Source organism: Mastigocladopsis repens PCC 10914 (assembly GCF_000315565.1).
Taxonomy (GTDB): Bacteria; Cyanobacteriota; Cyanobacteriia; order Cyanobacteriales; family Nostocaceae; genus Mastigocladopsis; species Mastigocladopsis repens.
In genome coordinates this window covers 4,731,535-4,846,877 of the sequence record NZ_JH992901.1, presented here as the reverse complement: position 1 = coordinate 4,846,877, position 115,343 = coordinate 4,731,535, and the positions used below count along the sequence as shown (strand labels likewise).

At 45.1% G+C, this 115,343-nt stretch carries 98 protein-coding genes, 1 tRNA gene and 9 pseudogenes (2 of these 108 only partly in view); 49 read left to right on the top strand and 59 right to left on the bottom strand.

The genetic code is table 11. The annotated features are described in order from the left end of the window. Window positions 1-894, bottom strand: the 5' portion of a protein-coding gene (locus MAS10914_RS0123585) for an aldo/keto reductase (protein WP_017318409.1). The gene continues 294 nt to the left of window position 1, outside the view; 894 of the gene's 1,188 nt are visible here — the first part of the coding sequence; the start codon lies at window positions 892-894; its stop codon lies off the left edge, out of view. 175 nt (window positions 895-1,069) lie between these two features. Between MAS10914_RS0123585 and MAS10914_RS0123580 the strand changes: the two genes are divergently transcribed. Further along, window positions 1,070-2,029, top strand: coding sequence for an AraC family transcriptional regulator (locus MAS10914_RS0123580; protein ID WP_017318408.1), 960 nt, complete (start codon window positions 1,070-1,072; stop codon window positions 2,027-2,029). Between the two features lie 245 nt (window positions 2,030-2,274). Here MAS10914_RS0123580 and MAS10914_RS31745 read toward each other — a convergent pair. The 4 genes and pseudogenes from MAS10914_RS31745 to MAS10914_RS34595 all read right to left on the bottom strand — a co-directional run. Further along, window positions 2,275-2,946 (bottom strand): annotated as a pseudogene (locus MAS10914_RS31745) (RNA-guided endonuclease InsQ/TnpB family protein); the annotation flags it as partial. A 42-nt stretch (window positions 2,947-2,988) separates the two neighbouring features. Then, window positions 2,989-6,168 (bottom strand): efflux RND transporter permease subunit, encoded by a 3,180-nt coding sequence (locus MAS10914_RS0123570; RefSeq protein WP_017318406.1) that lies wholly within the window; start codon window positions 6,166-6,168, stop codon window positions 2,989-2,991. Between the two features lie 152 nt (window positions 6,169-6,320). Continuing rightward, window positions 6,321-7,670, bottom strand: a complete 1,350-nt coding sequence (locus MAS10914_RS0123565) for an efflux RND transporter periplasmic adaptor subunit (RefSeq protein WP_017318405.1) — start codon at window positions 7,668-7,670, stop codon at window positions 6,321-6,323. 407 nt (window positions 7,671-8,077) lie between these two features. Continuing rightward, window positions 8,078-8,215 (bottom strand): annotated as a pseudogene (locus MAS10914_RS34595) (ISKra4 family transposase); the annotation flags it as partial. Between the two features lie 150 nt (window positions 8,216-8,365). Here MAS10914_RS34595 and MAS10914_RS34590 point away from each other — a divergent pair. From MAS10914_RS34590 to MAS10914_RS31740, 4 genes are all read left to right on the top strand, one after another. Beyond that, window positions 8,366-8,611: a hypothetical protein gene (locus tag MAS10914_RS34590; protein WP_156818228.1), complete on the top strand. Its 246-nt coding sequence runs from the start codon at window positions 8,366-8,368 to the stop codon at window positions 8,609-8,611. 15 nt (window positions 8,612-8,626) lie between these two features. Further along, on the top strand, window positions 8,627-9,541 hold the full coding sequence (locus tag MAS10914_RS0123560; RefSeq protein WP_026082770.1) for a helix-turn-helix domain-containing protein: 915 nt from the start codon (window positions 8,627-8,629) through the stop codon (window positions 9,539-9,541). A 116-nt stretch (window positions 9,542-9,657) separates the two neighbouring features. Next, window positions 9,658-9,780 carry a hypothetical protein gene (locus tag MAS10914_RS36310; protein WP_269635075.1) on the top strand — a complete coding sequence of 41 codons (123 nt, stop codon included), beginning with the start codon at window positions 9,658-9,660 and terminating at the stop codon, window positions 9,778-9,780. 23 nt (window positions 9,781-9,803) lie between these two features. Beyond that, window positions 9,804-10,331: an SDR family NAD(P)-dependent oxidoreductase gene (locus MAS10914_RS31740; RefSeq protein ID WP_198015001.1), complete on the top strand. Its 528-nt coding sequence runs from the start codon at window positions 9,804-9,806 to the stop codon at window positions 10,329-10,331. A 340-nt stretch (window positions 10,332-10,671) separates the two neighbouring features. Here MAS10914_RS31740 and MAS10914_RS35860 read toward each other — a convergent pair whose 3' ends face one another. The 4 genes from MAS10914_RS35860 to MAS10914_RS0123540 all read right to left on the bottom strand — a co-directional run bounded on the left by MAS10914_RS35860 (window position 10,672) and on the right by MAS10914_RS0123540 (window position 14,850). Continuing rightward, window positions 10,672-11,007 carry an HNH endonuclease gene (locus tag MAS10914_RS35860; RefSeq protein WP_232224224.1) on the bottom strand — a complete coding sequence of 112 codons (336 nt, stop codon included), beginning with the start codon at window positions 11,005-11,007 and terminating at the stop codon, window positions 10,672-10,674. Between the two features lie 64 nt (window positions 11,008-11,071). After that, complete coding sequence (locus tag MAS10914_RS35855; RefSeq protein WP_232224276.1) at window positions 11,072-11,830, bottom strand: group II intron maturase-specific domain-containing protein; 759 nt, start codon at window positions 11,828-11,830, stop codon at window positions 11,072-11,074. A 166-nt stretch (window positions 11,831-11,996) separates the two neighbouring features. Then, complete coding sequence (locus MAS10914_RS0123545; protein WP_026082323.1) at window positions 11,997-13,781, bottom strand: reverse transcriptase domain-containing protein; 1,785 nt, start codon at window positions 13,779-13,781, stop codon at window positions 11,997-11,999. A 490-nt stretch (window positions 13,782-14,271) separates the two neighbouring features. Continuing rightward, entirely contained in the window at window positions 14,272-14,850 is a 579-nt protein-coding gene (locus MAS10914_RS0123540) for a reverse transcriptase N-terminal domain-containing protein (protein ID WP_026082769.1), read from the bottom strand. A 31-nt stretch (window positions 14,851-14,881) separates the two neighbouring features. Here MAS10914_RS0123540 and MAS10914_RS34580 point away from each other — a divergent pair, with 31 nt between their 5' ends. Further along, window positions 14,882-15,241, top strand: a complete 360-nt coding sequence (locus tag MAS10914_RS34580) for a hypothetical protein (RefSeq protein WP_156818226.1) — start codon at window positions 14,882-14,884, stop codon at window positions 15,239-15,241. 439 nt (window positions 15,242-15,680) lie between these two features. On the opposite strand, the gene MAS10914_RS0123535 is transcribed toward MAS10914_RS34580, so the two are convergent. From MAS10914_RS0123535 to MAS10914_RS33140, 7 genes and pseudogenes are all read right to left on the bottom strand, one after another. Next, window positions 15,681-16,430, bottom strand: coding sequence for an SDR family oxidoreductase (locus MAS10914_RS0123535; protein WP_017318401.1), 750 nt, complete (start codon window positions 16,428-16,430; stop codon window positions 15,681-15,683). A 348-nt stretch (window positions 16,431-16,778) separates the two neighbouring features. After that, window positions 16,779-17,678 carry an SDR family oxidoreductase gene (locus MAS10914_RS0123530; protein ID WP_017318400.1) on the bottom strand — a complete coding sequence of 300 codons (900 nt, stop codon included), beginning with the start codon at window positions 17,676-17,678 and terminating at the stop codon, window positions 16,779-16,781. Between the two features lie 19 nt (window positions 17,679-17,697). Next, on the bottom strand, window positions 17,698-18,435 hold the full coding sequence (locus MAS10914_RS0123525) for an SDR family oxidoreductase (protein ID WP_026082768.1): 738 nt from the start codon (window positions 18,433-18,435) through the stop codon (window positions 17,698-17,700). A 289-nt stretch (window positions 18,436-18,724) separates the two neighbouring features. Continuing rightward, a complete protein-coding gene (locus tag MAS10914_RS0123520; RefSeq protein ID WP_017318398.1) occupies window positions 18,725-19,474 on the bottom strand; it encodes a glucose 1-dehydrogenase in 750 nt (249 codons plus the stop codon). A gap of 110 nt (window positions 19,475-19,584) precedes the next feature. Next, complete coding sequence (locus MAS10914_RS30910) at window positions 19,585-19,923, bottom strand: antibiotic biosynthesis monooxygenase family protein (RefSeq protein WP_017318397.1); 339 nt, start codon at window positions 19,921-19,923, stop codon at window positions 19,585-19,587. 387 nt (window positions 19,924-20,310) lie between these two features. Beyond that, entirely contained in the window at window positions 20,311-21,180 is an 870-nt protein-coding gene (locus tag MAS10914_RS0123510; RefSeq protein WP_017318396.1) for a helix-turn-helix domain-containing protein, read from the bottom strand. Window positions 21,181-21,299: 119 nt separating this feature from the next. Then, a pseudogene (locus MAS10914_RS33140) lies at window positions 21,300-21,539 on the bottom strand (transposase domain-containing protein); the annotation flags it as partial. Window positions 21,540-22,093: 554 nt separating this feature from the next. On the opposite strand from MAS10914_RS33140, the gene MAS10914_RS0123500 reads away from it, so the two are divergent. From MAS10914_RS0123500 to MAS10914_RS0123475, 6 genes and pseudogenes are all read left to right on the top strand, one after another. Beyond that, window positions 22,094-23,365, top strand: a complete 1,272-nt coding sequence (locus MAS10914_RS0123500; RefSeq protein ID WP_017318394.1) for a tetracycline resistance MFS efflux pump — start codon at window positions 22,094-22,096, stop codon at window positions 23,363-23,365. Window positions 23,366-23,394: 29 nt separating this feature from the next. Beyond that, complete coding sequence (locus MAS10914_RS0123495) at window positions 23,395-24,390, top strand: aldo/keto reductase (protein ID WP_017318393.1); 996 nt, start codon at window positions 23,395-23,397, stop codon at window positions 24,388-24,390. 272 nt (window positions 24,391-24,662) lie between these two features. Further along, window positions 24,663-25,511, top strand: coding sequence for an SDR family oxidoreductase (locus tag MAS10914_RS0123490; RefSeq protein WP_017318392.1), 849 nt, complete (start codon window positions 24,663-24,665; stop codon window positions 25,509-25,511). A 231-nt stretch (window positions 25,512-25,742) separates the two neighbouring features. After that, a complete protein-coding gene (locus MAS10914_RS0123485) occupies window positions 25,743-26,630 on the top strand; it encodes an NAD(P)H-binding protein (protein WP_017318391.1) in 888 nt (295 codons plus the stop codon). 333 nt (window positions 26,631-26,963) lie between these two features. Continuing rightward, on the top strand, window positions 26,964-27,152 hold the full coding sequence (locus MAS10914_RS0123480; RefSeq protein WP_198015000.1) for a zinc-binding dehydrogenase: 189 nt from the start codon (window positions 26,964-26,966) through the stop codon (window positions 27,150-27,152). An 87-nt stretch (window positions 27,153-27,239) separates the two neighbouring features. Further along, window positions 27,240-27,770: pseudogene (locus tag MAS10914_RS0123475) on the top strand (IS630 family transposase); the annotation flags it as partial. Window positions 27,771-27,801: 31 nt separating this feature from the next. Here MAS10914_RS0123475 and MAS10914_RS0123470 read toward each other — a convergent pair. Further along, complete coding sequence (locus MAS10914_RS0123470; RefSeq protein WP_017318388.1) at window positions 27,802-29,277, bottom strand: MFS transporter; 1,476 nt, start codon at window positions 29,275-29,277, stop codon at window positions 27,802-27,804. Window positions 29,278-30,033: 756 nt separating this feature from the next. Here MAS10914_RS0123470 and MAS10914_RS0123465 point away from each other — a divergent pair. The 8 genes and pseudogenes from MAS10914_RS0123465 (at window position 30,034) to MAS10914_RS0123430 (ending at window position 38,675) form a co-directional block, all read left to right on the top strand. Continuing rightward, window positions 30,034-30,264: a hypothetical protein gene (locus tag MAS10914_RS0123465; RefSeq protein ID WP_017318387.1), complete on the top strand. Its 231-nt coding sequence runs from the start codon at window positions 30,034-30,036 to the stop codon at window positions 30,262-30,264. A 751-nt stretch (window positions 30,265-31,015) separates the two neighbouring features. Beyond that, window positions 31,016-33,460 (top strand): UDP-galactopyranose mutase, encoded by a 2,445-nt coding sequence (glf, locus tag MAS10914_RS0123460; protein WP_017318386.1) that lies wholly within the window; start codon window positions 31,016-31,018, stop codon window positions 33,458-33,460. A gap of 275 nt (window positions 33,461-33,735) precedes the next feature. Then, on the top strand, window positions 33,736-36,144 hold the full coding sequence (locus MAS10914_RS35850) for a family 1 glycosylhydrolase (RefSeq protein ID WP_017318385.1): 2,409 nt from the start codon (window positions 33,736-33,738) through the stop codon (window positions 36,142-36,144). Window positions 36,145-36,400: 256 nt separating this feature from the next. Continuing rightward, window positions 36,401-36,910 (top strand): annotated as a pseudogene (locus MAS10914_RS30905) (NAD-dependent epimerase/dehydratase family protein); the annotation flags it as partial. A gap of 53 nt (window positions 36,911-36,963) precedes the next feature. Continuing rightward, a complete protein-coding gene (locus tag MAS10914_RS0123445; RefSeq protein ID WP_017314682.1) occupies window positions 36,964-37,260 on the top strand; it encodes a transposase in 297 nt (98 codons plus the stop codon). After that, window positions 37,257-37,802, top strand: a complete 546-nt coding sequence (locus tag MAS10914_RS0123440; protein ID WP_026082314.1) for a transposase — start codon at window positions 37,257-37,259, stop codon at window positions 37,800-37,802. Before MAS10914_RS0123445 ends, MAS10914_RS0123440 begins: the two co-directional genes overlap by 4 nt. A 22-nt stretch (window positions 37,803-37,824) precedes the next feature. Further along, a pseudogene (locus tag MAS10914_RS30900) lies at window positions 37,825-38,328 on the top strand (GDP-mannose 4,6-dehydratase); the annotation flags it as partial. 101 nt (window positions 38,329-38,429) lie between these two features. Then, the gene (locus MAS10914_RS0123430; RefSeq protein ID WP_026082766.1) at window positions 38,430-38,675 is read left to right on the top strand and encodes a hypothetical protein; all 246 of its coding nucleotides are present in this window, start codon (window positions 38,430-38,432) and stop codon (window positions 38,673-38,675) included. A gap of 351 nt (window positions 38,676-39,026) precedes the next feature. Here the strand turns inward: MAS10914_RS0123430 and MAS10914_RS0123425 are convergent, their stop codons facing one another. The 5 genes from MAS10914_RS0123425 to MAS10914_RS0123405 all read right to left on the bottom strand — a co-directional run bounded on the left by MAS10914_RS0123425 (window position 39,027) and on the right by MAS10914_RS0123405 (window position 43,134). Further along, window positions 39,027-39,296, bottom strand: a complete 270-nt coding sequence (locus MAS10914_RS0123425) for a hypothetical protein (protein WP_017318384.1) — start codon at window positions 39,294-39,296, stop codon at window positions 39,027-39,029. 95 nt (window positions 39,297-39,391) lie between these two features. Then, the gene (locus MAS10914_RS0123420; RefSeq protein WP_033364704.1) at window positions 39,392-39,916 is read right to left on the bottom strand and encodes an IS630 family transposase; all 525 of its coding nucleotides are present in this window, start codon (window positions 39,914-39,916) and stop codon (window positions 39,392-39,394) included. 47 nt (window positions 39,917-39,963) lie between these two features. After that, a complete protein-coding gene (locus MAS10914_RS0123415) occupies window positions 39,964-40,464 on the bottom strand; it encodes a helix-turn-helix domain-containing protein (protein ID WP_017314015.1) in 501 nt (166 codons plus the stop codon). 348 nt (window positions 40,465-40,812) lie between these two features. Next, window positions 40,813-41,886: a galactokinase gene (gene galK, locus MAS10914_RS0123410; protein ID WP_017318383.1), complete on the bottom strand. Its 1,074-nt coding sequence runs from the start codon at window positions 41,884-41,886 to the stop codon at window positions 40,813-40,815. 147 nt (window positions 41,887-42,033) lie between these two features. Continuing rightward, a complete protein-coding gene (locus MAS10914_RS0123405; protein WP_017318382.1) occupies window positions 42,034-43,134 on the bottom strand; it encodes a M24 family metallopeptidase in 1,101 nt (366 codons plus the stop codon). 234 nt (window positions 43,135-43,368) lie between these two features. Here MAS10914_RS0123405 and MAS10914_RS33135 point away from each other — a divergent pair. After that, window positions 43,369-43,530, top strand: a pseudogene (locus MAS10914_RS33135) (catalase); the annotation flags it as partial. A gap of 223 nt (window positions 43,531-43,753) precedes the next feature. Here MAS10914_RS33135 and galT read toward each other — a convergent pair. From galT to MAS10914_RS35845, 3 genes are all read right to left on the bottom strand, one after another. Further along, window positions 43,754-44,854 carry a galactose-1-phosphate uridylyltransferase gene (gene galT / locus MAS10914_RS0123400; protein WP_017318381.1) on the bottom strand — a complete coding sequence of 367 codons (1,101 nt, stop codon included), beginning with the start codon at window positions 44,852-44,854 and terminating at the stop codon, window positions 43,754-43,756. Continuing rightward, on the bottom strand, window positions 44,833-46,695 hold the full coding sequence (locus MAS10914_RS0123395) for a glycoside hydrolase family 2 protein (protein WP_017318380.1): 1,863 nt from the start codon (window positions 46,693-46,695) through the stop codon (window positions 44,833-44,835). Before MAS10914_RS0123395 ends, galT begins: the two co-directional genes overlap by 22 nt. Before the next feature lie 521 nt (window positions 46,696-47,216). Beyond that, window positions 47,217-47,423, bottom strand: coding sequence for a hypothetical protein (locus tag MAS10914_RS35845; protein ID WP_017318379.1), 207 nt, complete (start codon window positions 47,421-47,423; stop codon window positions 47,217-47,219). A gap of 469 nt (window positions 47,424-47,892) precedes the next feature. Between MAS10914_RS35845 and MAS10914_RS0123385 the strand changes: the two genes are divergently transcribed. From MAS10914_RS0123385 to argJ, 9 genes are all read left to right on the top strand, one after another. Further along, window positions 47,893-48,075: a hypothetical protein gene (locus MAS10914_RS0123385; RefSeq protein ID WP_017318378.1), complete on the top strand. Its 183-nt coding sequence runs from the start codon at window positions 47,893-47,895 to the stop codon at window positions 48,073-48,075. 16 nt (window positions 48,076-48,091) lie between these two features. Next, window positions 48,092-48,988, top strand: a complete 897-nt coding sequence (locus MAS10914_RS0123380; RefSeq protein ID WP_017318377.1) for an isoaspartyl peptidase/L-asparaginase family protein — start codon at window positions 48,092-48,094, stop codon at window positions 48,986-48,988. Window positions 48,989-49,206: 218 nt separating this feature from the next. Next, window positions 49,207-50,481, top strand: coding sequence for an ATP-grasp domain-containing protein (locus tag MAS10914_RS0123375; protein ID WP_017318376.1), 1,275 nt, complete (start codon window positions 49,207-49,209; stop codon window positions 50,479-50,481). Window positions 50,482-50,514: 33 nt separating this feature from the next. Beyond that, window positions 50,515-51,537 carry a hemerythrin domain-containing protein gene (locus MAS10914_RS0123370; protein WP_017318375.1) on the top strand — a complete coding sequence of 341 codons (1,023 nt, stop codon included), beginning with the start codon at window positions 50,515-50,517 and terminating at the stop codon, window positions 51,535-51,537. Window positions 51,538-51,686: 149 nt separating this feature from the next. Further along, window positions 51,687-52,070 (top strand): hypothetical protein, encoded by a 384-nt coding sequence (locus MAS10914_RS0123365; RefSeq protein ID WP_232224223.1) that lies wholly within the window; start codon window positions 51,687-51,689, stop codon window positions 52,068-52,070. Between the two features lie 249 nt (window positions 52,071-52,319). Then, window positions 52,320-52,808, top strand: a complete 489-nt coding sequence (locus tag MAS10914_RS0123360; protein ID WP_017318373.1) for a HugZ family pyridoxamine 5'-phosphate oxidase — start codon at window positions 52,320-52,322, stop codon at window positions 52,806-52,808. A 32-nt stretch (window positions 52,809-52,840) separates the two neighbouring features. Next, complete coding sequence (locus tag MAS10914_RS0123355; RefSeq protein ID WP_017318372.1) at window positions 52,841-53,353, top strand: hypothetical protein; 513 nt, start codon at window positions 52,841-52,843, stop codon at window positions 53,351-53,353. A gap of 62 nt (window positions 53,354-53,415) precedes the next feature. Beyond that, window positions 53,416-54,891 carry an Asp-tRNA(Asn)/Glu-tRNA(Gln) amidotransferase subunit GatB gene (gene gatB, locus MAS10914_RS0123350; protein WP_017318371.1) on the top strand — a complete coding sequence of 492 codons (1,476 nt, stop codon included), beginning with the start codon at window positions 53,416-53,418 and terminating at the stop codon, window positions 54,889-54,891. Between the two features lie 827 nt (window positions 54,892-55,718). Then, window positions 55,719-57,029: a bifunctional ornithine acetyltransferase/N-acetylglutamate synthase gene (gene argJ, locus MAS10914_RS0123340; RefSeq protein ID WP_017318369.1), complete on the top strand. Its 1,311-nt coding sequence runs from the start codon at window positions 55,719-55,721 to the stop codon at window positions 57,027-57,029. Window positions 57,030-57,063: 34 nt separating this feature from the next. On the opposite strand, the gene MAS10914_RS0123335 is transcribed toward argJ, so the two are convergent. Further along, window positions 57,064-57,684, bottom strand: a complete 621-nt coding sequence (locus MAS10914_RS0123335; protein ID WP_017318368.1) for a superoxide dismutase family protein — start codon at window positions 57,682-57,684, stop codon at window positions 57,064-57,066. A 94-nt stretch (window positions 57,685-57,778) separates the two neighbouring features. Here MAS10914_RS0123335 and MAS10914_RS0123330 point away from each other — a divergent pair, with 94 nt between their 5' ends. Both MAS10914_RS0123330 and MAS10914_RS0123325 read left to right on the top strand, forming a co-directional pair. Further along, complete coding sequence (locus MAS10914_RS0123330) at window positions 57,779-58,330, top strand: P-loop NTPase family protein (protein ID WP_033366463.1); 552 nt, start codon at window positions 57,779-57,781, stop codon at window positions 58,328-58,330. A 423-nt stretch (window positions 58,331-58,753) separates the two neighbouring features. Continuing rightward, a complete protein-coding gene (locus tag MAS10914_RS0123325; RefSeq protein ID WP_017318366.1) occupies window positions 58,754-58,966 on the top strand; it encodes a hypothetical protein in 213 nt (70 codons plus the stop codon). A 31-nt stretch (window positions 58,967-58,997) separates the two neighbouring features. On the opposite strand, the gene MAS10914_RS0123320 is transcribed toward MAS10914_RS0123325, so the two are convergent. After that, window positions 58,998-59,993 carry an SGNH/GDSL hydrolase family protein gene (locus tag MAS10914_RS0123320; protein ID WP_017318365.1) on the bottom strand — a complete coding sequence of 332 codons (996 nt, stop codon included), beginning with the start codon at window positions 59,991-59,993 and terminating at the stop codon, window positions 58,998-59,000. A gap of 427 nt (window positions 59,994-60,420) precedes the next feature. After that, window positions 60,421-60,636 (bottom strand): annotated as a pseudogene (locus MAS10914_RS0123315) (SAM-dependent methyltransferase); the annotation flags it as partial. A gap of 95 nt (window positions 60,637-60,731) precedes the next feature. On the opposite strand from MAS10914_RS0123315, the gene hemH reads away from it, so the two are divergent. Together hemH and MAS10914_RS0123300 are read left to right on the top strand one after the other, a co-directional pair. Next, entirely contained in the window at window positions 60,732-61,895 is a 1,164-nt protein-coding gene (hemH, locus tag MAS10914_RS0123310; RefSeq protein ID WP_017318363.1) for a ferrochelatase, read from the top strand. Between the two features lie 453 nt (window positions 61,896-62,348). After that, entirely contained in the window at window positions 62,349-63,428 is a 1,080-nt protein-coding gene (locus MAS10914_RS0123300) for a spore photoproduct lyase family protein (protein ID WP_017318361.1), read from the top strand. Window positions 63,429-63,741: 313 nt separating this feature from the next. Here the strand turns inward: MAS10914_RS0123300 and MAS10914_RS0123290 are convergent, their stop codons facing one another. Then, a complete protein-coding gene (locus tag MAS10914_RS0123290) occupies window positions 63,742-64,596 on the bottom strand; it encodes an aminotransferase class IV (protein ID WP_017318359.1) in 855 nt (284 codons plus the stop codon). Between the two features lie 165 nt (window positions 64,597-64,761). Between MAS10914_RS0123290 and MAS10914_RS36695 the strand changes: the two are divergent. Further along, a pseudogene (locus MAS10914_RS36695) lies at window positions 64,762-64,979 on the top strand (hypothetical protein); the annotation flags it as partial. A gap of 295 nt (window positions 64,980-65,274) precedes the next feature. Here the strand turns inward: MAS10914_RS36695 and MAS10914_RS0123285 are convergent. Next, complete coding sequence (locus MAS10914_RS0123285; RefSeq protein WP_017318358.1) at window positions 65,275-65,655, bottom strand: hypothetical protein; 381 nt, start codon at window positions 65,653-65,655, stop codon at window positions 65,275-65,277. Between the two features lie 31 nt (window positions 65,656-65,686). Here MAS10914_RS0123285 and MAS10914_RS30895 point away from each other — a divergent pair, with 31 nt between their 5' ends. Then, window positions 65,687-65,881 (top strand): hypothetical protein, encoded by a 195-nt coding sequence (locus tag MAS10914_RS30895; RefSeq protein ID WP_017318357.1) that lies wholly within the window; start codon window positions 65,687-65,689, stop codon window positions 65,879-65,881. Window positions 65,882-66,140: 259 nt separating this feature from the next. On the opposite strand, the gene MAS10914_RS34565 is transcribed toward MAS10914_RS30895, so the two are convergent. The 17 genes from MAS10914_RS34565 to MAS10914_RS0123195 form a co-directional block, all read right to left on the bottom strand. Continuing rightward, window positions 66,141-66,281, bottom strand: coding sequence for a hypothetical protein (locus MAS10914_RS34565; RefSeq protein WP_017318356.1), 141 nt, complete (start codon window positions 66,279-66,281; stop codon window positions 66,141-66,143). Between the two features lie 53 nt (window positions 66,282-66,334). Further along, on the bottom strand, window positions 66,335-67,360 hold the full coding sequence (locus MAS10914_RS0123270; protein WP_017318355.1) for a hypothetical protein: 1,026 nt from the start codon (window positions 67,358-67,360) through the stop codon (window positions 66,335-66,337). A 298-nt stretch (window positions 67,361-67,658) separates the two neighbouring features. Then, complete coding sequence (locus tag MAS10914_RS0123265; RefSeq protein WP_017318354.1) at window positions 67,659-68,621, bottom strand: aldo/keto reductase; 963 nt, start codon at window positions 68,619-68,621, stop codon at window positions 67,659-67,661. Between the two features lie 331 nt (window positions 68,622-68,952). Next, the gene (purB, locus tag MAS10914_RS0123260) at window positions 68,953-70,248 is read right to left on the bottom strand and encodes an adenylosuccinate lyase (protein ID WP_017318353.1); all 1,296 of its coding nucleotides are present in this window, start codon (window positions 70,246-70,248) and stop codon (window positions 68,953-68,955) included. A gap of 716 nt (window positions 70,249-70,964) precedes the next feature. Next, a complete protein-coding gene (locus tag MAS10914_RS0123255; RefSeq protein WP_017318352.1) occupies window positions 70,965-71,987 on the bottom strand; it encodes a YihY/virulence factor BrkB family protein in 1,023 nt (340 codons plus the stop codon). A gap of 294 nt (window positions 71,988-72,281) precedes the next feature. Continuing rightward, complete coding sequence (locus MAS10914_RS0123250) at window positions 72,282-73,601, bottom strand: glycosyltransferase (RefSeq protein WP_017318351.1); 1,320 nt, start codon at window positions 73,599-73,601, stop codon at window positions 72,282-72,284. A 42-nt stretch (window positions 73,602-73,643) separates the two neighbouring features. Beyond that, on the bottom strand, window positions 73,644-74,750 hold the full coding sequence (locus tag MAS10914_RS0123245; RefSeq protein ID WP_017318350.1) for a glycosyltransferase family 9 protein: 1,107 nt from the start codon (window positions 74,748-74,750) through the stop codon (window positions 73,644-73,646). A 4-nt stretch (window positions 74,751-74,754) separates the two neighbouring features. After that, window positions 74,755-75,837 carry a glycosyltransferase family 9 protein gene (locus tag MAS10914_RS30890; RefSeq protein ID WP_017318349.1) on the bottom strand — a complete coding sequence of 361 codons (1,083 nt, stop codon included), beginning with the start codon at window positions 75,835-75,837 and terminating at the stop codon, window positions 74,755-74,757. A gap of 38 nt (window positions 75,838-75,875) precedes the next feature. Further along, the gene (locus tag MAS10914_RS0123235; protein WP_017318348.1) at window positions 75,876-76,679 is read right to left on the bottom strand and encodes a glycosyltransferase family 2 protein; all 804 of its coding nucleotides are present in this window, start codon (window positions 76,677-76,679) and stop codon (window positions 75,876-75,878) included. After that, window positions 76,676-77,770 carry a lipopolysaccharide heptosyltransferase II gene (gene waaF, locus MAS10914_RS0123230; RefSeq protein WP_017318347.1) on the bottom strand — a complete coding sequence of 365 codons (1,095 nt, stop codon included), beginning with the start codon at window positions 77,768-77,770 and terminating at the stop codon, window positions 76,676-76,678. The genes MAS10914_RS0123235 and waaF overlap by 4 nt, the downstream gene beginning before the upstream one ends. Window positions 77,771-77,886: 116 nt before the next feature. Then, the gene (gene rfaE2 / locus MAS10914_RS0123225; protein ID WP_017318346.1) at window positions 77,887-79,497 is read right to left on the bottom strand and encodes a D-glycero-beta-D-manno-heptose 1-phosphate adenylyltransferase; all 1,611 of its coding nucleotides are present in this window, start codon (window positions 79,495-79,497) and stop codon (window positions 77,887-77,889) included. Further along, window positions 79,494-80,105 (bottom strand): D-glycero-alpha-D-manno-heptose-1,7-bisphosphate 7-phosphatase, encoded by a 612-nt coding sequence (locus tag MAS10914_RS0123220; RefSeq protein ID WP_232224222.1) that lies wholly within the window; start codon window positions 80,103-80,105, stop codon window positions 79,494-79,496. The genes rfaE2 and MAS10914_RS0123220 overlap by 4 nt, the downstream gene beginning before the upstream one ends. Window positions 80,106-80,392: 287 nt before the next feature. Further along, window positions 80,393-81,118 carry an SDR family oxidoreductase gene (locus MAS10914_RS0123215; protein ID WP_017318344.1) on the bottom strand — a complete coding sequence of 242 codons (726 nt, stop codon included), beginning with the start codon at window positions 81,116-81,118 and terminating at the stop codon, window positions 80,393-80,395. Window positions 81,119-81,197: 79 nt separating this feature from the next. After that, the gene (locus MAS10914_RS0123210) at window positions 81,198-83,174 is read right to left on the bottom strand and encodes a glycosyltransferase (protein WP_017318343.1); all 1,977 of its coding nucleotides are present in this window, start codon (window positions 83,172-83,174) and stop codon (window positions 81,198-81,200) included. A gap of 276 nt (window positions 83,175-83,450) precedes the next feature. Beyond that, complete coding sequence (locus MAS10914_RS0123205) at window positions 83,451-84,425, bottom strand: glycosyltransferase (protein WP_232224221.1); 975 nt, start codon at window positions 84,423-84,425, stop codon at window positions 83,451-83,453. Between the two features lie 42 nt (window positions 84,426-84,467). Next, entirely contained in the window at window positions 84,468-84,929 is a 462-nt protein-coding gene (locus MAS10914_RS30885) for a glycosyltransferase family 9 protein (RefSeq protein WP_017318341.1), read from the bottom strand. After that, entirely contained in the window at window positions 84,919-85,995 is a 1,077-nt protein-coding gene (locus MAS10914_RS0123195) for a glycosyltransferase family 9 protein (RefSeq protein ID WP_017318340.1), read from the bottom strand. Before MAS10914_RS0123195 ends, MAS10914_RS30885 begins: the two co-directional genes overlap by 11 nt. Before the next feature lie 577 nt (window positions 85,996-86,572). On the opposite strand from MAS10914_RS0123195, the gene MAS10914_RS0123190 reads away from it, so the two are divergent. Beyond that, complete coding sequence (locus MAS10914_RS0123190) at window positions 86,573-86,782, top strand: hypothetical protein (RefSeq protein ID WP_017318339.1); 210 nt, start codon at window positions 86,573-86,575, stop codon at window positions 86,780-86,782. Window positions 86,783-87,082: 300 nt separating this feature from the next. Here the strand turns inward: MAS10914_RS0123190 and MAS10914_RS0123185 are convergent, their stop codons facing one another. From MAS10914_RS0123185 to MAS10914_RS0123170, 4 genes are all read right to left on the bottom strand, one after another. Continuing rightward, a complete protein-coding gene (locus MAS10914_RS0123185) occupies window positions 87,083-87,484 on the bottom strand; it encodes a fasciclin domain-containing protein (protein WP_017318338.1) in 402 nt (133 codons plus the stop codon). Window positions 87,485-87,668: 184 nt separating this feature from the next. After that, a complete protein-coding gene (locus MAS10914_RS0123180; protein WP_017318337.1) occupies window positions 87,669-87,848 on the bottom strand; it encodes a chlorophyll a/b-binding protein in 180 nt (59 codons plus the stop codon). 182 nt (window positions 87,849-88,030) lie between these two features. Next, complete coding sequence (locus MAS10914_RS0123175; RefSeq protein WP_017318336.1) at window positions 88,031-88,330, bottom strand: RNA recognition motif domain-containing protein; 300 nt, start codon at window positions 88,328-88,330, stop codon at window positions 88,031-88,033. A 213-nt stretch (window positions 88,331-88,543) separates the two neighbouring features. After that, window positions 88,544-89,782, bottom strand: a complete 1,239-nt coding sequence (locus MAS10914_RS0123170) for a PucR family transcriptional regulator (protein WP_017318335.1) — start codon at window positions 89,780-89,782, stop codon at window positions 88,544-88,546. Window positions 89,783-90,028: 246 nt separating this feature from the next. Between MAS10914_RS0123170 and MAS10914_RS0123165 the strand changes: the two genes are divergently transcribed. Both MAS10914_RS0123165 and MAS10914_RS0123160 read left to right on the top strand, forming a co-directional pair. Further along, entirely contained in the window at window positions 90,029-90,811 is a 783-nt protein-coding gene (locus MAS10914_RS0123165; RefSeq protein ID WP_017318334.1) for an SDR family oxidoreductase, read from the top strand. A 158-nt stretch (window positions 90,812-90,969) separates the two neighbouring features. Beyond that, the gene (locus MAS10914_RS0123160; protein ID WP_017318333.1) at window positions 90,970-92,595 is read left to right on the top strand and encodes a TAXI family TRAP transporter solute-binding subunit; all 1,626 of its coding nucleotides are present in this window, start codon (window positions 90,970-90,972) and stop codon (window positions 92,593-92,595) included. A gap of 4 nt (window positions 92,596-92,599) precedes the next feature. On the opposite strand, the gene MAS10914_RS0123155 is transcribed toward MAS10914_RS0123160, so the two are convergent. Next, the gene (locus MAS10914_RS0123155) at window positions 92,600-94,129 is read right to left on the bottom strand and encodes a YifB family Mg chelatase-like AAA ATPase (RefSeq protein WP_017318332.1); all 1,530 of its coding nucleotides are present in this window, start codon (window positions 94,127-94,129) and stop codon (window positions 92,600-92,602) included. Between the two features lie 73 nt (window positions 94,130-94,202). Between MAS10914_RS0123155 and MAS10914_RS0123150 the strand changes: the two genes are divergently transcribed. The 6 genes from MAS10914_RS0123150 to MAS10914_RS0123125 all read left to right on the top strand — a co-directional run bounded on the left by MAS10914_RS0123150 (window position 94,203) and on the right by MAS10914_RS0123125 (window position 99,297). After that, window positions 94,203-94,550, top strand: coding sequence for a histidine triad nucleotide-binding protein (locus tag MAS10914_RS0123150; protein ID WP_017318331.1), 348 nt, complete (start codon window positions 94,203-94,205; stop codon window positions 94,548-94,550). Window positions 94,551-94,776: 226 nt separating this feature from the next. Beyond that, the gene (psbA, locus tag MAS10914_RS0123145) at window positions 94,777-95,859 is read left to right on the top strand and encodes a photosystem II q(b) protein (protein ID WP_017314503.1); all 1,083 of its coding nucleotides are present in this window, start codon (window positions 94,777-94,779) and stop codon (window positions 95,857-95,859) included. Window positions 95,860-96,103: 244 nt separating this feature from the next. After that, a complete protein-coding gene (locus MAS10914_RS0123140) occupies window positions 96,104-97,345 on the top strand; it encodes a DNA cytosine methyltransferase (protein ID WP_017318330.1) in 1,242 nt (413 codons plus the stop codon). Further along, a complete protein-coding gene (locus MAS10914_RS0123135; RefSeq protein WP_017318329.1) occupies window positions 97,318-98,295 on the top strand; it encodes a Bpu10I family restriction endonuclease in 978 nt (325 codons plus the stop codon). Before MAS10914_RS0123140 ends, MAS10914_RS0123135 begins: the two co-directional genes overlap by 28 nt. A 186-nt stretch (window positions 98,296-98,481) precedes the next feature. Next, window positions 98,482-99,039, top strand: a complete 558-nt coding sequence (gene recR / locus MAS10914_RS0123130) for a recombination mediator RecR (RefSeq protein ID WP_026082761.1) — start codon at window positions 98,482-98,484, stop codon at window positions 99,037-99,039. Window positions 99,040-99,223: 184 nt separating this feature from the next. Next, window positions 99,224-99,297, top strand: a tRNA-Met gene (locus MAS10914_RS0123125). Window positions 99,298-99,353: 56 nt separating this feature from the next. Here MAS10914_RS0123125 and MAS10914_RS0123120 read toward each other — a convergent pair. Continuing rightward, entirely contained in the window at window positions 99,354-101,522 is a 2,169-nt protein-coding gene (locus MAS10914_RS0123120) for an amylo-alpha-1,6-glucosidase (protein WP_017318327.1), read from the bottom strand. Between the two features lie 376 nt (window positions 101,523-101,898). On the opposite strand from MAS10914_RS0123120, the gene MAS10914_RS0123115 reads away from it, so the two are divergent. Further along, a complete protein-coding gene (locus tag MAS10914_RS0123115; RefSeq protein ID WP_017318326.1) occupies window positions 101,899-102,510 on the top strand; it encodes a peroxiredoxin in 612 nt (203 codons plus the stop codon). A 217-nt stretch (window positions 102,511-102,727) separates the two neighbouring features. Next, complete coding sequence (locus tag MAS10914_RS0123110; protein WP_017318325.1) at window positions 102,728-103,264, top strand: peroxiredoxin family protein; 537 nt, start codon at window positions 102,728-102,730, stop codon at window positions 103,262-103,264. 153 nt (window positions 103,265-103,417) lie between these two features. Here MAS10914_RS0123110 and MAS10914_RS0123105 read toward each other — a convergent pair whose 3' ends face one another. The 6 genes from MAS10914_RS0123105 to MAS10914_RS0123080 form a co-directional block, all read right to left on the bottom strand. Continuing rightward, window positions 103,418-104,203 carry a protein kinase family protein gene (locus tag MAS10914_RS0123105; protein WP_232224220.1) on the bottom strand — a complete coding sequence of 262 codons (786 nt, stop codon included), beginning with the start codon at window positions 104,201-104,203 and terminating at the stop codon, window positions 103,418-103,420. A 678-nt stretch (window positions 104,204-104,881) separates the two neighbouring features. After that, on the bottom strand, window positions 104,882-105,877 hold the full coding sequence (locus MAS10914_RS0123100) for a DnaJ C-terminal domain-containing protein (protein WP_017318323.1): 996 nt from the start codon (window positions 105,875-105,877) through the stop codon (window positions 104,882-104,884). A 100-nt stretch (window positions 105,878-105,977) separates the two neighbouring features. After that, window positions 105,978-106,511: an AAA family ATPase gene (locus MAS10914_RS31730; protein ID WP_198014999.1), complete on the bottom strand. Its 534-nt coding sequence runs from the start codon at window positions 106,509-106,511 to the stop codon at window positions 105,978-105,980. Between the two features lie 69 nt (window positions 106,512-106,580). Beyond that, window positions 106,581-107,870: a glucose-1-phosphate adenylyltransferase gene (locus MAS10914_RS0123090; protein ID WP_017318322.1), complete on the bottom strand. Its 1,290-nt coding sequence runs from the start codon at window positions 107,868-107,870 to the stop codon at window positions 106,581-106,583. A gap of 246 nt (window positions 107,871-108,116) precedes the next feature. Beyond that, window positions 108,117-108,350 (bottom strand): hypothetical protein, encoded by a 234-nt coding sequence (locus tag MAS10914_RS0123085; protein WP_156818225.1) that lies wholly within the window; start codon window positions 108,348-108,350, stop codon window positions 108,117-108,119. Between the two features lie 92 nt (window positions 108,351-108,442). Continuing rightward, complete coding sequence (locus tag MAS10914_RS0123080) at window positions 108,443-111,988, bottom strand: nSTAND1 domain-containing NTPase (protein WP_017318320.1); 3,546 nt, start codon at window positions 111,986-111,988, stop codon at window positions 108,443-108,445. 433 nt (window positions 111,989-112,421) lie between these two features. On the opposite strand from MAS10914_RS0123080, the gene MAS10914_RS0123070 reads away from it, so the two are divergent. Both MAS10914_RS0123070 and MAS10914_RS0123065 read left to right on the top strand, forming a co-directional pair. After that, window positions 112,422-112,790, top strand: a complete 369-nt coding sequence (locus tag MAS10914_RS0123070) for a CU044_2847 family protein (RefSeq protein WP_017318319.1) — start codon at window positions 112,422-112,424, stop codon at window positions 112,788-112,790. 383 nt (window positions 112,791-113,173) lie between these two features. Next, window positions 113,174-115,343 carry the 5' portion of a pentapeptide repeat-containing protein gene (locus MAS10914_RS0123065; protein WP_017318318.1) on the top strand. It continues 983 nt past the right edge of the window, so only the first 2,170 of its 3,153 coding nucleotides appear in the window; the start codon lies at window positions 113,174-113,176; its stop codon lies beyond the right edge, outside the window.

Below are 115,343 nucleotides of genomic sequence, written 5' to 3'. Positions count from 1 at the left end.
TGGTTGCCCCTTCACCAATTCAAAAAGACGGGCTTTCTCAAAAGGCATATTGGCTAAGACTGCTGTTCCTCGCGCCGCCGCCGCTCTTAGAATTCTGTCTTCGACTTCACGCTGACGAATTGAGTAGCGAAGTTGAACAAAGTCCAGATCGCCGTTCTCGATCCACTTCTCAAGCGCAGCAAAATATAACGGATTGTGATGGGTAACGCCCACGTAGCGAATTTTACCTTCTTTTTTCCATGCCTTTAGCAGGGGCAAAATCGCATCTACATTTACCAAGCTATGAACCTGCATAACATCAATGCGATCGCGCGACAATCGCTTCAGTGATTGTTCCAACTGACGCTGCGCCTGACTAGGATCACCTAGATACTCGCCAGTTGCCCAGGTTTTGTTAGTAACAAACACATCGTTGGTCAAGCCGAGTGTTCTGGCAAATTCGCCCACGTTCACTTCCGACATCCCGTAGAGGAGTGAGGTATCAACCAGCCGCCCGCCTGCATCCCAAAAGCGGCGCATCACTTGCCCAAGACGATCTGCTGAAAGCAGCAGCGCTGAGTGCAAAGCACACGCTCCGCGAACGCTATCGCGGGGCTGATTAGACAAAGCATCAAAGGTCATAAATGTTCCCAGACCGATCGCAGGCAGTTTCTCCTTTGTGCGCGGGATTTTTTTGGTGATGATCTGCGATGGTTGATTTTGAGCAGGTGGCGATGGTTGATTTTGGGTTTGATTCTGTGCCTGTGCCATCTTGGAAAGAGTAGGTGTCAAGGCAGCAGCAGCGGCACCAAATCCTAACAACCCAAGTGCAGACCGACGGGAAACAATTCGCCTAGTTGCTGGACGAGAATTATTATTGTGCATTGTATTACCTTCCGGCTTGCCGTTAGTCATTACCCCATTACCTTTTACTTTTGTAGCCAGATATGCTCATACTATGAGCCATACATAGGGTTTTCAATGCCTAAACCTCGTCTTTAATTGCCTAATCCTCCAAACAAGATTTTATGAATTGATGAAGTTGCGCTATGCTGATTGAGACAATCCTCAAATGAGTTGAAGAACTAGCATGGCGATTGAGATCGTTAACCACCGCGCACTCGACAATGAGTGTGAAAAATTGGCGGCATTAATCACTCGCCACACGGATGATCAGGGGAATGGTTCTCATGCAACCGCGATCGACAAGCTGGAATTTAGACGAGAATCTTTTGTCTCCACACCACTTAGACAAGAATCTTTTGTCTCCACACCATTACACCAAGTCTGCGAACCTCTCTTGGTCATTATCGTTCAAGGCGAAAAAACAGTATTGTTAGGGGAAGAAACCTATCCTTATGGTGTGGCTCAATATCTGGTGATCTCAGTCGATCTGCCACTGAGCGCGTTTGTTGTCGAGGCGACTCCAGAAAAGCCCTATTTAGCCTTCAAACTGAAATTAGACTTACGCCAACTGTGTGATATTCTCGCAGAGACTAAGGCGATAGCTAGTAACAAAGAAAACTCTGTCAAAGGCTTATTCGTCAGCAATGCTGATGCACCGTTGCTCGATTGCGCGCTCAGACTAACCCGGCTCTTGGATACGCCACAGGATATCCCGATCCTGTCACCGATGATTATCCGCGAAATCTATTACCGCCTTCTCATGGGTGAACAAGGCGAAGCAGTTCGACAGATTGCCACATCGGGCAGTACGATGCAGCGCATCGCTGAAGCCATCAAACTCATTAACGCTAATTTTACAAAACTGATGCGGGTTGAGGATCTCGCTCGGCACGCCAGTATGTCTGCTTCCTCTTTCCATTACCACTTCAAAGCAGTGACCTCAATGAGTCCGTTGCAATATCAAAAGCAGTTAAGACTATTAGAAGCGCGTCGCCTGATGCTTACTGAAGATTCCGATGCGTCCAGTGCTGCTTATCGGGTGGGGTATGAAAGTGCCTCACAGTTCAGCCGTGAATATTCCCGTCTGTTTGGTGCGCCTCCAATCGGGGATATTAAACGTTCGCGCATAGTTCGAGCAATGTGACGAATTACGTTAACGACTGTGCGTAGCGTCATTAGTAATTACGAATTGGAGCGTAAAGCCTTCTCTTTCAGAGACGCTGCGCGAACGGCATAGCTTCGCTTACCGCGCAGCGTCTCGTAGAGAAGCAACTTGACAATCCTCAAATTATCACTCCCGGTTCGCTCATTACTCAGTCAAATTGCCTTTTATGTGACACACTCCCACACTTCCGCAAGCGGTAAGTGTGGGCTTCTCAACCAATCCGGCTATTGCGCGCGGAGGCGTTGAGCTTTAAGAACCGAGTGCCCTACGGCTCTATTTTTTATATTTATCGCTGCATTATGGTCACGGTCGAGACTGCAACCACACTGACAAGAATGCCAGCGTTCATGCAACTTTTTAGGAACTTTTGCGCCACAACTAGAGCAATCAACAGAAGTGCCGGATGCATTCACAGCAATTACTAGTAAACCAGCATTTTCGGCTTTGTTTGATAGTATTGACAGGAAACTTGACCATCCGGCATCATGCACAGACTTTGCTAGTCTGGATTTTGCAAGTCCTCTTACGTTCAAATCTTCATGAACTACAACGTCATATTTTGACAGCAGTTGTTTGGCTGTCTTGAAGTGAAAATCTTTGCGTTTGTCAGCAACTTTCTTGTGTTGCTTACCCAATTGCTTAACAGCTTCGCGTCTACGATTGCTTCCTTTATTACGACGTGAAACCCGTTTTTGAATGATACGTAACCGTTTTTGAGACTTACGGTAGTGTTGAGGAATTGCAACAGGTTCACCCTCAGAAGTTGTCAAAAACTCTTTTAAACCCATATCAATCCCTATGATTGAATCAGGTTTAATGTCAGGCTTAATAATAGGAACCATCGGGTCTTCTAGCGAAAGAGTAACATAATAGCTATCAGCTTTTTTAGTAAATGATTATTATTCTTTTAGTTGGTGATTTTATTCCTTGGAAGTCCCTTAGGTATTAACGTCAACCAGTTTGTCCGTATTTTTTTGGACTGACGATCGCGGTTCTTTACGTCCAGACAGATCATGCAGCAAGCCCATAAGTGCGGGGACAACAGTGGGAGTCAATATCGTAGAAAATGCCAGACCGCCAGTCAGAACAATGCCTAATCCTTGATATAACTCTGAACCTTGACCTGGTAAAACTGCTAGCGGTAACATCCCCAGCACACTAGTTCCGGCAGACATGAAAATAGCACGCAGGCGATCGCTTGTCGCATTATATAACGATGCATCATAATCTTCACCTGCTTCTTGAAGTTGCAAAGCGCGATCAACCAGCAGAATGGCGTTGTTGACGACTACACCTGTAAGAATCACAAATCCTAACGCTGTAATCATATCCAGTGCTACATTCATTCCCGGAATTCGGTTAGCAATCACCAGACTCAATAGTGCGCCACTCATACCCATTGGCACTGTTGCCATAATCACCACTGGGTAGAGGAATGAGCGATACAACGCGACAAGTAACAAGTAAGTAATCAAAATCGAAACTGTAAATGCAGTAGCTAATTGAGCAACGGTTGTTGCTAACTGATCTGCTGAACCCGACAGTTCCAACCGAGAGCCTGTTGGGAGATTGGCACGCAGAGGAGCCAAAATTTCCTCTTCGGTACGTTTCACTAGTGTACTCAGGGGGGCAGTGGGTGCAAGGGAGACAGTTAGGCTAATTGAGCGCTCCAAATCGACGTGGTTAATAGTATCGGCTCCCGTTGTTTCACTGACTTCGGCAATATCACCTAGTTGTACTTGTCGTCCCCGCGCATACAGTGGCAATTGGCGCAATTGTTCTGGAGTTTCGACAGCGGTATTTTGCAGTTCCACTGAGACATCTAGTTCTTCTTTACCATCAATGTAATCGGAGGCAAGCCGACCGCCTAATGCTGCTTCCACCATTGAACCAACTTCAGCTTCCGAGATTCCCACTTCGGCGATGCGTTCCCGGTTGGGAATTACTTGTAATTCGCCAGCTCCCATCACAAAGTTAGATCGCACATTCTGCACTCCAGGAATACCCCGCAATTTACCCGTGATTTGCTGCTCCAAATCGCTGATTTGATTCAAGTCTGCGCCCACAATATCTACTTCAAATTCCTTACCTGGATCGCGGAAGATGGAATTTCGCGTTGGTACTATAAAGCGGTATCCGGCAAAGTTGCCGCTTTGAGCACGCAAGCGATCTACCATGTCAGCTAGTCCGGTAGTGGTGGCAAATTCTGACTTGAGGATTGTTGCAATGCCACGCAGTGCCCCTGGACGATCAACGTACATGATGCGCTCAACTTCTGGTTGCGATCGCAAATATTTCTGTATAGCTTCAGATTGTCGAATCGCTTCTGGGATACTAGTTCCTGGTAATGGTTCCGCCCGCAACACAACTAAGTTGCGATTTCCTTCAGGTAAATAATCCGCAGGTGGAAGTAGAAAAATACTGGTAACAAGTAAAGCAACAGGAATCGACAGCACCATTAACCTGCGACCAACACGCCGGCGTCCGAGTGACCAGCTGACAGTAGATACCAAAAAGTTTTCGAGTTTTCCTTGGAAATGACGGAATACTGCCGAGGTTTTTGCTACTAAGCGCTCAAACCAATTGCCACCTCGGTATTCACCGCCCTGCATCATTTGCATCGCTTCTGATTGCTTGAGGAACAGTCCAGATAGCATTGGTACCAGGGTCAATGCGGCAAACAGCGAGAACAGGGAAGAAGCAGAAAGAGCGATCGCCATATCAGCGTAGAGTTGTCCTGCTTCACCCGTCACCATAATCAGCGGCACAAACACAACTACGTTAGATAAAGTAGAACCGAGCATCGCGCCCCAGACTTCTTGTGTGCCATCAATTGCTGCCCGGATCGGATTTTTGCCCTGCTGCATGTGGGTAAACACATTCTCAATCACGACAATTGAGTTATCCACGACCATACCCACAGAAAACGCTAATCCTGCCAAACTGATAATGTTCAATGTCCGTCCTAGTGCAGACATGACAATGAACACAGCAATTGTGCCAATAGGAATGGTGATGGCGACTACAGCAACCGTTCGCATCGAACCCAGGAATAGCAATAAAATGATGATTGCCAGTAATGCTCCACTGAACAAGTTCTCCTGCACGAACGCTATAGATTGATTGATGTACTGGCTTTCGTCGTAGTTGTAAACAAAAAGAATTCCCTGGTTTTCCCTATCGAACTCAGTTTGGAGTGCGGCAATTTCGGCTCGGATGCCTTTGGCAACCTCTGGCACATTCGCCCCAATTTGACGAATCACACCGATTGCTACCCCAGGTTTGCCGTTGAACATCAATGCACTATCTTGCGGTTTGCGTCCCATTTGCACCTGTGCCACATCTCGCAAGTAAACTGTGCCCGATTGGTCACGCCGCAGTACAAAGCCTTCAATTTGCGATAGATCTTGCGATCGGCTGACTGTGCGGACTCGATATTCTCGGCGTCCTAAAATTAACGGCCCACCCCGGATGTCGCGGTTGTTTTCTTCAAGTACCCGCACCACATCACCAATAGTAAGGTTGCGATCGGACAATGCTTGGGGATTGACCTTTACCTCCACTTCCCGCTCTTGTCCACCCACTAAGAGAAATTGTCCAGCTCCCTCGATTCGCCGTAAGCGCGGAATCACTACCTCATCCGCTAAATCTCGATAGCGGTCTGCATTTGGCTGAAATCCTTCCTTAGTGTCAAACGGAATCCACATCATTGGGGAACTATTACCACCCACCAGTTCCACATTCGACTCTTGTGCTTCTGGGGGCAAGCTTTCTACCTGCTGCAAGCGGTTCAATACATCTACCATCCGCTCTCTGACGTTAGCATTCTGAGCAAATTCCAGTGTAATACTGCTGCGTCCCGTCCGAGAGGTACTGCTGATTTCCTGGACGCCCAGCACTTCTTCCATTTGTTCTTCAATTGGGCGTGTAATCAGGTCTTCTACCTCCGTAGGCCCTGCTCCAGGATAAGTAGTGGTGATGGTAATTTCCGGGCGATCGCCCCCTGGTTGCAATTCCAAGGGCAACCTCAGTAACGAGAACACCCCAAACATGGCTACCAAGCAAAATAAGACAAAGGTGCCATGTCGCCAACGAACAGCAGTTTCAATAAAGTTCATAATTAAAATTGTGAGTTAGGACTCAAAAGTGTCTTTGGTAAAATGTTAGGAAAGGGTTAAAGGAGAAAGGAAGATTTTTGCCTTTGACCCTTCCCCTTGACCCATCTTCTGCAAAGAAGTCTATTACCTCGTTCCCAGTCTGCGACTAGCACTCAAATACCACTAACTGTCTTCACAGGCGCACCATCTTGCAACCCATCACCGCCACGCAGCACAATGGGTTGACCGCCGCGTAAGGTGGGATGGTAAATTGCAACATTTTTACCCATATCAGCAACCATTTCTACTTGAATTTGCCTAGCTTTGCCATCAGCAACCGTAAAGACAAGCCACTGATTTTGGCGTCTTGTTACTGCATCGCGTGATATAACAAAGCTAGACCGATTCGAGGGCATGTTGAGATTACCTGCGATCGCCATTCCCGGTAACAAACCTGGTGGCGGATTGTTGATTTGGACGCGGACGCGCTGGCGACGAGAAGCAGCATCGGCTGAGGGAACGACAGCGGTGATGGTGGCTCTTTGTTTCCATTGCGTTAGGGCACGAGTCGTGAGATCAATTGTCATGCCGGGAGTAACTTGACTGCTCAATTCTTCGGGTAACTCCAAAAAAATATCGAAGCGATCGCCTGCTACTAAAGTCACAATTTGACCAGAACTTTGCACCAAATCACCATTACTAACATGGCGAGTCTGCACCACACCTGCTTCGGATGCCACAACGCGAGTACGTTGCTGTGCCAGTTCTGCTTGAGCTAGGGTAGCTTGAGCTGCTTCTACGTTTGCCCGTTGAGCGGCGATTTCTTCTCGAATTGGCCCAGCTTTGGCTTCAGCCAGCTCAGCTTCGGCTTCTAACCGTTCTCCCTGGATGTTATCCAATTGTGTTTGAGCTTCCACGAGTAATCTTTGAGACAGAGCACCTTGTTTAACAAGATCGCTGGTGCGCTTCAGGTTATCCCGTGCTTCCAGCTCTCGGGCCTTGGCAGATGTGACTGTTGCTTGACGTTGAGCAATAATTTCTGGACGAGTACCTACTTCCAAGCGTGCCAAATTGCTACGCTGCTGAGCTAGTTGTGCCCGTGCTTGGGAGATCGCTAATTGCTGATCGGAGTCGTCTAGGATAGCGATCGTCATTCCTGCCTTGACGCGATCACCCGATTGCACCAAGATTTTCTCAACAATCCCATTAGTTTGAGCGCGAAGTATTGACTGCTGACTGGCTTCCACCTGTCCTAAAAGCTGCACACTTTTTGTAGCACTTCCAGTTGCCAGGGCGATCGTTTCAATCGCTTTTGGAGTTGGTGCTTTCTGCTGTTGGGCAACAGAGGGACGTGGTGCGCCACCAGGAGCGAGTATTCGCCAAAGGATAATGCCACCAGTTGCTAGAAATAGGATCAGCAAACTCCAGAACCAGGCTTTACGAGAACGAGTAGGCGCTTCAGAGGGCGCAGAACTGTCTGACTGGGTTTCAACGGTTGAAGCTTGGTCTCCAGAAATACTCATAATGGTTGATGGTAGCTACTGAAAGTTGAGGGTTAATTGTTAACGGTTGACAGTGGACAATGAACTGTCAACTCTCAACCATCAACGGTCAATTTTTTAACTAAATTTAAATAATGTAACTTTTTTACAGTTTATTGGAAAATTATGACAAAAAAATGTCAGATGTAATGACAGTAGACCGAAAAGTTCGGTGAGCGCTCTGTGTTCGATACCTGTAAGCCGGATTATTGTTTAAAAAACGTAACGAAGTGATAATTTCATAGCCGGGGGATGAGTTAATAGTGCAATTTCTGGGCTGTGATTAGTCATTACCCGATCCTTTGAGTGTTTTGGGTTGATGTATGCATCTTATGAGTAAGAGCAAGAGTTTTAAATACACAAACCTCGCTATTTATTGCCTAATCCTCTGACTGTGCTTCTGGGAATTCAAAATTTTGACGGTGTACCAGTCGCTGTTGAACGCTTTTCGGTACTTCTATCCCAGTCGAATATTTTACGTCCTCTGCTGCACGTTGGTACGATACCGAAGCGCTCGCTCTTAAACAATATGTGTTTATACTTAAGTTACTTTTGCTATTTGTTATACATTTAAATGTGCTACAAAATGAAGTGCAGAATGTGGGATAGGAAAACTTTGCCAATGCCCATGCCCTGTTTGGGAGGATTAGGCAATCATCTGCCAGGTTTGTGTATTCATGCGAACGCTGATCAAGCCTACGATGAAACAATGCCGTAAGAGAAGGCTGGCATCGAAGCGATCGCCTTTCTGGACATGCGCGACTTCACCAACTTGTGGACAAGGGTCTCGCCGAGGAACTAGTGCTGGTCGCCGTATCGCCGATCTAGAGCGGCTTCCGCTTGAGCGAAGAGAATTGAGATTTCCGTCAGTCAATGGGCTTGAAATCTGTTTAAGTCCCGATATGACTGAATTATGGTTGTAATTCACATTAATCCGAATGAGTGACGCGATTAAAACCTACAATTCGATGTCTGAACTTTATGCTTCCTTTGGCGGCAAGCTAGAGCAAGACGTTGATTTTACGATTCATCGGAATGAGGAGCTTTCTCCAAACTTTCCAATCAAGTCTCCACTGTTTCGGACAAGCTACTACTCAGTTCTAATCCTGCGCAAAGGGCGAGGTCGCTACCTCATTGACGACCAATCCTATGTGACTCGAGAAAACACCATTTATTTTACGAATCCGGGTCATGTGAAGGGATTCGAGGTTGATGAAACATTACAGGGATATATCATCACCTTCTCAGAATCCTTCCTGAAGCAATATGTTCATGAGAATATTTTTGATGAATTTCCATTTCTGATCGCTGAAGTTGCGCCACCGAGCTATCCCGATCACGAAATTTTCCAAATCTTTGATGACTTAGGCGGTCTGTTGTTGCATGAATATCAGTCGGATTCTGCTTATAAGTATAAAGTGATTGGATGTTTAACGGTGGTGTTGCTACTCAAAATTAAAGAGCGGTTTTGGAAGGCGTACGATCCACTGACTGAAGCTTTAACCAGCTCTGATATCACACTGACGTTCAAACGCAATCTTGAAGCGCACTTTCGCGATCTACTCGCTGGCAAGTGCGATCGCCTTCTCCAAGTGCAGGATTATGCTCAAGCACAGTATTTACATCCCAACTATTTCAGCACCGTAATCAAATACAAAACAGGTAAATCAGTCAATAGTTGGATTGCAGAGAAGACAATCGCGGAGGCAAAGGCAATGTTGGCGCGATCGTCGGAATCAGTACAGGAAATTGCTACTCGCTTGGGATTTAAGGACGCAGGACACTTCTCCCGTTTCTTCAAAAAACACACTGAACTGTCGCCTTTGAGCTTTCGGCGAAGCTTATCAAGCTAAGCGGTTTCAATCACGACCATTGACTTTTCCCAAACTTAGAAATGAACAAGCCTGTCGAGAAAATATCCATGCCCTTTGTCGGTTGAGTTTGGCTTAATTGAAGGTAAGGAAACGCAGTGAAAGCGATCGCTAGCAGGTATCTGCTGAACATTGTGTCTTCTGGATTGATCGCCACCGATTTTCGTGGTGGTGCAGTGCGTGATAATCCTGAGCGGTTTAATTCAAACTCATTTCAATAACAGGAAAAATTTAGAGGATTACCATGAAAATTACAGAAAACACAATTCTGATCACTGGCGGCGGATCGGGGATTGGTCGCGGACTCGCTGAGTCCTTTCACAAAAAAGGTAGTCAGGTCATCATCTCTAGTCGGCGACAACAGGCGTTAGATGAGGTGACATCTGCTAATCTCGGCATGAAATCCCTGCTCCTGGATATCAATGACCGAGACAGCATTCGTTCGTTTAGTCAGCAAGTTGCTCAAGACTACCCAGGGCTGAATGTTTTGATCAATAATGCTGGGATCTCGAAACTAGAAGACCTCAAATCGCCGCCAGATTATCTAGAGGATGCCGAGGCAATCGTGACCACCAACCTCCTCGGCCCCATTCGCCTAACAGCAGCACTCCTGCCGCTGCTGCAAAATCAGCCACACTCAGCCATTCTAACGGTTTCGTCCGGGCTGGCTTTTGTCCCGAACGCAGCGACCCCAACCTACAGCGCGACTAAGGCAGCGATTCATACTCGGTATCGCTACGTTACCAGCTCAAAGGCACCACAACCGAGGTGATCGAGATTATTCCGCCTTATGTCCAGACTCAACTCATCGGCGAACACCAAATGACCGAATCCTCGCGCCATGCCCCCTCGACGAGTTCATTACCGAGGTGATGGACATCCTCGCCAACCACCCAACTGTAGAAGAGGTCGTGGTAGAGCGCTGCAAGCTTCTACGCTTCGCTGCCGAAAATGGGAATGCTGACATGCTGTTTCAGACTCGTAACCCGTAGGTGGATGCCTAAGCCAGGAAGTCACCCTCCTGACTCGGCTACAAAACCGTGCATGAGATGTTAACCTCACACGGCTCCTCGATGATTTGGTGCTTGTCAAGCACACCCATGAATTCAGAGTTAAAAGGGATTACGGTTGAGATAATCCTCATCTATCTCTTGAACTGTGACGACAGCTTTATCTGCTGCCGTTTTAGTATCGTGACAATGTCCGTGAAGTAATTGAAGGTTGTCATACTTATCCTTACCGCCTTTTGAGCGAGGGACTTTATGGTCGATTTCCATCAAATCTTCATCGTGGAAGAATAACCCACAATGAGCACACTTGCCTTTCTGCATCTTCAAGAGTGTTGCCACCCTTGTTGGCGCTTCAGGATGTTTGCCCATCCTGGAACTCCAGTACACCCAATCACCGTCAAACGGGCTACGGCTTCCTTGCAGTTGTATGTGTCTCACGATACGAGTTTCACGGTGCTTTAGTAAGCGAATCTTCTGATTATGGGGTTTAAATACCCAATTATTAGACCCTACGGTTTGCCAATATTTTTGACAACTCCACCCTTGAAGATTTATTGGGGTGACGATGTTCTGCCCATGCTTTTAGCTGGCTGAATAATGTTGTATCAGCCTGATTAAATATGCGTTTGCTAACGACACCTGAGTAGTAGTTCGTCCATCCACGGATGACGGGATTCAGATGAGCTATTAAATCAGATTGTGGAACTGACTTATGCCCATCAATCAATTTACCTATCTTCTGCGTGTGTGTCTTTAGCTTTGTTTTGCTTGGGGTAATAAGAGTTTTGTAACCAAGTAATTTTCCGTTTGAGCTTTTACCACTGTGATATTTTCCTACAGGAAATTGTCGAACAGTGAAACCCAAAAAGTCAAAACCAACGTTACCTTCATACATATTAAGTGTATGGGATATTCGGGTTTTGCTTGGTTTCAATTCCAGCCCCAATTCGTTTAACCACTCCGCCATAATCTGCTGACATCTTTGGACGACGGAAAGGTTTTTATGCAGAATGATAAAATCATCTGCAAATCGAATTAAGCTTATTGCGCTACGGTTATCCCTTTTACATTCGGGTAAAGTTAGAGCAATTTGTTTAATTCTATTTTCCATGCCGTGGAGGGCTATATTCGCTAATAATGGCGAAATCGTCCCACCTTGTGGCACTCCCATTGATGTTTTGTTGTCAGATTTCTCTCTAAAAGCATATTCAGAGAAATCAATCACTCCCGCTTTCAACCATGCTCGAATTTGTCGGCGGATGGTGGGAAATGTATTTAATTTTGACAGCAGAACATTGTGATTAATTTTGTCAAAAGTGGGTAGCTAGCTAGCGAGGTTTCCAAAGATTTGGCTCCTTTTCTAACTAGCCCCCGCCGAACCGTGCTTACGAGATTTCCAGGTACACGGCTCTCCAGTATTCTATGCATCACGAGACTCGTTTATATCTTGGTTTACCGGCGTGTATTGCATCATGGCATTGCGGGCAGACCATGAGAGTTTTCCTTCTACGTGCGGACATAACTTGCATCCATTGCGGTTTTTCCTTCCTGCCCTTGGTTTTAAGGTCTTTAAGGGCGCGAATATGGTGAACTTCAATGTTACCTTTTGCTCCACAAATCTCGCATTCATCCGCAAGAAGCCGTTTGATTAGTTCATTTCTGAACGCGGGCTTTCTCTTTGTCGGCAGGTCTTGTATGGTTGCTTTTAGGTTGCGTTTTAATTGTATGCCGCCGAAGCGAGCCACCAAAGGTTTCTTACCTTCTACTGGGACGGTTATTTCAACGCACTTTCTTAGACCTTGTGGAAGTTTTACCGTCTTATAGTACTTGGCGCAGAGTTTAGCCACGCTAGTTTTGTGTTTACAGGCAAGGGTTTTCATCAGTGAACTCGACATAACCCATTGAAGTTTTCTCAGCCATGCAATGTTTTGAGCAAGGCTATAGAATTGTACGTATCCTCTAAATTCTGACTGGTAAATGTTGACAATAGTAAAATCGTCATCATTTATTAATTCAGGGCGATGAATGGGTTTACCATTCCTCATGTATAGAGCGCACTTTTCTTCTATAAAGCTTGCTGGAGTTCTTAGTGCAATAATTCCATTGATTGAGCGTTTACCATTGGTATGCTTAGTGTCGGAATATTGAACTAAAATTTCGTAACCTAAAAACTTTGCTGCTTCATTTCTGGCATTAGTAATTAAGGTCTTTTCTGGTGACAGTTCCAACTGAAGATTTTCAGCCAAAAATGTCTTTAATTTTTCCTTGATTTCCTTTGCCTCTTGAAACGAGCCAATAAAACCAAGCAGAAAATCATCTGCATAGCGGACGTAGTTTAACCTCCTGTATCCAGGGTCACGGACATCTTTAGAAGGCATTTTCTGGTATTGTATTTCCAGTTGACGCGCTTTTTCAAATTGTCCATTTTTCCTGTAGTACCAGGCGAGTTTTACGAGTTTTGAATACTCCGGATTTTCTGTCCGACATTTACCACGCGTATATTCTGGAATGAGTGTCTCTTCGATAAATTTATCGAATTTGTCAAGATATATATTTGCGAGTATGGGTGATATTATCGAGCCTTGCGGCGTTCCGCTAACGGTAGAGTAATATTTCCATTGCTCACAGTAACCTGCTTTTAGCAAGTTTTCAATCAATCTCAAGAAGCGATTATCTAGGATTTTCTCGCGTAAAATTGACATTAAGATTTTATGGTCTATGTTGTCAAAACATCCACGAATATCTCCTTCGATAAACCATTTGGTTCCTTGCCAAGTACGGTCTATTATTGTTAGTGCCGTATGACATCCACGATTGGGTCTAAAACCATGACTGCTGTTAGAAAATTGGGGTTCGTAGTACGCTTCTAATATCAAACGTATTACTTCCTGAACCAATTTATCGTTCCAAGTGGGAATTCCTAGGGGTCGAGTTTTCCCATTTTTCTTGGGAACATTAATTCGCCGCACTGGTGTCCACCGAAAACGTTCATAGCGAATATTTTCTATGAGGTTTTCAATCTTTTTAATGGACATCCCATCAGCAGTGTCAGTTGTGACTCCTGGTGTCATTGCCCCATCATTTTTGTAGATGCGACTGTACGCCAGTAGGTACAGCTTGGGATTGAAAAGTTGCCTGTAGACATCATCCAGGGGTAAGTCACGATAACCTCTGTCTCGGATTACACTTAAAACCGTTTCGGCGTTTCGCATCTCGCGTACCTCTCGATGTAAGTGTGAAGAATACCTGTTCTCCTTCGCCATGTGGGCGGCTTTCCCGTCCTCGGACTACTATGAGAACTCTGTAACCATAGGGGTCGCCCCCTGTAAGTCATCCCGCGCTTTATTAACTCGGTACGTAACAGTGTGATTTAGGTGTCCCATTCATTCGTTAAGCCATCTCATCGCTGGCTGACTTCGTTTGAAGGAGTTGTATGGTTTAAATGTTTAAAACCACACACAAACGATTATTCCTTTTAGGCGTTGTAGGAATAGGCAATCGCGTATACCGTCAGAATTGGGCTTCAGGTAGTTTAACTTTCACCATGTCACACAGGTCTTGCCGAACAATAGTTTTCACGCCTTTTCTCTATTCCCAGCTTTACCAACATGCTGTTGTCCCTTTTGTCTTTCGACTCCAGGTTAGTTGGTTGACCTAGAGACTTTCTCCTTATTCTCTCCCAACTTGGTTGGGGATACCGCATTAACTGTCGCGGCGCACACATTTCGCAATATCGGTATCCAACACATATTTAGGTTTGAACTTAATAGAGTTGAAAATTGCCTTAATCGCATCATGGGCATTTCTTCCTGGTCGAAAGCCGAACGAGTTTGGCTCGAAGCGAGCTTCCCATTCTCGTTCCAAGGCTAGTTTTACTAGCGATTGCAAGGTGCGGTCGTACAGAGTGGGTATAGAAAGGGGTCTTTTTTCTCCCTCTGAGCCGGGTTTTGGTATCCACACCCTTCGGGTGGGAGCGGCTTTCTGACCTAGCTTCAGGGATTGTACTAAGATAAGACGTGCTTTTGGGGACAAGTTTTTCAACCCATCTATTCCAGCCGTTTTCTTACCTCGGTTGTCCTGTGTTACCCTACGAACCGCTAAACACTTCGCTGACCAGGAGTGCAACAACGTTTTTTGGAGTTTACGAACTGCCTTGACATCACCACGTTGCGAGGCTTTGTAGATGCGTTTTTGCAACTTAAATACTTTCCTTTCTAGCTTTTGCCAGGGGATAGTATTCCATTCCACCGTAGTCTTGAAACTCGTTTTAGATGTGTACATTGCTACTGGTACCTCTACAATCCAAATCACCGTGCCTCTGTCTGCATATCCTCCTCGTTACAAGGAGGCGTTGGCTTCTGAGGCAATCCTTCCCCCTGAAGGCTTGCGGTTGGCTACCTACTCCAAAATTCGACCAGTTTTGGAGAGCGCATTAGGGGGTTACTTCGTTCCCAATCTTTCGTTTGACGCTGATTTTAGGATTCTCTCTCTTCACCGGGTTTGTTGTGAGTGCATGTTGGTCTGCCGCTTAATCAGCCAACCACTTATCCTTTCCCTTTTGGGACAAGCCCAAACAGCCTTTTGGCTTGTTTTGCATAACGATGATTCAGTCGAGAGATTCGTATTCCTATCCATGACCAGCTATGCTAGGCGGGATTCCACATTAGGCTAGCAGTTACCGCCATGATTCCCCGCTTCATCCCAACAAAGAACCACTTTGCTGAAATGGGGGACTTGCTGTCACTCCTGCACTCGGAGGGATGGAATTACACCATCACGAAAATTTGAGTTGTCAAGGTTCAGTTAAGATTTCTCTTCTATGTCCCTTGCCTGTCATCCCTGAGTATTTCTACTCGTTTCGACAGAACGAATCACACTAGCGACCTGCAATCAAGGCATTTTCAGACCAGGATTAGGGGTCTTGTCCACTTTTGGTGATCTGAAAAGGAGATACTCTCAGTTAAGCGATCGCAATGTAGAAGCTCAGCACGAACCCGATCTGAAAGACAAGCGTACGTCAGATGTACGGTCCTGCTATCCGTATAGAGTCTGCTGAGCCGCAATAGCAGCACCTAAAAACCAGCGCCTACTGATATCAAGTCGAGCTTGATTCAAGTTGCTGTGTATCCGCCATCAACCACTAAAGGCTGACATGTGATGTAGCTAGCAGCATCAGAACACAGAAATACAATGGTTGCAGCGATTTCTTCGGGCTGACCCAATCGCCCCATTGGGACGATCGATGCCATCTGATCTGGATTCCCATTTGTAAGACGATCCATCATACCTGTAGCAATCAGTCCGGGATTCACTGCATTAATCCGAATGTTTTGCTTGGCATAGTCTAGCGCAGCAGAACGAGTCAATCCCATCACTGCATGTTTGCTGGCGATGTAGGGACCGATTCCAGGGAACGCAATCACTCCGCCCATTGAAGAATTGTTGACAATCACTCCCCCTCCCTGGGCGAGCATTTGTTGAATTTCGGACTTCATGCACAAGAATACTCCCCGGACATTAATTCCCATGAGTTTGTCGAAGTCTTCAACTGACTGCTCATGGAGCGGCTTTTGGGGTGGATCAATTCCAGCGTTGTTGAACGCACAATCTAACCGACCGTACTGTTCAACGGTCTTCTCAATGAGTGCTTTGACTTCTGCTTCACTCGATACATCTGAACGCACAAACAAGCATTCCGCACCCGATTGACGAATCAAATTTGCCGTATCTTCTCCTTCTTGCTCACGTCTGCCCGAAAACACAACTTTTGCGCCTGCCCGTCCGAAGGCTAGAGCAGTCGCTTTGCCAATTCCTGATGTTCCGCCCGTGACTAACGCAACTTTATTTTCAAGTATCTGCATCGCTGTTTCTCGTTAAATGGTTTCAACCTTCAACTGTGATTCTGAGTTCTAGTGCGATCGCGGTTTTCGTTAAGTTGCTATCACTGTTTCACCTTCAAATGCAGTGCTAAGCGAAACGGATTTCCAAGCTTCGAGTTCAGCTTTCATCGCATCGAGTTTTTGAGCAATCCCTAAGATTGACCCTGCTTGACGACATCACTACTGCCACAAGCCAGGCAAAGAACAGGTTCTAAAACAATGCTACCAATTCACCAATAACGCCGATCTGATTCTCCCTCATTCCCACAAGTCTAGAACACGACCCAAATTTTTTGCACCCCAATCCTTGCTTGATCGAGCAAGCTGCAACTATTCCTGGGTGGCTGGGCGCAAAAGGTCTTCTAGTCCGATTCGACGTAGAAGCTCGGCACGAACCCGATCCCCCACTGCATTGACCACTTCTGCCCCGTCCTGCGCCGGATCGATATGCACTCGGAACGGTCGTTTGCCAAAGGGAGCATTCACCACATTGACGATCGCGTCAGCCACCGCAGAGACATCGGCATCAGGCGGCACGATTGAGGCAAAACCATCGCGAACCTGATCTGAAAAACCCGCATAAGCTCCTGCTTCATAGACCTCTGCCCGTTCCTTATCGTCGGGCGATCCCGCATTGGCGAAGTGATTTGTGCCACTCGTGAAGGCACCTGGAACGATGATCGAGGTCTCAATGCCCCAGCGAGCCAGTTCACTGGCATAAACGACAGCTAACCGATCCATCGCAGCTTTCGCAGCAAAGTAGGGTGCTAGATATGGGGGCGTTCCACCCGCCGTGCTACTGCTCGATACCCAAATGACAAGACCGTTTTTCTGCTTTCGCAACTGCGGTAAGGCAGCGCGGTTGACCCGCTGGGTACTTAGCACATTGGTGTCATACTGTTCCGCAAGCTGTTCTGCTGTAAAGGCTTCAGCAGGACCAAACACCATGTGTCCGGCGTTATGAATGACGACATCCAAGCGATCGGTCTCAGCGACAATTGCTTGGATAGCTGTATCGGCAGATTCCTGCGACGACACATCAAGTTCGATCGATCGTAGGTCTACACTATGGTCAGCCGCGTACTTTTTTACCGCTTCAACTTCGGGTGCATTACGACCTTGCGTTCCACGCATACTGGCGTAGACAGTATGACCCGCATCTGCCAGCGCTCGCGCAGTTAGAGCACCAAAGCCGCTGGAGGCTCCGGTGATGACAATGACGCTCTTCATGGCTCACGATTCTCCTAATTCAAATGATGCCACCGTTGGCGCGAAGGACTTGACCGTTGATCCAAGCCGCATCAGGACTCGCGAGAAACGCAACGGCATTAGCAATATCTTCAGGCTCGCCCAGCCGTTCTAGCGGTGACATCTTTGCTAGCTGATCAATCGCTTCTTGCGGCTTGCCCTTCAAGAACAAATCAGTCCCGGTGGGTCCAGGTGCGATCGCATTAACAGTGATGTTGCGACCGCGTAGTTCCTTAGCCAAGATGTGCGTCATCGCCTCGACACCCGCTTTAGTCGCAGCGTAGATAGCATAGGTCGGTTGATAGAGGCCGACAACACTCGACGAGAAATTGATGATGCGTCCACCGTCGCGCAGCCGTCTAGCCGCTTCGCGCAGCCCGTTAAACACGCCTTTCAAATTGATTGCAATCTGCCGATCGAACAGTGCATCGTCTGCATCTGCGATGTTAGACAGTTGCATGATGCCAGCATTATTAACCAGGATATCTACGCCACCGAACTCGGACTCCATTCGATCGAACAGGGTGCGAACCGCGCTGGGATCGCTGACATCGGCTTGAATCACGATGGCACGTCCGCCTGCTTGGATGATCCGATCAACTAGCGCTTGTGCGGGTTCAAGATTGCCAGAGAAATTTACCCCGACGGCAATGCCATCATGCGCCAACCGTTCCGCAACTGCCGCACCAATCCCACGTGACGCGCCGGTTACAATTGCACTCCTACTTGCTTCTGTCACCTCATCCCTCCTTTCCTTCCCGCCTTTACAACCTTGCATACAGGTAGAGATTACCAGTTGCCACTAAAAGGCAATTGGAGTCTCACTGCCAACAGCAGCAGAATGTCGTTTACGCCTGTATTTTATAGAACAACTAGTACTTTAACGCTCGCGGTATTGCGCGAAGCTTCGCGAGATTGCGATCAGCAATATTTTCCTGTGGTTTATTCCTCTCTCATTGAGTATTTTGAGTTGAGCGGATGAACGGTATGCAGCCTCCATGGAAGATGACGATCGCTTTCAGGGCGTTTCAAATCTGTGCCATACCGCCATCGACAAACAGCTCAATACCGTTGACAAAGCTGCTGTCATCTGAAGCGAGAAAGACAACGGCTTTGGCAATCTCATCGGGTGTGCCGACTCGTCCCAGCGGGATGGTAAGGGCTTGGCTGTCCACAAATTCCTGCAACTGCTGATCGCTCAGTCCCAAGCGATCGTAAGCAGGAGTCGGAACCGTGCCAGGGCTGATGGCATTGACGCGAATTTTGCGATCTTTGAGGTCGAGTGTCCAATTGCGGGCAAACGATCGCACGGCGGCTTTGGTAGCGCTGTAAACGCTGAAGCCTGGATTGCCCATGATGGAAGCAGTCGAGGCGTTCAGAATGATGGAAGCGCCCTCTGGCAACAGAGGCAGTACCTTCTGCACGGTGAACAGCAGACCTTTGACGTTGACGTTGAATGTTTTATCAAAGTGTTCCTCAGTGATTGATCCAAGTGGGACGATTTCGCCACCGCCAGCATTGGCAAAGACCACATCGAGATGTCCTTGCTCTTGCTTAATCGTAGTGAACAGACGATCGAGGTCTACCAGTTTGGACACATCGCTCTGAACACCTGTGACGTTTTTACCAATCTCTTCCACAGCGGTATCTAATTCAGTTTGGCGACGACCCGTGATGAAGACATAGGCACCTTCAGCGACAAAGCGTTTAGCAGTGGCAAGACCAATGCCGCTGGTGCCACCAGTGACAAGCGCAACTTTTCCTTCTAGTTTTTTCATGATGAATCCCGTGTGGTTGAGTTTGAACGTGAATAAAACACTACGATTGAGCGGCATCGGACGGCGGAAGATTGTCCAACGCTACAAACACAAACTGTCACACTACTTTGCTATTCACGCAGGAGGTCTAGTGACTGTGCCTCAGATGTGAAGACGACCTCATAAAAGTGTGAATCAAACAATCCTAATTCCGCCGCTTGCTTTCTGGCAGCAATAAACTCTGGATCCTTACTAGCAGTTTCAAATTCTTCCCAGCTACGCCACTGGGCATAATTAATTACCCGCGTGCCGTCCAAGCCTTTATGTATGTTGACCGATAGGCAGCCCGGATGCTTCATAGGCGTATGTCGATTCTCCACTAGGAAATCTATTACATGCTGCTGTTGTTCCGGTTCGACGCGGAAGACGTTGACTGCGACAATTCCAGTATGTTCGCTAATTGTAATCATTGTTGTTCCTCATCACGGTTAATGCTGAAGTAGCGGTGTGAGATTTGGCTTAGATACTGTCAGTCAACCAAAGCTCAAACTGATCGGGGTAGACGCGCCATTCTCGAATCTTGTTGTTGGCATCAAAGCGCAAGATATCAAATTATTTTCGCTTCAGTCCTAACGAACAGGAGAATAATTTAGCTCACCAAATCTGACGCTGAAAAATTTCTGTTGGTCTAATTTTTAATGTAAGGTTGACAAAAATAACTAGTTGCCACTAAGAGACAGTTGGAACCTCATTGCCAACAGCGGCGAAATGTCATTTACGCCTGTAGTTTATAGAACAACCAGTGCTTTGTCGCTCGCGGTATTGCACGAACCTTCGCGAGATTGCGATCGACAACATTACCTTCGTCGATATTCCATTGGAGTGGCACCAACGTGACGACGAAAGGCTGTGGCAAAATGCGAGGGATTGCTATAACCACATTCGAGCGCGATTTCGACGATCGGTAGGTAGCCCCGATCGAGCAGATGCTTGGCTCGCTCCATGCGGAGGCGCGTCAATCGGCGGAGTGGCGTTTCACCCCAAATAGCCTTCGCAGCTCTCAGAAGTTGGAAGGAGTTCAGTCCTGCGGCATCGGCAAGCTGACTCAGTGAGACCGGGTCTGGAAGATGCTCTCGCATGAAGATATCGGCTTTACGCAAAGCCTCGTCTCGCCCCTGTTCACATCGAGGTATCTGCCTGCGATCGTGGCGCGTTAGGAGATGAACGGCAAGAAACTGCGCGGCTGTTTCGGCGTACAAATCTGGGGCACCATTTTTAACAGCGCTTTCGAGCGCTAGCATTGTGGTGGCAATCACTGGGTCTGTTTGGCTTAACAAGTTCGGCAACATCGAGTACGAGGCTCTCGCTACAAGCTCCTCTGCTACCGTTTTAATAGTTGCAGACGGCAGATGCAGGTGCAATGTGTGATGCGGTTCATTGCTTTTCCATCTGAGTTTGGCAGCTTGACCGGGGGAAGTCATTCCCAAGTGACCACAGCGATAGCTGGCGCTGCGCCACTGCCCCCGATCGTAGCTTTCGATTTCACAAGATCCAGCCGTGACTAAAACAATTAGATGATCTGGTGTTTCCGCTGTCGCGATCTCTTCTACTTCCGGCGGATCAACGTAACCCCGCAGCAATAGCGATCGCCAACCCGCCATCCAGCTACAACTGGTCTGGGTTCCACAGAGGCTTTTGTGTGCGTGCAGGCTCTCATCTGAAATCATCCTATTCCACCGACCTCCTGCAAACGGGTCAACATAAGTATGACAGCATAGCATTTGTTTCTAAATATCGCTTGCATTGCAGTTCTGGGCATTGTCAAGTCCATTGGTCGTACCAATCAATGAAATAAATCGCTCATCACTCTTGCTCCTAATCGCTGCCGAGCTTGTGTGATAGCTGATTTACAGGGCACCCGCCAGTATTTACCAACTTTCACCCATGCATCACTCATCCCATCTATGAGGTTTTTAAGTACATCTCGCATTGAGTCTCTAGACCAAAAACTCATTGCTATTACCAGACTTACTACTAATTGTGCTGGTAGCGAGCGCTTGCGTTCCTGTTCACTTTGGGTATTAGCGTTAGCGAAGCTCCTCCGTCAGGAGGCTCGCCTGCTCGATGACAAAAGCTGGGATTGCCATCTCAATTGCTTTGAGCACATCACCACTTTGTATTTCAGGAGACACCAACGAGAAATCCTTAAGATGCACCACACTCAGTTTCCATTCATGAGAATAATGCGTAGTTTACATGACTTTGAGGCTTAACTGAACCGTATTGAATTATATCCTTCTTCCCTCTGCCCTCTGCCTTATCCCAACCAAGATCACCAAAAGTTGCCAAGACCCAGGATTAGTTGCAACTATCATTTCATCTCAAATGGCTATGTGCCACCAAACAATTTGACTGGGACTTTATTGATCTGCAAGTGCCTAGGTGTTTTCAATCATGACCATTGACTTTTCTCAAACTTAGAAATGAACAAGTCTGTCGAGAAAATATCCATGTCCTTTGTCGGTTGAGTCTGGCTTAATTGAAATTAAGGAAACGCAGTGAAAGCGATCGCTAGAAGGTACCCGCTGAATTGCTCTGCAAAGCCAATCTGATTCAGCTATCAACATTAGGGAGTAGGAAATGAATATTGAGCGATTAGCGCGAAGCGCAGCTCCGCCAAAACCGCCTCGTCAGTTGCATCCATTTATTCTCTTTGCTGCATTTCTGAGCACGTTTTATATCGGACTCATTGCTCCAATCTTGCCAGCTTTAGTCGAGCAATATGGTGGAAATGCCTTCACGATCGGGCTGTTGTTTTCTACCTATTCTTTCGCACAATTCTTGAGTGCGCCCATCCTGGGAGCAATCAGCGATCACTATGGGCGACGAGCGGTCATGCTGGTGAGTCTGTGTGGCGCAATCCTCGGCTTTTCGATGTTTGCGATCGGTGGAGCATTGTGGCTATTGTTTGTTGGCTGGATAATCGTGGGCGTGTGTGAGTGTTGGATTGGTACCGCTTTTTCCTATGTGGCAGATACAACCAAACCTAGCGATCGCACTCGCTACTTTGCTTTTCTGACTGCTGCAATTGGTTCAGGGTTTATTGTTGGTCCAGCCACGAGTGGCTTTGTCTCCCGAATTAGCCCTGTTGCGCCGCTCTATGTGTTGATCGGGCTGCTCGCTTTTGCTGCCATCTGGGGCTATTTCTCGATGCCAGAAAGTTTGCCGCCCGCACAACGATCAACAGTACTTCCGCTCAGTCACCTAAATCCACTGACTCAATCGCGTGACATCTTGCAATTTCCGCAACTCCGACTGCTACTGCTGAGTTTTCTGCTGTTCTGGACGATTGTGATTGTGCCTTCGGCTAACTTGCCGAGCTTGCTTGCCGATCGCCTCAATTGGACTCCAGAGCAGATGTCTCCTTTATTTGTCACCTTCGGGATCATTGTTGTCTCAGTTCAGCTTGTCGTCTTACCGCTGCTACTCCGACGTTTCCAAGAAATTCGTCTGGCAATTGTGGGTGGATTGATCGCAGGATTTGGATTCTTTCTGCTCGGTCTGTTTCCAATTACAGGCGCTTTGCAACTGGTTTATGGAGGAATCGTGGTCTATAGCATGGGACAACCGCTCGTGCAGACCTGTCTCAGCGGAGCGATGTCAAAAAGCATGAGCGCGGATGTACAAGGGCGGGTTCAAGGAAGTATTGCTGCGGTCATGGCGCTCGCGCAAGTAATCGGGCCGCTGTGGGCAGGTTGGCTATACCAAGCCGTGAGTCCATCCGCTCCCTATTGGGCGGCTACAGTCCAAGTGCTTGTTGCTGTCGCGGTCATGCTCATCGCACTTCCAGAACTTAAGCGTCTGAATCGGAAAAATCGTGCAATGAATGATGAACTGAATCAATATTACTAAATTCCCTCGTTAATCAAAGGAGCAAGATCATGAAATATCGCAAACTTGGAACAACAGACGCGCAAGTCTCAGCGTTGGGATTGGGCTGCATGGGAATGTCCGACTTCTATGGCGATCGACAAAGCGATGATGCTGAAAGTATCGCGACAATTCGAGCTGCAATCAATCTTGGAATTAACTTTCTCGACACAGGCGACTTTTACGGCATGGGTCACAATGAATTGCTGATTCGAGAAGCGATCAAAGGGGTTCCTCGTGACAAAGTATTCATTGCAGTGAAGTTTGGAGCACTGCGCGATCATAAAGGTAACTTTAATGGTGAAGATAGTCGTCCGGTGGCTGTGCAAAACTTCTTGGCTTATAGTTTGCAGCGTTTGGGGGTGGACTACATTGATCTGTACTATCCCGCGAGAATTGATGTAAATGTGCCGATCGAGGACACGGTGGGCGCGATCGCAGACCTGATTCAAGAAGGCAAAGTGCGCTATGCCGGACTTTCAGAAGCGGGTGCTAAAACCCTGCGTCGAGCGGCTCAAGTGCATCCCATTGCCATGCTTCAGACTGAATACAGTCTATGGACTCGAGAGCCTGAAACCGATGTGTTGCCCGTGTGTCGAGAATTGGGAACGAGTTTGGTTGCCTACTCACCACTGGGACGAGGGTTTTTAACGGGAGCCTTTCAATCTCCTGATAATTTCCCACCCGGCGATTGGCGGCGGCACAGTCCCCGCTTTCAAGGCGAGAATTTTTATCGCAACTTAGAACTGGTCAAAAAAATAAAGGAAATTGCCACCCAAAAGCAGTGTACGCCTGCCCAACTTGCACTCGCCTGGTTGTTGACAAAAGGCGAGGACATCATCCCAATTCCCGGAACGAAACGTCAAACACGGCTACATGAAAATGTAGGTGCAGTAGACATTGTGTTGACGGCTGACGAACTTGAACAAATTGAAGCAATTGTACCGATCGGCGCTGCTGCTGGAAATCGCTATCCTGAAGCACTCATGCACTCCGTTAACCGTTAATTTCATCAGTTAACCCTGCTGCGCTCTTTGCGAGTTCAAGTGACGATTACAGACAAAACTGATTGCAACACTCAGCGCAAAGCCGAGAGGGGAACCGCCGAGCGTTGCACAAGGGCGTGGACGTGCGTCAGGGAGACTTCAACGACGTCGCTACGGTCGCGCCCGCCCATGTCTTCAAAGCAGACGAGAACAACACGAAACAGTATCTGAGAAGATAACGACGCCGACGATTCTAACGAACTACAAGCAAAATTAAGGAAAAGAGAGCGACCATGATTTTGGTAACAGGAGCTACCGGACAGTTAGGGACAGCAGTAGTCAAAAATCTACTGGAAAACACATCAGCCAACCGAATTGCTGCATTTGTGCGTGACGAAAGCAAAGCATCTGCCTTAGTAGACATACGGGTAGGGAGTTATGATGATACTGCCTCGCTCGACAAGGCAATGCATGGAATCGAAAAGGTCTTACTGATAGCCGGAACGGATGAGGACAACCGCCTTCAGCAACACCAAAATGTAGTGGATGCCGCAAAAAAGGCGGGGGTTCAATGTATTGCCTACACCAGTCGGACTTTGAAAGATAGAAACACTATCGCAAACAAGTTGATGGTGGGACATTTTCAGACAGAAGATTACATCAAAGCGAGTGGGTTGAACTATGCTCTATTTCGCAATGTCTTGTATATGGACACCATTCCGCTGTTTGTGGGAGAAAGAGTTTTTGATACGGGTATTTACTTACCGACCGGTCACGGACGAGTACCCTTTGCCCTGAGAAGCGAAATGGGAGAAGCCATTGCCCATGCACTGTTAGAAAGCGGTTGCGGTAACCGAATCTACAAACTCACAGGAAGTGAGTCATATTCCTTTGACGATGTTGCGGCTACCCTTTCCGACTTATCAGGTAAAGAGGTAGATTATACACCTGCTGAGAAATCAGCATTTGAGGCGCAAATGAAAGAACGTGGCGTACCGGAAACTATGGTTGAGAGGGTCGTGGGTTTTCTAACCGACATCAAGAACGGGCAGGAAGAAGAAGTAAGCCCCGACATGGAAAACCTGCTTGGGCGAAAGCCTGCATCGCTTAAAAAGGGGTTGAAAGTTCTTTTCAATTTATAGGGAAACTATTCCCTGCGATGCGTCGGGCCGTTGCTCGCCCGGCTACAAATCCGTGAAGCGGTCACCCGTGCCGCAAATCGTTTCCCGGCAATGCGTCTTGCACCGGGTGCGTTCGTGCCGGAAATTCCTCATCATGGCCTTCGCGCCCCGATTGCGCTTCCGGTGCTACTGAAATAGAAAGAAAATGGGTATAGTTGCTTCAAACAAACAACGTTTAAGAAAGGCTCATCTATGAAAGTTATAGTAACAGGTTCGTTAGGAAACATCAGCAAGCCGCTGACACAAGAGTTAGTGCAAAAAGGACATGCGGTCACCGTTATCAGCAGCAAGCCCGAAAAGCAAAAAGACATTGAAGCCCTGGGTGCCACCGCAGCCATCGGCTCATTGGAAGACGTTGATTTTGTCACGGCTACTTTTACCGGTGCAGATGGTGTGTATTGTATGATACCGCCAAACGACTACTTCGATCAGAACCTTGACCTATTGGCGTATTATCACACAATCGCCAATAACTATGCGCAAGCCGTTCAACAGTCGGGCGTAAAGCGTGTGGTTTACCTCAGTAGCATTGGTGCTCATTTAGAGAAAGGTTCAGGTATCATTATCGGTCATCATAAAGGAGAAGGTATCATGAATAATCTGTCAGATGTTGCCATCACGTTCATGCGCCCCGTTGCTTTCTACTACAATTTATATGGCTATGTAGAAATGATAAAAAACCAGGGCGTTATTGCGGCAAACTACGGTGCAGATGACAAGGATGTATGGGTTTCCCCCATAGATATTGCTGCTGCCATTGCTGAAGAACTTGAAACACCGCTTGTTGGCAGCAAAGTGCGGTATGTAGCAAGTGACGAACTTACGGGCAACGAAACTGCAGCTATTTTAGGTGCAGCTATTGGAAAGCCTGATTTGAAATGGATTATTATTCCCAGCGAACAAATGCAAAGTGGTTTAGAAGCGGCAGGGATCAACCCAAACATTGCTGCAGGTTTGGTTGAAATGTATGCCGGGGTTCATAGCGGCATATTTTTAGAGGATTATTACCACAATAGACCGGCGGTTATGGGAAAAGTAAAGATGACAGATTTTGCAAAGGAATTTGCTGCTGCTTTTTAAAAAGGTTGATTGTCTTTGTACAAAAAGACTGCCCCTTTTGAGACAGCCTATGAAAATTTTTTCATTACAGGCTCACGATATGGGTAGTTTTGCCGAATCGTAAATAATTCGCTTCTGTTGCAAAAACTTTCTCAAACGCTAGATACAGAGTTGTGTTACGCATGTTTCAACGCTACGGATAGTGCTTCTCCAATTTTTTGCAACAGAACCGACATTTTAGCTCAAGTAGAATTCTTGTCTCAAATTTTTGGAGTTGCTGTCTAGAAGTTAACCTACCAACAGAGTTTTCATCTCCTCAAAAACTTTTTGCAACACAACCCCCTAATGGGGTTAATGACGTTTGATGATGATCCGCTGGAATTTGGTTCGCTGATGGGTAAGGGCGCGACTGTCCGGGGCATCGCCGTCGGCAACGCCCAAATGTATGAAGCGATGGTGCAGGCGATCGACACCCACAAAATCCGACCGCCTATCGATCGCAGGTTCCGCTTTGAGGACGCCAAGGACGCTTACCAAGCGTAGTTATCGCCGGAACTCTTCGGCAAAATCGCGATCGAGCTGGCGTAAATTACGCCAACCTGAGAGAAACAGAGAATCGCGCCTGGGGATGGAAAAGGATTCAGGTATATGTGTCAAGACGAGACACGTTTGGGACTCAAGACGAGAACGGGACGTTTAATCACCGCTCGTGGCGTAAAACCCGTAGGGTTAAGCCAGTGGCAACGTGATAATTTTTATTTGTACGGTGTTGTGGAACCTTTGAGTGGGTACAGCTTTTTCTACGAGTTCTCCCACCTCGATGGTGATTGTTTTCAGCGGTTCTTAGAGTTGCTATCTGCTGAACTTGGGGACGATACTGCGGTTATCCAGTTTGACCAAGGGTCATTTCACACAGTTAAAACCCTCGATTCTCCAGAAAATATTATTCCAATTTTTCAACCACCCCACTCTCCAGAACTGAACCCGATTGAGAGGTTTTGGGAGTTTCTCAAAAGCAAACTTCAATGGGAAAATTGCAAAACCCTTGCTCAACTACGTCAAAAGTTAGCTGAGGTTTTGGAAACTATTACACCTGAGGTGATAGCTTCTCTCACTTCTTACGACTTCATTCTTGAAGCTTTATTTAGCGCAGCTTCATAAAGAATTAGTATCACTGTAAATGTTTGACAACTTATTCCTCTGGTTGAATCAGCAGTCTTTGCTGCTTAACAGGGAACAGGACTTGCATTAGCTGACCCAGAGGTACAGAGCGCTGCTCCTGAACAAAAAGCAAGGGCAGGAGCGCAACCAGTCGTAGGACGCCTGATAAAGCAAACAGCCCTAGTAAGCCACCGGCACCAGGGTGAGTCGCGAGAAAGCTACCAGCGGTGATTCCTATTGCCCCACTCACACCAGCAACCGCCCCTGTGATCGCGAAGTATTTGGACTGATTACGCAGCGATGCCACTCCCATCATAAGATTGTTGGTACACAGGTCAATCGCCGCCCACGTTCCACCGGTTAGCACGTGCAACAAGGGTAACCAGACCCAAAGGGAAATTTGATCACTTCCAGTTCCTAGCCACAACAGAGGTGTTATTGCCACCAAGAGTCCCACTAATATCAGGAGCGGGCGATTGCCAATCCGGTCAGCCAGTTTGCCCCACAAAAGCAGCAGCAGCATATTAGCAGCAGTAGATATGGCAGTATAAATTGTTACTATGGTTATATCTATCTCCAGGTTATCCAGCATGTAGAGGTTAAAGAAGGGAGCGCTGACGTTAACGGCAAAGCACCATATGGCAATGTAAAACACAAACTTCAAAAAATTGGCGTCTTTGAGGAAGCTCAGATCTATTCCCCCTGGCTGCGGTTGGGATGTATCTGAACCCTCGACTTTTAAAAGTTGCGGGTTCACATCGGTAATCCAGAACTGGCTGACCAGACTACTTAGCCCAAACACAATTCCTAGAACCAAGACCACACCGTAGCCTTGAACCATTCCACCGGGCCAGGTCGATACTGCTAGACCCAGCAGCGGCACACTGATAAGATTCGTCAAGCTTAGAAGACTATTGCGAAAGCCAAAATACCGCCCCCGCAACCGCTCTGGGACTAACACAGCCGTCCAGCCCAAAAAGGGAGCACGACCGAAAGCTTCGATGATATTAGTCACCAAGATAATTCCCAATGTCAATAGCACCACTTGGTGCCCAGTGATATGAGATGAGGTGACTGAGGTGACGAACCAAATCGCTGGCACGAGAATCACCCACAGTAGCCGCGACGGGACGAAAATGCACATCGAATACCAGTTGAAGCTAGGACTTCTCTCTACCAGATAGGCTCCCAGCGGTTGGAGCAGATTCACCAGCTGAGGAATAGATGCAAGTAGACCAATTTCCACTGGACCGGCATCCAGTTCAAGCAAGAAATTACTGAGCAACGCACCGCCGATGATACTGTAAAAAACCGAAGCAAAGACACTCTCAAAAGTTAACGCCCTGAGGCTTTTCCGAATTTCCGGCTTGGAAATTTTAACAGGCGCGTTTGGAGTTGGAGGAAATACCGTCTCTGTTATTGCCCTATCCTCTGAGATTTCCTGAATAGGGACAGGGGGGAGAGGGCTCGTTTCTACTAAAATGTCATCTTCTTGTTGGGCAATCATACTCTTTAGCCAATATTTAAAGAATTAACAGGAACTTAATTGCTGCTTTCTTCGGAAATGTATTCCGAAGACAAATCTTCTAAAACATACTTTGTTTACAGCAGGTTGCAAGTAAATGAAGTACAACTCGCTTTGTCTAAAAGGCAGACAGAAAAGCCTTTTTACTTCTGACTTCTGACTTCTGACTGATGTATTTTGCTGTAAATCTTGCCATAGCAATCTTTCCCCTATTAGCCTTAATAAATGAACGCTATAGAGGGCTTTATGAATATAAGCAGCTATCACAAAATAGCCATTACTTTGATTTAAAACACATTTTTTACACCCTTTATTGTTTGAGAAATCTATTTATAAAATAATATTTTTCTTGTTTATTTTAATATGAATTTAATTTTTTAAATCTCCTTCTCAAGAGTTATTCTTTTTTGCAGAATCAATTTTTGATTTTCAATAAAAATATTTGCTGAAATTATTTGAGGGTTAATCATTAGAGGTCATATCTAAAAAGAATATACTACTCAGATGGGTTCAATCAGCTTACGCGCCTGAAAGCGATGTAACATAAGATTCTCAGCGAGTGCGTTGTACTCTGTTAACGCACCCTACTACTGTAGTATTTCACCCTAAAGCTACCTTTGGGAAGCGAGGGCTATAATTGTCATCCAACAGAGTACGTCTGTTGCTAGAGGGAACGATAGCCAGCAATCCTTAACTTGTGTAGATAGTTAGTTTAGCAAGTTCAACTAAGAGGCAAAAATGACTCAGGAACCACGTAAGCTGATTAATTTATCAGTCCATGAAACCGCTGACCCTAGTGTAATTAACCCTAATCCGGATAAAGAAGCCTCTGGAGAGATGAATGACTTGAACGACTCTGTTCATGATCAAGAAAATGTTGATGTTTCCATTCCGACTCTTTCTGATGACACTAGCAACGATAACCCTGTGGATCGTCAATTGGGCATTATATCGCGAAGTGCTGGATAAGCTGACTTGATGCAATGTAGCTAGGATTACAGGCAGCTTTAACATTAAACCTGCCTGCCGATAGTAAAAAACCTGTTAATATTTAGCAACAATAAAAATTGGGCAACAACATTATCCATTTTTCCCTGCTAGTTATGCAGTAATTAGCAGGATTTTTCTTATCTAAAGCCTAACGTACCACAAATTTATTTGGTGCGTTAGCTCATAGGTAATTTTCAACACCGAGGGGAGTAGTTAGGGTTAAGTCATTTATATTTTTACAATCTTTATTGTAAAAAAAATGCACTAATTGTTCCCTAGTCTAAGAAGTCAGAAGTCAGGAGTCAGGAGAGAAAAAGACTTACATAAGCAGGGTTTTAATCTATTTCTAACTGTCTAGTTATTTATGTCGTCCTGTACTAGTTTATTTATTGAAGTTCTATCTTTAAGGATTTTTGTATTCTAGATTACAAACGAAGTTAATATTTATTATCTAAAAACCTTGGATATAAACAAATATGTCGATTGATAGAAGGTTTCATAAACAGTAAATAGTATGTTTTTAAATTAGTGATAGACATTGTTGTCAAGGTAAATAGCCTGAACATTTTTTAGGCATTCAATAAAACAGCAAAAGCTCCTTTACTAGATAATTATCACTGCCCTTGTACTCACATAAAGTAAGTAAAAAGGGTAGTTTTTGTCTGGAATTATATTTGGGAGAGCATTTGCAAACAATTCTATTTCCTATAAACATAAAATTGAGTAACCTATGTCTGGCGAACAAAGTCACATAAAAAATAACGGTGTCAGTAATGGTCATTCCCGAAAGATACTTAAAGATAAACTATCGACACTAACTAAACCGCAATCATCAGGTGCATCATCACAGAATTTATCCATATCTAACAAAAGCTATAAACAAGCCTCTACAGATACGCCTGATATAGTTTGCTTGTCTCATTTGCGTTGGAATTTTGTCTATCAAAGACCGCAACATCTTCTGGTTCGTTGCGCTCAAGGACAGCGGGTTTTCTTCGTTGAGGAGCCGATTTTGAGCAAGGAACCTTTGGGGCGGTTGGATGTCACCCAAGACAACAATGGGGTAGTGGTTGTTGTTCCCCACTTACCACAAGGTTTGAGTCAAGAGGCGGTAAACGCAGATCTAAAAGTGCTGATTGATGGTTTGTTTGCAGAGCACAACATCCGCAAGTACATCTGTTGGTACTACACGCCGATGGCGATCGCATTTACAAGCCACTTGCAACCAGAAGCAGTTGTCTACGATTGCATGGATGAGTTATCTGCCTTCAAGGGAGCGTCACCCGCTTTAAAAAACTACGAAGCTGAACTTTTCCGCTGTGCAGATTTGGTGTTTACAGGTGGACAAAGCCTTTACGAAAGCAAGGTGAACCAGCACCCCAACGTCTACGCATTTCCCAGTAGTGTAGATGTAGCACATTTTGCACAAGGAAGAACTCTTAAAGAAGAACCAGCAGATCAAGTCAACATTCCCCACCCGCGCCTTGGGTTCTTTGGGGTGATTGATGAGCGGATGGATATCGAACTGTTGGCTGGTATTGCCGACACACGTCCTGACTGGCATTTGGTGATCATTGGACCAGTGGTGAAAATTGATCCCGCAACTTTGCCACAGCGGGAGAATATTCATTATCTCGGCGGTAAAGACTATAAAAAACTACCTGCATATTTAGCGGGGTGGGACTTGGCGATGCTGCCGTTTGCGCGTAACGAGTCAACTCGCTTTATTAGCCCCACTAAAACCCCAGAGTATCTTGCCGCAGGTAAGCCTGTGGTGTCTACCTCAATTCGAGATGTGGTGCGTCCCTACGGAGACTTGAAGCTAGTACGAATTGCAGACACTGTTGGAGAGTTCGTCGCCGCCATAGAAAAGGCTATGCAAGAGGACAACTCAGCATCGGGATGGTTGCGTCGGGTAGATGCCTTTTTGGAGCAAATTTCTTGGGATCGCACTTGGGGATCAATGATGCAATTGATAGACTCTGCGATCGCTGCACAAAAAGAAGGCAACAAAATTAACTCAAATCTGGCTATTGCTGGTAAACAAGCACCAAGTATCATTAACAGAGACAAAGAGCCTGTATTTGATTACTTGATTGTCGGCGCGGGGTTCTCAGGAAGCGTCATCGCGGAACGGTTGGCAACTCAGTCTGGTAAGAAAGTGCTGGTTGTGGACAAGCGATCGCACATCGGCGGCAACGCCTACGATCATTACGATGATCATGGAATCCTCGTACACAAATACGGTCCCCACATCTTTCATACCAACTCCCGCGAAGTCTTTGAATACCTCTCGCAATTCACTGAATGGCGGGCTTACGAACATCGCGTCCTTGCCAGCGTAGACGGGCAACTTGTTCCGATCCCCATCAACCTCGACACCATCAACAAACTCTATGGAATGAACCTGACTTCATTTCAGGTGGAGGAGTTCTTCAAGTCAGTTGCAGAACCGAAAGAATACATCCGTACCTCAGAGGATGTGGTGGTGAGCAAAGTTGGTCGAGAACTGTATGAAAAGTTCTTCCGCAACTACACTCGCAAACAATGGGGACTCGACCCATCGGAACTTGACAAATCAGTCATTGCCCGCATCCCCACCCGCACCAACCGCGACGATCGCTATTTCACAGATAGTTACCAGGCAATGCCCCGGTACGGTTTTACCCGGATGTTCGAGACGATGTTGGCACACCCCAACATCAAGGTGATGCTCAACACCGATTACCGTGAAATCCAAAAGGCAATACCTTGCGGTGAGATAGTTTACACGGGACCCGTTGATGAGTTCTTTGATTATCGCTACGGCAAACTACCGTATCGCTCACTTGATTTCAAGCACGAGACGCATAACACCTCGGTGTTTCAGCAAGCGCCAGTCATCAACTATCCGAACGACCACCTGTATACTCGCGTCACGGAGTTTAAGTACCTGACGGGACAGGAACACCACAAAACTAGTATTGTTTACGAGTTTCCCAAAGCAGAGGGAGACCCCTATTACCCCGTACCACGTCCGGAAAATCAGGAAATTTACAAGCAATACAAGGAACTGGCTGATGAAACGCAAGGGGTACATTTTGTGGGAAGGTTAGCAACCTACAAGTATTACAACATGGATCAATGTGTTGCTCAGGCTCTTTCTGTTTACAAGCAAATTGCGGTTAAGGCTTGATTTGTAGAGTGGGCAATGCCCACTTTTGTATGTGTCTTGGCGGTTAATATAGGGCTTCTCATTTGAATGAAGTACAGATTTATCTGTGTCCATCTGTACGCCAGTCGCCACAACGGGGGGCTTCGGGGTTCCCACGGAGGAGCCAGCCGCGTGGGCGGGTCTCCCGACTTGAGCGGACTGGCGTTGGGGTTGGGGGGAGACCCCCCTCCGCAGGCGACTGGCGTCGCAAAGAACGCCAAGGAAGAAAAGAGAATATATAAGATTGAGTTTAAAGTATGGTTTCCTTCAACTCAACATTCAACACTCATAACTCACAATTTCCTTTGGAAGTGTGGGCTGGTGTGGAGTGTACGGTTAATCGTGTGGGTGATGAGTATTTCGACCAGTTGGAACGCAACGGTCATGCAACGCGCTTGGATGACCTAGACTTATTTGCCGAACTAGGGATAAAGGCGATCCGCTACCCGGTGCTGTGGGAGCGAACCGCACCCAACGAGTTGGAGAATGCTGACTGGTCGTGGGCGGATGAGCGACTAGGGCGATTGCGCGAACTCGGCATCAATCCGATTGTGGGATTGGTGCATCATGGTAGCGGACCGCGTCACACTAGCTTGGTAGATCCGGAATTTCCAGAGAAACTAGCTTTGTATGCCCGTGCAGTTGCCCAGCGCTATCCTTGGGTGACGCATTACACACCCGTAAACGAAGCCCTAACAACGGCGCGATTCAGTGGAATGTATGGTCACTGGTATCCTCACGGAGGAGATGAGTTAAGTTTCGCACGTGCTTTGTTGGGGGAGTGCCGTGCGATCGCCCTTTCAATGAAGGCGATCCGGGAAGTTAACCCCAATGCCCAAGGAGTGCAAACCGAGGATTTGGGTAAGATTTACAGTACGCCAAAGCTGGCGTATCAAGCAGAATTTGAGAACGAGCGCCGCTGGTTGAGCTTTGATTTATTGTGCGGTCGAGTCACGCCGACTCATCGGATGTGGGGTCACCTGCGCTACTGTGGCATCAGTGAGGCTGAACTTGATTGGTTTCTGGAAAATCCCTGTCCGCCGAACATCATTGGGATTAACCACTACCTGACGAGCGATCGCTTTTTGGATGAACGCAAAGAACGCTATCCGGTTTCTTCGCATGGGAGCAACGGGCGGGATGAGTACGCAGATGTAGAGGCAGTGCGGGTTTGTGCTGAGGGTGCAGCAGGTCCGCGCAACTTGCTCAAAGAAGCATGGGAACGTTATAAACTGCCGATTGCTATTACCGAAGCTCACCTCCACTGCACCCGTGAGGAGCAGCTGCGCTGGCTTTATGAGGTTTGGAGTGGGGCGCTGCAATTACGAGGACAGGGTGTAGATGTCCGCGCTGTCACTGCTTGGTCGCTCCTGGGCACCTACGATTGGAATAGCTTAGTGACTCGTTGGGTCGGCTACTACGAGTCAGGCGTGTTTGACTTGCGCTCTTCACGTCCGCGACCGACAGCAATTGCCAAGATGATACGCGACCTATCCGCTGGGCGCAAACCGGACCACCCGCTACTTGATACACCCGGATGGTGGCATCGGCAAGAGCGGTTATTATACCCGGCGGTAAGTTGTCTAAAAGAAAGCAGTGGGCAGCCGGGAGTAGGGGGAGAAATAAATTCAAAATTCAAAATATGTCCGGAGGACACGCTACGCGTTAGTGAAACTCCTCCGGAGGAGGCACAAAATTCAAAATTAGAAGTTTCTTCCTCATCTCCTTCATCTCCACGCCAGTCGCCTCAACGGGGGGAACCCTCCGAAGTTTGCCTGGAGGGAAACCCTCCTTGCAACTTCTCTCCGCACGGCGCTGGCTCCTCTTCACCCCTAGTCATCGTGGGTGCAAAAGGAACTTTGGGAAGGGCTTTTGCTCGTTTGTGTGAACTGCGGGGTATTTCGTACCGCTTGCTGACACGCCAAGAAATGGACATTGCCGATCCTGCCTCGGTCGATGCTGTTCTAGCTGAGTTGAAGCCGTGGGCGGTTGTGAACGCTGCGGGATATGTGCGGGTGGACGATGCGGAACGCGAACCCCATGTTTGCCTGCGGGTGAACGCCACCGGACCAGCGATTTTAGCTGCTGCTTGCGCTCAGCATAACGTGGCGCTGCTGACTTTCTCGTCAGACCTGGTATTTGACGGTGCTGTGTTCAACCCTTATATAGAAAGTGATACCGTTGCCCCCCTTAATGTGTATGGGTGTAGCAAAGCTTTGGCAGAAAAGCTGGTATTGAAGGTTAATCCCGCATCGCTGGTCATTCGCACCAGTGCATTTTTTGGTCCTTGGGATGATTACAATTTTGTAACAATTGCGCTGCGTCAGCTCAGTGCTGGGAATACCTTTGTTGCTGCGGAGGATGGGATTGTTTCGCCTACGTACGTGCCGGATCTTGTCCATGCCAGTCTCGATTTGTTGATTGACGGCGAAACTGGCTTGTGGCATTTGGCTAACAAAGGTGCGATCGCATGGGCTGATTTGGCACGGCTAGCGGCGAAAACAGCAGGCTTTAATCCTAGCAATGTGATTGCCCTGCCAACGCGAGAACTTGGTTTAACCGCTCAGCGCCCGACTTACAGCGTTCTTGGTAGCAATAGGGGTGAATTAATGTCATCTCTTGACAGTGCGATGTCTCGCTATTTTGATGAGTGTCAACGATTTTAGATTTTTGTCATTTGTCAATCATTTCTAACTCTATACGGGCGTTGCTTTCGACCAGAAATATATCGAGTTTTCAGAAATATTTTTGCTTCGTGGCTTCGCCCCCTACCTAATTGATTAGATATCTCCGAAAAACAATGTAGAGACGCGCCGAATGAAAGCGTCTCTACAAGGGTTGTAGACAAGGCACAATTAATTTCTGGAGATGTCTATTGTTTCATCCAAAATATAAAATCTAAAACCTAAAATTAGTACAGTTATGACAACTATTTTAGTTACAGGTGGAGCAGGATATATTGGCTCCCATGCGGTATTAGCCCTAAAAAATGCAGGTTATGAAGTTATTGTTCTTGATAATTTGTCGAATGGGCATCGAGAACTTGTAGAACAGGTTTTGCAGGTAAAGTTGATTGTTGGTGATACGAGCGATCGCGCTCTTTTAGATAACATATTTTCAACCCACAATATAACTGCGGTGATGCATTTTGCCGCCTACATTGCTGTGGGTGAATCTGTCACTGACCCAGCCAAATATTACCACAACAACGTCGCAGGCACCCTGACGCTTTTAGAAGCAATGCTTGCTGCTTCCATCAACAAGTTCATCTTTTCTTCTACTTGCGCTCTTTATGGTGTGCCCAAGTTTGTGCCGCTGACTGAAGACCATCCTCAAGACCCCATCAGTCCCTATGCAACTACCAAATGGATGGTAGAACGAATATTATCTGATTTCGATACGGCTTATAGAACCCATTTGAGATCTTTGAGGTGAAGAAGTAAAATCGGCACAAACAGTGGAATAGAATCAGGTCAGGGCGAAAAATGGGATATTCAAGCGACGTGACAGACTTGGAATGGGAAATTATCGAGCCGTTATTGCCGACCAAGAAGAAAACAAGACCTCCTGTGTGGACAAAGAGGCAAATATTGAACGGGATATTTTATCAACTTAAGAATGGTTGCAACTGGGCAGACTTACCCAGAGATTTGCCGCCCTATTCTACTGTGTTCTGGCATTACAAGCAGTGGTGTGAAGATGGCATCCTGGACTCAATTATGGCTAATTTACATCAGGGAGTGCGTGAACAAGTAAAAAAAAACCACACTGGACAACCCTGATCCTGATTGATTCACAAGCGGTCAAAAATACTTGTAATGCCAGTGTTGAGTCGAAAGGGTTTTGTTTTTACAAAGCAACCAACGGGATTAAAAGACATCTAGCAGTGGATATATTGGGTTTCCCTTTCTTCACTCACTGCACCACCGCCAACGTATCTGATGACCAGGGGTTGATTGAAATGCTCTCACAAAATATCGATTATTTCCAATCTAAACCACTGGAATTGCCCAAAACAACTATCTTGGTAGATCATGGCTATCATCCTGAAAAAATTATCCCGGCCTTAGAGCAAATTTATCCCCAGATCATGACCAAAATCCAATTTGAACTCTCTGCCAAGCCATCAAAAGCTGAAAAGCAAGCCAAAGGACAATCCGGATTTGTTCCGGTGGCTGCTAGATGGGTGATAGAGAGATCCAATGCTTGGGTAGAGCGATGTAAAAGTTTAGTCAAAAACTTTGACCGCACACTCGCTCGTGCCAATGCCAAGCTCAAACTTTGTTTTATCCGATTGATGCTCAAACGATTAGCTGCTAGCTAGCAAAAAGATCTCAAATGGGTTCTATAATCTCAAGTCTGTCCGTTTCCGCTACTTTAACGCCGCTGGCGCTGACCCAACTGGGTTATTGGGGGAAGACCACGAACCCGAAACTCACCTCATACCACTGGTGCTCATGGCTGCTTTGGGTAAGCGCGAAGCGATTTTTATTTTCGGTACTGATTACCCTACGACTGACGGTACTTGTATTCGGGATTATATTCATGTAATTGACTTAGCACAGGCACATGTTTTGGGTTTGGAGTATCTCTTAAAAGGAGGAGCAAGCGAAGTCTTTAATTTAGGCAATGGCAGTGGGTTTTCAGTTAGAGAAGTCATCGAAAGTGCAAAGGAAGTCACAGGATCTGAAATCAAAATAGAGGAGCGTGACAGAAGACCAGGAGACCCGCCTATTTTAGTTGGCAGCAGCGACAAAGCAACTAAAGTTTTGGGTTGGCGTCCTCAATACCCAAACATTAAGGAAATCATCAGTCATGCTTGGCAATGGCATCAGCGACGACACGGGTAGTGTAAACCTCAGTCATTTTAAAGGCGGTATTTTTTAGACATCTCCGAAATATTTGTATTTTGTGGTTAAAGAATATTAAATGAGCTTTTTACTACACAAAAATGGCAAAGATACTAGGATATATTAGAACTCTTGCAAAAGTCATTTTTTTTGAAAAAAACCACAGATGGACAACGGACACTTGCTACAACGGGGGGCTTCGGGGTCCCCACGGAGTGGGGTTGGGGGGAAACCCTCCTCCGGATTCGCCAGTTCCCAGGGCGCGGGAAACCCCTATGGCTGACGCCACGCCTTACGGCGAACGGGTATGTCCTATGCCTGCGGCACCGCCAAGGGCGTTAGCGTAAGCTCCTCCGTAGGAGGCACGGACACGCTACGCGAACGCCAGTTCCCAGGGCGCGGGAAACCCTCCTGCAGCACTGGACTCACCGCAACGCAGTGTCCTCCAGATAAACACCGATATTTATCTGTGTAGCCTACGGCACGGCTTACGCCTACATCTGTGGTTCAAAAATTCATAAATCGTATTTTTGCAAGAAGTCTATTGAGAACAATCCAGAGGAAGTTTAGTTTACGACTGGCTTTGCTTGTTTTCGGAGATATCTAATAAAATCCCCACTTCTGCGATAGCAGTTAGTGGGGAAAGGACAATGCTGGGAGGCATTGAGATGAAGAGGGGAATGGAGGGTTATGGCACGTTAAGCTACAGAAAGCAAGTTGCCAGAACTCATAGTTTTATATACAGAAGAATCTGATTGAGTAAACCTTTTAAGCTGCTCTCTTAATGTAGTCGGGAGATGATTGAAAGCACTTCCCTGCCATCCTGTTGTTTCTTGATATTCGAGATGTCCGCAGTAAGTATTCTCTTTGTGAATATGCCAACCAAATTTTGCTGGTATTACTTCATATTCATCTAAAACTTTAGTTAAAAACAAAAACATTTCTTCAGTTTTATATTGAGATAGCATGACTCTTTTGTTCCTTTATTTTCTTGTTAAAAAACAACGATTAATTTGACTTTGTAAATCAATATTATCTCTAACAATAATGAACTAATACCATTTCACGAAAAGCCTGATACAAATAAAGCATCAAGAATAAAATCCCAACCTGTAATAGAAGCAACGATTGATGTGTTTAATTGTTCCAATCGCTTCCAAATAAATTCTCTTAATTCATCTAAAGTTGAGAAGCTTTCCCAAGTTAAATGCCTTTTAACCTCCTCCCACAATCTTTCAATTGGATTAACTTGAGGTGTATGCGGAGGCTGAAATAACAAAACTATATTTTCTGGTAGTTTGAGATGCTGACTAAAATGAAACGCTCCATTATCTAACTGAAGAATATGTATATCTTGAGAATAAGTCTCTGAGAATTTTTCTAAAAAAATATTGAAACAAGCTGTATTTAAATGAGAGAATTCCCAAATAAAATGCTCTCCAGTTAATGGTTCTACTAATCCATATAAATAAAAATTATCCCGCTTCCATTGCATAATGCCGATGGGCTTGACTCCTTTTGTCGTAATTAATCTCCCAGGTTCAGTCTTCAACCCCACACGGCTTTCGTTTCCACACCAATATCTAATTTTTTTTTGTTTATCGACTGGTGCTATGATGTGTTTTTTAATTACTTCTAGGTATTGTGGCAGTTTTTTTTAAATTCCAATTCTGCTTCACTATCGTATTTGACACCTACGGCTCGCGGTACTTTTAGCTTCGCTTTCATTTGATAGCGCACTGTGTCGTGTACTACTTTATATGATGCTTCTATCCCTTCCACTGCTTTTAACCAAGTTCGTATTTCTTCATAACTTTTAAATCCCTGTGGCTGTTGAAGTTCTCTGTCTAGCTGCTCTCTTGCTTGTAAGTTAATCATTGGCGGTCTTCCTGGACTCTTTTTCGTTGACAATAAACCTTTTATTCCTGATTCGGTATAGTCCTTCAACCATCTTTGTACCGTTACCCTTGCTCTCCCTAGCACCACCGCTACATCCTGTATTGTTTTTACATGACCTATTTTCAGCAAATACAACGCTTGAATCCGTTCACGACTTGATACTATTTTTTGTTTTCTCAGCAGTTCCTGTAATTCTTCTGCTGACTCATATATTTCTACTTTGGTGACTCCAGCCATCTTTGCTCGTTGATATTTATTCCTTCTTTATCTGTATCATAGTTTTAGTGAATTGGTATAACCCCTTTCTTGAGATTGAAACTGCGTTTTTTGAAGAGTCATACAAAAGTCATACACCAGCAATATTGGCGTCAGAAGTCAGGAAGTTAATAGGGCATACTCGAACACAAACGGGAGCAGGAAATACACTTATTACATTGAAAAAGGTATTCGCAATTACAATGTAACTTTACGTCAGATAACTCTTTTAGTAAAACCGCACGCGAACGTTAAATTAGATATTTTTTGAGCGGGAAGGGAGTAGTCAACAATTAATAGTTTCCTTCTTTGCTCTCCCCATCTCCCCAATCACAAATCTTTAGGGGGAACTAAAATTCGTCCGGTGTAGCCTGCTTGATTGAATTGTTCAAGGACTTTAGTTGCAATACCTCTGCCCTGACCTGTTGCAACTAAAGCAACGCAAGCCCCGCCAAAACCACCACCTGTCAAACGTGCGCCGAAGACTCCGGATGTTTTCTGCAACATCGCCACAAGGGTATCTACTGCTGGCACCGAAACTTCATAATCGTCGCGCTGACTTGTGTGGGAAGCATTCATCAATTCACCAAAGCGTTTTGCTGACACCCCTTGTGCAGCCTCAAGCACTCGATTGTCCTCGGTGATGACGTGACGAGCGCGACGACGTAGAAGTTCGGGTAATGGCTCTGCGGCTTGCGGATTTGTGATGTCTCTGAGTGCTTTCACTCCCAACCGCCGCGCCGCTTCCTCACACTCAGCACGACGCTGGTTATATCCGCTACCTGCTGCCAGTTCGTGATGAACACCACTATCAATGACCAAGATTTCTGCTCCCTCTGGAAAAGGTATGACTGAGCGCTCAAGGGTGCGAGTATCTAAAAATAGCATCGAGTCAGTATCAGCCAGACTTGATGCCATTTGATCCATGATGCCGCAGTTTAAGCCTGCATACTGGATTTCCGCTTGTTGTCCAAGTTGGGCGATTTCGACATCATTGATGGGGAGATGGAGAAGTTCGCGCAATCCCTTGAGCGTTGCGACTTCTAAAGCAGCACTGCTGGACAAGCCTACACCTATCGGCACTGTCGATTTGACGTACAAAGAAAGTGGTGGTATTGCGTATCCTTCTTTTTTTAAAAGTTCGATACACCCAAATATATAACTTGCAAATCCAGACGGCGTTTTATTACTTTCTAAAATGTTGACTTGCTCGTCTAAATCTTCAGAATAAAAGTGGTGTTGTCCATCCGCACTAAAACCTAACTGTACTGTCGTGCGTTGAGGAATTGCAGTCGGAAGCACAAAACCATCGTTGTAGTCTGTATGTTCACCAAGTAAATTGACTCTCCCTGGCGCATTGGCTTCGGCTTCAGGTGGTTGACTAAATATTTTTTCAAAGTTCATAATTGTTTTGTGATAGCAAAAGTATTAAATATCGCACATCCGCCCAAGGATACAATGAATGATTATGTAGCGCAAAGAGCCAAAGGCGCTGAGAAAAATTTTGTATTTTTGCGCCTTTGCGTATGATTCAATGTTGTGAAACCCCTTTTATCCAACCTCCAAAGGCACAGGGCGCAGCCTTCCTTCTACCTCCACGCTGGGAAAATTTGCATCGAAAGTTAGATTTTCCAACTTACTATCCTGAAGAATAACAAAAGTATCTTCAACTTTTGCCCCGGATAGACTTGGATTCCAAGCAACAGCTATACCTTCTTCTAAAGTGTCGGTCGTAGTAGGATTTGCCACAATTTCTCGCGACAGATATCCGGTTGTTCCACCTTGATGATGTTCGCGGATGGCATTATTCAATCCTTGTTGTTCATAAGCTTTAGCTAAAGTGTCATAAACCGAATTCAGAGATATTCCAGGTTGGCAGACATTTAACGCTTGAGCCTCAATTTCGCGGACATGACGATGCAATTGAGCGTCTTCATCCGAAAGGGCATCAAAACAAACAAATCGCGTCAAATTCGCGTATAAACCATATCCTCTAGCGCAAAAAACCAGCATCGCTTGCCGTCCCAACTGCTCACTACTAGCTGTCGCATGACGGTACAGCGGTAAACGCCTTTCGCCAGCCACTAAAGTCAGCGCTGGATGCAGCCCCCTCGCCCACAATGCCTCTGCACCTGCACCTGCTAATTGATATTCTGTCCAGGTTGGCTTGGCGGTTTTTAAAACCTCTGTCATCGCTTCGCTTGCTTTTAGCCCCACTTGACGATATCGCTCTAGCTCACTTGACATCATGACTCTTTTATGATGTTGTAGAGACGGGGGTAATAGCTTCTCTATATCAAAGATAGGATGGTCAGTTAAAACCTTCCCACCACTAGTAGCATCACGCACAAAAGATTCACGCACAGTAGCATCAGCCCAAGGATTGACGTGTAGCTTAAAATTAGCTGGCAGTTCTTCGTCCTTTAAACGCTGTGCTTCAATTTCATCCGTTAAAACCCAAGCATCTTGTGCTGTTACCAGCACTTGTGCGACTCCGGTTTCAGCAGTCAGCAGCACGGTGTTAGAAGCACCAGCAGTCGCCCAAGCAAACCAGTCTGTTCCGCGTAGACGTAATCCCTGGGTTTCAGTTTCAGTTAGGGTTTGGCGGATTAACTCCAGTTTGGTAGAGACTTCTTGATTTAAACCACTCATATTACACCTGTGTTGAAATGTCCTTGATTAGAGACTTTTTGTAAAGTAGCTATACTTGCAAGCAAAACATAAAATTTCATCTATCTATCGGTGGTGAAATCCTGTAGAAATTTTTACTAAAACTGGAAAGTTAGAACAACATCCCAATTTCCCTGCTATCTGACTCCCTGTTAGCAGGACGCTTTTTTGTCCAAGGTACGACGCATATGACAGACAATCAAAAAAAGGAAGTGCCTCACTCAAGCTCAAGCTGAGGAAATTCAGGCGAAGAATTTTAACCATGCGACACAGAATTTGTACGAAGCGATCGCACGAGGCGAGTATTTTGAATGGGAATTTTATGTGCAAATCATGTCGGATGATGAGCATCCTGAACTGAATTTCGATCCATTAGACTTGTTACAAAAGTATGATTAATGAATATTTAGAACCACAGATGCACACAGATAATTCATCTGTGTTCATCTGTGTCCATCTGTGGTTTATTTTTAAAGATAATTGACTTTTGCAAGAAGTCTAATCCCTAAGAAAAGCCTCCGGCGCTTTCGGTAAGGCTGGGAACGAGACGGGGAACCTTTATTCGCCAACAATATCGCTTGCACCGGAGGGGGTGGAGCTATCACAACCGCACTGGCGTTTGGAGATTTACCACCACAGCCTGCAACTCCTTCGCCTTTTCCTCTGGTAAAGCATCATTCGCAAACATCCCTGCTGCGAGTTCCGTTCCCGCCAGATACTTCAGCCTTTCGCTTGTTCGATAGGGAGGATAAAATTCGGCGTGTAAATGGGCTTCGGGATGCGCTTCACCGTCAGTTGGTGCTTGAAACCAAGCCATCAGGTAAGGAAACGGACGATTCCACAAACCGTCGTACTTGAGGGTGACAGTTTTTAACGCCCTGGCAAGTCCCTGGCGTTGCTCAGGAGTAAGATCCATGAAAGTGCTAACAGGCTTAATTGGGGCAATCCAAACCTCATACGGGTAACGAGCGCACACCGGGACGAATGCGATCGCTTCTTCATCCTGGTAAATAATCCGTTTGTTGTCAGCAATCTCCTTTTGGATCAAATCTTCCAGCAACCCGCGCCCCTGTTGCTGGTAAAATTGCCGCTGTTGCTCTAACATCCGTGCTGGAACAGGCGGTACAAAAGGATATGCATAAATTTGCCCGTGGGGATGGTGCAGAGTCACACCAACTTCTATGCCCTTGTTTTCAAAGGGCAGCACATACTGGATTTGGGGATTTGCGCCGATGACGCGGGTGCGATCACCCCAGACTTGCAACAGCAACTCTAGGTGATCCAATTCCAAGGAACTGAGGGAGGCGCGGGGGTCTTGTGTAAAAACCACTACCTCGCACGCCCCATTGGCAGGCAAAGTTTCCACGATGCTGGCTGGCGGATCGTCAGCAGATACCGTCATCGACGGAAAGCGGTTCTCGAATACCGCTACGTCATACTTACCTTGCGGTAGTTCAGTTGGAAACTCAGGGTTGCTGGTTGGTGCGAGCGGGTTATACTCTGGGGGCGGCATGAAAGTCCGCCCTTGACGGTGAGAAGCGTAAGCCACCCATTCCCCCCGCAAGGGATGCCAGCGCAGGTGCGGATTTGCCTGTACTGGCTCATTGCTAGGGCTAGTAGCTGTAATATTCTCGGCTATAGGGTATCGACTATATAAAGTCAGTGGGCGACCATCTGGCTTTAACAGTGCGTGGGAGTACATAATCCTTCTCCTGAAAGGGTCGCTGCGCGGATCGCCTCGATGGGAAATTTCGGCGTGCGATCGGCGTACAACAACCCGTTAGCTTCTTGGAACGTATCCGTCAACTGCGTGTAACAAAATCCACTGAATATCTCAATATTATTGATAGTTTGCAGTAGGGCAGCGTATTTCATTTGTAGCTCGGAGATATTCCAGCTGCGCTCATATCCCCAGATTTTATTAGCATCGGGCTTGTCTTCAGGGGCATAGGCGATACCGCCAAACTCGGTCAGCATCACTGGCTGTCCCTGGTGAGGATAGTTGTCGAGTGTGAGGATGCGCCCTCCGGGACGCTTACGATCAAATAAATCTGATAGCTTGACTTCCGGTCCATAACGATAAGCCAAGTGCTGCGGATTGGTGTCGTAGTCATGGATAGCCAGAATGTCCGTATCTGTACTTTCCCAGCCATCGTTACCAATCACTGGGCGACTCGGATCGAGCGTCTTGGTCAAGTGATACATTGCTAAAACGTAGTTCCGGTGAGCCTGTGTTTCGACCAGATTCGGAACTCCCCAAGATTCATTGAACGGTACCCAAGCCACAATACAGGGGTGGTTGATATCCCGCTTGATGACATCTGTCCACTCTTTGGTGGTGCGCTCTACTGCTTTAGGCGAGAAGCGATATGCACTGGGCATCTCCTCCCATACTAACAGCCCCAGCACGTCTGCCCAATATAAAAAGCGGGGGTCTTCAATTTTTTGGTGCTTGCGGACTCCGTTAAAGCCCATTGCTTTCGCGAGTTCCACATCGCGCCGCAACGCGTCATCATCAGGTGCACTCATCAGTGAATCTTGCCAGTAGCCTTGATCGAGAACCAGCCGCAAATAGTAGGGACGACCGTTGAGCATAAAGCGATCGCGCTGTATACTCACAGTCCGCATTGCCGTATAAGTTATAACCTCATCCAGCAGTTGGTCTTTGTACCACAACTGAACTTCTGCATCAATCAGTGTCGGCTTTTCCGGACTCCACAGTAATTCGTTGCGGTAGTCATCGATACCTGGATCAGAAAGAGCGAGGCGGCGGCTAATCTCCCCGTTGAACACTTCATAGGTATCGTTCACCAGCACTCTATCGCCAACGCTCAGTTTCATCTTTATTTGTACCCCAGAAGCAGGCACATCACCCGCGAGCGCAGCGTAACAACCTATTTCCCACCGCTCAAAATCGGGAGTCCAGCGGATATGATCTATATAACTCGTACCCACGCGCTCAACCCAGACTGTCTGCCAAATACCACTGGTGCGAGGATACCAAATACTGTGCGGTTCTAGCTGCCAATCCTGCTTCCCTCTAGGTTTGGCAAGGTCTTGAGGATCGTCCTGCGCCCACACTGTCACCTTCGTGATTCCACTGTCATTCAACACATGGGTAATATCGAGGGTGAAACCGATATGTCCGCCTTCATGCTCCGCTATGTATTGACCGTTAACCCAGACACGAGCGCGATAGTCCACAGCACCGAAGTGTAATAGCAATCTGCCCTCGCCTGGTGGTGTTTCAAATTCCCTCTCGTACCAGCAGTTCGGGTGAAATCCTGTATCACCAATACCACTTTTGGTAGATTCCGGAGCAAAGGGAACTTCTATATCATGTGTCCACTGGGTAAGGTCGCTAGGTCGAACGCATTTGCCCTGGTCATCAAATGCGAACTTCCACAGACCGTTTAGACTTTGCCAATGCGCTCGCTGGAACTGCGGACGCGGGTATGCTGTATGTTTTAAACCAAATCTCATCTTATTATTGGCATGAGAGGTTAGTTCAACCGCACGATTCTCCAACTCTAACAAGTTCATCGCAATCTCTTCCCAACTCTTCTACAATCTTCTACAAAATGAATTTTCAAAAATTCGCCTTGTTCCAAACATTTCGGTGAATATTGCCTGTAGGAATACCTAAAGTTTGTCACTCACCTCAAACCCAACTATCCCCTAGTAGCAAATACCTAAGGGTGGATCTGTCCAGTAAGCAAGCGATCGCTATTGCCCCTAGCTTGGGGGCAACTAGTTAGGTGTTGCTTTCTGGCTCGTGACATTATGGCACACCTAGGGGGAAATGTGAGCGCGAGTAGTTGAAAAAATCAAATGAAATTTTTGCTACCCAATATCAAAAAACCGCCCCTATATTTACTATTTTAAGGACGGATTGATTGGGTTAAATTTTTTGATTGAAATTTGTTATAAAACCATTTGGCTGCGATCCCTGATGAGTGATCGTTGTGAAAATAGCTAGAAAGAGGTGTTACTCAGGTAACAGGCGAGAAATTGATACTTATCATAGACTTATCATAGTTGTTGGAATACGATCTGCCCCAATCTCAGGCACTAAACTTGCTGCTGAACTGTTGGAGTTGGGTTTTGATCCAATGAGCACCCCTACCTATGCACTCAGGACAAACATCGCCATAGCCATCGCCCTTTTCGCTGCACACAATTAATCTCGCTTCCCTCGCCTGAAACAGCTGCTCGCATATTAAGCACATTTGATTATTTTTCAAGCTGTTACATTCAATTTGAAATTGCATACTTTATTCTCCTCAACCAACTTACATTTATCGGGTTAGAAAAAAGCCAGGTCGCTCTCTACAATAAAACTGTTGTTTTCAACTCGACTTCTACCAAATGAATGGAATAATGTTAACTTAATTTGTAATTAAAAACACAAAATAACGTTTATAAAACATAAGAACCCTTTGCCAAAGGGATATAGGTAGAATAGAGAACAGCTAACTTCTGCATTAAGAAAACATGATTTTTAGATTTGAAACACGTTTATAGGTAGAGAAAAGGATAATTCTAATCCTAAGTTCTCACCCAAAAGTAGCGATTTAATCTACCTTATAACCTTAGGAATATAAAGTGAATAAAGAAGATTGGTAAGTATAAAACTAATGCACTCAAGAACAATTTTATGCAAACTATTTATGGAAATATTCACTCATTAAAATCGAGCCAAATTAAGAAACTGCAACAACTTTACGAACAACGCCAACCTTGATTGCTTTTAATAAAGTTGATCAGGTAGATAGCGAAACTCTGGCATTGACTGGGCAAAAGTATCCCGAAGCCGTGTTTATTTCAGCGACGCAACGCCTAGGCTTAGATACTTTACGACAGCGATTACTGCAAGTGATTGACCAGCCGGTTGAGGCAATTTCAGTCACACAAGGTTCATAGGAAAAGAAGGAAATTTATGACACTAGCTATTATTGTTCACGGTGGAGCGAAAAGCATTTCAGAGGATAAAGTTGCAGCCAACAAAGCTGGATGCTTGGCAGCAGTAGACGCAGGTTGGGCAGTGCTGACTAAGGGAGGCACTGCGGCAGAAGCCGTTGAGGCAGCCATCCGCGTTCTGGAAGCTGACCCGACCTTTAACGCCAGTTTGGGCGCGAGTCTCAACACTGAGGGAGAGGTGGCACTAGACGCGGCGATCATGGAGGGCGATACCTTAGGTTGGGGCGCAGTGGCAGCAGTTCAGGGTGTGCGTCATCCAATCTCGGTGGCACGTAAGATTATGGATGAAAAACCCAGGATGCTAGTGGCGCACCATGCAGAACGCTTTGCCGCAGACAACGGAGCCGAAATGTGTGCAAAAGAAGACTTGATATCTCATGAGACGTGGCAGGAGTGGAAGGAGGAGCAGGAAGTTCTGGATCGCCCCAACACCATTGGCTGTGTCGCTCTAGATGCTAGCGGTATCCTAGTAGCTGGAACCTCAACTGGGGGCTTAATGAATCAGCAACCTGGTCGCGTTGGCGATAGCGCGATCGTTGGCAGTGGCTTGTACGCTGACAATAAACTCGGCGCTTGCTCAACAACAGGTGATGGCGAGTCGATTATCCCGGTGGTTCTGGCGAAAACTGCGATTGATTTCCTGAGTGCAGACAGGCATCCAGACGAAGCAGCGCAGATGGCGATCAACACTCTGAAATCTAAAGTTACAGGTGAGGCTGGGTGCATCCTCTTAGACCATCAGGGACGGGTTGGCTGGGCTTATAACTCGCAGGACATGGCTTGTGGTTATATGACCACGGAACTGGACAAACCAGCTGTGTTTACCAAAAAAGAAGCTAGTGCTTTGTCGCATTAATTCTGGTGGGTTGTAGAGACGTGCCATGGCACGTCTCTACAGGGTTTTGATGATACCAAACCAATCAAAACTAATGCGAGAGACCGCTAAATCTTACTGAAATTAGTGCGGAATTTTTCACGAATCCGTTTCTGCTTGCGGATAGAGGAATCAAAATTCTGCAACTAATACCTTGTTTGTCAGGTAGATGCGGAAGTGAGTCTTGAAAACATTTTTTTATGAACTTAACATACGATTTTCAGTATTTTCACGGTTGTTCTTTTTCTGATTTGTTTGCTCAAGACATCATTGATGCACATTATGCGCTCATTTTAAATTACCCTGCAACTGCCAGTTGGGCGGCTTACCCCAACACAAAAAAATACTTCATTCAAGACGGCAGTAGTGAAGCCACCAAAACTCCCTTCAACAAGCTTTGTCAGAAGGAACCTTGGAAAAATCTGGCTGTGTTAGGTGATGCCATTCCAGGAATTGTCATTGTTGAGCCACAAAAGTTGCTGATTGACTACTGGCGAGAGCATTTTGGCTTCAGCTATAGCAGTATGCAGACGCTAGACTGCTCGCTTTATCTGGATGATCTCAGCCAGAGCGATCGCTTTGACAAACTCATCACTCTATTTCCCTTTGATAATCTCAAACCTGAAAAACACGCCGTTGATCCGGACACTCACTACCGCTTGCTTGACAAAGTGACACTAGCCGAGCTAGGAGTGCAATGTCCGAAATACGAGAGTTACAATTTGCACACCAAGAGTCTCGAAGACATTCAGTTACCGGAACAATTCCCCTACTTGATCAAAACGTCCCACGGACTTTCAGGAGAAGGCACTTACATTATCAAAAGCGCCAGCGATCTAAACTACTGCTTTGAAGAACTGAGGAAGTATCTAGATCATAAACTGCTGAATACAATTATTGTCTCGGAGTTCGTCAAGAATGAGGTGCAGAACTACTGCGTGCAGTTCTATCTCAACAAAGCGGGAGATATAACCCTCATCGGTACCACAAGCCAACTCGTTACAGAGGAGGGCATCTATTTAGGGGGACTGATTCACTACCGCGAGACGGACATGAGCAAATTCTTTGAGATGATTGCCGCCATTGGTGAGTATGCTCATAAGGTCGGTTATTTCGGCTTTATTGGCTTCGACGTGTTGGAAGATAAAGACGGACAGCTTTATGCGATCGATGCCAATTTCCGAATCAATGGCTCAACTCCGCTGTGCTTACAGCGCCATACCCTACTGTCCCTTGGAAAGGAGGTGGCTAAATATTCCACCGACTACCGCATGGATGGGACATTGGACTCGATTCTAGTGACCCTGAAACCAGAACTGGATCACAAAAACTTTATCATCCTGTCAGCTTTAGAGAAGGTCAAATACGGAAAAATTTATACCGAAATTTCTGGGATTGTGGCTGGAGAGACAATCGAGGAAATGCAGCACATTGAGAAGAACCTACAGGATAAGGGATTGCATTCGCTTGCTTAAATAGCATGATCATTTGTTAGAGGAGCATAAAAAATGGGATCAACTCTTGATGACACTAAGCGCCTTTCAATTGCAACAAAATTGGCAGATATGAAAGCACTACAAAATCTGCTGATTCAGAATGAGCAGCAATTCATTGAAAACTGCACTGATGATGATATTCGGGAACGCCTACAGGATATGCTCAAAGATGATCAGAAAAACCTGGGCGTTCTCGATACTGTCATTGTTCAGTACGGTGTCAAGGGTGAACCTAAGGCAACAACCCAGAAGATAATTGCGGAAGTTCAGAAACTTATGGAATCTGAACTGACTTTGTTTGAGAAAGTACAAGAGCATGAATTGCTCAAGCATAAGCAAACAATGGCTGGACTGCTGATGCACAAAGCTGCTCAAGTTGTTGGTGCTGATGTTGAAGCTGCCATAACTCCTTTAAATACAGTTAACTTTGAAAACCGCGCTCATCAAGAGCAACTCAAAGGAATTCTGGAGATTCTGGGTGTTCGTGAACTGACAGGAAAAGAGCCAAAGCAGGGACTGTGGGCACGAGTTCAAGATGCTGTTGCCGCCTTAACTGGCGTGGTGGGTAGTGTCATCACACGTACCGATGACGAGATGGGTATCCGTGAGCTTCTCCTGATGGATCATACTAAGGCTGATATTCTGTTTGTGGAAATTTTCAACGCTAATGATCCTCATAAAATTCAAGAGTATTTTGGGCAACTCTACAAAGACATAAAAGCTCATGGCACAGCCGAAGAACAAGTCGTCTACCCAGCAGTTCGTCAGTATTACGAACACACACAGGAAATATACGACCAGACCGACGAAGTGATGGAGATGTTAGACGAAATTAAGCCTATCAATCCTGCTTCATCTGAATTCAAAGCAAAAATTGAGCAGCTAAGAACTGCTGTGCGAACTCATATTAATCAAGAAGAAAAGGATATATTCCCCAAACTCCGTGACAACTTCAGCCATGAGCAGCAGAAGCAAATGGCTAGCGAGTTTAAAACAGCTAAAAGCAAACTGCAAGAGCAGATGGCGATCGCTTAACTCCAAGTTAAAAGAACCAAGTCAAAAGTCAAAAGAAAGAAGGTGTTTTCTTTTACCTTTTTACTTTTTACTTGTTGTGACCTTTCCTCCCTTCAAGCAAAACGTTCTAGAGAAGAGGATTCAAAGCGCGTGCAATTATGAATAATCAAATGACGTGGAAGTATATATTTCAACTTAAGGCTCTAATCAATTGGGTCGAATCTGTGTTTTTGCTGTTATCCGACCAATGGATTCGCGAGTTGCTTGGCGAGAAACCCCTGATCAATTCTGAATATTCACACCTATTTCTCGTGTTGGTCTTTGTTATCGGGATTGGCTATTGGTGGGTTGGTCAGGACATCGAGCGCAATCACGGCATTGTAAAACTTGGAATTTTGGCGCAATCTTCGGTCTTCGTTGTGCTGGCTTATCATACTTTGGTAGGCAAGCTTCACCCATTTTATTTAGTTCCAGGTGTTATTGACCTTACCTTTGCAATTCTCTTTGTTCTGTTTTTAAACTCCTACGCTCGAACTAAACCGACTCTGGAGTGATTTCTAGTGGTCTTTGTCAAGAGTAATTAAAATAAAACCACAGATGCACACAGATGCACACAGATAAATTATCTGTGTTAATCTGGAGCACACTGCTGTGCGGGGAGTCCAACGCTCCAGGAGGGTTTCCCTCCGGAGGCGACTGGCATGCAAGTGTCCGTTGTGCATCTGTGGTTCTAACTTCTAAATCCATACTTTTGCAAGAGTTCTATTGTTTACCAAAAAAGAACCCAGGCGTGACTGCAATATATGTCCCAATTTGAAACCGCCCTCACCGCATATCAAGGCTTCACAGACCTTTTCCAAAGCCTTATTATCAGTACCGTAAGTGCAGATAACATTCCCAATGCGAGCTATGCTCCTTTTGTCATAGATGAAAGCAAAAATATTTACATCTATGTCAGCGGTCTTTCTACCCACACTCAAAATCTCTATGCTGTCCCCAAGGCGAGTGTGCTCTTTATTGAAGACGAATCTCAAACCAAGCAGATCTTTGCCCGTCGCCGTCTTACCTTTGACTGTACAGCGAGCTTAGTGGAACGAGACACGGAGTTATGGAACCAAATTGTAGATAGCTTTGAAGCGCGTTTCGGAGATATTATTCAACTATTGCGCGATTTGCCAGACTTCCGCATTTTTAAGCTTAAGCCAACTAAAGGTCGCTTTGTTATTGGCTTTGGTGCTGCCTATGAGGTAGACCCCGATAACTTAAACATCTGTTCGCCCACAGAAAGCTGATCAAAATAATGTGGTAAAATTTCAAAAGGATAATGCGAAAGTTAAGATTTTTGCTCTTGACAGTGGCTATGCTGACTACGCTGACACTCAGTAGTTGCAGCACCCTGACCACTGACCAGTATGAAGCCACAGCGCTTACCACTTATACTTGGCAAGTTAAGTATGCCGATGACTTAAGTAATGGACAAGTACCGCGCTTTGAAACTTTTGCGACGACTTCCTTGCTTAATCGTAATGGCTTGAAGCCAGAAGGAGCAGTCACTGGTCCTGATGACAGGGGTTTATGGTGGCCAGCTTTGCCGCCGCGACCTTCAGTTGATGAGGTGGAACAACGCAAAAAGTTTCAAGAGGCAAGTAATCCCGAATTGTTAAAAAGTGTGAAGTACCAACTGAACTATAGAATCGGGGAGGAACAGAGGACACTACCCACTAACTATCAGGTTTATCGGCAGGTGGTGAAGGCATACCCATCACGGACTCCTCTGCAATTGACTTTAGGATTGAACGATAACTCAGTCGAGAAAGCTGAACCGACCCGTCCTTAGGGCAAGTCTATAGCAGACTACAATAGTACCACTATGAAGGATTATGCCCAATTTGTGATTTTATGACTTCTGCTGCTCCAGTAAAAACTGAGTACGAGGCAATTATTGGTCTAGAAACCCATTGTCAGCTCAGCACCAAAACAAAGATTTTCTCTTCTAGCTCTACGGCATTTGGTGCTGACCCCAATACTAACATTGACCCAGTTTGCATGGGTTTGCCTGGTGTTTTGCCTGTCCTTAATGAAAAAGTCCTAGAATACGCTGTCAAAGCGGGTCTGGCGTTGAATTGCCAAATTGCAAAATATAGCAAATTTGACCGCAAGCAGTATTTTTATCCTGACTTACCCAAAAATTACCAAATTTCTCAGTATGACTTGCCCATTGCTGAACATGGGTGGTTAGAAATTGAATTGGTCGATGCTGACGCTAACCCCGTTCGCAAAAAGATTGGGATCACACGCCTGCACATGGAGGAAGATGCAGGCAAATTGGTACACGCGGGAAGTGACCGCCTTTCTGGTTCCACCTACTCTCTGGTAGATTACAATCGGGCGGGTGTGCCGTTGGTAGAAATTGTTTCGGAACCCGATTTGCGTTCTGGACAAGAAGCCGCTGAGTATGCTCAAGAGTTGCGGCGAATTTTACGCTATCTTGGCGTCAGCGATGGTAACATGCAAGAAGGTTCTCTACGCTGCGATGTCAATATCTCCGTGCGTCCTGTTGGACAAAAGGAATTTGGCACTAAGGTAGAAATCAAAAACATGAACTCGTTCAACGCCATTCAACGGGCGATTGAATACGAAATTGAACGGCAAATCGTAGCGGTAGAAGCTGGCGAACGAATTATACAAGAGACTCGCCTTTGGGAAGAAGGCTCTCAACGCACAATTAGTATGCGGGTTAAGGAAGGTTCTAGCGATTACCGCTACTTTCCCGAACCAGATTTAGCACCGATTGAGGTTTCTAATGAACAATTAGAAGAGTGGCGCAGTCATCTTCCTGAACTACCAGCCCAGAAACGCCATCATTATGAATGTGAGTTGGGGCTGACTGTCTATGATGCGCGAGTGTTGACAGAAGAACGTGCAGTTGCTGAGTATTTTGAAGCGGTTATTGCTGCTGGTGCAAATCCCAAACAAGCCGCAAACTGGATTACTCAGGACATCGCCGCCTACCTTAACAAAAATAAACTCAACATCACCGAAATAGCCCTGACACCCACCAATCTTGCTGATGTCATCACTCGGATTGAAAAAGGGAAAATTAGCAACGCCATAGCTAAAGAGAAGCTTCCAGATTTGCTCAATGGTCGTTCTCCTGAGGAATTATTTAAAGATAAGGAACTTATCAGTGATCCCAGTCTGTTGGAAGCCATCATTGATGAAGTCATGGCCGCAAATCCCAAAGAACTAGAAAAGTACCGCAACGGTAACACCAACCTCAAAGGCTTCTTTGTTGGACAGGTTTTGAAAAAGACCAACAAACTCGCTGAACCCAAACTGACTAACCAATTGGTGGAAAAGAAGCTGAATGGCTAAATTCTGTAGAGACGTGCCATGGCACGTCTCTACAATAGTGTTTTCTTGGCAATTTCTTCACCGTATCTTTAGTAAAACCTCAAAAAAGAGGGGTCTCACCCCTCAGTGTCAAAGTGATATACTGTGTTAAGTAGATGCACCCTGATGATCTGGAGAGTTGCCCAAGTGGCTCTCCTTTTTTCTATTTTTTACGAGTATCAAGCACAGATGAAAATCAAAAAATAACTTTTCCTCACTATATTTCTAAGATTATTCCTCAAAAATCTTCAGAAAATTTTGAGAATGAAACGGGGTGAGGGGCATTGCCCCACAGTGCAAAAGTGATATATTGTGTTAAGTAGATGCACCCTGATGATCTGGAGAGCTACCCAAGTGGCTCTCTCTTTTTTTTTCTTTACCATCTCCTGGAAAATTGCTAAGAAAATTTTGAGAATGAAACCGGATGAGGGGTATTGCCCCACAGTGCAAAAGTGATATATTGTGTTAAGTAGATGCACCCTGATGATCTGGAGAGCTACCCAAGTGGCTCTCTCTTTTTTTTCTTTACCATCTCCTGGAAAATTGCTAAGAAAATTTTGAGAGTGAAACGGGGGTGAGGGGTATTGCCCCCCAGTGCAAAAGTGATATACTATGTTAAGTAGATGCACCCTGATGATCTGGAGAGCTACCCAAGTGGCTCTCTCTTTTTTATTTATTTATAGTTATTAGTTATTAATTACTAGTTGTTTGTCAAGAGTTATTTGTCAAGAGTCGCAAACACTCGGACAAAGGACAAAAGCTTGATATAATCGCTCCTCAAGCCACTATAAAGTTGTAGGGGAAAAACAATGGCAGACTGGCAGGAAATTACTGGTGGTATCACAGCACCTAGGGGGTATCGCTCAGCAGGAATTGCAGCAGGCTTGAAACCTTCGGGATTGCCAGATTTAGCTTTGATAGTGTCAGATGTAGAGGCGATCGCCGCAGGTGTATTCACGACCAGTCAAGTAAAAGCAGCGCCTGTGGATTATTGTCGCCAACGCTTGCAAGCTAAACAGAGCGCTCGTGCTATTTTCTGCAACGCCGGACAAGCAAACGCTGCAATTGGTAATCAAGGCTGGTTAGATGCCCTAGAAAATGCCATGATGGTAGGGCAAGCACTGAATATCCCCTCAGAATCCGTGCTATTAGCTTCTACTGGGGTGATTGGGCAACGCATTCGCATGGATGCGCTCAAAGCAGGAATTCCCAAACTCGTAGCCGCCCTTTCCGAAACAGGGTCGGATGCAGCCGCAAGCGCAATCATGACTACAGACTTGGTGACAAAATCTATTGCCCTAGAGACAACTATAGGCGATCGCCCAGTGCGGATTGGGGGAATTGCCAAAGGTTCAGGGATGATTCATCCCAACATGGCAACCATGCTGGCATTTGTGACCTGTGATGCAGCAGTATCTCCCATCCTATGGCAACAAATGTTGAGCCGCGCAGCAGATCAAAGCTTCAATTCCATCACAGTTGATGGCGATACGAGTACCAACGATAGCTTAATCGCCCTTGCTAACGGGCAATCCCGCACCCCTGCAATGACCGAAATGGGTGCAGAAGCAGAAAAATTAGAGGCGATGTTAACAGCAGTTTGCCAGCACTTGGCAAAGGCGATCGCCCGTGACGGTGAAGGCGCAACTTGTCTGATAGAAGTACAAGTCACAGGGGCGCAGGATGAACAAGCAGCCCGACAAGTTGCCAAAACCATTGCAGGTTCTTCTCTTGTCAAATCTGCCATCTTTGGACGCGACCCCAACTGGGGACGCATCGCCGCCGCCGCTGGACGCGCCGGAGTTCCTTTTGAGCAAGAAAACCTGAAAATAAAGCTAGGAGATTTCTTGCTTATGGAGAATGGTCAACCACTACCATTTGACCGAAAAGTAGCCAGTGAATATCTCAAACAAGCCGCAGCAGATGCTTGTGTGCCACAGGATTTAGTTGCTACAAATATGAGCAATGACTTGTCAGTTCATCGTGGCATCATCAAACAACGATTAGACAATCCAGTGATTATTTCCGTCAGTATTGGCAATGGTCATGGTTCGGGTAAAGCTTGGGGTTGTGACTTAAGTTACGACTACGTGAAGATTAATGCAGAGTATACAACTTAATCAAGGAATCCCTCCTTTGAGTAAGCAAGCATAATCACACCTGATCGTCTGATTGGTAAGATCCATCTTCACGCGTCACGACCCCACAGGCTAACCGTCCCCCACCCGCTTCAGCAGCCGTCCCGCCTGCTTTTTGTTGATCTGTTAACTGGTGAATGATGATTGCACTACCATTATCATCAAACACGGAGAGAGGACCTTCACTCAGGGTGACGCGACTGGTGAGCGTATTGTAGTTTGCGTATCCCATCTCATCCACGACCAGGTTTGGCAAGTCACCTAGATGGTACGGATGGTTCTCCTGTACAGGAACTTCCGAACCAAAAGGACCAGGGTCAAAGTGCCCACCACTGGTGGTAAAAGGAGGTTGAGCACCGGGTTCGCACACGCCCACAGAATGAATGTGGAGTCCGTGCAGACCCGGAGTCAGCGTTGCTGGATCACCTTGAATGGTGCCTCGAATCCGCACTACTCCATTCTCTCGCTGTGTCAGGATTAGGGTGCCAGTAATATCTGTACCTAGAACCTCGACTCGTGCGCGTAGTAGGCTCTGCGCCTCGCTCGTTTGCCCCAATGCAACGGAGCAGACCAGCATCAAGCAAAGGGTGACTCCGAAGGCAAACAAAGATTTGAGCCGCGAAAACTTGATCACCATGACCTCCTGCGGTAACAAAATAACTTGAGTTAGATCCTACATTCCGCAGGTACCTCAGTTGAGTAAAGATATTTTAGGTTTAGGGTTCTTGAATATGAAATATTCGCCCGCATTCCCTCAAGGAATTTCTGTCATTGGCACAAGTGGATCTGGCAAGACAACTTTAGCAGGGCAAATTTCCCAGCATCTTGCCATCCCCCATGTAGAATTGGATGAGTTACATTGGGAACCGAACTGGATAGAAGTCCCAGATGATGTGATGCGTGAACGAGTTTCTCAAGCACTTGCAAGCAATACCTGGGTGGTTGATGGCAATTACAGCCTGGTACGCGACATAGTTTGGGGAAAGGCTGACACAGTTGTCTGGTTAGATTATCCGCTGTGGGTTGTTATGAAGCAGTTGGGATGGCGAACATTTCACCGGGTGGTGACACAACAGGAAGTCTGCAATGGTAACCGCGAAAGTTGGAAAAAAACCTTTAGCCGTGATTCGATTATTTTGTGGGCGCTTCAGACTTACCATAAAAAGCGCAGAGAGTATCCTCTGCTGTTCAAAAAACCTGAACATAGCCATCTGCAAGTGGTACATCTGCGTTCCCCCCAAGCTGCACGAGATTGGCTGTTAAACTTAAAGAAGTCGAGATGAAGAGTGCTGCAAGTACTTACAGCACATTGCAAGTGAATGAAGTACAACAGAGTTGTCTCAAAGCCAGACAGAGAGCAAATTTTACTTCTGACCGGAGGCGGAGCATCTGGTGGCTCCGCTTCTGACTTCTGAGTTGCATAGAGCTAGGGTTGAAGCCCTTACTACAAGCGAATCATCCTGGAAAACTGAATGACGATTAGCTTACTTTTTTGTGTTTTTCACTACAAATTGAACTCAAAATCAAATCATCCTTTGGGGTATGCGTGGTTTAAGTCTCTTGGCAGGGATGAGTAGTGTAGAGGGGAAATATTATCGAAATATAACTACGATATTCGTAGTGATTATTGCCTTACAGTAATTCTGCCTAAAACCTCAAATACCTATAAATTAAACCAGATTGATAGGTATACAAGGAGAATTGAAATGAGGACAGCAACACTACCTAGATTTAGCAAACATCAACTTGTTTCCTTTTTTGGCGGTATAGGAAAAATCCAGAATTACCAACTTGATTCAGGTATGTGGGCTTATGCCGTTGAAATGGAAATGGGACCACTACCAGAAATGGGTAGGGTAGGTTCTGAGACAACAATTTTGCTATATGAAGCGGAAATTCAAGACGTAATGGATTTATGAAATACCCTACCAGCATCTACTCTCGCTATCATTATAAATTCAACAAACTATGTTGGTTAGTTGATAGCCTTGCTTGAACTGTCGGCGCCAGCAACGAAAAGGCAAATTCTGCTAACAGACTATGACCAAATCTTGTGGGATGCAGGACATCCCAAAAGAAGAATTTATCAGTGTCATTTTGAAGATGATCTGATTGGTCGAGTTGAGCATCAGTCACATTCGTAAAACCAAATTTTGTTGGATTAGTAAACACTTGATGGAATAGTGAATTAACATCAAAAGGAATGATGCTCACGTCAAAACCTAAATTCAAAGTGTTAAGTAATTCAGATAAGCTAAAGTTATGCTGTTGTGTTAATGCGTTGAGAAGGGTAGATTGTTGACTATCTGTGCGTGTAGCAGGAACTTCTCCCAAGTTTGGCAAGTTCAGTACCATGATATTTTTAGCGCCAACAGCAGCCAGGGACGTGATAGCATATGAGAGATTTTCGATGGGCATGGCAGGATGAGTCACGCCACCGCCTAAGTAGTCATTGGCTCCCGCCCATACAATGTAAAGCGCCTTTGGATCAGCAAGCCGATTTGCTGCCTTTAAATCTTCAATAAAGCTGTTGATTTGCTGCTGCAATCCCGGTAAACCCAATTGATTATCTGGAATGAAGGTGTTCTTAGCTCCTGTATTCGCACCACCTGTGGCAAAGTTAGTATTCCTCTTAGAGGTTAATTCTAGTAATGTCGCAAGGTATTCTACCCATACTGGACCATTGGAAAAGCGTCCTTGAAAGTATGGAGGTGATGGTGGACTCCCTTGTCCTAATGCCTTTTGCGTAGCATCAAAAGCACTGCCAATATCACAAAGGCTGTCACCAAATACATACATATCACTAAAATGACAACGTCGTGTATTTGTTCTAACAAAAGTTTGAAAGTTTGATACTAGTTGCTCGTCTGGTGTTACAGCTGCTGCAACTAAGTCGAGATTAATATCTCGATAGGAATTGACGGTATCAAATAGGTTGATAATCATAAGTCAAGACTTTGCTTTACTAGACCGGACTTTAGGCAATTTTGTCTAAAGTTCTTGTACTGTATCCTTAATAAATAGATTGAGAAGAAATCAACTTATGCACTGTCACGCCTAAGCTCCTCACCGTGGGCACGGCTGACCAAAAAAGAATACAGAATACAGAATTCTGAATGTTAAAAAGGTACAAGCCCCTAAATTTATTAAAGACAAAGTTGAAAAAGATTTGTTATGCCTACGGCACGCACTCGCGTTCGAGGCACTAGGTGCTTCGAAGCAAGGCGCCCTTCCAGGTAAGCTAATGAGCATTCAAGTTGCATAGAGCTAGGGCTGAAGCCCTTACTACAAACGAATCATCCTGGAAAACTGAATGACGATTAGCTTACAAATAGGGAATGAGTAGGATTGTGAAAATCCACAAGTGTAAACGCCCTGTGACATTTTGTGAATATTTGACAAAAAATTGCGTTGCTTGACCACTACCGCAACATAAATCCAGAACTTTGGTGTCTGCATGAATTGTTAACCCAAGCATTACCACTTGCCTCAAACGCGCCTCACCAGCTATACTCACAGCCCCCAGAAGGGATACGCCATCATACAGGCATTGGTAACGGTAACTCCAATCCCTTAAAATTGTAGCCACAGCATCTTTCTTTGTTGTTAACTTTAGATATTTATTCAAGATATTATTGTTAACATTAGTAAAAAAGATGAAAAGATTGGGGGATTATAACTACTATGGGTCGCGTAGGCGTCTTATTACTCAATCTCGGTGGTCCAGACAAATTAGAGGATGTCGGGCCTTTTCTGTTCAACCTGTTTTCTGATCCAGAAATTATTCGCCTACCCTTTCGCTGGTTGCAAAAGCCCCTAGCTTGGTTGATTTCTTCAAGGCGTACCCAAAAATCCCAAGAGAATTACAAGCAAATTGGAGGCGGTTCGCCGTTGCGACGCATTACTGAAGCGCAGGGAGAAGCCTTGAAAGAACAGCTCCATGCCTTGGGGCAAGAAGCTAATATCTACGTTGGAATGCGTTACTGGCATCCCTACACCGAAGAGGCGATCGCCAAAATTACCAAAGATGACATTGAACGCCTGGTCGTATTACCTCTGTATCCCCAGTTTTCTATCAGTACCAGTGGTTCTAGCTTCCGGCTTTTAGAAAGACTTTGGCAAGAAGACCCCAAACTTCAGCTTCTTGACTATACCGTCATCCCCTCTTGGTACAAACATCCAGGTTATCTTCAAGCGATGGCGGATCTCATCGCTCAAGAATTAGATCAGTTTCCCCATCCTGACGAGGTTAATATTTTCTTCAGCGCTCATGGCGTTCCCAAGAGTTATGTTGAAGAAGCAGGCGACCCCTACCAGCAAGAAATTGAGGAATGCACGCATCTAATCATGCAAACCCTCAATCGACCAAATCCCCACATTTTAGCTTACCAAAGCCGTGTGGGTCCCGTGGAATGGCTGCAACCTTATACAGAGGATGCTATCCCAGAACTAGCGGAAAAAGGCGTGAAAGATTTGGTTGTCGTGCCTATCAGTTTTGTCTCAGAACACATTGAGACACTACAAGAAATTGACATTGAGTATCGGGAAATCGCAGAAGAAGCAGGAATTCACAACTTCCGTCGTGTACCCGCCTTAAACACTCATGCAGTGTTTGTCAAAGCGCTAGCAGACATGGTTCTCGATGCGTTGCAATCCCCCAGTCTGAAGTTTTCACAAGTCAGCCAATGGAAGAAAAAGGTCAGAATCTACCCGCCTGAACGTTGGGAATGGGGTATGACTACAAGTGCAGAAGTTTGGAATGGTCGTATTGCTATGCTTGGTTTCATAGCATTAATTATCGAACTGATTACAGGTCAAGGTCTCCTGCACATGATTGGGCTTTTGTAGTCAAGTCGCTATGCAATAATTCCTAATTCGTCATTAAGTTGGTAATGACGAGTTATGAATTGTTTAAGTCTATGGGGTATAAACACAACTATATTTTTATAGTGCTTCTGCTACTGAGTAGCTTGGTCATACTTTATCTGTGGTTTCCTGTTAAGGATTATAATTGCAACCCAGAAGCAATTTTTAAATCAACATCCCAAAAATACAAAGTGTATGCTGCCAAGGTAGTTGTTCAGCCGTAGTTAAAGTTAACAAAAATTGCAACAGAAAATTACTACTTTTAGTTGGGTATAACCCGCTCTATTGGCAGGTACGAAGTTATTTTTCATGATTTTAAAATAGAGATATATCGCATAAATAGCTGAATATTTAATATGCGTCACATTTGCGTCTCTTTAGCTGTTGCGATCGCTTAACTTGACCCACATTTATTAGGAGTAATTAGCAAGATAGATGATTGCAGACAATGTTCTGACGCCAACTACACCCTTGCGAGAACCAAAACTATGGATGCCAGAACGGGTGTTATTCACACCAGCTGCCCTCTCTGAACCGTGGGGACAGAAGATATTAGCACGCTTGCAGTCTCTCAACTTACCGATTGAAGAGTTAGCGCGAAATCGTTTGACAGGTTTGCGCGGAGAATCTGAACGCGACACATACAACACTGCCAAGCGCACTCTCGCAATTGTAACAGCGCCGCCTAGTTCCTTTAAGCTTAGTCCTATCCCCCCATCGGCTGAGTGGCAATTTCATATTGCCGAAGGTTGTCCAGCACATTGTCAATATTGCTACTTAGCTGGTAGCTTACAAGGTCCGCCTGTCATTCGCGTGTTTGCCAACCTGCCACAAATATTAGAGAACTTAGCAGCTTACGAGCAAGCAGGGAGGAAAACAAGTTTTGAGGTGAGTTGTTACACCGATCCTTTAGGTATTGAGCATCTCACAGGAAGCCTTGCTGAATGTATCCGCTACTTTGGCACTCGTGATGATGCACATCTACGATGGGTGTCCAAGTTTGATGCTGTGGATGAGCTACTCAATTTACCGCACAATGGTAACACACGCTGCCGAATCAGTGTGAATGCTGCGCCTGTTTCTGGTCGCTTTGAAGGTGGTACAGCGTCCGTATCATCACGGCTGATGGCATTGCGGCGGTTAGCGTTACCACCAGAACAAGGTGGTGGCGGGTATCCTGTAGGTTTGGTCATCGCGCCTATTATGCATATGGATGATTGGGAAATGCATTATGGTCGTTTGTTTGACCAGATTAGTGAAGCACTAGATTTTGATTGTGACCTCACTTTTGAGCTTATCTCGCACCGCTTTACACCAGGTTCAAAAGAAGTGTTGCAAACGTGGTATCCCCAATCAAAACTAGACATGGACGAAGCTAAACGCAGTGTCAAGCGAAATAAGTTTGGTGGCACAAAGTATGTCTACGATACAGACACGATGAAGACTATGAAGCCCTTTTTTGAGGATGAGATTGGACGGCGCTTTCCCAATGCCAAGATTCTGTACTGGACTTAGTTTGTAGTAAGCGCTTTAGTGCTGTAGTTGATATTGTGCAGGTTCAAGCTCAAATATTATAACGGTTCTCTTTTCCATCTTTGAAGTTCTCTATGTAAGAGTAATTGTCCGTTACCTTCGTGGCGAAGTAGTGGTCTGTAACGGGTTTGAGAAGCGCAACGGGCGGCTTTGGTTGTGCAGACATTCCAATCATGCTTGTCTGCATATTTTTTCTCTAATAATGTCTCAGAACACTAGATTAGTGGCAATTGCCCATACGCACAAAGCGTGCCGCACGTATACGCACAGCATATTTTAAGTAGTTTAAATCAGTCTATGTTGATACTTTACCTAAAGTAGTATAATTGTTAAACAAATGCATGAGAATTTGAGTCTTTTCTCCTGGTTTTCCATTAGATATTTGTAATTCATCAATTTGAACTACGGGCATAATCTCTTTTGTTGAAGATGTTATAAAAGCTTCTTCACAACTATTCAAATCGCTGTAATAAATAGGTTTCTCAACTATCTCGAATCGGTTTTTAGCAAGTTCCAAGACAACATTTCTTGTAATACCATGAAGAATATTGTCTTTTGGCGTAATTAGTTGAGAGTCTCGAAAAACAAAGAAATTTGTAGTCGTTCCTTCCAACACATGATTTTGCTGATTGACATACAATGCGTCAATCGCACTAGCGCGTTTTGCCTGTTGTAGAGCCATAATGGCAGAAATATAATTCAGAGTTTTTGCGTTAGGAATGAACCGCTCCATTTCTACAGTGACAACTTTTACCCCTTGTTCATAATATTCCACTGGATATTGGGAAATAGGAGAGACAATAACCACTAAACTAGGTTGTTCTGGAGGAGTTATAAAGTCGGCTGAAGAACCGCCAGTTACCACAATCCGAATGTTCGCTTCTGGCAAATTGTTCCGCTTAAGTGTTTCTTGAGTAATTGCTTCTATCTCCTCAGTTGACCACGGCAAATTTAAGCCAATTAATTCTGCTGAATTTTGCAGCCTTTGAACGTGTTCTCGTAGTCTAAATGGCACTCCGTTATAAGTGCGTAAATAATCAAATACTCCATACCCTCGTACAATTCCTAAATCATTAACTGGCAGAGAAGCTTGGTCTGATGGGACATATTTCCCATTAACGTAAGAAATGAGATCTTTGGCAAAAGTCATACAATGATATTTAAGATATTTAAGATATTTAAAACCACAGATGCACACAGATTAACACAGATAAATCATCTGTGTGCATAAGTAGCCGTGAGCGGCAACAATGCTGTATGTTTCTTCCTTCTGACCAAACTTGTAGCCGTCAACCGCTTTTATCAAGACTGAGATGAGGCGATTGATGTTTCTATCTTTTACGGACGTTCTCAAGAACTACCAACTTTAGAGCAATGGATTATCTAAGACCGTTGTCGATTAGTGGCAATATTAGGAATTGGTGGAATTGAAAAAACTTCTGTTTGTGTGAAGCAGGGAAAAAACTACAGGAGGAATTTGAGTTTGTTATCTGGCGATCGCTCCACAATGTGCCACCAATTGAATCACTGGTGATATTCAGACATAATTGATCAGCAGTTTCAGCGTTTGTCAACCATTGAACAAGAAATTCTGTGAGAGGACATACGGATTGGATCGGATCTGTTGCCTGTAGTTCTGACGGTTGAACTATAGCTAGTGGGAGTTTAGACCAGACAATTAAGCTTTGGGATTGCGGGCGACACTTCTTGCATTGGGTGCAGTTGAAGAAGACAGCAGTAAATCGTAGGATGGGCATTGCTCAGAAAAGTTTATGTGATCGACATTTGAGATATTAGTAAGCAATGCCCGCCCGAAAGAAAACTATGCTTAAGTTGATGTTGTAGCCGCAACTAGCTTCTTGCGCGTGGGACGTTTGCGGTCTGATTTTTTCTTTAATCCAACCGCTTGAGCCTGATCACTATCTGACCCATATTGCCCGCGCACAGCTTCTTTCATAGCTAATATAGCATTGTGAAATTCCCATTCTGCTAATCGGGCAGCATCGGCAGCAGCACGGTATAAAGTTAGTTTCTCGGTTTCGGCTTGTTGCTGTGTCAACATAGCCTGATAAGCTTGCTGTAAGTTTGCAGCAGAAGCATCAGAACGGCTTGTGTTGTAGGTGCTGATGGTTTGCAAACCGTGTAATGAGTCAATATCTTGATTAATCACTTGAGGACTCAAACGGCGTGTTGTATCTTGAGTAGGCATAGAATTTTACGTGATATATTCTATATTTAATGTGCCCATTGCCACAGAAAAACTAACAGTAAAGAGACATTTTTTGAAAAAAAGAGTAAATTCATTTTTGCAAGCCGATACATTAACAATGCAAGCCGATGCATTAACAATGCGAGCCGATGCATTAACAATGCAAGCCAATACATTAACAATGCAAGCCGATGCATTAACAATGCAAGCCAATACATTTAAATAACACAGCGATGCAAAGACAAAACCGCAAGATGCTCTCGTAGTGGCGTGTCAAGGCTAAAGCTGTGCATTAGATTTATAGTTTATTTAGCGCTAAAGCGCTCACTACAAACCTTTTTTATTACACCATTTTAGTTTTGCCGCGCCACTACTAATGAGCAAAATTACTGAGAGTTAACAAAAGAAAGTACTTTCACTAACCAGGCTAACCATTATCGCGCAAGGATTTTAAATTTTCACGGAAAGTGATACTGTTCACTGATTTAAGCTTCTTGGTTTAAATTGCCTAAATCAATGTTTGTAGCTTTCACCCCTTTAACCATTTCCTGCTCAACTGAACCATCGCGCGTGGCTTTCTGGCTTATGTCTTTTGCTTTCAAGTCACCAGTTAATTCAATACGCATCTTTTGATTGCTTCGGTGCCTACTGGAGGCGATCGCCAATCTTGTAAACTACGTTAGCTTTTGCTTAACGCATCAATAAAATTGAGGCTATCTGGATACCATGCGTAGTCTTTCATGTCGCTTGGCCATGATACTTCATCGGGTGTGGCAATTTTTAGGGTGTTAGAATTGAGTTTGTTATATAAGCTAGCAAAATCACCAACTTCAATCTGATTTTTTTCAAAAGTTTGGCGAAGAAGTTCGATTGTAAACATCATGTTATGGGATTCAAAGTTGCCTTTAGGAAACAAACGCGGAAAAATTAAAAATTTGATATCCTTTCGTTTTTGCTTAATAGCTCTTTGCGGTGTGATTCCAAATTTCTCTGGTAATACATCGCCTTGAATAAAAACCATAATATAATTTGGACCTGCTACCCATTGTCGATAGCCATTTCCGAATGTGAAAACATTGATAAGTTGACTAGTGCGTTGCTTCCACTTTTGTTCTTGAATTCGTCGTTCTCTAAAGTCAAACACCCTAGCGCGTCCACAAATAAAGTTTCTTTTAGCAATCTTAATAGCTCTAGCTAAGAAAATTGTTCCAAGACTATCGCCTGATAAATTGAGATTTACGCTGTTGTTTACGGCATAAGTAATCAAAGTTGCTGCATTTTCAATGACTGGACTACCAGATAAATTTAGATAATCAAGAACTGCATTAATCCAATCAAGATATCGGTTAATGAAAGCGATCATTGGACGTTGTTTAAGAAACGTGGAGTTGTGCATATTGGCAATGCCAGTTAAGAGAGTCGTTGCATACCTACGGCTCCTTTTTGAAGACTCTGATTCATGTTGTCCCAACCCAGAGATAAAGATTGCAAAAAGTTCACCTTTGTCCTTTTCTGGATAATAGGCGATGTCAGATGCAATTGTGGTGATGGGGTCAACAGATGCCATCACCGAGTCAAAATCAAAAACCTGTTCACTACCTGGGTTTTGAAATTGTCCATCAAATTTTTTATCTGGGAAAAGAGCTTCAAGAAGCCACCGCCACCAAGGAGAGACAATTTGGTTTGCCTTATCTGATCTGTTCATAAAAGAAGTTCTTAAAGTATATTCCCGTAGTGTAGTTATATAATTTTAAACGGAGAACTATACAGGTAACTTCTTTTTGCACATTGTGTTGCAACAGACAGTAGTTCAGCGATCGCTTTTCAGAAGTGACTTACCGTCGTTAGAGATTAAACCTTTTACATAAGTAGATTCCATCTGTGTCCATCTGTGTCCATCTGTGGTTAATTACTCTTTTTTTTGGAATGAATGCAAGAAGTCTATTATTGATAGATGCGTAGCTCTTGCTGTATAACGCATCCATCAATGCGATATGTCTTGATTATGTTGGCATCAATTGCTGGAGACGCTGTGGTTCCTCTCCCAGCCAATCAGGATTCTGGGCAGTGCTGTCAAAAATTGATGAGGTTTTGAATGGCTCAAATTCGCCGCGTGATGCTGCTTCTGTTGTTTTTGCTAACAGCGATCGCACCTGCTGCTGATTCATGGGCTGAAACGTCCGCACCGCTTCAAATGCCTGATCAAGAATTTCCATACTATCAATTCCCGTAATCACAACCGATGTGGGCAGATTTAGCGCATAGTGTAGACACTCAATTGGCGTTACAGTTTTTGACTGTAAAATAATACCGTTCGCCAAACTTTTCATACCTAGAACGCCGATGTTTTGTTTGACGAGTTCTGGCAGAACCAGTTTCTCAAAACTCCGGTAGTGTGCATCCATCACATTCAGCGGCATTTGCACTGTATCAAACTTAAATCCTTGTTCGGCTGCAACTTCAAGCATATGCAGATGAACATGAGGGTCTTTATGCCCAGTGAAGCCAATGTATCGCAGCTTACCAGCTTCCCGCGCCTCAATGAAAGCGGCATTTGCGCCTTCTTCATCAAAAACTCGATGCGGATCTTCATACCGGATAATTTCGTGGTGCTGGACAAGATCAATATAATCAACTTGCAGGCGTTGAAGCGATTCGTCTATCTGTTTTGCGGCTTCTTTCTTAGATCGACCGTCAATTTTTGTCATCAGGAATACTTTGTCTCGGTAGCCATCGCGGAGGGCTTTCCCCATGCGAATCTCGCTGACTCCATCGTTGTAATCCCAACTGTTATCCATAAAGGTGATGCCACGATCAATCGCTGTACGAACAATACGTATGCCCAATTGCTCATCAACGTACTTCAAGCCAATGTGCCAACCACCCAGTCCAATCGCGGAAACTCTCTCTCCTGTACTACCGAGAACTCGATAGAGCATTTCTGAGTTTGACGTACTTTCTGACATCCTTTCTCCTTGTATGCCAGCTATGCTCAACTATACATAGCTGTGAGCACAATTCAAACACAAGCAAAAGTTCACAGAATCTTCCCAGAGACACACTCAATTTGGCTCGTTATTTATTGCCTGTTTATAAGTATCTGCTGGGTTATATCATGTCCGATGACATAACCCTGCGGAAGTTCGTAGTCAGGACTTTAGTCCTCTTTACCAAAAAAGCGAGGACTGAAGTCCTGACTACAAACAAGTTTTATTATGGGCAATAAGAGCCAACATCATAATATAAGTCGCTGTGTTTTTGTTGCCCGGTTATGGCGAGGGATTTACACCAAAGCCGTTAAATTCCCAACCGTTGGTAAACCTGCTCTAAGTGTCGCAGATGTTGTTGTGGGTCAAAACATACTTCAATTTCTGCGGGTGACAACTTTTGAGTAACCTGTGGATCTTTGACAATTAAGTCGTGGAAATTGCCGTCTGGTTTATTCCAAGCAGTGTGAGCGTTTCCTTGCACGATCGCATAAGCTTCCTCGCGGCTCATTCCCTTGTCTACCAATGCTAGTAGCACCTTTTGGCTGAACACAACACCACCGTAGCGATTCATATTCTGCTCCATGTTCTCAGGATAAACGAGCAGATTTTTCACCAATTCGGTTATTTCTACCAGCATAAAGTGTGTCAAGATGCAAGCATCCGGGAAAATTACTCGTTCGACAGAACTGTGAGAAATATCCCTTTCATGCCACAAAGCGATATTTTCCAAAGCAGCACCAGCATGAGAACGAACGAGTCGTGCCATCCCTGTGAGTCGTTCGGAACGGATGGGGTTGCGTTTGTGTGGCATTGCTGAGGAGCCTTTTTGCCCTTTGGAGAAGAATTCTTCCACTTCCAGAACGTCTGTTCTTTGCAAATTGCGAATTTCAACAGCAAAGCGTTCAATGGATGCCGCTAACAAAGCTAATTGCTGTACATAATCAGCATGGCGATCGCGCGATATCACCTGTGTCGATGCTGTATCGGGTTGAAGTCCTAATTTTTGGCAAGCGATCGCCTCTACGCGAGGTTCAATATTTGCATATGTTCCCACTGCACCAGAAATCTTGCCGACGGCGATCGTTTCACGTAGAATTTTTAGGCGTTCTTGGTGTCGCAACACTTCTGCCAACCATCCGGCAAGCTTAAACCCAAAGGTGATAGGTTCAGCGTGAATGCCGTGGGAACGTCCAATCATTACGGTAGTGCGATGTTCCTTTGCCTTTTGACGAATTGCCTCAATCAAATCTTCTAGGCGTTGCATCAGTATATCCAGACTGGCAACCAGTTGCAGTGCTAAAGCCGTATCCAGCACATCGGAACTTGTTAAACCCAGGTGAATGTAACGCCCCGCTTCACCTACATACTCATTAACATTTGTCAAGAAAGCAATCATATCGTGGCGGACTTCAGCCTCAATTTCCAAGACCCGCTTTGGATCAAAATTCGCCCTTGCCTTAATTTCCTCAACCGCCTCAGTAGGAATGTAACCCAACTCAGCCTGAGCCTCACAAACAGCGATTTCTACTTGCAGCCAAGTTTTTAGCTTATATGCTTCTGTCCATAGATTGCCCATTTCGGGCAAGGTATAACGCTCAATCACAATCCGCCACAGAATACCACCGTCATATTGTACAGAGAATAGAGCGAAGTCATAAAGACTCTTTATGAGACTTTTAGCAAAAGTAGGCTTAGATCATAAGAGTGATTTATTTAATGTATACAAAATCACATATTTAAACTTTATATCTTTGGAATCTGGTGCGATTGTTTACCTGAAAGCAAAATAAAAAGCGGTATTTCTGAAATAGAATTTGCGTAGAGTAAAACCCCGGCTCTATCGGGGTCTTCTTATTTTTAAGTGTAGAAAGTTACTTTTAAAATTCTATTCCTTCTGGATGTGGGTACATCGTGAGCCATAAGGCAGAATAAAACTGCAATGCTTCTCCAGCATTTCTCTTCTCAATGACTATTAAAGCCTCTAGTTTTCTCTAGAGGCTTTTCTTGAAGGGTGTTTAAAAAGGATGAAGAATATAGCAGTCCTATTTGATTTGTGAAAAAACGAAGTATATCTGTACATCCCTCTTTGCTGTTCGCTATTCCCTGTTTGCTGCCTCAACGAGTAAGTTCACAACTCATTTAGGATCGCTATAGATATCTTGTAAAAGTCAATTACTATGAAAATGAATCCACAGATAAACAGATATGTAGGTGTAAGCCGTGCTGTAGGTTACACAGATAATTTATTGGTCTGCATTTATGATTCATCTGTGGTTCTAAATACTAAAAACAAACCTGTTGCAACAGAAGTTTTTAAAATTACCGATGACTTCTTTTGCGCTTCACGTGCTTTGGTTGGGTAAAGCGACGCAATAAGCGACTCATCAAGTTAGAGTTTTTGCCAGACTGTTTCCTGATTCTTGTTTGTGCCGTTTTGGGTTTCATTCCTAAATTTAGACGAGCTTCTTCAGTGATGGGAATGGCATTATCGGCAGGAACAATACGGGAACCGTATTTTCTAGCATAAACCTGGGTAAACTCAGCCCCGAAAAAGAGAATCTGAGCGGCATAGTTAACCCAAACCAGAATAACTACGATTGAACCAGCCGCACCGTAGGTTGAGCCAAAGCTGCCGTTTCCCAGATACTGTCCCAACAGAAACCTGCCAATGGAGAACAAAAGTGCAGTGAGGGCAGCTCCAATCAAAACATCATTCCAAGTAATTTTGACATCTGGCAGGACTTTGAAAATTAGTCCAAATAGCACCGTAGTGACGACAAAACCAACGATGAAGTTAACAATCTGCCAGATGTAATCTATACCCGGTACCACATTTCTAAAGTAACTAATCAGTGCTGCCAACACGGCGCTGAGTACAAGTGAAACGAGCAGTAAAAAGCCAATAGCTAGAACCATCGCAAACGACGTAAAGCGTTGGCGAATCATGTTTTTCATAGCGCGTCCTGGTTTCGGCTGCACTTCCCAAATTGTATTCAGGGAATCTTGCAACTCGCTAAATAAACCAGTCGCACCAAACAGCAGGACAACAATACTGATGAGTGAGGCGATTGTTCCCGCTTTAGGCTGGCTGGCATTTTGAATGGCTGTCTGGATAACTTCTGCGCTAGATTTGCCGACTAAGCCTTGTAGTTGCCCTACAATTGCGCCCCGTGCTGCCTCTTCTCCAAAGACTGCGCCGGCGATCGCAATCACAATAATCAGCAATGGGGCAATAGAAAAAATCGTGTAATAAGATAACGCTGCGGCTAAGCGCGACACCTTATCGTTACTCCATTCATTGAATGTCTCTTGGAATAGTCCCCAAATCGCCTTTAAATTCATTACGATGTCCCTTTTTCCAGTGATGTGCTTTCCCCCTGACGCAATTGATACCAAATTTTTTGTGTGTATGGCATCTTTCCCAAGGCATCGATATAGCGTCCTTGAGGTAGAATTCACTAAAGAAGTGCTGAGTGCTGAGTAGCAAGTGCTAAGTATAAATTACTGACAACTTATGACTGAGGTAGGGCAAAGATAAAATCGCCGATGGCGTTGGCGCGGAGAACGTCGATTTTTTTGACATTTTCGAGTTGCATTCGGACTTTTTTTTAAAAGAACCGCCAAGACGAGCCAGCGCTATGCAGGAGGGTTTCCCGACCCAGGCGACTGGTGAGTCCAGTCCTGAAGGCGGGTTTCCCGCCGTAGGGAACTGGCGAACCCGAAGGGCGTCGCCAAGGACGCACAGGAGAGGAGTTTTTGATAGATGTTGAAGTGCGATCGCGCAATATTACACCAAGTGAAGTTTTGGACAAAAGTACGACCAGCATCACCTAAATGGTTCCATTTATCAGGGTCGTTTAGGAGTTGGCAAAGTGCATCTGCCAAAGCGTCTATATCGCGAGGAGGAACGAGCTGTACTGGATGTCCATCGGGTAGAGGTGTGGGATGTTGAGTCGCAATGACTGGCAAACCATGAGCCAACAAAGCCAGAAGTGAACCGCTTTTCATCGTCATTCCGTGGTTGAAGGGTAGCACTCCAATATCACACCCGGAAAGATATTTTGAGGCAGTTTCAACATCAAGATAGCCGGTAAGATGCACCATTTCGCTTAAGTTTAGTTCAGCTACAAGCGTGTGGAGTTTATCCCAGTAACGTTTTGCTTCTTCTCCCCGCAAAGCTAGACTTTCCACACCGCCAAGCAGCAACAGTCGCGCTTGCGGATGAGTTGTTAGAACTTTTTTGAATGCTGGTAGAAGCGTTTCTATGCCTTTGACTGGGTGGAGAAAGCCAAAAAAAGCGATGATGCTGGTATCTAAAGCAAAGTTACACCTTTGACGCAATTGCTGACGTGCTGTGTTTCGGTCAATTGGGGTAACATCGACATTTGCAGCGATGGGAATACGCGACACGCGGTTAGTCAACTGCGGTAGTCGTTTATAAATAACTTCTTCTGCCTCCGCGTTCGTTGTAATCAATGCATCACTGTAAGTCAGTAAAAACCCATCTTCTCTATCCCACCACCCGCGCTGCTGTCCCCACATTTTCAACCATTCTACAAGTTCCGGTGGAATACCTTTCGGTTGCCATTCCCACCAACCATATTCATGCACTGTCGTGACAATTGGTTTGCGATAACCTGTCGCTCTAAGAAGTAGCGGTAACAAAAAGATAGCACGCTCAAAAGCGTAAGTGCCTGCTGCATGTTGCATATGCAAAATGTCAGCCTTGGTGGCATGTACTGCTTGTACCAAAGACATCAAATCAGCAAATCGCCAATCTTGTACCACACCCATAACGGTGGAGTCATTAACTTCTGTGGCGGCTGCATGGATAGTGAGGACAACAGACTGGCATTCGTGCTTTTTCAGGGCATCCCGCAAACAAGCAGTGTAATGAGCAACACCACAGCGCTCAGGTTTATAAGTACCAGCAATAATGGCAATGGTAATAGTCATTAGTCATCGGTAATTAATTTGTAATAAGCGCTTAAGCGCTTACTACGAACCGTTTATCAATTCCAGCCCTGCGGCTACCACTTCCTCTGGAGAGATATCTAAGCATTCCAACTGATAGGGACAGGTAAAGGCGTAACAAGGACTACAGGTGGTAGGGCGGCGGAGTAAGCGGGAAGTACCATTGCGTGGTTCCCATTGACACTCAAGTTCAGTTCCCGCAAACATGACAACAGTGGGTGTGCGGGTAGCATCAGCTATATGCATTGTTGAAGTGTTATTGGTTAGCACGAGTTTTGCATTGGCAATGAGTGCAGCTAGTTGAGATAAAGCTGTTTTGCCAATGAGGTCAATTCCATAATCGCCTAGTGTAGCAAGTAAAGATGGACTTTTGGAGCGGTCTTTTTCCACACCAGTGACCACCACAGGCATTTGAGTAACTTCTGCTAGTTGACGTGCAGCGATCGCAAAGCGTTGAGAGTCATAATTGCGAGATTGGCAACTTGTCCAGGGGTTGAGCAAGATATAGTTGTAGTAAGTGCTTAAGCGATCGCTACTGGTTGCTAATAATAGATCTATCGCTTCTTGTTGTGCAGTTTTGGGAATTTGAATGCAAAGACTGCGATCATAAACTTCAAACCCAGCAGCTTCTATTAATCTCAAATTTCGTTCAACTTGATGAATCTCATCCGGTGCAGACGGTACTTCTAGCGTCAGTACACCATTTCCCGCTTCCTTAGACTCACCCACCCGTAACCCAACACCAGCCAAGTAACACAAAAATCCTGCCGGATGAGGACTTTGACTAAAACTCGTGAAAATAATCGCCGCATCAAACTTGCCATCTTGCAGCGTCCTCACCAATTCCCACTCCCGCGCCGGATCAAAATCCAACTTACCCAAATCTTGCCATAGCACACGCCATGGTAAAAGCTCATCCACCCAAGGTAATAACTCTGCTGCTTGTGCCCCACCCGGACTCGCCATTAACGTCAAACGACAAGTCGGCAAATTTTCCTTAATAGCCCGCAAAGCCGGACTCGTCATAATTACATCACCAATGTTGTCCAGCCGCATCACCAAAATATTACGCAAACCATGCAACCTTGGATTTTGGATATTAGATTTTGAATTTTCTAGTATCGACTTCATTTTCCTAACTAATAGACCTCTTCTTCTCTTTCTTGGCGCCCTTGGCGACGCCAGTCGCCTGCGGAGGGAAACCCTCCTGCAGCGCTGGCTCGTCTTGGCGGTTGATTAAAAACCCCTCCACAACACTTAAAACCTCATCAACGGAAATCCTTTCCATACAACTTTGCCAACCCTTATCCAACGGGCACACCCCACCGTACCAACATTGCTGCACTGTAAAATTACTAATATTGCGCTCAGGACACTCAGGGTATCCTTGCAAATTGACGTGAGGCTGCGGTTGACCATAACGCCCATACCAAGAAGGACCAAACAAAGTAATAGTTAACACATTCAACGCTGCCGCTATCCGTGCCGGACCAGTGTCAGCAGCAATCACCAAATCAGCACACGCCAAAGCAGCTGCTAAATCCCGCAATTTCCCACGGGGCAAAATCCGGGCTTCACCCTCTATCCCCTGAACGATGCTTTCCGCCTGGTTTGCATCAGAACCCACTGGGACAATTACAGTGGCATCCCAACGCTGCTGTAATATTTTACCTAAAGTAATAAAATTTACATTAGACCAGCGCTTAATTGCCATCCCCGCATCTGGACACAAGAATACCAAAGGACGGCGGACATGATTGAATAGCTCTTGTGATCTACTTAGTTCATCAGGGGTGAGGTGGAGTTGTGCAGGTTCAATCGCATCCGGGTTGATTAAACCTTCTGCTTGCAAGATTTTGACAAAGCGATCGCCCACCAATTCATCTGCTGGAGGTTGTCGCCACAAATTTGTGACCACCTGCGACGCACCGCTATTTTGAATAACTTTATCAATATCGTCGTAATTTGTATCAGAGACAATCAAATCAAAAGTTTCACGAGTTAGTAACTCAACAACCGATTGTTTTGCCTTCCCTGGTTCCGCATAGACAACCCGCTTAATCAGCGGATCGCTTTTTAGCAGTTCACCCCCTGGCGGGAAAGTTAAAACTGTCAGTTCAGCTTTTGGGTGTGTTCGCGCCAAGGCATGAATTACACTCACCGCGATTAAAACATCGCCAATTCCACCCAATAGCTCGACAAACAGAATTTTACGCATATTAACTGTTAGTTGTAGAGACGCGCCATGGCGCGTCTCTACATTAGTTCTACGTATTGATCCGCAGGAGAACTACGGTCAATAATCGTGGTGGGCAACTCTTGATGATAGACACCCGAAGGAATAATCCCACAACCGCCGTAAAGTTCCATCAACCGCAACTGCACCAAAACATCCTCACCACAGTGTTCCGAGGGAAGCTGCTGCCAGAACGAGTACCCACCGACCCTGCGAAGCTTTTCTGTATCATACATGACACAGCCACCCACCCAAGCAACGCGGTACTTACGCTGCTCTTTCTGGGTTAGACCCAAGCTTTTCTGGACATGATAAAGATTAGCGGCGTTATGCAAACGCCAGCGTTCCCATTCTGGTGTGTCAGGTTTGACACTCTCCGGCTGCACTGGCTCGTCCCAAAACTCAATTTTTTGCTCGTGGGGGCGGATATCATTAATAAAGCTGAGTCCAATAACCGCACTGCCAACGAAACCGCAACATTCTTCTTTTATGGCAGCAAGCATATTTTCAACCACAAAAGGTTCTAAAATCAAGTCATCATCAAGGAAAAGCGCATAGGGAGCTGTTGCTTGCTCCAGCAAAAATTGCCGTTGTTCTGCAATTCCTCGACGGGGTAAGTGTTTGTGGACTTCCACCGCATGACCATGAGCACGAAGCACACGCAGCACCGCTTGCACCTCGCCACTCTCCACCGGGTTGCTATCCTCAGTTTGGTCAGAAATGACAACGCGAAAGTCACGGTAAGTTTGGGCTATCAGGCTAGTCAGGGTGACAGCCAAAGCAGCAGGGCGAGAATAGGTAGGAATAAGGATATCAACGGTCATGTCTTAACAGTGGCAAGGGTAGCAGGGGGAGAATTGAGCAGTTCACAAGCAGCATCAACAACAGATTCTGGTGTAACCAGTTGCAGGCAATTTTGGTGTCCTTCAGGGCAAATACTCTTGTAACAGTTTTTACAGGGAACATCATGGAACAGTACGCGGTTGGGAACACCCCAAGGAGTGTGCTGAGGGTTGGTGAGAGCGTACAAGTCCACAACTGGTGTACCAACAGCAGCAGCAATGTGAACGGGACCAGTATTATTGGAAATGAGCAGAGGGGCAAGTGATAAAAGTGCTGCCAGTTCATTCAGGTTCAGGCACCCGACAAGTGAATGAGACACAACACCCGTAGCCGTTTGAATTCCTGTAACCAGTTCTCGTTCTGGTTCCGTGCCTGTAAAGATGACCGCAATACCCATGTCTTGTATTAAACTGCGGGCAACAACAGCAAATTTCTCAGGCGCGTAGCGGCGTGAAGCAGCCGTTGCACCAGGATGAATGACCACCCAAGGACGTTGCTGGGTAATGCCGAGTTGTTGGAGAATATCCTTAACGCTAGCTAAAGCTTTTTCTGGGACACGCAGGGACATTCTTTCGTCATCTGCATAACAGGCAATCGTAGCAACTAAATCCAGTTGACGACGCACTTCATGACGCACACAATGCTCTGGTTCTGGGTCTTTTACCCAATCTGTTAGCAGTTGGTAGGGGTTTTCATGACAATGAGCTAGCCGTAGGGGAATATCTGCCAAATAGCAGAGAAATGCAGAGGGTAAAGGATTTTGACTATATACAGTAAAAATAATGGCACCATCAAACTTGAGACGCCGCAGGTGTTCTGCCATTTCGTACTCAGGACGGCTATTGAGTCGCGGCGCTGTTGCTTTTAACCAAGGTGCATCGTAGACAATCACTTCATCAATCTCTGGTACTAGTGAGGCAGTTGATGCACCCGCAGAGGAAGTGAGCAGCGTAATTCGACGGGTGGGATGTGATGCTTTTAAGGCGTGAATTGCTGGTGTAGTCATCAACACATCGCCAATCGTGTCGAGTCGGATGCACAGGATGTTTTCAGCAGTTTTCCAGGTAGTCATGATTTATGAGTCAGCGGAACCTCTCCGCCCAGTAGATTTGGAGATTTTAAACCACAGATGGACACAGATAAAAATCATCTGTGTCCATCTGTGTCCATCTGTGGTTCCATAATTTCTTAGTCATCTTGCTCCATGTTTAATTGACAAACACGCTCGATGATACGAGTGGTGGAACGGTTTTCTAAGAAGGGCAAAAGTTCAACGATACCGCCGTATTGTTCTACCACAGGTGCTTCTGGTAGAGTTTCTTTGGTATAGTCGCCACCTTTAACGTAGACATCAGGGCGAACTAAGCGGATCAGGTCGATTGGGGTGTCTTCGTCAAAAGCAACGAGATGGTCAACACAGCCTAGTCCGCCCAGAACTTGGATACGGTCTTCCAAGGGGTTGATAGGGCGATTTTCACCTTTGATACGGCGGATGCTGTCGTCGGAGTTAACGCCAATAATCAGGATGTCACCCAATGCTTTAGCACGATTGAGATAGGAAACGTGTCCAGCATGGAGGATGTCAAAGCAGCCGTTGGTGAAAACTATTTTATGTCCTACATTGCGGTAAGAGGCGACAAGGGTGAGGAGTTGATTGAGGTCAGGGATGCATTTCACAGGGGGAGATAAGGGGGATGAGGAAGACGCGGAGATTGGGTGACGCGGTGACGCGGAGAGAAAATTTCCCCGTGTCTGTGTGTCTGTGTGTCTGTGTGTCAGCGAAGCTTCCTCTACTTCGGAAATAAACTCACGCAGTTCCTCAGCACAACAGGCGCTGGTTCCCTCTTTTCGCACAACGACAGCAGCGGCGGCGGCGGCGAAATCAGCAGCAAGTGGTGTTGCAGCACCTGCTGCTAGGGCAAGGGTTAGGGCGCAACTATAGGTATCTCCTGCCCCTGAGGTACGGGATTCGGCGGTAGGTTGGGCATAGGTGCGGTATGGTAAGGAATCATGCTCGAAAATCATTGCACCTTCTGCATCTAAGGTGACAGCAGCTATTTTCGCACCTGTGAGGTGGAGCAGTTTTTCCTCATAAGGTTTGATTTGCTCTGCACGGGAGATCCCCCCCATCGCCCCCTTAATAAGGGGGGGCAATGGGATATCAAGCAACTCCACTGCTTGCTTGTAGTTCGGTTTGACTGCGGTGACGTTAAGGTGACGGTAGGCGGTGAGGTTTTTAGAGTCAACGACAAGAACGCGAGGATTGCTTTGCTGAAGTTGTGCTAAAGCATTAATCACTCTTTGTGTCAAAATTCCATAACCGTAATCTGAGACAATTACGGCATCACATTCTGGAAATAGAAGCTCCAGTTTGTCAATCAGTGCTTGCTCGCTGTGAGCGTCAATGGCATCAGTGGTGCCAGAATCAAATCTTACCAGAATTTGCGACGCTGCCATCACCCGCTGCTTGGTAAGCGTTTGTCTATTTGACGCTTTGAGGATGTGTTTTGTGGAAACGCCACGTTCTGAAAGTGCTTGCTGTAGTTGGGAACCCTCCCAATCATCGCCAATCACTGATAAAAATGTCACATTTGCACTGATACTACGGACATTAACAGCAGTATTAGCGGCACCTCCGGGAACATACAAGCGATTTGTCAGAGTAACAACTGGCACTGGAGCCTCTGGGCAAAGGCTATTACTCAATCCTTCTAAGTAGCCATCCAACATCGCTTCACCTATAACGATGACATAAAGATGAGCGATCGCATCTAACAGCTTTATCAATTCTGGTTTCACCAAAGTCCTCCTAAGTAGGAACACGGTATTGCTGTGTTCCTACCAACGAGATGTCCATCAGCAGACAATATCACCTGTGCCGCTTCTATAAGGTCGGTCACAATAAAATCTGGGGTTCTTATGGGAGACAATTCCCATTCAGTTTCATTGCCATTATCAAGCAAAACCGTTTTGCACCCAGCACAAAGCCCAGCTTCTACATCATTAAGGATGTCGCCAATAAACCAAGATGAACGCAAATCAATGTTGTGTTCACCAGCCGCACGTAGAAGTAAACCTGGTGCAGGTTTGCGACAATCACAAGCAAGTGAAAATTCTGCCACGACTCCATCCGGGTGATGGGGACAGTAGTAAAAATCAGTTAGGTAGATACCTTCTGCTGCTAAAAGTTGACACAATCGTTCCTCCACCCCCACAAGCGCAGATTCGGGAAAATACCCCCGCGCCACACCTGACTGGTTGGTAATCACAATCAACTTGTACCCAGCTTCTTGGAGGGAGAACAATCCCTCTATCGCACCAGACGTTAGCTTAATTTGTTGCGGATCAACATTGTACGGCACATCCTCAATTAAAGTCCCGTCTTTATCCAGAAACACTGCTCGCATTATCATCACTCAAGCGCCAAACCTCGTTTATACTAGTTATCTCCAGAAATTAATTGTGCTTTGTCTACAACCCTTGTAGAGAGGTGTCATGGCACCTCTCTACATTGTTTTATGGAGAGGTCTACTGGTTTGCAATTCGGTAAGGTACAGAAAGAAAATATGAACCACAGATGGACACAGATGGACACAGATAAATAATTACTTCATTCAATTGAATTGCGCTATATCAAGCTTGGAAACTCATGCGTGAGTCTTGGAAACTCAAACCTGAATACCCCATCTTGTTATTACGGCCAAGAACTCTCGCCCAGTGGCAGAACTGTCATTTCAGGAATAACAGTTCCCTCTGGCGTAGATAGCAAAAATCGAATTGTTGCAGCTACATTCTTGGGATCTTGCAACTTGCTGACATCAATATCAGGGAAACGGTCTAGCAAAAATGGCGTTTGCATCCCACCTGCAACCAAGGCTGTCACCTTGATATTATAAGGACGCGCCTCTACGTGCAAGGCATGACTAAAGCCCAACAGTCCCCATTTACTGGCATGGTAAGCTGAAGCATTTGCCCAAGCTCGCTTTGACGCGGTGGAAGCAATGTTAATAATATGACCGCTACCCTGTTCTTTCATGACGGGTAAAACCAATTTTGACAAGATAAAGGGAGCGCGTAAGTTAACAGCAAGAATTCTGTCCCAATCTTTAATAGCAAGCTCCTCTATTGAAACAGTGAGATCCGTACCAGCATTGTTAATCAGAGCATCCAAGCGCCCGTATTGGGAGACAATCTTGTCGATCGCTGTTTGAGCTTGTTCTTCGTTGGTAATATCCAACACCAAGGGCAATGCTTGGAAGCCATTGGCTTGAATTTCGCCACTCACCTTATGGGCTAAGTCCTCTCGAATATCTGCAACAACGACGATCGCACCTGCTGACGATAATGTGTGACTGATAGCTTCACCAAGTCCACGTCCACCGCCTGTGACTAATACGACTTTGCCTTTGAGTTCTTCCATAGTTTTTTTTCTCCTTTAAGCTAATTTTTGTAGTTAGGACTTTAGTCCTTGCTATGTTAGGAGAGGACTAAAGTCCTCACTACGGTATTACCGGAGTTGATAGAAGTGATGATTTCCATTGGGTACTCTTTGTCTCTCCCACTCTCCCACTCTCCCCCTCCTCTTTTTTCCCAACTTGCTTCTCAACCAATTCACACAAAAGATGTAGTACGAGGTGATGTACCTCTTGAATACGTTGGGTATCAGTTGCTGGGACAACGAGTGCTAAATCTGCTAGTGGCAATAATTCCCCACCGTCACCGCCAACTAAAGCAATAGTATTGATGTGGGAATGACGAGCAGTTTTAAACGCTTCGATGATATTGGGCGATCGCCCACTTGTACTAATGCCAAGTAATACATCCCCCGGTTGAGCAAATGTTTCTACCTGTCGGGAAAAAACATACTCGTACCCAACATCATTCGCCCAAGCAGTTAAAAAAGCAGTATCAGCCGTCAGCGCCATAACTGGAAGTCCCGCACGTTTTGAGCAGCGTAATTTACCAACAAATTCTGCTGCAAAATGTTGAGCATCCGCCGCACTACCACCATTACCACAAACAAGCACTTTTCCACCCAAAGCAAAACAAGTGAAGAGCGCCTCCGCTGCTTCAACAATGGCTGTTTTCAAAGTTTGTCTGGATTTCTCCATCGCCGCTATTGCTGCTGCAAAAGTGTCATCAACAAAAGTGAGGGAAGAAGAAAGAGGAGGAGTAGGGGAAGCAGGAGAAGCAGGGGGGGAAAGAAAAATTGGTTTCTGCTTCTGACTCAAGACTTTCTCATACAGTGACGCGACTGAACTTGTTACCTTTTCCCAGGTAAACTGGTGATTGACGCGTTGTATTGCGTTGTGGCTTAAACGCTTGTGTACTTGAGGATTTTTGTAGAGATAGGCAATGCGTTCGGCGATCGCCTCTGGTTCATTTGGCGGTACAAGATACCCAGTTTCACTGTCTTTTACGGTATATTTTATACCACCAACATGAGAACCAATCACAGGCGTTCCACAAGCCATCGCCTCTAAAGGTGTGATGCCAAATGGTTCATACCAAGGCGTTGTCACGAAAACATCAGCAGCACAATAGTAATATTTAACCATTTCGCGGCTGCGGCGTCCAACAAATGTCACTTGCGACTCAACGCCTTCTTCAGTTGCAATAGTTTGCAAACGAGCAATTTCTGGTGTCAAATGGGGATCTGGTTCTTCTGATTCACCGCCTACAATCAACAGCTTTGCTTGGATATCATACTGTTGCAGAAGATGCCCAAAGGCACGAATGACTGTATCAACGCCCTTTCGAGGTACCAAACGTCCTAACTGGAGAATGAGACGTTCATCAGGTGGTAAATTAAGCGTTTTACGAGCCTTAGTTTTATCAACTTGCCAAAACTCACTTGCATCAAAACCACAAGGAATAATGGTGATTTTTTCTTTTTTGGCATGATACAGACGCAGCAAATCTTCCTCATCCTGCGGACACTCAGCGATGATATGATCAGCTTCGGCAACGATGCGGTCTTCAATAATAAATCGCTCATCTGGAAATTCGTCCGCCTCACCTTGCCAAAAGCGGCGCACACGACCAAGAGCATGAAAAGTAACAACAAAAGGAATGCCCAACACCCGCTTAATTTCTGCCGCCACCAATGCTGACATCCAAAAATTTGCGTGTATCAAGTCGTACTTTTTGTGCGCTTTGCTTTGAAAAGACCAAGGATTTTGACAAAAATTCAGGACATATGCCGTAAACTCTTCCATATACGGCAATATATCTTCTTTACGGACGTATGTAGGAGGACCAGCAGGCACATTAATAATCCTAACGCCATCCATCCATTGAATGATTTCTGGCAAATCCTCACTATCGCGCCGTGTAAAAACATCAACTTTGTACCCAGCAATAGCCAGATGTTTTGCTATCTGTCCTACATAGACATTTTGACCACCACTATCTGCACCCCCAAAGGTGCCAAGCGGTGAAGCGTGTTCGCTAATTAAGGCAATTGATTTACTCATTAGTCATTAGTTATTAATCATTTGTTATAGCAATCCTAAATATTCGTGTTGGCGTAGCCTGCGCTTGCGCTTAATTCTTTGTTCTCTCTTTTCTTGGCTCAGGAACGGTTAATAATTTTCATAAATTTAGATAGGATTGCTATATAGCGCTTCTCGTTTGAATGAAGTACAAATTTATCTGTGTACCCTCCGGCGTCTACATCTGTGTCCATCTGTGTCCATCTGTGGTTTTTATTTCCTGATGTATTGCACTCAACACCCGAACCGCTATATTTGTCATTTGCTAAGAACAGAAGACAAAGGACTAATGACTGATTGAAATGCTTCGTCCCAGTCCTGAGAGAATCTTTGGATGTTAAAGCGTTTTTGCGCTGTTGCGATTGCACCTTGACTCAGCTTTTGTGCATGAGTTTGGTTGTTTAGAAGTTGGTGCATTTTGGAAATAAGATTTTCAATATCAGTATCGACATAGCCAGAAATTCCGTTTTCTACTACCGTGACCATTTCTGTCGTTGCTAGTCCAATGATTGGCAAACCCACCATCATTGCTTCGCACACAGCAAGCCCTAAGCTGGTGTAGCGGATGGGATTAAAGAAAAAGCGGTAGCGTGAAGCAAATGCTGCTAGTTGATGATGTGGTATCTCACCTAGTCCATCGAGTTTTTCTGCACCCATACCAACCAAGTCTAGGGGAATTTCTTGGCGGACTCGTTCAAAGACATCTGCACCCAAACGACGACCGCGCGATCGCAAACCATTCACTACCACCAGTCCCCGTTCTAGTTCACCTGTGTAGCGAACACCATCGGGTATCATAACTCCATGTTCAATCACACGAGTCGGAGTGCGACCACTATCCCACATGAGTTGGTTAAAGTGCGTCACATGAACCAGCAACACATCTGAATCATCTACAACGTGACGTGTATCTGTTGGGTGTTCCCGTGGTGGGTCGTGTTCAAGGTAAATTTGCGGTAGTCGTCGCTGTGATTCTGAGAGAATTTCGTATTGGTCTTCAAGATAGTTCTTGCGCGACTGAAATAAAATACAGTCAAACTGGAGATTTCTGACTTCCTCTGCGGGAACGTCATGAACATTATCTGACCAAGGAAAACCCCCTAAACGACCGCCATATCCTTCCGGTCGTTCTGGTTTGACAGGCAAATAAAAGTGATGGTGACTCTGTGTTAAGTAGTGGAGATAGCTACCGTGGATATGCCAGGTGAGGATGCGTAATGGTTTCATAGTCATTAGTTATTAGTCATTAGTCTTTTGTGCAGGACAAGAAATGACTCATGACTCTATTAAGAAAAGGTATCTGTCTACTGGGTGAGAATCTTTTGGTGGTAACTTGACCCATTCCGAAAGAACGCCGCCGCCGAACTCTTGCGATTGACCGATGCGTATGGGAATTCCTGCCAAATAGCAGATATATGCTAGGGGGTAAGGCGACTCTCCAGGATTGGTGAAAATGACAGCTGCATCAAAAGCGCTTTGGCGAAGCTTGGATATCAATGCTAATTCGCGTTCAGCATCTACAAACCTTGTGTCAGCACACTCATACACAAATACTTCATCTACCCAAGGCAGTTCTATACTTATTTGGCTACTACACGGAGAAACCATCAATGTGATGGTGGTATCTCCTAGCAGTTCGCGCAACTTCTGGAGTGCAGGAATGGTTTGCATTAAGTCTTGGCGACTACCTACTTGCATCACCAAAACTCTTCGTAGATTCTGCCAATTAGGTAACATTCGCTACCTCCTTTAAGAGTAGGTCATCCACCTGAGCCATAACCATTTCTGGGGATATGGTAAAGATAGAAGAGTGAAAATTGAACAAAGAAGACGGAGTTTCTTCGTTCTTGTTCTTGTACAAGATGCGATGGCGATCGCGGTCTAGCGGTGCCCAACGATTCGGTTCAGAGTCAGTAAAAATGACAACACTTTTCACTCCCAAAGCTGCTGCGATATGCGATACACCTGTATCGTTACATATCAGCAATTCTGCATGACTTAAAAGCGCTGCCAATGCACCCAAGCTGGTCTTTCCCGCCAAATTCATCGGCTTTGCTTGCATCATCTGGGCAATTGACTGCGTGAGATTTGCTTCTGGTGCTGTGCCAGTTAGCACAACTTGGAAACCACGAGCAGCAATTGCATCAGCAACAGCAGCAAAATTTTCCACAGACCAACGTCTTTCTGGCACACTTGCACCAGGGTGAACGCAGACATACTTTCCTTTCTGGAGAGCTTGGACTTCCTCGACTTTGTGCAAAGCTGAAAAATCCTCTTGACTTAGGGGAAATTCCAGTTCATAGCCTTGGAGCGGTATTCCCAAGTAGTCCATCAACCGCAGGTGACGCCAGACTTCTGGTTCATGAGCTGGATATGGTAAGAAATAATCTGCATCTGGACAGTATTGACCAGGCAGATAAAAACCAGCGTTGAGACGCGCACCAAGTAAGACGGTGAAAGTATTGCTGATGATACCGCTGCCGTGCATTTGCAATGCCAAGTCAAAGCGTTGTTGCTGTACGCTAGCCAAGAACTGTGGTATTTTGTGGATTGGTGGCGCAACTTCAGGAATTCCTGGATAGCCGGGAAATTCTAAGAACTCATCAAGGTACTGGCTGAAACGCTCTACAAAAGCTTTTGCCCACGCAAGACCAATCAGGGTAATGTGGCTCTGTGGGAAAGCTGCGCGTAACGCTCTCATCGCAGGTACAGCACACAGTAAATCGCCCAATCCAGGAAGCGATCGCACAAGAGCTATCCGAGCGATGGGTAGATGCTTGCTGAGTCGATTTGTGTGGGACACGCATTCACCTCCTGGACGACTGTTTTAACAGTACTCTGCCCCACACTTCAGTTCATTGGGCATTTGAACAAAGAAGTTTTTTCTTGAACTCATTGCAATTGTGCAAATGCACAAAATGTAGGCTCAAAGTTCCGACTTGTCTGTGAGGAATTAAGAAAAAAATAAGATTTTAGGTTGCGAAATAATTCTCGGAATCAAACTCATTAATAAAGATTTCAGCTTAAAAACTTACACTTACAGCGCTTCTCATCTGAATGAAGTACTAATTTATCTGTGTCCATCTGTGGTTCATTATTTCTTTGTGTACCTCACCCAATTGCAAACCGCTGTAATTAGATATAAAGTAACTTGACAATAAATATAAACTTTGATATAGGCTTTTTCCTATGTGTTATTATGAGTAGGGCAAGTAAGATGTAGAATATATTTTTCTTTCCTTTGTATATAGGGTAATTCAGAGCAGGATAACCTCCTGATAATACTAAGGAAGAAATATCTATTTAATGATTTATGTAGACAAGTAGGCAAAGCTGAATGCAGCTAGCTCAGTCAACAATCCTTTTATGAGGTTAAGTCGTTGTTGAAAATTAAAGCTTTGGATATCCAAATTGGCGATCGCATTGTTGCCTACTGCAACAACAGGATGCAGATTTGCACTGTAAAAAGCATTTTAGACCCTGGTCAGACAACTATCACGCTATCAGTATTCACTGCAGAGCATTATCGCAAATCAGTCTTACGCGTAATCCGGTTCCGGGGAGACGCTTTGGTTAATTTGGCAAGCTAAAAATTACGTCCAACTCTAAGGTCTACTTTATCCAATTAGGTGGCGTTAACCAGGGTAGCAATCAATCGTTCCAGCAAAACACAAGACATTTTCGCCAACTCAGTAGACATCACACGAGGGACGGGGCTTTCTTTGCTTCGTCCCTCAGGACTTACTCCCTGATGTCAGCTGCTGAGTGAGCGTTGCCAACAAAAATTTAGTGTGCTGTTTAAAGGTGTTCGCTAAAATACATCTAAGCATATGTGGGGCGGCAACTATAAGTAGTTGCCGCCCCACAATGGTATTTCCTATCTGATTTGCTTACGCAGGAATCAATACTGTATCAATGATATGGATGACACCGTTATCAGCAGCAACATCCGGTGTTGCAACTTTGGCATCATTCACCTTAACGCCATTGGAAGCGTCAATTTTCACTTCCGTTCCTTCTACTGTCTTAGCTGACTTCAGCTTAACCACGTCAGCAGCCAGTACTTTACCTGAAACAACATGATATGTCAGGATTTTCTTGAGCTTTGGAATGTCCTTAAGCAATGCGTCTACAGTGCCTTCTGGAAGTTTAGCAAACGCCTCATCAGTAGGCGCAAAGACGGTAAATGGACCAGCGCCTTTAAGAGTATCTACCAGATTGGCAGCCTTGATTGCAGCAACTAGGGTATTGAAAGAACCTGCATTAACAGCAGTATCAACAATGTCAGCCATGTATTTCACCTAGTTTTTTGTAATCTCTTAACAAGTATAAACTACTTTCTCAGAAATAGCATCAAGTGTAAAAAAGATTACTGGAGATTCAAAAAATTAAAAATCCACCGTTGCCCAACGGTGGATTTTTATACAAGAGTATTAACTTAAGGCGGATAGAATCCTGATGGAAATCACTTTCAATTTAGAAAATGCCCCAGAAATGAAGAAAGCCTTGACCAGAGAACACTTCAAGTAAAACAACAGATAAAAAGCCAATCATTGCAAAACGACCATTCCAAATTTCGCTCTGAGGAGTAAAGCCCCAGCGCCAAACATTGCGCTCATTAGAAACCAAAGGTGTCGTTTTCGGGGTGTTTGACATGAGTATTACTCCAAATTTTGGTGTTTTAACAGTTAGAGCCGTATGTAAAGCAATGTAACAGATATTTACATAAATCTAACAACAAGAAGCCATTCGTTAGGAAAAATGAACCCACCCAGATGGGAGTCCGGGTGGGTAAAACCGAAGTTATTTAAGAGAAATAGGGTGCGCGTCTATTTCTCTTAGTAGCGGTTACGGAAGCTGTTGTTGCCTCGGTTACCATTAAACGAACCTCTATCTTCCCTGGGTTTAGCCTTATTCACTTTGAGGTCACGACCCATCCACTCAGCACCATCAAGACCTTCAATGGCAGCTGATTCTTCAGCCTCTGTACCCATTTCCACAAAACCAAAACCGCGCAGACGACCTGTTTCTCGGTCAGTGGGTAGCTGAACCCGTTTTACAGAACCATATTCTGCAAAAATCGCATTCACATCATCTTGTGTAACTTCGTAAGAGAGGTTACCAACATAAAGTGACATAGATTATCTCCAAAATCATAAGTGTGTAGAGATTTAGATTTCGGAAAAAAGTCTGTAAATACCAAAAGGAAAAAGCCTGTCAATACTAAAAACAAACGATGTCGCCGAATTAATTCTCATCTCCAATTATGACATAGCAGTTCACTATTAGGGGGCGAGCTTAAGAACTGTCACAAAAAGTCATGTTAGCTCGACAACTGTTGACTGTTCAACTCACCGCAGTCTTCGCATCAGCAATGCCAAACGAATTTGCACCGCATCGTCAAAACGACGCGGGTCAAGTCCAGTGAGCGAGGTAATCTTATCTAATCGGTAACTCAGAGTATTTCGGTGAATCGACAGCCGACTTGCTGTCAAAGAAGGACAGCAGTCTTCAGCAAAGAATGCATCTAAGGTTGTGAGTAATTCCGGTTCGTGGTTAAGAGGACTCAGTAGATATGTTGCCAATTCGATTTTTGTCTGCTCATCTGCAACACCAATAAAGGCTGCAATCCCCAATCTATCTAAGCAATGTACTTGATTGCGATCGCGAAAACGACAGCCCAAAGACAAAGCAGCCCGTGCATCTTGATATGATTGAGCAAGTCCGCGCATTCCTGGGTGATAGCGACCAATGCCAATGCTAATTGATGCCTCGGTATCACCCCGCAACCGTGATAATAACGCTTCAGCAGCCCGCTTTAGCGCTGTGAGATTCGCCCAAGAAGAACTGCACTGTTCTGGTACATCGCCACGATTAGCCCAGCTCCCCAAGTTTTTCGTATCGCTAGCCTTAAGGACAGCCACCTCACCATCACCAAGATAAGCACAAATTGTATCGTTAGGTAGATGGAAAAAGCTGACGACACTGCCAATGACCAGAGTAGCCCGTCGTCGTGTTTGCGCTTCTAATGAAGAGGATGCACAGACAAAAGGACGCAGTGATGCAGAGATATTTTCTAAGTCTTTATAAGAAACTCCATTTCCTAAAATGTAATCGGCAGCATCGATTAAAATCACTGCACGGGGTGGTGTTAAATCTAACCCTAGAAGTTTACTATGATGTAGGACAGTTGCCTCGTCATCTATCAAACCGTTAAGTAAGTCGTAGATAAACTTATTCTTTAACTGATGTTGATTAGGCAAAGCATCAATGACTGCTGTCTGATTAACTACCAGTTCCACTATGACCTGTGCCAAGCGAGGAGAAATTTCCTCACCATTGTGAGGTTTGCTCACAATCACTTCACCTATTTGTGTATCAAAATTTATGGGCACTCGCAGATAATCAAAAGTGAGTTGTCCACAAATGTGCTTGAAGGGAAGTCCAACAAGCTTGGGATCGCTACTGGCAATTACTATGGAATGCTGGTCAATTACAAAAACTGCCGCGCACAATAGCTGTGCCACTCTTTCGGCGACTATCTTGGCAACTCGCTCAAATTGTGCAGTGGTAGTTAACAAAGCTGTCATTGATTCCTTGCGTCTAAGTGCTTACAATTACTGTCATATCGAAAGCAGTATCGAAGAACCTCAAGATAGCGTCATCAGTCTTACGACAGAGTCTAAAGAATGTATTTTCAATCACATAGTAGCTGCTTTTCTACTACTAATTATCTATGCCATTAGACAGAAAAAATCTTTATGCCACTAGCGGTATGAATCAAGACAGAAGTTTATGTTAAACAGCTAGTAGTAAAAAAAATAAAATCTATATTTATGCAACTAGCCGGTAAGGTAGCACTGATAACAGGAGCAGGTTCAGGTATTGCAAAGGCAACAGCAAAATTGTTTGCTCAAGAAGGTGCAAAAGTTGCTGCCTTAGGGCGGACAAAAGATGAACTAGAAAAAACTGTTGCCGAAATTCAGAGTAATAATGGCGAAGCAATACCCCTAGTTGCTGATATTTCCCATCCAGAAGAAATGCAACAAGTCACCCAACAAATTGTAGATAAGTGGGGACGCTTGGATATTGTGTTTGCTAATGCTGGTATTAATGGTGTGTGGGCACCTATAGAGGAATTAGCACCTGAAGAATGGGATAAAACAATAAACGTCAATTTAAAAGGAACATTTCTCACAGTAAAATATGCTGTGCCTTATCTGAAAAAGCAGGGCGGTTCTGTGGTTATCACTTCATCTGTCAATGGTACACGTACCTTTAGCAACACTGGCGCTACTGCTTATTCTTGTACAAAAGCAGCACAAGTGGCTTTCACAAAAATGGTGGCTTTGGAACTCGCTGAACACCGCATTCGTGTTAACGTCATTTGCCCTGGTGCTATTGACACAAATATTGACGAAAACACTCAAAGACGGAATTTAGAAAGCGTTCAAGAACCTGTTGAGTTTCCTGAAGGGAAGATTCCTTTAACTGATGGTCAACCAGGAACCTCGGAGCAGGTAGCACAATTAGTTCTCTTTTTAGCATCAGATGCTTCCAGCCACATTACTGGTACAGAAGTGTGGATTGATGGGGGAGAATCTTTATTGAAAGCTTAGTAGCACAAGTTCTCAATCACGAAGTGTTGCAGAATGTTAAGTTTTGGCGTAATCTCAACAAAAGTAAGTGAAGAGTTGAAGAGAATCATTTGATCAGCTGGTCTTTCCCCATAAAATTCTCTCTCAACACAAGAAAGCCATAGAGGCTATTAATTGAGATGATACCTAGACGATCTGGCAGGCGACCTTGGGCAAATATACTGGATAATCTTGCATTAAAGAGTGTTTTATTTATTCATCGCCCGAAAGCTCTTTTCCTTCTACTAAGTGGTTTAGCAGGAGGAGTCCTACTAAGTTTGAATAGTTGCAGTTCGCAGCCAAGGAGCATTACTATCTCTAGTGGTATCGTTGGTAGTTATTATAACCGTTTGGCTGAGCAAATTGATCACTCTAGCAAGGCAACGGTTAAACTTTCTGTTCAGAATTTTGAATCGCAAGGCTCCCAGCAAAACATAGAAAGCTTGCTCGCTCACAAAGTCGATTTTGCGATCGCACAGTTGGATGTTGCCAATGAGGTCATGCGCCAAGGAAAGGTTAAAGCAGTTGCAGTTTTGGCAAACGAATATGTCCACATTATTACCCGGCAAGATTCAGGCTTAAAAACCTTCACTGACCTTAAAGGAAAGCGAGTCGCTATTGGCACTTCTGGTAGTGGCATGAGCTTCACTGCTAAACGATTGCTCAAAGCAGATAACATCAGTGTTCAACCAGATTACTCTAGTTTTGATGAAGCATTCAAGAAACTGAAATCTCGACAGGTAGATGCAGTTATTTATGTAGGAAGTCTGGGTGCCAGTAAAAATCTACGGCGACAATTTGTCAACAATCCTGACTTCAGGCTGCTGCCAATTGAACCTGCATTAATCAACCACTTGACAGTTTTCGACCCTGGCTCATATCATGGCGCAGAGCTACCTGTGGGAACTTATACGTCGCTTCCGCCCATTCCAGACCAAAAAGTACTAACTCTCTCAACTCCTACCGTTTTAGTGACTCGCCCTGAGATGAATCGACCGACGGTTGCACTGGTTACTTGGTCTATTCTCTCCACTGCCCGTACCTATTCCCAGTTCTATCCTGCATTGCAAAACGAAGAGCCTAAAAATTTACTGAGAAAAGGGCTGTTTTACATACACCCAGCAGCAGAGGAGGTGTTGGAAAATGGTGATCCCCGTATGGCGCTGATGCGTTACTGGGAAAATAACAATGACTTGCAGTCTACAGTTGTCATTTTAGTTACCACCAGCGTTGTAGGCTTACTGTTGAGACAGTGGCGTAGGCAACGGTCTAAGAAAATGGTGACGACAACTACCAACCGAATTAATGAACTGAAATCACTGTTGCCAGACCACCCCCAACAGGCATTGGATGGTATCGAAGACCTCAGCCAAGAGCATCGGCTGATGTTCGTTGAGGGCGCAGTGACAACGGAAGTCTACGAGCAACTGCGGCACAAAACACAAACTTTTACAGATCAGTGTCGTAGACTCCTAGAGCAGCAGCGCAAAAAGTTTGTCATGGAAACTCTGCTGCTACTTGATGAATGGCAGGTAACATTGCAAAGCGATCCAGAGGCAGCATTACAAAAGCTGAGTTATATTAAGCAGCAGTATCGAGATATGCTGCTATCAGATCAGGTTGACATTGATGCATACATGGAACTGATGCAGTTAACCCTGATTTCGTTGATGACACTGGTGCCAAAAAATTCTCATAATGGCACAAATTTTATGAAACAAAACCAAACACTCGAGGTTAATTCAAATAACTCGGTCGAACCTTAATATCTCATTGCATTCTATCTATCGTGCGATACTGAATGGCTTCAGCAACGTGGTGTGCTTTGAGTTCATCATCCCCCGCCAAATCTGCAATAGTTCGCGCCACTTTGAGAATGCGATCGCTTGCCCTTGCCGACAAACCTAATTTTCTAATTGCGCCTTCCAATAAGTTGCGACTGCTATCATCTAGCTTGCACCATTTCTGAAGATGACGACTCTGCATTTGGGCATTGCAAGAGAGATTTTCATCTTTAAATCTACCACATGCGTAGTCGCGTGCCTGTTGCACCCGTTCCCTAACTGATGCTGAGGATTCGCCTGTAGGTTGTTGAATAATCTCCTCTGGTTTGAGGCGATTCACTGCAACTTGCAAATCAATTCTATCCATCAAAGGTCCAGAAAGCTTTGCCCAGTATTGCTCTCTCTGGCGTGGTGAACAAGTACACTGTTGGATGGTATCACCATAGTAACCGCAAGGACAGGGATTGGTACTTGCAACCAAAGTAAACTGAGCAGGAAACATGACCGATTGTTTAGTCCTGGAAATAGTCACAAAGCCATCTTCTAAAGGCTGACGCAGGAATTCTAAAACATCTCTTTTAAATTCTGTTAATTCATCTAGGAAAAGTAAACCTTTATGTGATAAAGAAATTTCACCTGGACGAGGAAAGCTACCACCGCCGACAAGAGAAGGACCAGATGCGGAGTGGTGGGGACTGCGGAAAGGGCGATCGCGCACCAATGACCCTCTATTTTTCAATAAACCAGCTACCGAATAGATGCGAGTGACTTCCAGCGCTTCTGAGAATGATAATGCAGGCAAAATACTAGGCAACCGTCGTGCCAGCATAGTTTTGCCACTACCAGGCGGTCCTACGAAGATTAAGTTATGTCCACCAGCTGCCGCAATTTCTAAGGCACGACGACCATGAGCTTGTCCTTTGACATCCTTCAAATCTGCTGTTTGTAGAGACGCGCCATGGCGCGTCTCTACAGGGCTGTCCAATTGCACGGGCTTGTAACGCCCTGGATTATTCAAAAAATCTGTCACCTCAGATAGATTTTTGCAGCCATAAACTGCCAATCCTTCAACTAAAGCACCTTCTTGTGCATTATCAGCCGGGACAACTAAACCCGTAATTCCCATCTTTTGGGCAGTCGCAGCAATAGGCAGCACACCTGCCACTGGGCGCAAACTGCCATCCAATGAAACTTCCCCTAAGAAGAGATAATCTCCCAACAAATCAGCGCTGACTTGCTCAGAAGCCGCCAAAATCCCTACACTAATCGGCAAATCAAAACAAGGGCCTTCCTTACGTAAATCAGCAGGTGTTAAGTTTATGACTATCTTTCGCATAGGAAAGGCAAAACCAGCATTCTTTAAAGTTGCCTTCACCCTTTCCCGTGCTTCCTGAATTGCGGCATCTGGTAATCCCAAAACGACAATTCCCGGCAAACCTCCCGACACATCCACTTCAACGCCCACTTTTACAGCGTCAATGCCGACAATTGACGCACTCCAAACCCTGGCAAGCATTTTCTTTTATCCTTTATTTTTAGTCATTTGTCCTTTGTCTTATCATTGACATTTGACAAATGACAAATGACACATGACAAATCAAGAGACGATTTTCAGCAAAATCATTCGTCGGGAAATTCCAGCTGACATTGTCTATGAAGATGATTTAGCGCTGGCATTTAAAGACGTTAACCCTCAAGCTCCCGTTCACATCCTCGTCATTCCCAAAAAACCCATACCTAGATTAGCTGATGCCGAATCTCAGGATGATGCCCTGCTTGGGCATCTTTTATTAACAGTCAAGCGAGTTGCAGAACAAGTTGGACTCACAAACGGCTATCGTCTTGTCATCAACACAGGTCCTGATGGCGGTCAAACTGTTTACCACTTGCATCTTCATATCCTGGGTGGACGACAGATGACATGGCCCCCTGGTTGATGGAGCCATAGGGAGTATAAGGCTCGGAGGGTGTGTTACGCTTACCCGCACGCACCCTATCTTCGTGTTCTACAAACAACCTGTGCATTAATAACTAAAGTAAATAACTTATATAACAAAAGCTTAATTAAAAAATCTTTACAAATCGCAATTTCTCTTTTAATCTAATAGACAGGTAGGTAAAACAACCTACGTAAATCATTCCAAATAAAGCACTCATAAAACAATGACAACCACCTTACAGCGTCGCGAAAGCGCCAACGTATGGGAACGGTTCTGCGAGTGGATCACCAGCACCGAAAACCGCCTATACATCGGTTGGTTCGGCGTACTCATGATCCCCACCCTGCTAGCCGCCACCACCTGCTTCATCATCGCCTTCATCGCAGCTCCCCCCGTTGACATCGACGGTATCCGTGAGCCAGTTGCAGGTTCCTTAATCTACGGAAACAACATCATCTCAGGTGCAGTAGTACCTTCCTCCAACGCCATCGGTTTACACTTCTACCCAATCTGGGAAGCAGCTTCCCTAGATGAGTGGTTGTACAACGGTGGTCCATACCAATTGGTAGTATTCCACTTCCTGATCGGCGTATTCTGCTACCTCGGTCGTGAGTGGGAACTGTCCTACCGTTTAGGTATGCGTCCTTGGATTGCAGTAGCATACTCAGCACCCGTAGCAGCAGCAACCGCAGTCTTCTTGGTCTACCCAATCGGACAAGGTTCCTTCTCTGACGGTATGCCTTTGGGTATCTCCGGAACCTTCAACTTCATGTTAGTGTTCCAAGCAGAGCACAACATCCTGATGCACCCCTTCCACCAACTAGGTGTAGCAGGTGTATTCGGCGGAAGCTTGTTCAGTGCAATGCACGGTTCGTTGGTAACCTCCTCCTTGGTACGTGAAACAACCGAAACCGAATCTCAGAACTACGGTTACAAGTTCGGTCAAGAAGAAGAAACCTACAACATCGTTGCAGCACACGGCTACTTCGGTCGCTTAATCTTCCAATACGCTTCATTCAACAACTCTCGTTCCTTGCACTTCTTCCTGGCTGCATGGCCAGTAGTTGGAATCTGGTTCACCGCACTCGGTGTCAGCACCATGGCGTTCAACCTCAACGGTTTCAACTTCAACTCCAGTGTGATTGACTCTCAGGGTCGTGTGATTGGAACTTGGGCAGACATCCTCAACCGCGCTAACCTGGGTATGGAAGTGATGCACGAGCGTAACGCTCACAACTTCCCCCTCGACTTGGCTGCTGGTGAGGCTGCTCCTGTTGCACTCTCTGCTCCCGCTATCAACGGCTAATTCTTAATAATCTAGAGACGTTGCAATGCAACGTCTCTACAAGCAAACAAAAGCGTCTCCCGAAAGGGGGCGTTTTTTGTTTTTAACGGCATTGGTAGAAACACTTTCCTCCTTTATTAGATATTGAATTGTCCTCGCCAGCACAATGGGATAGTTAATAACTTAACTAGTTGACAAAGCCGTACAAGCGTATCATTGTAGAGTATTTAGAAGTTAAATATTAAAGTAACTACAGTAAGAGTGTATGGTAAAATCACAACCTGTCGCTATTGATTTGTTTGCTGGGGCTGGCGGCTTTGGTTTAGGTTTTGAGATGGCAGGTTTCTCTGTTCCTCTATCCGTTGAGATTGATGCTTGGGCTTGTGATACCCTGCGCCACAACCGTCCCAACATGACAGTTATTCAACACGATATCCGTGACTTTAATACTTTAAGCAGTGTTAAGGATATCTGTCTGTTCAAGCCAGATATTGTTATTGGTGGACCTCCATGTCAAGGTTTTAGCGTTGCAGGACCAGCACAAAAAGATCCTAAAGACCCTAGAAATAGTCTGTTCATTAACTTTGCTCAATGGATAAGTTTTCTTGAACCTAAAGCTTTTGTAATGGAGAATGTTAAGGGTTTACTCTCGCACAAAAACATTGAAGGCACAAAGGTCATAGATATTATCAAGGAAACTTTTGCAGAACTTGGATATTTCGTAGAAGTATGGTTACTAAATGCTGCTGAATATGGCGTACCGCAAATTAGAGAGCGTATCTTTGTTGTGGGAAATAAAATGGGAAAAGAATTAGGTATTCCTCCAAAAACACATTCCTTAGATTTATTACATATAAATAGCTCTCAATTATCGGTGTTTGAGTGCTGCGGTTTACTTCCTGCTTTAAGCTTATGGGATGCAATATCAGATTTACCACCACTTAATGCAAGAGAGGGCGAAGAGGAGCAGCCTTACATTTCAGAACCTCACAATGACTATCAAAGCTGGATCAGAAATGGAAGTCAAACACTATATAATCATGTTGCAATGGAGCATTCTGACAGGCTTGTAGAACGCTTCAAACATATCAAATGGGGCGAATCCATTTCAGACGTACCAAAAGAACATGGAGCTAGACGCCGTAGTGGAAATGGTGAGCTATCTGAGAAAAGTTATGACCAGAACAACCGACGTCTGAATCCCCATAAACCATCACACACTGTAGCAGCGTCATTTTATGCCAATTTTATTCATCCTTTCCAGCATCGTAATTTGACAGTCCGTGAAGGGGCACGTGTTCAATCTTTTCCTGACAATTATCGTTTTTTAGGGAAGAAGACTGTTGTGTCTCACAAGTTACTACACCGGGAGGAAAGATTCAACGAGAAGTTTCTTTGCCAGTACAATCAGGTAGGTAATGCTGTACCACCTGCTCTTGCTAGGTCAATTGCACTTTATCTTCAAGAGAAATTAGAGCTATGCCAACAAGCGATCGCAACCCTTTAGTTCATGGCTCTAATCTTGAGCAGAAGGAGAACCACCGCACAAAATATCGAGATGCAGAAAGTAGAAGATATCTCAGCGAGATTAGAAGTAAATATGATAAGTGGCACTCAGCTAATATCCAATTGGTTGGACCTGCATTAACGCCTACTGATCAAGATGACACAATTATTGGCACAAGGGTAGAACTTCTCTCAACATACAAGGACTTCTTAGACCAGCAACATTATGCTGAGAAGTTTGACTCTAGATCGAACCTTCACTCTAGCGTACTGGAGGAATTTCTCTACTATCTGTTTAGAGATTTAGCAAAAGGCTTTGGAGAAAATGCTCTTATCGGCAAGTCTCATACGTTCAAAGATATTTTCTTTGTGCCACCAAAATACTCTGAGATGCTTAAGCGACCATATGCGCGTATTGAAAAGAAAGATCATGATTTTGTCATTGGAGCAACTATTCAAGCATCACTTGAAGCAGCATCCCCGCCAGAGCAAGATCAAAATCCTGGTGAAATACTCGCACTTGTTAAAGAAGAACCGGAGAACTATTCAGAAGTTACTGTTACAGGTAACACTGAAACGCACATTTTCGATATTCCAGTTGTCGCCATTGAATGTAAGACGTATCTTGACAAGACTATGCTTGAAGGTTCATCACGAGCAGCAGAGGACTTAAAGGCTAGAAATCCAAATAGTTTGTATATTGTGGTTATGGAACGGATCAAGCTGACGAGCGATGTGAATCTTCGGAAGTACAAGGTTGACCAAATTTATGTACTACGCCAACAAAAAAATACTGATCGAGAATTCAGGTATGAAGAAACGTATGTACACAACCCAATTAACCCAACTGTAGTTCAACATCTGTTCCATAAGGTACGCAAGCATCTAATAATGGATTGGACTGGCGGAATTGAACACGGTATACAGCGTGGATGGCTAATTGACGAGTAATTATTCAACCGAGTATTAAAATAGATCTGAACGATTCCCAATTATGGTGTCTCACTCGACCACTTAACCTTAAATAAGTGAAATGACCAATCCAAAATCTTGTGAGAATGCCATCATAGTGATGGAGCAACAATTGGAGATAAGACAACGGTTTACGCACGCCCTTTAGCACGCTTAATTGAACAACTGCAACGTTTACCTGGAGTTGGTCCAAAAACTGCCCAACGTCTAGCATTGCATATTTTAAAACGACCAGAAGCAGAAGTAGAGGCTTTGGCGCAAGCCCTGATTGAGGCAAAAAAACAGGTAGGTTTGTGTACTGTCTGCTTTCACTTATCTTCTGAACCAGTTTGTGAAATCTGCCGCAACCAAAACCGCGACAACGGAACTATCTGTGTCGTAGCAGATTCCCGTGATGTGATTGCCTTGGAAAAAACTCGCGAGTTTAAGGGCAAGTATCATGTCTTAGGTGGGGTGATTTCCCCGATAGATGGTATTGGTCCAGAACAGTTAACAGTTCAAGCTTTGGTGCGGCGGGTGAGTCAGCACAAGCCTGAAGAAGTGATTATGGCAATTAGTCCGAGTGTCGAGGGTGAGACGACGACACTCTACGTCGGTCAACTCCTGAAGCCATTTACTAAAGTGACGCGGATTGCCTTTGGTTTACCGGTGGGTGGAGATTTGGAGTACGCTGATGAGGTGACTTTGGCAAGAGCCTTGGAAGGTCGCCGAGAGTTGGATTAGTCAAATATATGCTCCCTTCAGTAGTTTTACTTAACAGCGTTGTTTCATATTTAGTGTTTTTATAGGATGTAAGCTATAGGTGAGGAGATGGAAATCGGGGGGAAAATAATTTTTGACTTTTGACTCTTGAGTTTTGACTTCAAAATTTTTGTATGCTATCTTAAGAAAACGTAAGCAAAGATATGGCTCAGTAGCTCAGTAGGTTAGAGCACGGGACTCATAAGCCTGGGGTCGTTGGTTCGAATCCGACCTGAGCCACTTTAGTTTTTAAGAGTGAAAGAACAAGAATGAAGACAGAAGAAAGAATTTTATCTTCATTGTTCTTGTTTTAGATGCCGAATGACCTCGGCAACAGACCAAGCTTGAGCTATAGCCCCTCTGGGTGTATGCGGCTCATCACCATCAAAAATCTCGGAAATAGAGCCAAGACAACCATCAGATAGAAAGTGTTCCAGAAGGGGTTGCCAATCAAAGGGCAGCGGTTGTTCAGGGTAAAAACGCTCCCAAGCGCGGATAAAAGGACCAATCAACCAACTCCACACTGTGCCTTGGTGGTAAGCGCGATCGCGTTTCTCAGGAGTCCCCTTGTATTTACCAATATATTCTGGATCTGTTGGAGCGAGACTACGAAGACCATAGGGAGTCAGCAAGCAAGAACAAGTTACGTCAAGAACCTTCTGCGCTTGCTGTTCGGAAAAAGCACAGTGTGAGAGCGAAAGTGCCAAAACTGCATTTGGGCGAATCTGAGAATTTCGACGGTCGTCTGGCTCAATGGTGTCGTATAAGTAGCCGAGTTGAGGATTCCAATACTGTTGCATAGCGGCTTTCACTTGTTGTCCTAATTGGGCATAACGCAAAGCCTGTTTAGCAAGACGCGCTGGGTCGCCAACCGCTTCCTGTTCACTCAATATTTCTGCCCACCGAGTTGCCCAACATAAAGCTGAATACCACAAAGCATTAATTTCCACCGGCTTACCACGACGGGGTGTCACAGGCTGCCCCTCTACTACCGCATCCATCCAGGTCAGAGCTACACCAGGAGCATACCAACCAACTAACCCATCGGTAGCATCAAGCTGCACATTATAGCGCGTGCCACCAAGAAAAGCTTTGTAGATTTGCTGCACAACTGGATATTGCTCTGCCAAAAACTGCCAGTCTTGGGTAGCTTCCAAGTAAAGCCCTAAAGTTTCAATCCACCACAGCGCCGCATCAATACTATTATAAAACGGTTCGCCACCAATATCTGGAAACGCATTGGGAATTAAACCGTGACGACAGTAACGTCCAAAGGTTTGCAGCAGTCCTTTTGCCAAGTCAAAGCGCTGCGGGATGAGTGCCAACCCAGGTAAGGCAATCAAGGTATCTCGTCCCCAGTCATTAAACCAGTGATATCCAGCAATGACAGTGGGACCAGCAATAGAAGCACGATAAACAACAAACTGATCCGCTGCTTGCAGTAGTCGCCGCCAGAGGGGGGAAGTGCGGGAAGATGTAGAGGTATCTTTTCCCCCTATTCTCCACCCAAAAACCTGACAGAGCCGCTCTTGCTCTGCTTGCACAACTTCTGCAAAGGTTTCTGAAGTCAGGGGAGTTTCCACGTCACTGGGAAACCCCACCCGCGCTTCCAAAGTCACTGCATCTCCTGGACTGAGTTTGACAGTTAAGTAACCAGGGCTGTAGAGATCCTCGCGATCGCCCAACCCCCGCAGAGTTTCCTCGGGGAGTCCGTAATTCCAGTACCAAACCGCATCTGGTTGATACTCTCCTTGTGTCCAGCGCAAGTGCCAAGGCGTTCCAAAGCTGTGAGATACTATTGCTTGCAGGCAAACTTGCTTTTGTCCCAGCATTTGCGAGAACTGTAATTCTGGAATTGCCTTTTGTTGATGGTGAAAGTCGCGATCGCTTATGAGCAATCGCAGCCTTAAAGTAGCCGTATCTGTACCTTCATAACGATACTGAATCAAAACCCGATGGCAAAACTGGGATGGGGCGATGGGGTGACATGGAGCTGGAGTGATGTTTTCTGCCCATCTTAGGGCTGTCCCTAATCCCCACTGTGTTCCGTCGATATGTTGCTCGTTCGCAGATGGTGCGTGCCGAGCATACATAGAACCCCCGAGTTCCCCTTGTCGTTGCTGTTCCAATCCCTGCGGCATGACCAAAAACCTTGATAGCTGCCAGTCATCCTCCCCCCACATCCATTTTGGAACAGGGTTAATCTCAAAAGAGCGCAGCAGTTGGTAGCCTTTTGGCTCTAGCTGACCACTACCCCAGAAATTTGTGCCCAGTGCCATAACCTGCTCTGGTAGTTCTAGGCTAGCTTCTAGGTGCGAAAGCAGCAGAGTGCGTCCAGAAGGCGGACTAGTAGCGGCAAACAACCAGCCATGATAGGTACGAGTGCGGACATCAGAAACTGTTCCACTGGCAAAACTTCCTAAGCCATTGGTTAGTAACCATTCTCTTGTATCTAAATCAACCATTTGCTACTCAAAATCGTTATGACTATGATATAGTCGTAACAGATCGTAATTGAACTGTGAGTCCAGCCCTGTAGGCGCTAAACCTGCGGCACGGCTACACCGAACGTGAACGCGAGTGCCTGCCCGTGCCTTCTAAAGAAGGAGTTGGGTTCACACCGCAAGCGTGCCGTTCGCGTAGCGTGCCGCAGGCATAGGCTTAGGGCGAATAAGGGTTTCCCACACCCAACGGACTGGCGTAAGAGCAGTGTGTCCGTTTGCGTAGCGTGCCCGCAGGGCTTAGGACATACTAGAAGGGTGATGACGAGGACGGGTGAGATTTACCCGACTCGAACCCCGACGATACTAGACGGATATAAGTTGAAGGAGAATTAGATTAATGCCTCTGTCTTACTCATCAGAAGGATGCCTCCGTGTAGGTCAACAGGCTCCCGAATTTACAGCAACGGCTGTGGTAGATCAGGAATTTAAAACCATTAAACTTTCCGACTATCGCGGCAAGTATGTCGTGCTATTTTTCTATCCCCTAGACTTTACCTTTGTTTGTCCCACTGAAATCACAGCCTTTAGCGATCGCTACGAAGAATTTAAAAATATTAACACTGAAATCCTCGGTGTTTCCGTTGATAGTGAGTTTTCTCACTTAGCATGGATTCAAACAGATCGCAAGTCTGGTGGTGTCGGTGACCTCAACTACCCCCTAGTTTCTGACATTAAGAAAGAGATTAGTGCAGCTTACAACGTGCTTGACCCAGCAGCGGGCGTTGCCTTGCGTGGTCTGTTCCTCATTGACAAAGAGGGTGTCATACAGCACGCAACCATCAACAACCTTGCTTTTGGTCGCAATGTTGATGAAACCCTGCGGACTTTGCAAGCCATTCAATACGTTCAGTCCCACCCGGACGAAGTTTGCCCTGCTGGCTGGCAACCAGGCGACAAGACGATGACTCCCGACCCGGTGAAGTCTAAAGTTTACTTCGCGGCTGTTTAGGTTGTAAAGGGAATAGGTTTGTAGTAGAGCTTCAGTGCTACTACAAATCGACTCAAGTTTAACCACAGATAAACACAAACGAATCAAATTCGTAATTAATAATTCGTAATCTATAATAACCAATTACGAGTTAAAAATTACTTATTATTTGGTTATATTATGTGTCCATCTGTGGTTCTTATTTAAGAATTTACTCAATAATAGTAGAGATAAAAAAATGGTAACTTCAACTGCTTCCAGTAGCTTATTCAATGAACGCTTTTTTCGCAATTTTTTGCCAATTCCAGCAACAAATAAGTTGCAATTGGGACGCACAACACCAGATTTTCAACTGCCAGATATCACCAACGGAACTGTAGTGAAATTATCTGATTATCGAGGCAAGCAACCAGTATTAATCGCCTTGACTCGTATCTTTACAGAAAAAAATTATTGCCCCTTTTGCTATCCTCACATCAAAGAATTAAATGAAAACTACGAGCAATTTCAAAATCGGGGCATAGAAGTTTTGATGATTACTAGTACCGACGAACGACAAAGTCAAATAGTTGTGAAAGATTTAGGCATAAAAATGCCGTTTTTGAGTGATCCCAGTTGTCGTGTGTTTCGTACTTATCAAGTCGGGCAAGCATTAGGAGCGCCTTTGCCAGCACAATTTGTGTTAGATAAAGAAGGGAAACTTCGCTACTGGCATTTATTTTCTTTCCTGGAGCATAATGCTGGAGTGGAAAAGTTACTAGAGCAATTCAATTAAGAGGGAAAAGGAAGCATACCAATTTTGAAAAAGTCCCATATACATACCTGCAATTTCCGACGTCAACAGCTACGAGGTTTCAAGAGTATCCGCTCCTGCAATGGCACTTTGTGCCCACCCCTTTGGGGCAATTGCAATTCGGCAACAGAGCCGTTATAATCCCGAATCTATTTGATGTGTGTGGGATTCAGCATCAGGAACAAACCCCGTTTCTTTGAGCAGCAGCCGTAGTTTTGCGTGTTCAAGTTTTGTGTCCTTGTTGTTATTTCCCCACATATCAGAAAAGAAGTCTTGCATCAGCGCAATGATGCTGCGGTATTTGACGATGCTGGCAACATAGAAATCATCTAACTTCATCACCCCATCAGCATGTATCTGCTCGATGTTGTCGAGTAATATGGAATACACTTCATAAGGTTGTAAGCCTTGTTTTATGCCATACTTTTCCATCATCCTGCGTTTATCGTTCTGGGAACATGAATCATACGATGGTCGAATCAGGTGTCCCAGATTCCGCAGGACTTCTCCGTAGTCATAAAATGTGTTCTGCTCAAAGAAAGACTCTTCATCTTTCGTCAACGTAAAACTCTTGTCAAGTACCAAACCAAAATCGGTCAAATATATCTGCTCGCCGTCGGTGAGGACGTTCTGAAAATGCACATCGAAGTGGATGATTCCCTTCGTCCTCAAAAAGTCAATCGTCGTGCGTAAGTCATCCAGGGGTTTCTGAAGTTTGTTGGGGTTTTCCCGCAGCCATGTTTCCAGAACATACGGTATATGCTCTATAAACAGAACCAACTCATAGTTGGCGTTCGCTCTATCTACCAGATAATTCCCGGCATTCGCACTATTGCCCCAGTACTCCACATAACCTTTTAGACGCGACCTATCCACATCTGCCCGCCGCCCAGAGAACGGAATAATCCGATAATGGTACATTAGTGGGAAGGTGGCGATTCTCTTACAGAGACACTGCGTGAACGCCCCTTCCAATACCCAGTTGGTAGTCTTGATATGGGTCACGAGTTCACGGAAGACGCCAAAACCAGTGGAACCGAAGCCGTAATTACAGTAAGTCGGCAGGTCATAGAGGTTTCTGGTGGATAACAGGTTGTCATATTCGATGTTCGTAACTGGAACACGTTTCACAAAGACCTTGGATTCCCCAAGGACGATGGCGTGATTTATCCCCCAACCTGTGCTCGACTCATTCGACTCACTATTGTTAAACAGAGAGTGTAATTGTGCATTATCCAACTGAGCAATTTGTGAACTGAGCTTGAAGTATTTGTTCCTTCTAAGTTCTATATGATTCTTAGCCATTTTCCCCCGTCCAGCCACAGCATGAGAAACTGCATAGGATATGAGCAGTAGAGTGTGCACATCAAGGCGTTGGTTTGACACGGCACCGATTGAGGCGGATCAATGGCGTAGTTGAACCGCACCTCCAGCTAAACATTTGGGATGCTCCCAGGAAAAACGTATTTATCTGCGTCCATCTGCGGTTTAAAATACTCTTAAACCAGGCTTTTGCTAGAAATTTAACAACTCATAAATAATAATTTAGAGACGCATTAGGGCGCGTCTCTAAAACTAATAAATCCCGAGCCAAAATCTTCACAGCCTGATTTGCTGTAAATGGCTACGGGGATTATAGGTGCGTATAGCGCGGATTTTTTCATAGTATTCGCGTTCTTGTTGGCTAAGGTCTTTTGGTGGTATAATTGCGACCTTCACCAACTGGTCACTACGTCCATTGCGAGGTTGGGGCCAGCCTTTACCACGCAGGCGCAGAGTTTGACCAGAACGTACTCCAACAGGAAGCTTAACAGTAACCGTACCATCGGGTGTAGGTACCTCAACTGAGGCTCCTAGAACGGCTTCGTCTGGCGTAATTGGTATCTCGCACACCAAGTTATCGCCCTCAAACTGGAAGAAAGAGTGGGGTTGAAGTTCGACTTTAAGATATAAATCGCCACGTTGTTGCGTGTAAGGATTCACTAGTCCTTTACCCCGTACACGTAACCTACTGCCAGCTTTGGCACCTGCGGGGATGCGGACATCAATGATTTCATTACCTAGACTTAGGTGTTTTTGTACACCATTAAATGCTTCGGAAAAGGTAAGAGCGATCGCGGCTTCGCTATCTTGGGTAGCCCCGGCAGAACCTGTATCTTGAAAACCAAAATCACTAAAACCACCAAAACCACTAGGTCCACCCGAGGAAGTGCGATAATAAGACTGTCGCCCACCGCGTGTGCTACCAGCCCCAAAACGCCCTAATAACTCATTAATAAAGTCATCAAAACTACCATACTGGCTGAAGTCAAAACCGCTCATATCAACATTGACGCCACCAGAGGGGAAGCCCTCAGCCGCTTGTTTCCAGTATTGACCAAACTGGTCGTACTTTTTGCGTTTGTCTGAATCTGACAAAACTTCGTATGCTTCGTTGACTTCTTTAAAGCGTGCCTCGGCTTCTTTGTTGCCGGGGTTGACGTCTGGGTGATACTTTCGGGCTAATTTGCGAAAGGCTTGTTTAACTTCTTCTGGACTGGCGGTCTTACTAACTCCCAAAATTGCATAATAATCCTTGAAGTCGGTTGCAGCCATCTACCAGCCTCCTCTAAACATTTCCGTTAAAATTTTGTCTAAAATTTAATTCGAGATAGTGCCCCAGAGATAACTCCGGTACATAAACTCTGATATTAAATTAACAAATATTAAATAATTTCAAGTGCGGTTCTTCCTCACTGCACGAGCGCAATTCCCGTACTCCTGAGCTTCCAGAAGGAAAGCATATCAAATTATCAAGCCCTTCCTCTAGGCTTGGAGGGGCATCACGAAGCTGACGATACATACGCAATATAACGTCTTCTGGCACTTTACGTTCCCGTCTTTTGTTGCGTGCCAAACACAGCCATACTGGGGTTCTCACCCACACCCCGGTCATGTGAGTGAAGCCTAATTCGCGCGCTATGGTAATGATTTCACGGCGATGGCGTCGCTGGGCATTGGTAGCGTCGTAGATTGTCGTACCACCTGTGGCTACAGCCTGCTGAAATTGCCGCTGAATTTCCCGCCAAATCAGTAGCCAAGGTCCCTGAAGGCCTTCATTACCAAACATCTGCCCCCGGATAGCATCTGTAGAAATCAGTTGCATCCAAGGGCATTCTGCGAGCAATTGCCTTGCCAAAGTAGACTTACCGCTACCAGGAAGACCAATGAGCAACAACAATTTAGTCATATGTTTAGTTGTTAGTTGTTAGTTGTTAGTGGTTAATTGTTTGACTAACCACTAACTCATGACTAACGACTAAATAATCGTTCCATCAGGAATGACGGCATTTTTCAGCACGACAACGATACCATTTTTAATGTAGAATCCTTGATTTTCGCGCTCGGCTTCTTGGACGTTGTCTTTATTGACAATTTGCACATCACAGCCAATGCGGGCATTTTTGTCAATGATGGCACGACGAATTGTGGTGTTAGCACCAATTCCCAAGGAAACTTCTTTAGTTTCGCAATCTGACTGGCGTTCAGCGAATGGTTGATAGAAATCTGCTCCCATGATTAGGGTATCTTGGATAACACAACCAGCCTCAATGCGCGATCGCACTCCTAACACCGAACGTTCAATGCGGCAGCTTTTTAGGATGCAACCTTCACCTATCATGGATTCTGTGATTTGGCAATCTAAGATTTTACTGGGAGGTAAATAACGAGCGCGGGTATAAATTGGCGCTTGTTCATCGTAGAAGCTAAAGGGCGGCTGAGGCTGTTTAGTTAATGCTAAATTGGCATGATAAAATGCCTCGATTGTTCCAATATCTTCCCAGTAACCTTCAAATAAGTAGGCTTGAACGTTGTAATCTTTTGAGGCATCTGGAATAATTTCTTTTCCAAAATCTGTCCGTTCTGAAGCTTCTTTCAAAAGCTTAACCAAAACATCCCTTTTAAAGACGTAAATCCCCATTGAGGCAATATATGGCTGTTCTTGAGCCTGTTCTGGTGTCAGTCCCAATACAGTCGTATCGACGCGCATCTTGGTTAAAGCGTCACCTTTGGGTTTTTCGCTGAAATTGATTATCCTACCGGAATCATCAATTTTTATTAAGCCAAAGTCAGAAGCACGGCGCTCATCAATTGGGAGTACTGAGAGAGTAATATCAGCCCCTGTTTCCCTGTGACGCTGTACGAACTGACGATAGTCCATACGGTACAGGTGATCACCGGAAAGGATGAGATACTCATCTACGTCCCATTCTTCCATCAGCCACAAATACTGGCGAACCGCATCAGCTGTACCTTGGAACCAGTTGAAGTTTTCTGGCGTTTGCTGTGCAGCTAGGACTTCTACAAAACCTTCCGTAAAGCCGGCAAAGTTGTAAGTACGGGCTATATGGCGATTCAGGGAAGCTGAGTTGAATTGAGTCAGAACGTAGATTTTGAATATTTCCGAGTTTATACAGTTACTGACAGGAATATCGATTAAACGATACTTCCCAGCGACTGGTACTGCTGGTTTAGCGCGTAACTTGGTGAGTGGATAAAGGCGGGTACCTGCACCCCCCCCGAGAATGATTGCCAAAACACTTTTCACAAGATTTCTCCCGACTGCCTTTCAACTCTCACCTACAGTTTAGGGCTAGCTGAGACAGCTGATAAGGGGGGGAGGGTAGATTGTGGTCTTGCTTTTGATGGATTTTCCAATTTCCCAAAAATTTGTTATTTTATTCTGTTGGATTGATTTTGAATCAAGCTATTGAAAGCCCAATATCCCCCTTACCTATATAGGGGGATATACAGCTTTATTGGCGATCGCACTTGTCTTTTCCTCTATTTTCTATCAACCTTTAGCGCCTGGGTTATTGCTTCCTCGTCCAGATCTCTCACTACTATGACCTTTAGCGCTTGGGTTATTGCTTCCACTGGGGCTACCACGATGGCTACTACTATCACTATCACTATTATTCCTGGTGTCTTGAGAGGCTTCAGATCTTGGTTTAGTAGTTTCTTTTTCTGGTAGACTTTGTGGGTCCAATTCATTTTCATGAACTTCATGAACTTCTGAGTTACTCATATACTGCACTCCTGGTTGGTTATATTAAGCACATTTTAAAAAAGCATCACGAGGTTAGATTAGTATTAATATTTATACATAATCCACTCGGTTTAATCTTTAACATTTTGACAAATATTGCTAACATCACGATATTCCTTGCGAGCATTATCATTGTTGGTTAAATAATCAGCCAGCCAATCACATCCTTTTTTTAATAAATTAGAATTATTGTTTGTTGAGTTGGTATTTTTCTGAGAATCTAAACTCCATATCCTAAGAGTTTGGTCACTGCTGACAGTGGCAAGAGATTTACTATCAGGACTAAAGCTCAAATCCAAAATTTCGTCTTTGTGTCGTCTTAGGGTAGAGATTTTAGTGCCATTATCAGCTTGCCAAATGTTTATTGTTCCATCTGGATGGGCAGTAGCAACAAATTGGTAATTAGGACTATGTTTCACTATGTAAGACTTGTTAGCCTCTTTTGTAAAAAGTTCCGATTGCCAGTTTTTTGGGTTTGTTTGCTGTTTCCAACTTCGGATTGTTCTATCCTCACTTACAGAAATAAGCGTTTTATTATTACGACCAAAAGTTACATATCTTACTGCCGCAGTATGTCCTTTAAGATTAGTGATAAAAGTCCCATTTTTTGTCCAAATTCTAATTCCATCATCAGCGGCAGAGGCAATGAGTTGACGATCAGGACTGAATTCTGCGCCCCAGACTTTCCCATTATGTCCTTTGAGGATGGTAGGTGGTTTGAGCGCAACCTTTGGTGAAATACCATCTATTTCCCAAAGTCTTACAGTCCCATCTTCACTAGCAGAAATAATGGTTTTACTATCAGGACTAAAATTTGCACTAGTTACCTCGTGATTATGTCCTGTGAGAGGAGTGAGCAAAGTGCCATCTTTTTTCCAGAGCTTAACTGTTTTATCGGCACTGGCAGAGGCAATATACTCGCCATTCGGACTAAAATTCACAGTATAGACTGAACCATTATGTTTCATTGGAGCAGGGGTTTTCACTGGAGTTCCGTTCGGTTTCCAAAGTTTTAAAGTGTGATCTGAACTACCAGAAACAATCAGTTCATCTTTCGGACTGAAACTGACACCGTTAACACTATTTGTGTGTCCCTCTATGCGATTGCGTTCCTGTACGCCATCAATCACGACTTTAAGTTGATTAAGTGCGTCAGCATCTCCTCCACCAATCTCTTGCAACAGCTTTAGCGCGCGGACGCTTGCTATGACTGACTCCAACTGAGTACCTGCAGCAAAAAGTAGCTCAGATCTAGAAATTAATGCGCCAGAAGCAATTGCTTCCCGTTGTTTCTTATGCCCTTGGAGTTGTTGTGCTAATAGTCCCAATCCCAAAGTGAAAACCACCAGTGTTGCAGCGGTAATCGCCAGTCCAGTCCGTTGTTTTTGATACTTAACCCTTGCCTCAGCCTCTTTTGCTCTTGCTGCTTCAGCGTTTGCTTTATCTTCTGCTGCTATCGCTTTTTCTACTTCGGCTATGGCTCTCGCTTCCGCTTCTTTTTGCCGAGCTTCTGCAAGTTCTCGCAGTTGTTTTTCCTGTTCTAATTCTGCCTGAATTTCTTGGTCGCGCTTTGCCAAACTCTTCTGTAAAAACTCCGCTTCCTGTGGCGTCAGTCGCGGCTGAGTTTTTTCCACCCATTGAGAAATCACAGCTAACCGCGCACCAGTCAACAGCGCATCATCCGACTTATGAAACGTATCCTCCCACTCCTGGCAATCTTCCTCTAGAATGCGACTGATACGAATATTCTCACGATTTTCAGCAATCCAAGTATTGAGTAATTTCCACTCAGATAAAAGCGCTTCGTGAGCCACTTCTACGGTACTAGCATCAGTGATAATCAAGCGTTGTTGCGAACCCGCCAGCAATCCCACAACCCTTTGCAGTTGTTGTGGAGAATCTGCGATCGCCTGTAATCTCTCCCAGCTAGCACGCCGCCGCGTCACTTCCAGCGCTTCACCCAACTGCACCAACTCCATAAACAAGCGACGCACAAACGTTTGATCTACGTTTGTTAAACTTTGATACAGAAGTGTCGCTCGCTTGTCTAAAGCTCCTTTAACCCCACCAATTTCCTCATAGCCTTTACAAGTTAAAAGTGGTTCCGACGACTCAGGTTCCTCTATGCAAACTCGCCATAACTCCTTGAGAGCGTATTGTAATAGAGGTAATGCTCCCGGTTGTCCAACGATGTCTTGGGAAATGAGTGACACTAAACCAGGCTCAAAAGTCACGCCATGCAATTGAGCAGGTTTTTCAATTGCTTGCTCTAACTCTACCAAAGACATTGGCGTTACCATATAGGTCGTCGGAGGAACGCGATTGATCAGAGCGACAACATCTAGATACTCAGCACATCGGTTTAAGAAATCTCCCCGAATCGCTATAATGACCCGTGTGTGTCGTTCAGCTGTATTGACTTGCTCTATGACTAAGCGGATAAAAGACTTTCGTTCTTCATCGTCTTGGCAAAGGGTGAAGACTTCCTCAAACTGATCGATAAACAGGACATATGGTTTATTCTGCTGCTGTTGTCGAGTCAGAGCCTCTAGTAGTTTACCTAAAGGATGCTCGCCAGGGGTTAAAGACGCGATTTCCCATTGACTGCTTCCAGGGAGGCGATCGCGCTTGAGTTGCGGTAACAACCCCGCTTTCAGCAAAGAAGATTTGCCACTCCCTGAGTAGCCAATCACAGCCAAAAAACGGCTATCCACTAGACGGGAAATCAGTATGCGAACGGCTTGCTCGCGTCCAAAAAAATATTTCGATTGCTCTGTTTCAAAAGTATAAAGTCCCCGATAAGGGTTTTCCCGATTGAAAGTAACAATTTCCTCTGTGGGACTCTCTGACTTGGGGTAACTCACTAGAGTGATAGATCGTCCCCAACCCATGCGGAGCGGTTCTTGTACAGAACCGTGAAGTTCGCTGCTAATAAAATCGAATAGGCGATCGCCACTCACTCTCCCCTTACTACCCGCATTTTCCGTCGCCAATCCTTGAATAACTGCTCCTGTGAAAATGCTGTATTCTTCACTCTTTATGACTCCTGCGCGTTCAAAGCCGCGACAAGCTGTGATTAAGTAATAATCCTTTTGCGAACTGAAAGCGGTTAGGGTTCGCTCTACCAACTGTCTTTCAAAGAAATAGCCGCTATGACAGCAATCAAGGAGCACAACCAAACTACTCAACTCAGAATCCCTGATTAACTCGTTGAAACTGTCGAGGGGAATGCCATATTTTTGTTCCACAATTTCGTTCCCCACAACTTCAATTTGACAATCAGAAGTTGCCAAATATCCTTTTTGTTGTCCCAAATTGTCCGAAATTGTAAAACCGTGTCCGCTAAAATAAATCAGTGCCTCATTCTTGGCAGCTTGCTCTAGCAAAAATGTTCTCAGTTCTTGACCAAGTTGAGCGCCAGTGAGTTTTTGCGCTCCTATTTCATAGCCGTTTTTGTCTTTGTTCCAGCGCTGTGGTAGTCTTTGAACAGATTGGAAATCTCCATACTCTTCTAGTAACCGCGCTACAGCTTCAGCATCATTTATTGTCTTTGACAAACGCGGTAATGAAGGGCTTTGATACTCAGCAATTCCGATGACAAGTGCGTATCGTGCCATTTCACACACCCTGACTTTTTAAAATGCGGGTTAATTTTGACAGACATCATTGATGGCTGCGTTAGTAAAAACCAAACTGTATCCCTTTGTTCTATGATTGGGTCAAAATTTATGACTTCTACATTAAGATAAGTTAAATTGTGTGTATATCTTGTCTTATTTGGATGACTTGCGTCATGCCTTGTGAGTTTTCTTTATCTGTCTTCTTAATAGGTGTTAGCAAAATTAGCTTATGCACTTAGGAAATAGAAATGGAAAAAATGCCAGCAAATTGCTTATATGCTGAACGTGTGGGGTAAAACAAACAGCGAAAGCATTTTGAGAGCAGCTTTTGTTGAACAACTGGAATGCTCCGCTTGACGGCTACTATTTGTAAAGTGCCTAAGTCTTAAATTTTTCCACTATTAAAATAAGGTTCTATCTAAAAAAGCCCATGTCAGAAGTGCAGCGTATATTTTTCCAAGCCGACGGAGAACTTGACCAGATTGATGTTGACCTCACGGCAACTGAAATCAATCCTGAAATTGAAGAGCAGGATGAAGGTGAAGGTATAGAATACAAGGATGTGCGGATAGATCCGCTTGCCCAAATGCAACAAACTCGCCAAATGATTCGAGCTTATACTGCCTATGCCCTCAGTGCTTTTAAAGACTTTAATGCAGGTGAGATTGAGGAGGTAACACTAAAATTTGGCATCAAGATGGGCGGAAAAGCTGGTATTCCTTATATTACCGAAGGTTCAGCAGAAAGTAATTTGGAAATAGAGGTCAAGTGTAAGTTTCCAGAGCGTTTAAAAGAGTAATTACAAAGCAGTGGGTTTTTCAATCTTTTATGTCTATTCATCTGCTAACGATTGCGCCTTCAGCGCACTGCCCCAGAGGGGCAATCGCCGACACTAAACACATTGTTAATTTTACTGATGAACGACGATGGATTCTGAAGTTTCTTGGTGCCCCTTGCTAAAAATATTATCTACTTACATGACAGACCTGCGGAATGTGGGTTAAGCAGTAGGTCACTCCGTCAGGTAAACGGTCTAACTGTACGTGCGTAAGTTGAAAGCTCCTCCAGGTAAAAATCTCAGTTATCTTAATTGAAAGCCAAGAATTTCACAGGCTTTGACAGCGGAAGTGTCACAAGAAAGGGACATTTGCAGTGAGCAAGCTTAAGCGGTTTTGGCAACAGATGAACACCCAGGAGTTAGGAACGCCTGGAGACATGGCGGAGTCTGGGGCAGAAGTTTCTAAAGCTGCTTTGGAATTCATGATTGCACTCGGTTTGCTTGCAAGTGTTCCAGCAGCACCAGTGGTAGCCGCGGGGCTATCATTTGTCGGAATTACCCGAAAAGGACTAAACTTACTTCGCGGCACCCAGGAGCCAAATTTAGAACAATGGGTAGCGATCGCCTTTCCTCTGGCTTACATACAAAGCTTTGATACCTTGGTTCAAACAAATGACTGGTTACGACAAAAATTACAACTATTACAACAAAAAAATGATGACGAGTTATCAAGTCAAGAGGTTAGGCAGCAACTTGACCAACTAGGAGAATTTCAATTAGATAAGGACCTAGCTGAGGAGGCATTAACCTATTTCCCCGAATCAAAGTTAGGACAAGCCTTAAATCAGCAACTATCCATTTACCTGCAACAAGAATTCAGAATTAACGACGAGGATAAAGCTGCTTACCTGCAACAAAAAGTCAGAATTAACGACGAGGATAAAGCTGCTCCAATTGTGGACAATTACACAGCTTCAATTGTGACAGGATGGGTAGCGTGGGGAACCCATGAATGTGTGAAGTCACTCCTGAAATACGAGCCAGAAAATTTTGTCAAGCCTCTAAGTTTAACGATAGCCGCAGCACAAGAAACAAGAGTAACCAAAAAATACAGCGGTATTGAATCTTACCTTAAGGAGCAGATATCACCCAATCCCAGTAACCCAGTGCTACTTGAACGGTGGAAGGTCATAGGTGAAGAGTTTAAGATTCCTGATATTTATGTACCCCTAAAAACTCAATTGGTAAATAGCAATGGTACCCCAGTTGATTTAGAAAATTGGGCAAAAAATCATCTGAGAAACCCTGACAAAAACGGTCAGGTAATGTTTATACAAGGGGGACCAGGACGCGGTAAGAGTGTCTTTTGTCGGATGTTTGCTGATTGGGTGCGTCAGCATCTTCATCCAATTTGGACACCTGTATTAATTCGATTGCGGGATATTCATGCTTTTTACCCAGATATTAAAAAAACTCTCCGCGCTGCTGTCAATGCAGATTTTGCTGAGAGTGACGACGGTTGGTTAACTGACTCCAATACTCGGTTTTTATTTTTACTAGATGGCTTCGATGAACTGCGGATGGAGGGGAGAACCACTAAAGGTATTGAAGAATTTCTCCAACAGGTGGGAAACTTTCAAAAAAGCTGTCAACAGAATCCCCAACTGGGACATCGGTTTTTAGTCACTGGCAGAGAGTCAGCTTTACAGGGCATTGAACGATTTATACCCCCAAATTTAGAGCGGGTAGAAATTTCGCTGATGGATGACCAACTCCAGCAGCAGTGGTTTAGTAAATGGAAACAATTGTTTGATAAAAATTTGCTTGATAAGAAGAAGGATAATGCTAAAGCTTTTCAAAAGTTTTTGCAAGCCCAAAGCTGTCCAGAACGAGTACAGCAGTTAGCAAAAGAACCTCTATTACTGTATCTTTTAGCAGCAATGCATCGGGATGGTCAAATCACAGACCAAATGTTTGAGGGGGTAAGCAGCGCGAAAGCTAAAATTCTGATTTATCAAAAGACATTGGATTGGGTACTCACAAAACAGCGTCCAAAAGACCTTAATCGTGAGCTCACAACATTAGAAACAGAAGGCTTACGGCGGATTCTTGCTGAAGCGGGTTTGTGTGTGACGCAAACGGGTGGAGAATTTACTTTAATAAAACATATTGAAGAGCGCCTAAAGTTTGATGATGACGCAAAAGAACTGCTGGAGGAAGCACAAAAACGCATTGGCGAAAACCCTTTGAGAAATGCACTAGCAGCGTTTTATCTGCGACCGACTTCTGCGACTAGCGAGAAGGAGGGAGCAGTCGAATTTGTACACAAAAGTTTTGGTGAATTTTTATGTGCCCAGCGCTTGAGAGACAGCCTAGTAAACTGGGTATCAGGAGAACAGCGCTTTGGACGCTGGAAATATTCCACCCGCAAAGACCAGCTAGAAAAAGAAATTTACGATTTACTGGGTTACGGTGGACTGACACAAGAAATTGTGGACTATCTCATGGCGTTGCTTGTGCCTGATAGTGAGGAGAAATTTCAGCCAACACAGTTTGAGTGCTTATTCGAGCGCT

Coding starts and splice junctions, on each gene's coding strand:
- MAS10914_RS0123235 (WP_017318348.1), bottom strand. CDS start 76,679: ATGACCGTTGATATCCTTATTCCTACCTATTCTCGCCCTGCTGCTTTG.
- MAS10914_RS0123415 (WP_017314015.1), bottom strand. CDS start 40,464: ATGGCTGGAGTCACCAAAGTAGAAATATATGAGTCAGCAGAAGAATTA.
- MAS10914_RS0123265 (WP_017318354.1), bottom strand. CDS start 68,621: ATGTCAGAAAGTACGTCAAACTCAGAAATGCTCTATCGAGTTCTCGGT.
- galK (WP_017318383.1), bottom strand. CDS start 41,886: ATGAACTTTGAAAAAATATTTAGTCAACCACCTGAAGCCGAAGCCAAT.
- glf (WP_017318386.1), top strand. CDS start 31,016: ATGTCTGGCGAACAAAGTCACATAAAAAATAACGGTGTCAGTAATGGT.
- MAS10914_RS0123150 (WP_017318331.1), top strand. CDS start 94,203: ATGACAAATCAAGAGACGATTTTCAGCAAAATCATTCGTCGGGAAATT.
- MAS10914_RS0123325 (WP_017318366.1), top strand. CDS start 58,754: ATGAGGACAGCAACACTACCTAGATTTAGCAAACATCAACTTGTTTCC.
- MAS10914_RS0123170 (WP_017318335.1), bottom strand. CDS start 89,782: ATGACAGCTTTGTTAACTACCACTGCACAATTTGAGCGAGTTGCCAAG.
- MAS10914_RS0123540 (WP_026082769.1), bottom strand. CDS start 14,850: ATGTACACATCTAAAACGAGTTTCAAGACTACGGTGGAATGGAATACT.
- MAS10914_RS0123105 (WP_232224220.1), bottom strand. CDS start 104,203: ATGTACCATTATCGGATTATTCCGTTCTCTGGGCGGCGGGCAGATGTG.
- MAS10914_RS0123175 (WP_017318336.1), bottom strand. CDS start 88,330: ATGTCACTTTATGTTGGTAACCTCTCTTACGAAGTTACACAAGATGAT.
- MAS10914_RS0123160 (WP_017318333.1), top strand. CDS start 90,970: ATGATACCTAGACGATCTGGCAGGCGACCTTGGGCAAATATACTGGAT.
- argJ (WP_017318369.1), top strand. CDS start 55,719: ATGGCAGACTGGCAGGAAATTACTGGTGGTATCACAGCACCTAGGGGG.
- MAS10914_RS0123270 (WP_017318355.1), bottom strand. CDS start 67,360: ATGAACAGATCAGATAAGGCAAACCAAATTGTCTCTCCTTGGTGGCGG.
- MAS10914_RS0123120 (WP_017318327.1), bottom strand. CDS start 101,522: ATGGTTGATTTAGATACAAGAGAATGGTTACTAACCAATGGCTTAGGA.
- MAS10914_RS0123285 (WP_017318358.1), bottom strand. CDS start 65,655: ATGCCTACTCAAGATACAACACGCCGTTTGAGTCCTCAAGTGATTAAT.
- MAS10914_RS0123365 (WP_232224223.1), top strand. CDS start 51,687: ATGACGTGGAAGTATATATTTCAACTTAAGGCTCTAATCAATTGGGTC.
- MAS10914_RS0123070 (WP_017318319.1), top strand. CDS start 112,422: ATGTCAGAAGTGCAGCGTATATTTTTCCAAGCCGACGGAGAACTTGAC.
- MAS10914_RS0123215 (WP_017318344.1), bottom strand. CDS start 81,118: ATGGAAGAACTCAAAGGCAAAGTCGTATTAGTCACAGGCGGTGGACGT.
- MAS10914_RS0123425 (WP_017318384.1), bottom strand. CDS start 39,296: ATGCTATCTCAATATAAAACTGAAGAAATGTTTTTGTTTTTAACTAAA.
- MAS10914_RS0123085 (WP_156818225.1), bottom strand. CDS start 108,350: ATGAGTAACTCAGAAGTTCATGAAGTTCATGAAAATGAATTGGACCCA.
- MAS10914_RS34565 (WP_017318356.1), bottom strand. CDS start 66,281: ATGCGTATTGAATTAACTGGTGACTTGAAAGCAAAAGACATAAGCCAG.
- MAS10914_RS0123245 (WP_017318350.1), bottom strand. CDS start 74,750: ATGAAGTCGATACTAGAAAATTCAAAATCTAATATCCAAAATCCAAGG.
- MAS10914_RS30890 (WP_017318349.1), bottom strand. CDS start 75,837: ATGCGTAAAATTCTGTTTGTCGAGCTATTGGGTGGAATTGGCGATGTT.
- MAS10914_RS0123535 (WP_017318401.1), bottom strand. CDS start 16,430: ATGCAGATACTTGAAAATAAAGTTGCGTTAGTCACGGGCGGAACATCA.
- MAS10914_RS0123290 (WP_017318359.1), bottom strand. CDS start 64,596: ATGACTTTTGCCAAAGATCTCATTTCTTACGTTAATGGGAAATATGTC.
- MAS10914_RS0123205 (WP_232224221.1), bottom strand. CDS start 84,425: ATGACTATGAAACCATTACGCATCCTCACCTGGCATATCCACGGTAGC.
- MAS10914_RS0123320 (WP_017318365.1), bottom strand. CDS start 59,993: ATGATTATCAACCTATTTGATACCGTCAATTCCTATCGAGATATTAAT.
- MAS10914_RS0123250 (WP_017318351.1), bottom strand. CDS start 73,601: ATGACTATTACCATTGCCATTATTGCTGGTACTTATAAACCTGAGCGC.
- MAS10914_RS0123115 (WP_017318326.1), top strand. CDS start 101,899: ATGCCTCTGTCTTACTCATCAGAAGGATGCCTCCGTGTAGGTCAACAG.
- MAS10914_RS35845 (WP_017318379.1), bottom strand. CDS start 47,423: ATGCAATTTCAAATTGAATGTAACAGCTTGAAAAATAATCAAATGTGC.
- MAS10914_RS0123360 (WP_017318373.1), top strand. CDS start 52,320: ATGTCCCAATTTGAAACCGCCCTCACCGCATATCAAGGCTTCACAGAC.
- MAS10914_RS0123165 (WP_017318334.1), top strand. CDS start 90,029: ATGCAACTAGCCGGTAAGGTAGCACTGATAACAGGAGCAGGTTCAGGT.
- MAS10914_RS0123485 (WP_017318391.1), top strand. CDS start 25,743: ATGAAAGTTATAGTAACAGGTTCGTTAGGAAACATCAGCAAGCCGCTG.
- MAS10914_RS0123110 (WP_017318325.1), top strand. CDS start 102,728: ATGGTAACTTCAACTGCTTCCAGTAGCTTATTCAATGAACGCTTTTTT.
- galT (WP_017318381.1), bottom strand. CDS start 44,854: ATGTACTCCCACGCACTGTTAAAGCCAGATGGTCGCCCACTGACTTTA.
- MAS10914_RS0123570 (WP_017318406.1), bottom strand. CDS start 6,168: ATGAACTTTATTGAAACTGCTGTTCGTTGGCGACATGGCACCTTTGTC.
- MAS10914_RS0123395 (WP_017318380.1), bottom strand. CDS start 46,695: ATGAACTTGTTAGAGTTGGAGAATCGTGCGGTTGAACTAACCTCTCAT.
- MAS10914_RS0123480 (WP_198015000.1), top strand. CDS start 26,964: ATGACGTTTGATGATGATCCGCTGGAATTTGGTTCGCTGATGGGTAAG.
- MAS10914_RS0123530 (WP_017318400.1), bottom strand. CDS start 17,678: ATGAAGAGCGTCATTGTCATCACCGGAGCCTCCAGCGGCTTTGGTGCT.
- MAS10914_RS0123565 (WP_017318405.1), bottom strand. CDS start 7,670: ATGAGTATTTCTGGAGACCAAGCTTCAACCGTTGAAACCCAGTCAGAC.
- MAS10914_RS0123210 (WP_017318343.1), bottom strand. CDS start 83,174: ATGAGTAAATCAATTGCCTTAATTAGCGAACACGCTTCACCGCTTGGC.
- MAS10914_RS0123155 (WP_017318332.1), bottom strand. CDS start 94,129: ATGCTTGCCAGGGTTTGGAGTGCGTCAATTGTCGGCATTGACGCTGTA.
- MAS10914_RS0123470 (WP_017318388.1), bottom strand. CDS start 29,277: ATGATTGCCCAACAAGAAGATGACATTTTAGTAGAAACGAGCCCTCTC.
- MAS10914_RS0123080 (WP_017318320.1), bottom strand. CDS start 111,988: ATGGCACGATACGCACTTGTCATCGGAATTGCTGAGTATCAAAGCCCT.
- waaF (WP_017318347.1), bottom strand. CDS start 77,770: ATGACTACCTGGAAAACTGCTGAAAACATCCTGTGCATCCGACTCGAC.
- MAS10914_RS0123405 (WP_017318382.1), bottom strand. CDS start 43,134: ATGAGTGGTTTAAATCAAGAAGTCTCTACCAAACTGGAGTTAATCCGC.
- MAS10914_RS0123300 (WP_017318361.1), top strand. CDS start 62,349: ATGATTGCAGACAATGTTCTGACGCCAACTACACCCTTGCGAGAACCA.
- MAS10914_RS0123445 (WP_017314682.1), top strand. CDS start 36,964: ATGGGATATTCAAGCGACGTGACAGACTTGGAATGGGAAATTATCGAG.
- MAS10914_RS0123490 (WP_017318392.1), top strand. CDS start 24,663: ATGATTTTGGTAACAGGAGCTACCGGACAGTTAGGGACAGCAGTAGTC.
- MAS10914_RS0123520 (WP_017318398.1), bottom strand. CDS start 19,474: ATGAAAAAACTAGAAGGAAAAGTTGCGCTTGTCACTGGTGGCACCAGC.
- MAS10914_RS0123465 (WP_017318387.1), top strand. CDS start 30,034: ATGACTCAGGAACCACGTAAGCTGATTAATTTATCAGTCCATGAAACC.
- gatB (WP_017318371.1), top strand. CDS start 53,416: ATGACTTCTGCTGCTCCAGTAAAAACTGAGTACGAGGCAATTATTGGT.
- psbA (WP_017314503.1), top strand. CDS start 94,777: ATGACAACCACCTTACAGCGTCGCGAAAGCGCCAACGTATGGGAACGG.
- MAS10914_RS0123255 (WP_017318352.1), bottom strand. CDS start 71,987: ATGAATTTAAAGGCGATTTGGGGACTATTCCAAGAGACATTCAATGAA.
- MAS10914_RS0123135 (WP_017318329.1), top strand. CDS start 97,318: ATGCCAACAAGCGATCGCAACCCTTTAGTTCATGGCTCTAATCTTGAG.
- MAS10914_RS0123370 (WP_017318375.1), top strand. CDS start 50,515: ATGGGATCAACTCTTGATGACACTAAGCGCCTTTCAATTGCAACAAAA.
- MAS10914_RS35850 (WP_017318385.1), top strand. CDS start 33,736: ATGGTTTCCTTCAACTCAACATTCAACACTCATAACTCACAATTTCCT.
- MAS10914_RS0123100 (WP_017318323.1), bottom strand. CDS start 105,877: ATGGCTGCAACCGACTTCAAGGATTATTATGCAATTTTGGGAGTTAGT.
- MAS10914_RS0123560 (WP_026082770.1), top strand. CDS start 8,627: ATGAGTGACGCGATTAAAACCTACAATTCGATGTCTGAACTTTATGCT.
- MAS10914_RS30910 (WP_017318397.1), bottom strand. CDS start 19,923: ATGATTACAATTAGCGAACATACTGGAATTGTCGCAGTCAACGTCTTC.
- MAS10914_RS0123140 (WP_017318330.1), top strand. CDS start 96,104: ATGGTAAAATCACAACCTGTCGCTATTGATTTGTTTGCTGGGGCTGGC.
- MAS10914_RS0123430 (WP_026082766.1), top strand. CDS start 38,430: ATGGCAAAGATACTAGGATATATTAGAACTCTTGCAAAAGTCATTTTT.
- MAS10914_RS31730 (WP_198014999.1), bottom strand. CDS start 106,511: ATGACTAAATTGTTGTTGCTCATTGGTCTTCCTGGTAGCGGTAAGTCT.
- MAS10914_RS34590 (WP_156818228.1), top strand. CDS start 8,366: ATGCGAACGCTGATCAAGCCTACGATGAAACAATGCCGTAAGAGAAGG.
- MAS10914_RS0123330 (WP_033366463.1), top strand. CDS start 57,779: ATGAAATATTCGCCCGCATTCCCTCAAGGAATTTCTGTCATTGGCACA.
- MAS10914_RS0123545 (WP_026082323.1), bottom strand. CDS start 13,781: ATGCGAAACGCCGAAACGGTTTTAAGTGTAATCCGAGACAGAGGTTAT.
- MAS10914_RS0123355 (WP_017318372.1), top strand. CDS start 52,841: ATGCGAAAGTTAAGATTTTTGCTCTTGACAGTGGCTATGCTGACTACG.
- MAS10914_RS0123375 (WP_017318376.1), top strand. CDS start 49,207: ATGAACTTAACATACGATTTTCAGTATTTTCACGGTTGTTCTTTTTCT.
- MAS10914_RS30885 (WP_017318341.1), bottom strand. CDS start 84,929: ATGTTACCTAATTGGCAGAATCTACGAAGAGTTTTGGTGATGCAAGTA.
- MAS10914_RS0123185 (WP_017318338.1), bottom strand. CDS start 87,484: ATGGCTGACATTGTTGATACTGCTGTTAATGCAGGTTCTTTCAATACC.
- MAS10914_RS0123500 (WP_017318394.1), top strand. CDS start 22,094: ATGAATATTGAGCGATTAGCGCGAAGCGCAGCTCCGCCAAAACCGCCT.
- MAS10914_RS31740 (WP_198015001.1), top strand. CDS start 9,804: ATGAAAATTACAGAAAACACAATTCTGATCACTGGCGGCGGATCGGGG.
- MAS10914_RS0123335 (WP_017318368.1), bottom strand. CDS start 57,684: ATGGTGATCAAGTTTTCGCGGCTCAAATCTTTGTTTGCCTTCGGAGTC.
- MAS10914_RS0123180 (WP_017318337.1), bottom strand. CDS start 87,848: ATGTCAAACACCCCGAAAACGACACCTTTGGTTTCTAATGAGCGCAAT.
- hemH (WP_017318363.1), top strand. CDS start 60,732: ATGGGTCGCGTAGGCGTCTTATTACTCAATCTCGGTGGTCCAGACAAA.
- MAS10914_RS0123220 (WP_232224222.1), bottom strand. CDS start 80,105: ATGCGAGCAGTGTTTCTGGATAAAGACGGGACTTTAATTGAGGATGTG.
- MAS10914_RS0123580 (WP_017318408.1), top strand. CDS start 1,070: ATGGCGATTGAGATCGTTAACCACCGCGCACTCGACAATGAGTGTGAA.
- MAS10914_RS0123510 (WP_017318396.1), bottom strand. CDS start 21,180: ATGATTTCAGATGAGAGCCTGCACGCACACAAAAGCCTCTGTGGAACC.
- MAS10914_RS0123380 (WP_017318377.1), top strand. CDS start 48,092: ATGACACTAGCTATTATTGTTCACGGTGGAGCGAAAAGCATTTCAGAG.
- MAS10914_RS0123495 (WP_017318393.1), top strand. CDS start 23,395: ATGAAATATCGCAAACTTGGAACAACAGACGCGCAAGTCTCAGCGTTG.